This is a genomic window from Geodermatophilus sp. DSM 44513, assembly GCF_032460525.1.
GTDB lineage: Bacteria > Actinomycetota > Actinomycetes > Mycobacteriales > Geodermatophilaceae > Geodermatophilus.
Genome location: NZ_CP135963.1, coordinates 2,860,778 through 2,973,422, shown reverse-complemented (window position 1 = coordinate 2,973,422; position 112,645 = coordinate 2,860,778). Strand labels below are relative to the sequence as shown.

Below are 112,645 nucleotides of genomic sequence, written 5' to 3'. Positions count from 1 at the left end.
CGCGGAGCTCGGCCCGGTGCACGTCCTGGTCAACAACGCCGCGGTGCGCCCGCACCAGCCGTTCCTGGAGATCACGCCGGAGGACTGGAACTGGGTCCTGGGCATCGGGCTGACCGGGGCGTTCCACTGCGCCCAGGCGGCCATCCCCGGCATGGTGGAGGCCGGCTGGGGGCGGATCATCAACATCTCCGGCCGGGACGGGTTCTCCGGGATCCTCAACCGGGCGCACGGCGTCACGGTCAAGGCCGGCATCCACGGGTTCACCAAGGCCCTGGCGCTGGAGTTCGGCCCGGCCGGCATCACGGTCAACACCGTCGTCCCGGGGCTGATCCACACCACCCGGCCCGCGGAGTGGTACCCGACGCTGTCCTACGAGGAGCGGGCCAAGGGCATCCCGGTGCGCCACGCGGGCTCGGTGGAGGACGTCGCCTCCACCGTCCGCTTCCTGGTGGCCGAGGGGGAGTACATCAGCGGCCAGGCGGTGCACGTCAACGGCGGCGAGTTCCTCGTCACCTGACCGGCGCGGGGGCGGGGCCGGAGGCGGTCGGGAGCGGGCGGAGGAGGTGCGGTGGGCAGCCGGGGTCGGCAGGTGCGCGAGGGCCGGTCCCCGCGCTGGCTGCTGCCCCTGCTCGCGGTCGGCGTGCTGGCCCAGACCGCGCTGCACCTGAGCCGGCCGCTGGTCACCTACCGGGTCATCGGCCTGGGCGGCGACGCCTTCGCCGTCGGCCTGGTGACGGCGGCCTTCGCGGTGCTGCCGCTGGTCGTGGCCCTCCCGCTGGGCCGGCTCACCGACCGGCTCCGCGGCCTGGGCCTGCTGCTCGCCGGCGGGTTGCTGTTCTCCGCCGGCGGGACCCTGCTCATGTCCACCACCGGGAGCCTGGCGGCCCTGGCGGCCAGCAGCGCGGTGCTCGGGCTCGGTCAGCTGGTCGTCATGTTCGCCGGCCAGGGGGTCATCGCCCGGTGGTCCGACGACGACCAGCTGGACCGCTTCTTCGGCTTCTTCACCGCCGCCGTGGCGGTCGGCCAGCTGTTCGGCCCCCTGCTGGTCGGCGCGCTGCTCGGCGACGCCGCGGGTGCCGATCTGGTCGCGGCCAGCCGCACCGCCTTCTGGGTGGCCGCCGGCATCGCGCTGCTGCCGCTGCCCCTCGTCGTGCTGATCGCGCTGCGCACCCCCCGGGCGCCGCGACGGCCGGCGGGGGCGGCACCGCCGCCGGTCGAGTCGACCGCGCAGCTGCTGCGCCACCGCGGCGTGGGCGCGGGCATGTTCGCCAGCCTGGCGCTGCTGTCCACCGTCGACATCCTGACCGCCTACCTGCCCCTGATCGGGGAGCGGCGGGGGATCTCACCGGCCGTCGTCGGCGTGCTGCTGGGGCTGCGCGCCGCGGCGACCATCTCCTCCCGGCTGCTGCTGGGCGTGATGCTCCGCTGGCGCTCGCGCGAGCAGCTCATCGTGCTCAGCGCGGCCGGTTCCGCGGTGGTGCTGGCCGTGGTGCCCGTCGCCGGCATCGGCGTGGGCGGCATGGCCGCGGCCCTCGTCGTCGGCGGTTTCCTGCTGGGCGTCGGCCAGCCGCTGACCATGAGCTCGCTGGCGCTGGCCGTCCCGGACAACGCGCGCAGCAGCGTGCTGGGCCTGCGCATGGTGGCCAACCGGGTCGGCCAGGTCGCGGTGCCCGGTCTGGCCGGGGTGGTCGCGGCGTCCGCGGGTGCGGCCGGGGCCTGGTGGCTGTCCTGCGCGGTGCTCGGGGTGGCCGCGCTGGTCTCCCGCCGGGCCGCGCCGTCGTCGCCGGGCTGAGGCGGCGCTCAGGCGTGCGCGGCCGGCCGCAGCACCGACATCGCGGCGACCGGCACCCCCCGGCGGGCCAGCGCGTCGGTGGCGATGGCGACCAGGGTCGGGTCGGGCACCAGGCAGTCGGCGCAGACGGCCTCGTCCACGGCCAGGTGCAGCTGGTAGACGCCGTCCCCGGTGTCCACCAGTCGCACGGTCACCCCCTCGTCGAGCATCGTGCTGAGCTCCTGCTCGGCCTCGGTCGCTGCTGACACGGGTCCTCCTCGGGACGTCGACGTGGTGGTGCGGGTCGGGTGCCGGCTAGAGGTGCTCGCGCAGCGCGGCGGCGTGCAGCACGTGGTCGCGGGCGCGCTGCTGGGCGAGCACCGGCTCCCGCGCGCGCAGCGCCGCGATGATCCCGTCGTGGTCGGCGGCCAGCGCCTCCGCGGCCTCCGGGTCGGCCCAGATGGTGACCCGGGGCGGGAACAGCGACCACAGGCTGGAGGCGTGCGAGGCGATCAGCTCGGACCCGGCGTGGTAGATCGTGAAGTGCAGCCGCCGGTTGAGCACGGCGAGCTCCTCGCCGTCCCCGCCGCGGTAGCCCCGGATCTCCTCGTGCACGGCCTCGATGCGGGCGAACTGCTCGTCGGTCATGCGCTCGCAGGCGACCGCGGTGGCCAGCGCCTCGATCTCGGCGCGCAGCAGGTAGACGTCGCGGACCCGCTCGGGGGACAGCTCGCGGACCGTCGCGCCGCGGTGCGGCGCGTAGCTGATGCTCCCGCCGGCCTCGAGCAGCCGCAGCGCCTCCCGCACCGGGGTCGCGCTGACCCCGTAGCGGGTGGCGATCTCGCTCTGGCGCAGCGACGTCCCGGGCACGACGACGCCGCTGGCGATGTCCTCGCGCAGCCGCTGCAGCACGTACTCGGTCTTGCTCAGGGGTGGGCCGGTGAGCCCCTGCGCCGCCCCGCCGTGAGCCCGCTGCGTCTCGGTCATGCCGGCACCGTCCTCGTCGTCGTGCGCGTCCGCTCCGCGGTCGTCCCCGGGTGCGTGCCGATCCGGCGACCCGCCACGCGCCCGGTCGACGCGCCGTCCGGCCACCGGCCCTATACACGATACGGCCAGGCCGGGGTCCGGCGGCCACACCCGCGAGGAGGAGGCGCCAGCCGTCCGCGGCGCCCGCCCGGCACGATCACGACTTGGTGAACGTTGTTGTCCACATCACATACATCCTATAGCGTCCATCGCGCGCTGGCACAGACCGGCGGGGGCCCCAGGGGTCACCGCCTCCCCGTCGAGCGGAGGTCGCCCAGGATGGACGTGCGGATCGTCGACCCGTCGGGCAGCGCGCCGCCGACGCCACGGGCGGCCACGTCGCCGCGGGCGGCCTCGCTGGCCGGGGCGCGGATCGCGGTCCTGGACAACGGCAAGCCCAACGCCGCGCACGTGGTCGGGCAGCTCGGCCGCCACCTCGCCGTCCGCTTCGGCACCCAGGAGCCGGTGCGAGCGGACAAGCCCAACTCCTCGCACCCCTTCGCCGCGGAGGTCCTCGACCGGTTCCGCAACTTCGACGCAGCGATCGTGGGCGTCGGTGACTAGGGCTCCTGCACGTCGTGGAGTGTCCACGACTCCGCCGAGCTCGAGCGCCGAGGGATCCCGACGGTGATGGTCGCCACGGAGCCGTTCCTCCCGCTGGCCCGCGCCGTGGCCCGCCAGCAGGGGCTGGAGTCCCTCGCCGTGGTCACCGTGGCGCACCCCATCGGCGGCGTGCGGCCCGAGCAGCTCGACGACCGCCTCGCGGCCGCGGTCGACGCCGTGGCCGCGGCGCTGCTCACCCCGCCCGACGAGGTCGCCACCGGGCCCACCACCACCGTGCCCACCACCACCGTGCCCACCACCGGGCCGACCGCCACCGTGCACGAGGCCCCCGGTGACGTGCTCGCGTTCCTCTCCTTCGCCGAGCAGCGGCGCTGGGCCGACGGGCTGCCGATGGTGCCCCCGACCGAGGAGCTGGTGGCCCGCGCCGTCGCGGCCACCGGCCGGGACGCCGGCGAGGTCCTGGGGCTGGTCCCGCCGTCGAACCGGGGCGCCACCGTGGCCGCGGTCGCGGCCAACGCGGTCATGGCCGGGTGCCCGCCCGAGCTGACCCCGGTGGTCGTCGCGGCCGTGCAGGCGGTGCTCGAGCCGCGGTTCAACCTGCAGGCGCTGACCACCACCACGCACCCGGTGACCCCGCTGGTCGTCGTGCACGGCCCGGTCGTGGCCGAGCTTGGCTTCAACGCCGGGGCCAACGTGTTCGGGCAGGGCAACCGGGCCAACGCCGGTGTCGGCCGGGCGCTGCGGCTGGTGCTGCAGAACATCGGAGAGGCGCGGCCCGGCGAGACCGACCGTGCCACCCACGGCACGCCGGGCAAGTACGCCTACTGCATCGCCGAGAACGCCGCGGCCTCCCCCTTCGCCACCTTCCACGAGGCCCGTGGCGGCGGGCCGGCCGGCGCCGTGACGGTCCACGGCGGGGAGGGCCCGCACAACGTCAACGACCACGGCAGCACCGACGCCGCCGGCATCCTGACCGCGATCGCCGGCACGCTGGCCAACCTGGGGCACAACAACCTCTACCTGCGGGGGCAGGTGCTGCTGGTGCTCGGGCCGGAGCACGCCGAGGTGCTGGCCCGCGACGGGTACGACCGGCGCCGCATCCAGGAGGCGGTGCACGCCCACCCGCGGGCGCGGGTGAGCCTGGCCGGCGTCTCCGCGGGCAACCTCGACCGCTACCGGCGCACCGCGCCGCACGTCTTCGCGGGCGTGCCGGGCGACGGCGTCGTCCCGGTGCTGGACGGTCCGGACAGCCTGCTGGTCATGGTGGCCGGCGGTCCCGGCAAGCACTCGGTGCTGGTGCCCACCTTCGGCACCACCGAGGCGGTCACGGTCGACGTGACCGCGCCACGACCCGGCGGGGCCCCCGATGGGTGAGCCCACGCCGTCCCGGTGCGCCGCCCCCGGGCGGCCGTCCCCCCGGTCTGCACGGCCCTTCCACTCGACGACGAGGAGATCGAAGATGTCCGAGCGCGGTCTGCGCGGTGCGCTGGCGATCACCAGCGCCTTGGCCCTGGTCGCCTGCGGGAGCGACAGCGGAGGCGGTGGTGAGGCCGCCGCGGGGGGGAACGGGGAGGCCTGGCAGCCCAACCGGCCGATCACCTACATCATCCCCTACGGCACGGGCGGCTCGACCGACCCGATCGGCCGGCAGTTCGCCAGCCAGCTGAGCGAGGAGCTCGGCGTCGAGGTCATCGTGGAGAACCGCGAGGGCGCCGCGGCGACGATCGGCACGACGGGGATCGTCACGGCACAGCCGGACTGCTACACCCTCGGCCTGTCCAACCACCAGGCGCTGGCCAACCAGGCCGCGCTCAACCCCGACCTGCCGTTCCAGACGACGGAGGACTACACGCCCCTGGTCAAGCTCGGCGACATCCCCGTCGTGCTCGCGGTCAACGCGGACACGCCGTGGCAGACCCTCGACGAGTTCATCGCCGCGGCGGAGGCGGACCCGAACGGCATCGGCTACGCGACCTCGGGCGCCGGCGGCACCCCGGACACCAACGCCAAGCTGCTCGAGATCCGCACCGGCGTGGAACTGAACCGCGTGCCCTTCAGCGGGGGCGGCGGTGAGGCGCTCACCGCGGCGGTCTCCGGGGAGATCGAGTCGATCGGGACCTTCTACCCCTCGATGCAGGGCTTCGTGGAGTCCGGGGACCTCCGGCCGCTGGGCGTGTTCTACGACGAGGAGTACCCGCTGCTGCCCGACCTCCCCCTGATCGGCGAGGAGTACGAGGGCGTCTCGATGCCCGCTGCCTACTACACCATCGCGCCCACGGACCTCGACGAGGAGTGCCGCGACACGTTGGTGGAGGTCTCCGAGCGCATCGTCACCTCCGAGGAGTTCCGGCAGTTCGCCGAGGAGAACGGCTACGTGGTCGACCCGATCCAGCTCGACGACCTGGCGCAGGAGATCGACGACTACCGCCCGGTCTTCGCGGAGATCGAGGAGTCCGACGCCTGACCCGACGACAGGCCCGGCCGCGGTCCCTCCCGGGACCGCGGCCGGGCCCGCGACCGACCACGGGAAGTGAACGCATGAGCCGGCAGGACGTGACCGAGGCCGACCGAGGCCGGCGGCCGGCCCTGGACAGCAAGCGCAGGGGCCGGGTGATCGCCGGGGTGCTCGGCCTGCTGCTGGGTGCCGGGTTCAGCTGGTACACCTGGTCCACCCTGTCCTTCGGCACCCAGGACCGGCCCGGCGCCGGGGTGTTCCCGCTCGTCGTCGGCATCGGCATGGTCGTGGTGTCCGTGCTGACCATCGCCGAGGCCCTGCTGACCGACCAGGTCAGCGGCGACGTCCGGTTCCCGGCGGGTCGGCAGCGGCGCTCCGTGGTGCTCGTGTCGGCGGCCCTGGTCGCGTTCGTCGCGCTGTACCAGTTCCTCGGCCAGTACATCGCCTCCTCGCTGTTCGTCATCGCCGCGCTCGCCGTGCTGGGCACCCGGTCGTGGCCGCGCAACGTCCTCTACGGGACGGCGATCGGCGTGGCCATCTCGGCGTTCTTCGTGGAGCTGCTCGGGGTGCGGCTGCCCGAGGGCCTGCTCGGCCCGACCGGTGCGATCGGGGCGCTGTTCCTGTGAACCCGGTCGAGGGGCTGCTGTACGGGCTCGAGCTCGTCTTCACCGCGGAGCTGCTGGTCGCCGCGTTCGTCGGCGCGGCGGCCGGGACGGCGATCGGGGTGCTCCCGGGTCTGGGCCCGGTGGCCGGTGCCGCGCTGATCCTGCCGCTGACGTTCACGCTGCCGCCGGCGGCCGGGCTGATCATGATCGCCGGGGTCTACGCCGGGTCCATGTACGGCGGGTCCACGACGTCGGTGCTGATGAACATGCCCGGGGAGTCGGCGTCGGTGGTGACCGCCATCGACGGCTACGAGATGACCCGGCAGGGCAGGGCCGGGCCGGCGCTGTCGATCATGGCCGTGGGCTCGTTCATCGCCGGCACCATCGCGATCGTCCTGGTCACCCTCGTGTCGCCACTGGTGGCCCGGTTCGCCCTGCTCTTCGGCCCCGCGGAGTACCTCGCCCTGACCGGCGGCGGGCTGCTGGTCCTGGCCCGGGTGGCCGGGGGCAGCCCGGCCAGCGGCTACTTCCCGATGGTGCTCGGCATCATGATCGGCACGGTCGGCGTGGAGCAGATCACCGGCGTCTTCCGCTTCACCTTCGGCTTCCAGGAGCTGGCGCTCGGCTTCTCGCTGGTCCCGGTGGCCGTCGGGCTCTACGGCCTCGCCGAGATCCTGATGATCGTCGAGGACCCCGACCGCGCGGCCAAGGTGCGCAGCGTGCGGCTGCGCGAGCTGATGCCCAGCCGGGAGGACTGGCGGCGGGCCTGGGCGCCGTGGGCGCGCGGCTCGGCGCTCGGGTTCTTCTTCGGCCTGCTCCCCGGGCCGTCGGCCACCCTGTCCAGCTTCAGCTCCTACCGGCTGGAGAAGGCCGTCTCCAAGCACCGCGACGAGCTCGGCACCGGGGCGGTGGAGGGGGTCGCCGGCCCCGAGGCGGCCAACAACGGGGCGGCGGTGGGCAGCCTCGTGCCGCTGCTGTCCCTCGGGCTGCCGTTCTCGGCCACCTTCGCCCTGATGCTGGCCGCCATGGTCGTGCAGGGCATCCAGCCCGGCCCGCTGCTCATCGAGCAGCGGCCGGACATCTTCTGGAGCCTCATCGCGTCGATGTACGTCGCGAACGTCATGCTGCTGGTCCTGAACCTGCCCCTCGTCGGGGTCTGGGTCAGCCTGCTGCGCATCCCCAAGAGCATGCTCATGCCCGGGATCCTGGTCATCGCCGTGCTGGGCGCCTTCAGCACCCGCAGCAGCATGCTCGACGTCTGGGTGCTGGTGGTCATGGGCGCGGTGGGCTACCTGCTGCGCAAGCTGGACTTCGCGATGGCCTCGCTCATCGTGGGCCTGGTGCTCGGGCCGTTCATCGAGAAGCACTTCCGCGAGGGCATGTTCCTCAGCCGCGGGGACCTCGGCTACTTCCTCGACAGCCCCATCGCCATCGCCATCTGGGCCCTCGCGCTGGTGGTGATGTTCGGCGGCGGCCTCTGGCGGCTGGTCCGCCGGCGGCTCATCGGCGCCGAGGCGGAGAAGGTCAAGCTCGAGGTCGAGGACTGACCCCGCCGGAACCTGGCACACCGCACGACCCACCCGACACCGCACGACAGAGAGGACGGGCATGGACTTCCGGCTCGACGAGGACCAGCGGGCGTTCGCCGCCGCGGTGCGTGACTTCGCCCGCTCGGAGCTGCGGGACTCCGCGGTGGAGCTGGCCCACCAGCGCGGCTACCCCTGGGACGTCGCCCGGCAGCTGGCCAAGAACGGCCTGCTGGGCCTCACGCTCCGGGAGGAGGACGGCGGGCAGGGCGCCTCGCTCATGGACGCCGTCATCGCCATCCAGGAGGTCGCCGCCGCCTCACCCAAGGCAGCCGACATCGTGCAGGCCGGCAGCTTCGGTGCGATCCGCACGCTGGCCGAGTACGCCACCCCGGAGCAGAAGCAGCGGTTCCTGCCCGGGCTGCTGTCCGGGGAGAAGCTGATCTCGCTGGGCATGTCGGAGTCCGAGGCCGGCTCCGCCGCCACCGAGCTGCGCACCACCGCCGTCCGGGACGGCGACGAGTACGTCGTCAACGGCAGCAAGATCTACGGGACGCACAGCCCCGACGCCACCCTCTACCTGGTCTACGTCCGGTTCGGCCCGGGCACGGCCAACATCGGCTCGGTGCTCGTCGAGCGGGGCACGCCGGGCCTCACCGTCGGCGCCAAGCACGAGTACATGAGCGGCGAGGAGTGGTCCGAGCTGGTCTTCGAGGACTGCCGGATCCCCGCCGAGAACCTGCTGCTGGGCCCCGGCGGCTTCAAGAAGCAGATCTCCGGGTTCAACGTGGAGCGGATCGGCAACTCCGCCCGGGCACTGGCCCTGGGCCGCTACGCCTACGACGAGGCCCGCGAGCACGCCCTCGTGCGGGAGCAGTTCGGCAAGGCGCTGTGCGAGTTCCAGGGCCTGCAGTGGAAGTTCGCGGACATGGCCGTGAAGCTCGAGGCCGCCCAGCTGCTGCTGTACAAGGCGGCCAGCAGCGCCGACGACGGGCTGCCCTCGGCCTACGACACCTCGGTGGCCAAGCTGGCCTGCAACACCGCCGGCTTCGAGTGCGCCAACGAGGCGCTGCAGGTCATGGGCGGGCTTGGCTACAGCACCGACTCGCTGGTCGAGTACTGCCTGCGCCGCACCCGCGGCTGGATGATCGCTGGTGGCTCGCTGGAGATGCTGCGCAACCGGATCGCCGAGTCGGTGTTCGAGCGGCGGTTCGACCAGCGCAGGTAGCTCCCCCGAACGAGGAGAGGACCATGCCCGGGCACGTCATCGACTCCGAGCTGTTCGCCGACAGCTGGTCCACGCCCCGCGTGCGGGAGGTCTTCTCCGCGCGCAGCGTGGTGCAGTCCTGGATCGACACCGAGAGCGCGCTGGCCCGCGCCCAGGCCGAGGTCGGGTTGGTGCCACGCGCGGCCGCCGAGGAGATCTCCCGGCGCGGTGTCGTCGACGACTTCGACCTGGCGGCACTCGGGGCGGGGGTCAGGGCGACGTCCCACACGCTGATGCCGTTCCTGCGCCGCTACCAGGAGCTCTGCGCCGAGGAGCACCGCGGCTGGCTGCACTGGGGGGCGACCACCCAGGACATCGTGGACACCGGCACGGCCCTGCGGGCCAAGCGCGCGCTCGACGTCATCGCCGAGGACCTCGCCGCCGTCCGGGAGCGGATGCGGCAGCTCGCCGCGGAGCACGCCGAGACCGTCATGCCCGGGCGCACGCACGGCCAGCAGGCGCTCCCGATCACCTTCGGCTACAAGGTCGCCACCTGGCTGGCCGAGGTCGACCGCCACCTGGAGCGGCTGGCCCAGCTGCGTCCCCGGGTCCTCGTGGGCAGCCTCGCCGGCGCCGTCGGGACGATGGCGTTCGTGGGCGAGGTGGGCCCGGAGGTGCAGGCGCGGGCGCTGGCGGACCTCGGGCTCGGCGTGCCCGAGATCTGCTGGCACTCCTCCCGTGACCGGGTGGCCGAGGTGGCCGGCTGGCTGGCGATGGCCGGCACCACGCTGGGCCGCGTCGGCCGGGAGGTGTACCAGCTGCAGAAGACGGAGTTCGGCGAGCTGGAGGAGGCCTTCCCCGAGGGCAGGGTCGGCTCCAGCACCATGCCCCAGAAGCGCAACCCCGCGCTCAGCGAGTCGATCGTCGCCAAGGCGGTGGTCCTCAAGGCGCAGGCGCAGCTCGGCTACGACGTGATGATGCAGGAGCACGAGCGCGACAAGGCCCTGTGGCAGGCCGAGTGGGAGTTCCTGCCGGAGATGTTCCTGCTCATGGGTGGCATCGCCGCCGACTCCCGCCGGGTCCTGGACCAGCTCGTCGTCGACGCCGACCGCATGCGCCGCAACACCGGGCTGACCGGAGGGCTGATCATGGCCGAGTCGGTGATGCTCGGCCTGGCCGAGGTCATCGGCCGCCACCGGGCCCACGACCTCGTCTACGAGATCACGATGCGCTGCGCGGAGACCGGCGCCCCGTTCGCCGAGGCGCTCAAGGCCGACGCCACCGTCCGCTCCGTGCTCGGCGAGGACGCCGTCGACCGGCACCTGGACCCGCTGCGCTACACCGGGCTGGCCGCGCAGATGGCGCGCGCCGCCGCCACCCCACCCGGCTGAGGGGCGCCCCGGTCAGTCCTCCCCGGCGCCGACCTCCAGGGCGACGAGGAAGCGGGACACCATGTTGTAGGCGGCCACCGTGGCGGTCAGCTCCACCGTCCCGCGGTCACCGAGCAGCGCGTGCACCGCGGCGAAGACGTCGGCCGGTACGCGGACGTCGCGGGTCACGGCGTCGGTGAAGGCGAGGACGGTGCGCTGCCCGGGGGAGAGGGAGGACGGGTCGCCGTCCGCCCGGAGGGCGGCCAGCTGCTCCTCGGGGAACCCGGCGCGCACCAGCAGGGGGGCGTGGGCCCGCCACTCGTAGTCGGCGTCGTTGAGGACGGCGATCCGGCAGATCGCCAGTTCCCGCAGGTCGTCGGCGAGGGCGAAGTGCGACCGCACCGCGCCGAGCAGGGTGTTCCAGCCGTCGGCCAGCGGTTCGCTGTGCAGCAGCACCCGGTCCAGGGGGGTCAGCGTGCCCCCGCGGCGGGCGCGGACGCGGTCGGCGACCTCGCCGGAGGGGTCGACGTCGGGCAGACGTGCCATGGGACGACTCCTCGGACGATGTCATTTCCTACAGGATGTCGACTATGGTACGGCGCACAGCCGGGACGACGGGAGGTGAGCGGTGTCCGCGCCCGACCGCCTGCCCCACGGCCCGCTCACCGGCGTCCGCGTGCTCGACCTGACCCAGGTCCTGGCCGGCCCGTACTGCACGATGACCCTCGCCGACCTGGGCGCCGACGTCATCAAGGTCGAGGGGCCCGACCGCACCGCCCGCGCGATGGGCCCGGCCGTGTCGGGCGAGGACGGCGCGGTCTTCCTCGCCCTGCACCGCAACAAGCGCAGCTTCACCGTCGACCTCAAGGACGACGACGGCCGGCAGGCGCTGCTGGACCTGGTGGCCACCGCGGACGTCCTCGTGGAGAACTACCGGCCCGGCGTCATGGCCCGCCTGGGCACCGACTTCCCGACCCTGCACGCGCTGCACCCGCGGCTGGTCTACGCCAGCATCTCCGGCTTCGGGCAGACCGGCCCCTACGCGCAGCGCCCGGGCTACGACATCGTCGCCCAGGGGATGTCCGGGATCATGAGCGTCACCGGTGCCCCCGGCGGCCCGCCGATGAAGGCCGGGCTCCCGGTCACCGACCTCGCCGCCGGCCTCGTCGCCGCCAACGCCGTCCTCGCCGCGCTGCTCGCCCGGGTCGTCACCGGGGAGGGGCAGCACGTCGACACGTCGCTGTTCGACGCCGCGCTGTCGATGTCGGTCTGGGAGGCCACCCAGCTCTGGACGACCGCGGAGGTACCCGGGCCGCTGGGGTCCGCCCACCGGGGCTCCGCGCCCTACCAGGCCCTGCGGGCCGCCGACGGGTACCTGGTGGTGGCGGCCAACAAGCCGCACTTCTGGCGCAACCTGTGCGCGGCCGTCGACCGCCCGCACCTGGCCGACGACCCGCGGTTCGCCACGAACGCCGACCGGCTCGCCCACCTCGACGAGCTGGTCCCCGAGCTGGAGGCCGCGCTGGCCGGGCGCACCGTCGAGGAGTGGGTCGACATGCTGCTGGCCGCCGACGTGCCCGCCGGGCCGGTCCTCGACTACGCGCAGTCCCTGGCCGACCCGCACACCCGCGCCCGCGGGATGGTGCAGGTGCTCGACCACCCGGTCGAGGGTCCGCTGCCCTCGCTGGGCATCCCGGCGAAGCTCAGCGGGACACCCGGCACCCTGCGCCGGGCCGCCCCGCTGCAGGGCGAGCACACCGTCGAGCTGCTGGACGAGCTCGGCTACGACCGCGCCCGCATCGACCGGTTGCTCGCGCAGGGCAGCGTGTTCGCCCCCCGTGCCCCCACCCCCCGTGACACCCGAGCCCCGGAGCTGCCGTGACCGCCCGCCCGCTGGTGCAGGTGACCCGCCCGTCGGCCGGTGTCGCCGTGCTCACCCTGGACAGCCCCCCGCGCAACGCCTTCGGCCCGCCGGAAGGGGAGGCCTTCCTCGCCGCCTTCGCGGAGCTGGAGGCCGACCCCGCCGTGCGCTGCGTGGTGGTCACCGGCACCGGCACCGCCTTCCTCGCCGGCGGCGACCTGCGCCTGCAGCAGACGCTGACCACCCCGGAGCAGCAGCGGGCCCACGCCGACCACCCGCACGGCCTCAGCGCGGCGATGCGGCGGGTGGAGGAGGCGCGCGTGCCCGTGGTCGCCGCGGTCAACGGCGACGTCGCCGGCGGGGGCCTGGAGTTCGCGCTGTGCTGCGACGTCCGGCTCGCGGCGAGCACGGCCCGCTTCGTGGCCGCCGGCGTCAACGTCGGGCTGATCCTCAGCTGGTACCGGCTGCCGCGGACCATCGGCCTGGGCCGGGCCAAGGAGATGCTGCTCACCGGGGCCGCCTACGACGCGGCCACCGCCGAGCGCTGGGGCCTGGTCACCGGCGTCCACGAGCCCGCGGCCCTGCTGCCCGCCGCCGTGGCCCTGGCCGAGCGGATCGCCTCCCGCGCGCCGTTGAGCGTCGAGGCCACCAAGGCCTGCGCCAACCGGGCGTTCGACCTGACCACCGAGGAGGCCGGCCGGCTGCAGCGCCAGACGTTCCTGGAGGTGTTCGCCACCCGAGACCACGAGGAGGCGCTGGCCGCCTTCTTCGAGCGCCGTCCGCCCGTGTTCGAGCGGCGGTAGGGGTGGACCTCGGACTCGGCGGCCGGCGGGTGCTGGTCACCGGCGCCAGCGGTGGGCTGGGCGCGGCCATCGCCGCCGGGTTCGTCGCCGAGGGTGCGCGGGTCCTCGCCGCCGGCCGCGACCCGGGCCACCCGCTGCCCGGCGGGGTGGCCGCCGGTGTCCGGCTCGACCTGACCGCCCCGGACGCCCCGCGGCGGCTGGTGGACCTCGCCGCCGGGGAGCTCGGCGGGCTGGACACCGTGGTGGCCGCCGCCGGCGGCGCGGTCCGCGGCCGGTTCGACGACCTCGACGAGGACGCCTGGGACGCCGGGCTGGAGCTGAACCTGCGCAGCACCGTCCGGCTGCTGCGCGCCGCGCTGCCGCTGCTGCGGGCCGGCGACGCCGCCCGCGTCGTGCTGCTCAGCGCGCTGTCGGCCGCCGAGCCGCGGGCGGGGCACGTGGTGTCCAACGTCGGCAAGGCCGGGGTGGCCGCGCTGGCCAAGACCCTCAGCCGGGAGCTGGCCGCCGACGGCGTCCTGGTCAACTGCGTGGCCCCCGGCCGGGTCCGCAGCCGCCAGCTGGACCGCGCCTTCCCCGACGACGACGCCCGCGGCGCCTTCGCCGGCCAGCACATCCCGCTCGGCCGCTTCGGCTCCCCCGAGGAGGTGGTGCCGGTCGCCCTGCTGCTCGGCTCGCCGCGCAACACCTACGTCACCGGCCAGACCGTCGGCGTCGACGGCGGGATGGCGGCCCACCTGTGAGCCCGCACCCGTGACCCCGCACCCGTGACCCCCCAGCCGTGACCCCGTCCCGAGGAGGAACGCCCGTGCAGTTCGGTGTCAACCTGCTGGGCCTGGCCCAGCAGCCCTGCGACCAGGACATGCAGCAGCGCTTCGCCGAGCTGCTGGAGTGGGTGCACGCGGTGCGCGACGCGGGCTACGACCACCTCACCATGGGCCAGCACTACCTCACCGCGCCGTTCCAGCAGTTCCAGCCGGTGCCGCTGCTGGCCCGGTTGATCCCGGAGACCGGCAGCATGCGGATGTACAGCACGCTGGTCGCCCCGCTGCAGAACCCCGTCGAGCTGGCCGAGACGTGGGCCGGGCTCGACGTGCTCTCCGGTGGCCGGGTCGGGGTGTGCCTGGCGCTGGGCTACCGCGACGAGGAGTACGCCGCCTTCGGCGTCGACCCCGGGACGCGGCTGCGCCGGCAGCGCGAGCTGGTCGAGACGCTGCGCCGGCTGTGGACCGAGGAGGAGGTCACCGCCGAGGGGCTCGGCTTCCGGCTCGAGCGGCAGACGGTCACGCTGCGGCCGGTGCAGCGGCCCCACCCGCCGATCTGGATCGCGGCCAACGCCGACGCCGCGGTCGTGCGGGCCGCCCGGTGGGGGCTGCCGTGGAACATCAACCCGCACGCCACCCACGAGACCGTCGCCCGCCAGGTGGGGCTCTACCGGGACGCCTGGCGCGAGGCCGGCCACGAGGGGGAACCGACCTTCCCGATCAGCCGGGAGGTGTTCTGCGCCGAGACCCGGGAGGAGGCGGTCCGGCTGGCCTTCCCGTACCTGGGGGAGAAGTACGCCGCCTACGGCAGCTGGGGCCAGGACCGGCAGCTCCCGGGGGAGGAGAGCTTCGCCGTCCCGCTGGCGGAGCTGGCCGGCGACCGCTTCCTCATCGGCGACCCCGACGACTGCGCCCGCGAGGTCGCCCGGTACGCCGAGCTCGGCGTCGACCGCATCCACCTGCGCACCAACTGGCCGGGCATGCCGCTGGACACCGCGCTGACCGGCATGCGGCTGTTCGCCCGCGAGGTGGCGCCCCGATTCCGGCCGGCCCGGTGAGCGCGCCCGCCGACGCCGTCCGGCGGCGGGCGCTGGAGGCCGTCGCCCGCACCCGGGCGGTCGGTCCGCACTTCTTCGGCAACGCCGTCGGCATCGACGGCCGCGGCGCCGTGGACGGCGTGGCCCGGTTGCACCTGGACGTCGAGCCGGGCGCCGCCCCGGGCAGCCGGGTCTCCCCGACCGCGCTGGCCACCCTCGCCGACCTGACGATGAGCGCCGCCATCCGCGCCCGCCTCGGCCCGCAGAACCGGCTGGGCACCGTCACCCTCGCCGTCCAGCACCTGGAGCCGGAGCCCACCGGCCCGGTGCACAGCGAGGCGGTGGCCGCGCGGGTGGAGCTCGACGAGGAGCGCGGCTTCGCCCGCTGCGAGCTGCGCGACCCGGCCGGCACGCTGGTCGCCGCCGTCGAGGGCTGGTTCACCGCCATGCCGATGCCCCCCGGGCGGCGCCTGGGCCCCGTCCCGTGGGAGCTGCCGGAGGGCACCCCGGTGCCGCCGGTCGCCGAGGCCGACCTCGAGCCGGCCGAGCGGGCCGCCGTGGACGCCTGCACGGCCGCGGGGGAGCGGGCCGCCGCCGCCGGCACGTCGGTCGTCGACGAGCTGCTGGCGATGACCTGGACCGAGCCGCCCGACGGCGGCGTCCGCGGCGAGCTGGCCGTGGGCCCCGAGCACGCCAACCGCGGCGGGCACGTGCAGGGCGGGGTGCTCTACGGGGTCGCCGTCCTGGCCGCCCGCCGCGCGGTGGGCGACGGGCTGCACCTGGCCGACGGGCACCTGCAGTTCCTCCGGCCGGCGCACGCCGACACCCTCGCGGTGCAGGCGCGGCCGCTGCGCGAGGGCCGGCGCACCGCCTTCGCCGAGGTGCGGCTCACCGCGGCGGGGGAGCTGGTCGCCGCCGGCTCGCTCACCTTCCAGCGCGTGCCCGGGCGCGGGTGAGCGCGGTGCCCCTGCTCGACGGCGTGCGCGTCCTGGACCTCACCAACGTGCTGGCCGGCCCGTTCGCCGGCTACCAGCTGGCCCTCATGGGCGCCGACGTGGTCAAGGTGGAGGTCCCCGGCACCGGCGACCTGGCCCGCGCCCTCGGCGCGGACCCGGACCTGTCCGCCCGCGGTCTCGGGGTGTCCTTCCTCGCGCAGAACGCCGCCAAGCGCTCGGTGACCGTGGACCTCAAGCACGAGCGCGGCCGCGAGGTCTTCGCCCGGCTGGTGGCCTCCGCCGACGTGCTGCTGGAGAACTTCCGCCCCGGGGTGCTGGCGCGGCTGGGGTTCGGCTGGGAGCGGCTGCGCGCGCTGCGGCCGGAGCTGGTGTACTGCGCGGTCTCCGGCTTCGGGCAGACCGGGCCGATGCGCGACCTGCCCGCCTACGACCAGATCGTGCAGGGCCTGTCCGGCGTGATGAGCACGACCGGGACGCCGGACACCGCCCCGTTGCGCACCGGCTTCCCGGTCTGCGACACCCTCGGCGGCTTCGCGGCCGCCTTCGCCGTGGCCGCCGCCCTGGTCCGGCGGGAGCGCACCGGGGAGGGCGCGCACCTGGACGTGTCGATGCTGGAGTCGGCGCTGGTGGCGATGGGTTGGGTGGTCTCGGACTACACCGTCGCCGGGCAGGTCCCGGTGCCGATGGGCAACGAGAACCGGACCGCCGCACCGTCGGGCACCTTCCGCACCGGGGACGGGCTGCTCAACATCGCGGCCAACAAGCAGGAGCAGTTCGCCGCGCTGGTGCGGGTGCTGGCCCGCGAGGACCTGCTGGCCGACCCGCGCTTCGCCACCCGGGAGGAGCGGAAACGGCACCGCGACGAGCTGCGTGCCGAGCTCGAGCGGGAGCTGGCCGGGCGCAGCGCCGACGCGTGGGTGGCGGCGCTGGCCGGCACCGGCGTGCCGGTCGCCCGCGTGCTCACCGTGCCCGAGGCGCTGGACCTGGACCAGGTGCGCCACCGCGGCCTGCTGCACGAGGTCGCCCTGCCGGCAGGCGAGGGCGGCCCGGTGCGGGTGCTGGGCAGCGCCGTGCACGTCGACGGCGCCGCGGTCGGGCCGGCCGCTCCGCCGCCGGCGCTGGGCGAGCACACCCGCACCGAGCTGCGCGGGCTGGGCTACACCGACACCGAGATCGACGAGCTGTACGAGGAGGGGGTCCTGTGAGCGGAACCGCGGAGGAGGCCGCCGGCTGGTGGCGGACGGCGGTCAGCGAGACCGGGCCGGACGTGATCCGCTTCCGCGGGTACCCGGTCGAGCAGCTGATCGGCCGGGTCACCCTGGCGCAGACCGTGTGGCTGCTGCTGCGCGGCGAGCTGCCCGCCGGTCCGCAGGCCCGGCTGCTCGAGGCGGCGCTGGTGGCCGCCGTCGACCACGGCCCGCAGGCGCCGTCGATCGCCGCGGCGCGGATGGCGGCCACCTGTGGGGTGGGGCTGAACTCCGCCGTCGCCACCGGGGTCGGCCTGCTCGGGGACGTGCACGGCGGCGCGGGGCAGCAGTGCATGCAGCTGCTGGAGCGGGTGCGCGGGCGGCAGGACGGGGGCGCCGCGCTGCCCGACGCGGTGGCCGCGGAGCTGGCGGCGTACCGCGAGCGGCGGGCGTACGTGCCCGGCTTCGGGCACCGGTTCCACTCCCGCGACCCGCGCCGTGACCCGCTGGTGGCCATGCTGGCGGCCGCGGCCGCCGACGGCGTGGTGCCCGGCGCGCACCTCGCCGTCCTCGTGGAGGTGGAGCGGCAGCTCGGCGAGCGGCGGGGGTCGCCGGTGCCGGTGAACGTCGACGGCGTCACCGCCGCGCTGTACTGCGAGCTCGGCTTCGCCCCGGAGCTGGCCCGCGGGCTGTTCGTGCTGGCCCGGTCGGTGGGTGTGCTGGCCCACGCGTGGGAGGAGACCCAGGCCGGTACCCGCATCAAGGGGCCCCTGCCGCCGTCGTTCAGCGCGCCCTACGACGGCCCGCCGCTGCGCGACCTGCCCGGCACCGCCGGGGAGCCGGGGTGACGGGGGGTCGCCGGCTGGGCTGCCTGCTCGGCGACGGCATCGGCCCGGAGGTGGTCCCGGCGGCCCGGCGGGTGGTGGACGCGGCGCTGTCCGCCGCCGGCGCACCGGCGGTGGAGTGGGTGGACCTGCCGATGGGGGCGGCCGCGCTGGCCGAGCACGGCGCCCCGCTGCCGGCTCCCACACTGGAGGCGTTGGCCGGCTGCGACGGCTGGCTGGCCGGGCCGCACGACAGCGAGTCCTACCCGCCGCAGTGGCGGGCCTCGGGTCAGCGGGTGCCGGGCGGGGAGCTGCGGCACGTCTTCGGCCTGCACACCAACCTGCGGCCCAGCCGCACCCGGCCGGGGGTGCCCGCCCGCGTGCCGGCCATGGACCTGGTCGTCGTGCGGGAGAACAGCGAGGGCTTCTACGCCGACCGCAACATGGCCGTGGGCAGCGGGGAGTTCATGCCGACGCCGGACCTCGCCCTGGTGGTGGGCGTCTTCAGCCGCCCCGCCGTCCGCCGCGCCGTCCGGCAGGCGTTCGCGCTGGCGGCGCGGCGGCGCGGGCAGGTCACCCTGGTGCACAAGGCCAACGTCCTGCACCTGGCCTTCGGGCTGTGGCTGGAGGAGTGCCGGGCCGCGGCGCGCGAGCACCCCGGCGTGCGGCTGGAGACGGTGCTGTTCGACGCGATGGCCGCCCGCCTGGTCCGCCACCCCGAGCGGTTCGACGTCGTGGTGACCGAGAACCTGTTCGGCGACACGCTCTCCGACCTCGCCGGTGAGCTGGCGGGGGCGCTGGGCATGTCGGGCAGCGTCAACGCCGGCGACCGGCACGCGATGGCCCAGGCGGCGCACGGCTCGGCGCCCGACATCGCCGGGCAGGACGTCGCCAACCCGGTCGGGATGGTCGTCTCCGCGGCGATGCTGCTGGCCTGGCTGGGGGAGCGGCACGCCGACCCGGTGCTGGCGGCGGCGTCCTCGGCGGTCGAGCAGGCGGTGGACGCCGTCCTCGCCTCGGGCGTGGCCACCCGCGACGTCGGTGGCACGGCGGGCACCGCGGAGTTCACCGACGCCGTGGTGGACCGGCTCAGCGCTCCCGGAGCAGCCGCGCCAGCGGTGGGCCGGCCAGGAGCATGACCAGCATGCGCAGCACCTGCACGGCCAGGACGACCGTGCTGTCCGCGCCGGACCCGGCGGCGACGGCGAGGACGACGAAGATCCCGCCGGGGGTGGTGGCCAGGTAGCCGTCCAGCGGGGACAGGCCGGTCAGCGCGCTGAGCAGCACCCCCAGCCCGCCGCTGGCCACGACGAGCGCGACGATCAGCGCCAGGCCGGCCGGGAGGACCCGCCGCAGGGTGCGCACGGTCGCGGGCGTGAACCGCAGCCCCACCTGTGCCCCCACGACGGCGAAGGCGGCGGCGGTGAGCACCCCGGGCACCGCGTCGGTCAGCGGGACGTCGACGGCGGCCAGGCCGGCCGCCAGCACCAGCGGCCCGAGCAGGCTCGGCGCGGGCAGGTGCGCCAGCCGGGCCGCCCAGGCCCCGGCGACGGCGATCCCGAGGACGGCGAGCGTCGCCAGCGGCCACGGCACCGGCTCGCCGCCGTCCGCGAGGGCGCCCTGCTCGCCGCTGCCCCCGAAGACGACCACCACCGCCAGCGGCATGAGCACCACGATCAGCAGCACCCGCAGGTACTGCAGGGTGGCGACCAGCCGACCGTCGGCGCCCAGCTCGTCGCTGACCGCCACGATGCCCGAGGCGCCGCCGGCGATCATCCCGAAGGTCGCCGTGGTGCGGTCGACCTCGGTGAACCGGGCCAGCAGCAGGCCGGCCAGCAGGGTGAGCAGCAGCGTGGCCACCGTGATGAGCGTGACCGGCAGCCAGTAGCCGGCCAGCGTGGTTAGCGTGTCGGGCTGCACCAGCACGCCCATGACCACGCCGATCACGCCCTGGGCGGCGGTGGCCGTCCAGGCGGGTGTCGTCAGCTCGCCCCGCACCAGCAGCGCGCGGGCCAGGCCCACCAGCAGGCCCGCGAAGAGGGCGGGTGCGGGCAGGGCGAGCCGGTCGAGGCCGACCGCGGCGGCCGCGACGAGGGCGGCCAGGGCCAGCAGCTCGAGGAGCCGCCTCACGCGTCCACCCGGCACCCTCTCCTCGGCCGTTCTCCTACAGGATGTCGAGTATGGTCCGCCGCATGCGCAGCTCAGCGTCCGGGCGTGCCCCGCGGCCGGCCCTCTGGGGGTCCCGGTGACCGGGCGGCTGGCCGGTCGGGTGGCCGTCGTCACCGGCGCGGGCAGCGTGGGCCCCGGCTGGGGCAACGGGCGGGCCGCGGCGGTCCGGTTCGCCGAGGAGGGTGCCCGCGTGCTGGCCGTCGACCTCCGGGAGGAGGCGCTGGCGGAGACCCTCGCCGCGGTGGCCGAGCGGGGCGGGACGGCCCGGCCGCACGTCTGCGACGTGACCGACGCCGACGCGGTCGCCGCCATGGTGCGCGCCTGCGTCGAGGAGCTCGGCACCCCGGACGTGCTGCTGAACAACGTCGGCGGCTCGCGGCACGGCGGCGCGGCGGAGATGACCGAGCAGCTCTGGCACGAGCAGCTCGACGCCAACCTGACCAGCACCTTCCTCACCTGCCGGGCCGTGCTGCCGCTGATGGTGCAGGCCGGGCGCGGGGCGGTCGTGAACACCTCGTCGACGTCGGGGATCCGCTGGACCGGTGCCGCGCAGGTGGCCTACTCCGCGGCCAAGGCCGGCGTCATCGCCTTCACCCGCGCCGTGGCGGTGCAGCACGCACCCGACGGCATCCGGGCCAACACCGTCGTCCCCGGGCAGCTGCACACGCCCATGGTCGAGGCCCGGCTGGCCGGTCAGCGCGCCGGCGGCGACGTCGAGGCGCTGCTGGCCCAGCGGCAGGCCCGCATCCCGCTCCGCGTCTCCGGCGACGGCCGGGACACCGCCGCTGCCGCACTGTTCCTCGCCTCCGACGAGGCCCGCTTCATCACCGGCACCGAGCTGGTGGTGGACGGCGGGATGTCCGCCCGCTGCGACTGACCCCCGCGCACTCAGCCGTCGGCGTCCAGCAGGAACGGCACGCCGGCCCGGCCGCACAGCTCCCGCAGCTGCCCGAGCAGCGCGGGCGGCAGCGCGACGCCGTTGCGCTCGCGCTGCTCCCGCGCGACCGCCTCGGGGTCCCCGGGCACCAGCACCGGGAGGTCGGGGTCGGCCGGCGGGGTGGCCCGCAGCAGGTCCAGGAGCTCGTCGAGGTCGTCGGGGAAGCCGCCGTCCCCGCGGAACGCGGCCGGGTCCAGCGCCAGGAAAAAGTGGCCGACGTCCACCCGGTCGCCGGCGGCGCGGGTCGCGGCGAGGGCGGCCCCGCACAGGGTGGCCGACAGGACCTGCACCACCACGCCCAGGCCGTAGCCCTTGTGGCTGGACATCTCCGGGGTGCCGCCCAGCGGGGTCAGCCCCCCGGGCCCCGGACCGGCCAGGACGGCCGCCGCGTCGTGCGGGTCGCGCACCGCCGTCCCGTCGCCGTCCAGCACCCACCCCGGCGGCAGCGGCCGGTCGGCGTAGCCGTGCACCCGCACCTTGTTGACCGCAACCGTGCTGGTGGACATGTCCAGCAGGAACGGGCGGTTGCGCCGCGCCGGGGCGGCGAAGGCCAGCGGGTTGGTCGACAGCCGGGGCACCGCCGCCCGGGTCGGCACGACGGACACCGTGCGGGCCGACGTGGTCACCAGGCCGATCAGCCCGCGGTCGGCGGCCAGGGTGGCGTAGTGGCCGGCCGCGCCGAAGTGGGAGGAGTTGCGGACGGACACCACGCCCACGCCCTCCGCGGCGGCCTTGTCACCGGCCAGCCGCACCGCCGCGACCGCGGCCGGGTGGCCGAGGCCGCCACCGGCGTCGAGCAGTGCGGTCACCGCCGTCTCCCGGACGGTCGTCGTCCGCGCCCCGGGGACCAGGTGACCCCGGTGGAGCAGCCGCTCGTAGGTCGGCAGCATCGAGATGCCGTGGGAGTCGATGCCGGCCCGGTCGGCGTAGCCGACGGCCACGGCCGCGGTCCGCGCCGGCTCCTCGGCCAGCCCCCAGGCGCGCAGCACGGTGCGCGTCTGCTCCTCCAGCGTCGTCACCGGGACGCGCATCGGCCTGCCTCTCGTCCGGCCCCGCGCCGCGCGGCGCCGGGCAACTCCAGTTTCCCGACCCAGTCCGGCCTTCCGCGCGCGGAAGGCCACACCCTGGCGTGCGAGCGCGGCCTTCCGCGCGCGGAAGGCCACCCGCGGCCGGCCTTCATCGCGCTGAAGGCCGCCCGAGTGGCCTTTATCGCGATATAGGCCACTTCCCGGGTCAGCCGCGGGCGGGCAGGCCCAGTGCCTGGGCCCACAGCCGGGTGAGCGTGCCGACCAGCCGCTCCTGCTCGAACCCGCCGTCGAGCACCAGCCAGTAGTGCACCACCCCGTTGACCATCGCGACGAGGGCGTGCGCGGCGTACTCGGCGTCCAGGTCGGCGGGGACCAGGCCGTCGCGCTGCAGCTGCTCGATGCTGTGCCGCACCCGGCCGGCGTTGCGCTCGCGGGCGGCCCGGCGCAGCGCCCGCACCTCCGGGTCGAAGGTGGTCACCTGCTCGAACAGCGCCATGAGCGCGGTGTTCTCCCGGTACACGGCCACGAACCGGCGGTTGGCCGCGTCGATGCGGTGCAGCGCGACGGCGGCGGGGTGGCCGTCCGGTGGGCCGGGCTCGCCCCCGGTGCCCAGGGAGGCATAGAGGTCGTCCATCGTCTCGGCGACCAGCGCCCGGAACACGGCGGTCTTGGACCCGAAGTAGGTGTAGAAGCTGCCGTGCGCGGCGCCGGCCGCCGCGGAGATGTCGGTGACCCGGGCGTCGAGGAAGCCGTCGCGCTCGAAGACCTCGCGGGCCGCGGCCAGCAGCCGGGCCCGCATCCGGCGGCCGCGCTCGGTCGTGGGCAGCGCGACCGCGTCAGCCCCCGCGGACGGACCGGGTCGAGGCACGCGGCACCTCCAGCGCCTGGGCAGTCGACACGGGACGTTGACATCGACGTCGGTGTCAACTTAGCTGCGTCGGAGCCCACCGTCGTCCCCCGAGGAGGCGTGCGATGACCGCGCCCACCCCGGCCCCGCAGGACGACGGGCTGGCAGCACTGCTGCGGCCGCGGGGGATCGCGCTGCTCGGCATCTCCGGCCGGCCGGAGAACCTGATGTCCCGGCCGCTGCGCTACCTGGTCGAACACGGATTTTCGGGCGGCGTGTACCCGGTCAACCCCAACTACGCCGAGCTGGTCGGGCAGCCGTGCCACCCGACGCTGGCCGACGTCCCGGGCCCGGTCGACCTGGTGCTCGTGCTGGTCGCCGCCGAGCGGGTGGAGGACGCCATCCGGCAGGCCGCCGCGGTCGGCGCTCGGGCGGCGGTCGTCTACGCCTCCGGGTTCGCCGAGGTGGGCCCGGCGGGCGTGGCGCTGCAGCAGCGGCTGGCCGCGGTGGCGCGGGAGACCGGCGTCCGGGTGGTCGGGCCGAACTGCCAGGGCTTCCTCTACGCGCCCACCGGGGTGGTGGCCACCTTCACCGCGGCCGCCGACCGGCCGCTGGCCGCCGGCAGCGGGGTGGCCTACGTCGGGCAGAGCGGCGCCGTCGGCGGCTCGGTGCTCGACCTCGCCACCGACATGGGCCTGGGCCTGGAGGCGTGGTTCAGCACCGGCAACCAGGCCGACCTCGACCTCACCGAGGTGTCCCTGCACCTGCTGGCCGACCCGGCGGTGCGGGTGCTGATGCTCTACGTGGAGGCCACCGGCGACGGCGCCGCCTACGCCGAGCTCGCCCACCGCGCCCAGCAGGCCGGCAAGCAGCTGGTGGTGCTGCGCTCGGGCCGGTCGTCGGCCGGGCGCCGCGCGGTGGCCAGCCACACCGGCTCGATGCTCGGCGACGACGTCGCCTTCGTGCTCACCTCGCAGCGGCACGGCGTCATCCTGGTCGACGACGTCGACGAGCTGCTCGCCGTCGCCGCGGTGCTGGCCGCCGGGAAGCCGGCCGAGGGTCCGCGGGTCGCCGTCGTCACCACCTCCGGCGGGGCCGGCAGCCTGGCGGCCGACCTGTGCGCGGACGTCGGCCTGCAGCTGCCCGAGCTGTCGGCCGCCACCCAGGACCGGCTGCGTCCGCTGATCCCGCCCTTCGGCGCGCTGGCCAACCCCGTCGACGTCACCGCCCAGCTGTTCAACCGCGGCGCGCAGGCCTTCGGCGACGTGTGCCGGATCATCGCCGAGGACGACGCGGTCGACGTCGTCGCCGTCCTGGTGACCATGGTCGTCGGCGAGGCCGGCGCCCGGCTGGCCGAGGACCTCGTGGCCACCGCCGCCGCGCTGCCCTGCCCGCTGCTGGTCGGCTGGATCGCCGGCCAGGAGCTCACCGTCGAGGGACGGCGGGTGTTCCGCGCGGCCGGCGTCCCGGTGTTCGGCTCGGTCGGCGACCTGGCCCGCGTCGCCGCCCGGCTGGCCCCGCCCCGGCCGCCGGGCACCCCGCCGCCGCTGCCTGCCGCTCCCCAGCTGCCGGCCGGCGAGGTGCGCGCGCTGCTCGACGCCCCGGTGGTGGACGGCGCGGCGCTGCTGCGGGCGGTCGGCATCGCCCAGCCGTCCTCGGTGCTGGTCACCACCCCGGAGGCGGCGGCCGCCGCCGTCGCCGCGCTGCCCGGCCCGGGCGTGCTCAAGCTGGCCGCCGCCGACCTGGCGCACAAGAGCGAGGTCGGCGGCGTGCGGGTCGGCGTCGGCCCCGAGGACGCGGCCGCCGTGTTCACCGGGCTGCTCGACGCCGCGCACCGCCACCGCGTGCCCGGCGTCGAGGGCGTGCACGTGCAGGAGCTCGTCCCGCCCGGCACCGAGCTGGTCCTGGCCGTCACCGCCGGGCGCGACGGGTTCCCGCCGGTGGTCACCGTCGGCCTCGGCGGGGTCACCACCGAGCTCTACCGCGACCTCGCCTCCGCCCTGGCGCCGGTCACACCCGAGGAGGCGTGGGCGATGCTGCGCCGGCTGCGCGCCTGGCCGCTGCTGGCCGGCTTCCGCGGCGCCGAGCCCGCCGACGTGCCGGCCGCCGTCGACGCCGTCGTCCGGCTGTCGCAGGCCGCTGTGGCCGCCGGAGACCGGCTGGCCGAGTTCGAGGTCAACCCGCTGATCGTCGGCCCGCGCGGGCGCGGTGCCACCGCCGTCGACGTCCTGGTCCGCACCACCGGCTCCCGTGAACCGGTGGGCGAGTAGCCCCCTCATCACCCGACAGGAAGGCAGGACACCCCGCGTGGGACAGATCCAGGTGGAGCGGCACGGCGGTGTCGCCGTGCTCACCGTCGACAACCCCGACGTCAAGAACGGGCTGACCCCGGAGATGGGGCTGCAGCTGTCCGAGCTGTGCGACGAGCTGGACGCCGACCCCGCGATCGGCGCTGCCGTCGTCCGCGGCGCCGGCGGCACGTTCTGTTCCGGTGCCGACCGCCGGCGCTGGACCGCGGGCGCGGACCAGGCCGAGGACAAGACGTACAAGGAGCTCGGCGCCGTCTACACCGCCTTCCGCCGGGTGGGCACCCTGCAGGTGCCCACCATCGCCGCGGTGCGCGGCGCCGCGGTCGGCGCGGGCATCAACCTCGCACTGTCCACCGACCTGCGCATTGTCGGCGAGAACGCGCGGCTGCTCGCCGGCTTCCTGCGCATCGGCCTGCACCCCGGCGGCGGCTACTTCACCATCAGCAGCCGGACGGCGGGCCGCGAGGCCACCGCCGCGATGGGCCTGTTCAGCGAGGAGGTCGACGGGGTGCGCGCCGCCGAGATCGGCCTGGCCTGGAAGGCGGTCCCCGACGAGCAGGTCGAGGACCTCGCGATGGAGCTGGCCGGCCGCGCGGCCAAGGACCCGGAGCTGGCCCGCGAGGCGGCCCGCTCGTTCCGCACCGAGGCCGGCCCGCCCGGGATCGGCTGGGAGGCCGCGCTGCACTTCGAGCGGGCCACGCAGATGTGGTCCCAGCGGCGGCGCGAGACCGCCTGACCCGCCGGACCCCGGACCCCCGCCGGGCCGGCGACGTGACCCGGCCCGGCGGGGCCCACCCCAGGAGGGACGCCGTGCAGTTCGCCCCCACCGCGCTCAGCCCGGACGAGGAGGCGCTGCGCGCCGAGGTGCGCGAGTTCCTCGCCGCCGAGCTGCCTGCCGACCACCGGCCGGCGCTGGGCTCCGCCGGCCGGTACGACCCGGAGTTCTCCCGCACGCTGGCCGAGCGGGGCTGGGTCGGCATGGCGATCCCGCCGCGCTACGGCGGGCACGGGCGCAGCGCCGTCGACCGCTTCCTCGTCGCCGAGGAGCTGCTGGCCGCCGGTGCCATCGCGCGGGGGCTGGTGTGAGCGCCGACTGGGACGTCGCCGTGGTCGGCGCCGGTGCCGCGGGGCTGACCGCGGCGCGGGTCGCCGCGCAGCGGGGGCTGCGGGTGGTGGCCTACGAGCGACTGGCCGCGGGCGGGCAGCTGGTCAACCTGAGCACGCTGCACGACCACTCCGGCGGCACCGGCCCGGCGCTGACGGCGTCGCTCACCGCAGACGCCGAGGCGGCCGGGGTGCGTCTCGAGTACGCCGAGGTGACCCGCGTGCAGCTCGGCCCGCCGGCGCGGCTGACGACGTCCGCGGGCGAGGTGACCGCCCGGGTCGTCGTGGTCGCGGCCGGCCTGTCACCCGGGCGGCTCGGGCTGCCGGGGGAGGCGGAGCTGACCGGCCGCGGGCTCTCCACCTGCGCGGCGTGCGACGGGCCGCTGTTCCGCGGCCGCCCGGTGGCCGTCGTCGGCGACGACGAGTGGACGGCGACCGAGGCCCTCGAGCTCGCCGGGCACGCCTCGGCGGTGACCGTGCTGGCCCCCGGCGAGCCGCGCTGGTCGGCGGCCCGGGACCGGGCGCTGGCGGCGGCGGAGCGGGTCGAGGTGCTCACCGGCGCGGCGGTGACCGCGCTGCGCGGCGAGGGCGTGCTGTCCGGCGTCGCCGTCCGCACCGCCGACGGGGAGCGGGAGATGGCGGTCGCGGGCGTGTTCCCGTTCGTCGGCCGCCGCGGACCCGAGGCGCTGGTCGACGGGCTGGCCGCCGACGCCGACGGGCGGCTGGTGCCGTCGGCCGGCGTGCTGGTCGCCGGCGACGCGCGGTCCGGGGCGGAGCGGACGCTGGCCGCCGCGGAGGCGGACGGGCGTGCGGCGGGGGAGGCCGCGGTGGCGGTGCTGGCCGCCGGTGCCGGGTCGCTGCAGGTCGTCGACCCCACGCACGGCGTGCTGCCCGAGCCGGCCGGCGCGGACGCCGTGGCCGCGAGCACCGCGGCGTGGACCGACGTGGCGCTGTTCACCAACTCCAAGCCGAACGCCACCGAGCTGCTGCGCGGGCTCGGGGAGCGGCTGCAGGCGCACTGGGCGCTGCCGGAGCTGGGCCTCGCGGCCAAGGAGAGCGCCTCCGTGGCGGCCGACCCCGACCAGATCGACTGGCTCGCCCAGCGCTTCAAGGTGGTGCTGGTGGCGGTCGGTGACTAGGGCTCGTGCTCGTCGTGGAGTCTCCACGACTCGGTGGAACTGGAACGGCGCGGCGTCGTGGCACCGCTGGTGGTGACCGAGACGTTCCTGCCGCTGGTGCAGGCGCAGGCCCGCGCGCGGCGGGTGAGCCCGCGGCTGCTCGTCGTCCCGCACCCGGTGGGCGGGCTGACCGCCGACGAGCTGGCCGGCCGGGTCGAGGGCGCGGCCGGCGACCTGCTGCGGCTGGCCGACGAGGCGCGGGGGCGGGCGTGACCGCGCTGCTGGACCTGCCCGGGGTGACCGAGGAGACCTGGCAGGAGGAGGCGCACCGCCGCGGCTGGGGCGACGGGCTGCCGCTGGTCGCCCCCACGCCGGCGCGGGTCGAGGCGGCGCTGGCCGCGCTGGAGGGCGTCGACCTGGAGCTGGGGCCGCTGCCGCCGTCCGGGCTGGTGCCGACCCGGGAGAGCCTGGCGGCCAACGCGGTGATGGCCGGCTGCCGCCCGGGCGACCTGCCGGTGGTGCTCGCCGCCGTCCGGGCGCTGCAGGCGCCGGAGTACAACCTGCACGGCGTGCTGGCCACGACCCATCCGTGCGCGCCGATGGTGGTGGTCAACGGCCCGGTGCGCACCGCACTCGGCATCAACTCCGGCGCCAACTGCCTGGGCCAGGGCACTCGGGCCAACGCCGTCATCGGCCGGGCGGTGCAGCTGGTGACCACGCACGTCGGCGGCGCGCGGCCCGGCGTCATGGACCGGGCAACCCACGGCGGGCCGGCCAAGTACTCCTTCTGCTTCGGGGAGAACGAGGAGGACAGCCCGTTCCCGCCGTTCTCGGTGCGCCGCGGCTTCGCGCCGGGGGAGTCGGTGGTGACGGTGGCGGCCTGCGAGGGGCCGCACAACGTCAACGACCACGGCGGGACGACGGCCCGGGACCTGCTGCTCACCATCGCCGGGGTGATGGCCCAGCCCGGGTCGAACAACGTCTACGTCAAGGGCCCGCACTTCCTGGTGCTCGGCCCGGAGCACGCCGCGACGTTCGCCCGCGACGGGTGGAGCGCCGAGGCGGTGCGCGACGCGCTGTGGGAGCGGGCGCGGATCCCGGTGTCGCACGTGTCGGAGGCCAACCAGCGGCAGTTCGAGGACTGGGGCGTGCGGCCCGACGGCGACGCCTACCCCGTGAGCACCGGCCCGGAGATGCTGCACGTGCTGGTCGCCGGGGGAGCGGGGAAGCACTCGGTGTGGATCCCGTCGTTCGGGGCGACGGCGGCGGTGTCACGGGCCGTCCCCGTCCGCCGGTGACCGTGGCCGACCTGCCGCTGGTCGGCGAGGACGCCGACCCCGCCGCGGTGCTCCTCGACCTGCTCGCCGCGGGGTACGGCGACGGGCTGCCCGTGGTGCCGCCGACGGCGGCCCGGCTCGCGGCGGTGCTGGCCGGCGTCGCCGACCCGGACGCCTTCCTGGGGCCGGTGCCGCCGCTGTCCGGTGAGCTCACGGTGCGCGGCGTGGCCTGGTACGCGGTGCTCGCCGGGTGCCCGGCGGCCGCGCTGCCGGTGGTGGTCGCGGCGTGCCGGACGGCGCTGCGGCCGGAGGTGAACCTGCTCGGCGTCACGACGACGACCGGCGGGCCGGCGGTGGCCGTGCTGGTGCACGGGCCGGTGGGCCGCCGGATCGGCATGACGTCGGGCGCGGGCGGGCTGGGCACCGGCAACCCGGTGAACGCCGCGGTCGGCCGGGCGGTGTCGCTGGCGCTGGCCGGGGCGGGCGGCGCGCGGGCCGGGCTGACCGACATGGCGACCATCGGCTCGCCGGCGAAGTACGGCTGCTGCACGGCGGAGGCGGCCCGCCCGCTGCCGTCGCTGGCCCAGCGCCGCGGGCTCGGGGTGGACGTCGACGCGGTGACCGTGCTCGCCGCCGGCGGGCTGGTCGAGGTGTTGCCGGGGGAGGGCTACCGCGAGCCGCCGTCCGTGCTGGGCCCCGCCGCGGCGGCGATGGCCGGGCTGGCGCTGGCGGCCGGGGACCCGTCCCGGGCGGGGCGCGGCGAGCAGTTCCTGCTGCTGCCGCCGGAGCCGGCCACGCTGCTGGGCGAGCAGGGCTGGGGCGCCGACCGGATCGCCGGACACCTGTTCGCCGAGGGCAGCGCGCTGCTGCAGGCGTGGGCGCCGTCCGTGGCCTTCCGCGCGGGCGTGCCGGCCTACGCCGCCGACGAGCTGCGGGTGGCCGCGTCCGCCGACGACGTCCGCGTCGTGGTCACCGGCGGCGTGGGCGTGAAGATGGTCCTGCTGCCCACCTGGAGCGGCGGTTCCCGCTCGGTCACCGCCGCCGTCCGCCCGCTGTGAGCGTCATGGCCCGAGCCGCCGGGCGACCCTCGCCCGTCCGGGGCCGGTGAGCTCGGCGGCGACCGCCCGCCGCCCGGCTGCCGTGGCCCGGGCTCCCCACGCGCACCCCTCCGCCGTCCCGCGACACCGCCGGCGACCGTAGATGACGAACCCGTGTCATCGGCCGCCGTCCGGCGTGCGCACCGGCCATGCGGGCACCGGTGGGGAGGCTGATCGAGCACAGGAGGACGTGGGATGCGCAGGACGCGACAGTGGCTGACCGGGACGGTGCTGGCGGTGGGCCTGGGGCTGACCGGCTGCAGCGGCAGCTCGGCGGGGGACCCCGCGGGGGACGCAGTGCCGAGCGAGGAGGCCGACAGCGCCGAGGACGCGGACCGCGTCGACGGCGGTGAGGAGGACGCGGACGGCATCGACCCCGGGACCGGCGGCCTCGATGACGACGACGACACCGACCCCCAGCAGACCGAGGACGACGTCACGCCGGACGTCCCCGCCGAGGAGGACGACTCCGGCGACCTCGACGACAACGGCTGAGCCGGCGTCTCTCCACCTGCCCTCGTCGACAGCGAGGGCGCTGGGCGACGGGTGTGGGTTGTGGAAGCTCGTGCTCTGCCCATCGTGGTGGGCAGAGCACGAGCTCCCCCGGGTGGTCGGCCTACCCGGTGCCCTCGGCGGCGATGAGCTCGGCGACGGCGTCCGGTCGCGTCGAGCAGTCGTCGGCCGAGGCCGGCTGCTCCGAGGCCAGGCCGGTGATGCCGGCGTCCTCGACCGGCTGGAAGCCGAGCCGCTCGATGTGCCGTGGCACCCGGTTCTGCGCGTTGACCACGTGCGACCGGGACAGCCAGCCCTTGCCGTCGGCGACGTCGAAGTCCAGCCCCCCGCCGGGTGCCCGCTGCACGTGACCGGGGGAGGGCAGCAGCCCGACCAGCTGCACGGCCTGCTCGACCGGCAGCTCCTGCGGCGGGGTGTCGAAGTAGTACCAGCTGGCCGTGCAGACGCCGTAGAGCGTCGGCCCGAACTGGGCGTGGTTGACGTAGAGCTCGAGCATCCGCCGGTCGTCGACCACGAACGCCAGCTCGGCGGCGAGCCCGGCCTCCAGCGCCTTGCGCCAGGCGCTCATCTCCTGGTTGAGGAACAGGTTCTTGGCCACCTGCTGCGGGATGGTCGAGCCCGACGGGTCCTCCTCGCCGGCGAGGTGCGCCTGGCCGCGGTCCCACAGCGCCTCCCAGGTGACGGCGCCGGAGCGGTGGGGGAGCTCGGCGTCCTCGTGGGCGATGACGGCGGCGAGGAAGTTGCGCGACACGTGCTCGACGGGCACCGACTGCTGGATCGCGCCTGCCGGGTTGGCCGCCATGAAGGCGGTGGTCGGCGGGTCCACCCAGCGCAGGGACACCATCACCAGCGCCTGGACGACGAAGCCGACCGCCAGGACCTTGGCCATCCGCCGGGTCAGCGTCCGGCGACCACGGGACGGGCGGTCGACGCGGGGGCGCCGCTCGTCCCGGTCGGGTCGTACGGGATCGGGACGGCGGCGGTCGCGGCCGCGGAACCGGCTCCACCGTCGCTCCTCGCGCGGGGCACCGTAGCCAGCGGGGCCGTCGGGACCGTCGTGCCAGGGCTCGTGGACGGGGCGGGAGAGGACCGGGCCGTCGTCCGAGAGAGGCCGGTCGTCGTCGTAGCGGCCGTCGTCGTACCGGCCGTCGTCGTACCGGCCGTCGTCGTACCGGCCGTCGTCGTACCGGCCGTCGTCGTACCGGTCGGAGGACGTGGTGCCGCGGCGCCTGCGGGAACGAGGCGTGGGCCAGCGGTCGGGCGGCACGTTCGGCATGGGGCGGTGGTCTCCCGGGTCGACGCGAACCGTCATGGTACGGCCGCGCACCGTGAGATCCGGGGTGCAGCGGCGACCGCGGGTCCCGTACGCACCGGTGACTTCGGAACCGTGTGCCGGTCTGTGCTGCATGGAGACGGTGCAGTTCGACCTCGGTCCGCAGGCAGTGGAGGTGGCCCGCGTGGTGGCCGGCATCCGGGACGACCAGCTCGGCGACCCGACGCCGTGCACGAGCACCCCGGTGGCCGGGCTGCTGGCGCACCTGGCCGGGCTCGCCGCGGCCTTCCGGGCGGCCGCGGAGAAGACACCCCTGGCGGGCCAGGCCTCGACGTCCCCTGACGACCTGCCGCCCGACTGGCGCACCCGCATCCCCGCCGAGCTCGACGGACTGGTCATGGCGTGGCGGCGGCCCTCGGCGTGGGAGGGCACGGCCGAGGCGGGTGGCGTCACCATGCCGGCGCCGGTCGCGGCTGCCGTGGCGCTGGACGAGGTGCTGGTGCACGGCTGGGACCTCGCCGTCGCCACCGGTCAGCCGTACGCGGCGGACCCGGCGTCGGTCGGGGCGTGCACGGGGTTCGCCGCCCAGGCCGCCGCGGAGGGCCCCGTGCCCGGGTTGTTCGGCCCGCCGGTGCCCGTGCCGGACGGCGCCCCGCCGTTGCACCGGCTGCTCGGCCTCACCGGCCGCGACCCGGGATGGCGCCCGTCGTCCTGACCGTCCTCAGAAGCCCATCCCGGAGATCGTGCAGACGCGCAGGCGGCCCGCCTCGCGGACGACGTGGACTTCGTCCGTGTACTGGAGCTCGGTGTCCGCCCAGACCAGCAACTGAACACGGGTTGCGCCGGCTCGCTCGTCGAAGCGGGTCCCGCCGACGGTGATGTGCCAGAGGTCGTCTTCGGCGCTCACCGCCTCCTGGTCGGCCGCCGTTTCCTGCAGGAAGCGCTCGCGCGGACCTTCCGCCTCCTGGTCCTTCTGGCACATCAGGTCCCAGGTTCGGGCTGCATCACCGTCGATCATCTCGTCGATGTAGGCCTCGACCGCCTCCCGTGGCGTCTCCGGGTCGGTGTCGACGACCGCCAGCACGGCTCCGGCGAGAGTCGTGCAAGCGCCGATGCCGAGGGCTCCCAGCAGCCACGGTCGTCCCCGTGTGTGCCGGCCGCTCGGGATGAGCGGCGACTCCGGGTCGATCGAGCGTCCCTCGGTCTCATGGCGGCGGCTCTCCGGCGCCACGAGCCTCGCGGGCTCGTCCACCTGTCGAGGAGTCGACGAGGAGACGTCGTGCGGGGTCACTGGTGAGCGGTCCGGCCCCTCGGCCGACGGTGTCGTCATGCGGATCACGCTGACAGACGCCCGAGCCGGACTCAGGGGTTTTCCACAGGCTGGCGATCGTGGACGACGACTGCGTCCGTCAGCCGTCCTGGGTCACGTGATTGTCCGCCTGCTCGATGTTGCTGGGGTGGTCAGTCGTAGGGGTTGACGAGGACTGGTCTGGCTTGCAGGACGTCGAAGGTGACCGGTGGGCCGTCGGTCGTGGTGGTGCCGGGGACGTCGGCCGGTGCGCCGCCGTCGACGGTGAAGGTGCCAGTCCAGGTGGTGGTGAGAAATGAGGTGTAGGTGCCGCTGCGGTAGTCGTGTTCGACGCTGTGGTCGGGCCAGGGCGCGCCCGGGTCGGTACTGACCAGGTCGGTGCCGTCGCCGGTGTGCCAGGTGAAGCTGCTGGCGGTGGCCACGATGTCAACGTCGAAGCCCCGGATGTCGAGCTCGAAGGTCTGCATGGTCGGGCCGTCGGTGTGGAACACGACCGGCAGCCCGGACAGACCGTCGCCGGGCGGCTGCTGACGGGTGGGCAGCTGGGGCAGCGGAAGAGTCCGGAAGTACCGGTACACCTCGTCCGGGCTCGGCGGCGGGTTGAGCGCGGTGATGTCGACGCAGGCCCGGGTCAGCGGCTCCCACAAGCCGACCGGGGTGCCGGGAGCCGCATCTCCCGGGTCTGAGCCGTCGACGGTCGTGAGCTCACCGGTGTCTGTGGCAATGGCGAGCCGTTGTCGTTCGATCGCCAGGTACTCGACGACCTGGTCCGGCGGGGCAGGGCAAACGGCATCGTCGTCGGGACGGCAGACACCACCGGCTGCAGTGTCCACCTCGCACGGTGTCCGAAGGCGGTACCGATAGGGCTGGGGCTCTGGTGGGGCGTTGCTCGCTGCGTATCCGCCACCCGGCGTCGAGCTGAGGAAACTCACATCCAGTGCCCCCTTTGCACCTTCTACATTCATTTCTGTGCACGCACTCCGGCGACACTCATCATCAGCCCGAGCCGGCGAAGACGACAGGTTGCCGAGGACGATGCTTACTGTCACGAGATACAGCGTGAACGAGCGACTCTTCCTCATCCGAATGTCAACTGCGTCATGACCCATGTCTGACGTGGCGCGTCCCAGCTAAGCCCCGCCCCGCCGTACACTTCGGTTAGAGGGTCGATCCCGCCCTCGGTCGGCTTCCCCGTGTCGTCAAGGACGATAAAGCGCGCTTGGTCGATGGCTACCGTCATTTCGGCGGTTCCGCCTTTTAGTCGAGGTTCACCCATGTCGGCGATGGTCATTTCACCGCCCTCGTAGTCGCGACCGGCCGCCGCATCCTCCTCTGTGTACTTCGCGATGCGGTTGCAGTCCTCGCAGCGGACACTGAGGTCACGCAGAGGCGCGGCGTCCATGACGGTCGACGTGCGGTTGATCAGTTCGATGTAGTAACGCACGAATGCTTGGGCGCCCTCGGGAGTCTGCGCCCGCGCCTCGTCGGGCATGGGGAGGTCTGGCGGGCCGAGCGGCGGTAGAGCAGCCTCGCTCGTCGAGGGCGCTTCGCTCGCTGAGGGAAGGGTGGCGCTGGCCTCCTGGCGCTCCGAGCACCCGGACAGCAGCGCCGTCCCCACCAGGGCCGCAGCCATCGTCGTCCGCAGTCGATCACGCACGGCGAGGACCATAGCCAGCTCAGCGCTCGCCCGAGGGCAGCCTGGGGACAGCGGCCCCGATCAGGCGACCGGCGTCAGCCGATCAGGAAGGCGGTGGCCTGCGGGCCGTCGCCGTCGATGCACGACCCCGTCACCACCAGGCCGCCGTCCCGACCGACTGGCGCGACGTCACCCAGCACGCCGGCCCCGCCGCACAGGGACACCGCGGCGGCCCGCTCGCCGCTGACCAGGTCGATGACGACCAGCTCAGCGGGAAACAGCAGGTCGGCCTGCGGCACGAGCGCTGAGCCACCGTCGGGGGACACGAGGACGTCGAGCGCGGAGTCACCGACCCCCTCCAGCTCCACCGAGCCGGTGACCTCGCCGTCCACCACGGTGACCAGCCGCCCGGTCTCCCGGCCTGCGCTCACGTACAGGGAGGCCACGACGGTGCCGTCGGTGGTCACGTCCAGGTCGGCCGGCACACCGACCGGCGCGTCGGGGGCGAGGTCCAGCGGCTCGCCCACCGGCCGCAGCTTCTCGTCGTACCCGGCGAGCAGGGCACGGCCGTCGCCGGTCTCGACGAGCGCGGCGAGGGTGCCGTCCGGCCGGGGGGTGAGGGCGGTGACGGTGCCGGCGGGGACGACGGGCGCGGTGGTCCGGACGACACCGGCCGCGAGGTCGACGGCGAGCAGTTGGGCGGGGCCGGGCGCGAGCAGCGTCAGCGCGGCGTAGAGCGTGCGCCCGTCCGGGGACAGCGCGGTGGTCGCCCGGTCGGGGCGCTGACCGAGGGCGGTCACGGTGGGCGGCCCGTCGGGCGGGACGGTGAGCAGTTGGTAACCCGTGGTCGGGTCGGTGCCCGCGATGAGGAACGAACCGTCGGGCAGGACGGTCAGCTCGGCGTCGTCCCCGACCGCGGGCACCTCCAGCAACGCGGTCGCCGCCGGACCGTCGTCCCCCGGCCCGACGCCGACCAGCCAGCCGCGCGTGCCGTCCCCCAGCAGGGCGACCGGGTCGCCGCCGGGGTCGGCGGCCAGGTCGAACAGCCGCACGTCACCCTCCACGGCGGCGTCGAGGTCGACGACGCCCTGCAGCGCCGGACCGCCGTCCGGGCCGCTGCGCGGCAGCGGCCCGTCCTCGTCCCCGCCGCCGGTGCACGCCGCGGCAGCGAGGACGACGGCGAGGACTGCGGCGGTGCGACGGGCGCGGGGCATCACGGCTCCGGGGTGGGCAGACGCCGAGCGTCCGCTGTGGCGGGTGGTGCGGCAAGTCGGTGGTGACCGGCAGCACCGTCCCCCCGCGCGGGTGGCCTGCCGATGACGCAGGGGAGACGACGGACTGATCTCTACCCCCGTCGTCCAGGAGTGTGCTCGATGGCGGCGGTGCAGCGACGGATCGGTGACGGGTTGGCGGTGCTCGGGGGTGCCCGCCCCGACGTGTTGGAGGCCGCACCCGGTGCGCGGCCGCGGTTCGTGGCGCTGGGCGGTGTCCTGCTGAGCACCGGCGGGCTGGCCGTGGTGTCCATGGCGTTCGCGGTGGCGATGGCTCTGGGCGTGTGGTGGCCGCTGGCCCTGCTGGTCGGTCTGGGCTGGGGCGCCGTGGTGGTCAACCTCGACCGGATGCTGCTGGTCGGCATGGCGCACGACGCCTCGCTCCGGCGCAACCTCGTGCTGGCCGTCCCGCGGATCGGGCTGGCGCTGATCCTGGGCGCGGTCATCGCCACGCCGCTGACGCTGCAGGTGTTCTCCGCCGAGATCGACACCGAGGTCAAGGCCATGCAGGCCGAGGACGCCGACGCCTTCCGCGAGACGCTGGAGACCGACGCGCGGTTCACCGGGCTGCCGCAGCTGCGCGAGGACGTCGCCCTCGGTGAGTCGATCGTGGCCAGCGGGGGTGCCGCGGACCCGCAGCTGGCGTCCGTCCAGGGCGACGCGACCGCGGCGCAGCAGGCCTACGACGCCGCGCTGGAGACGCAGCGGGGGCTCGAGGCCCGGGCGCAGTGCGAGCTGGACGGCACCTGCGGCACCGGCGACGCCGGCACCGGGCAGGCCTACGTCGAGGCGCGGGCGGCCGCGGACGCGCAGGAGGGCGTGGTGGCCGCAGCCCGGTCCGCGCTGGACGCCTCGACGGCGGCCGCGTCGGCCGCCGAGGGGCGCGCGGCCGGGCTGGCCGCCGCGTCCCTGGAGACCGACCGGGCGGAGCTGGCCCGGTTGACCGCCGAGCAGATCCGGCTGCAGACGGCGTTCGACGCCACCAACGAGGACGCCGACGGGATCCTGGCCCGGCTGGAGGCCCTCGACCGGCTCGGCGACCGCAACCTCACCCTCGCCGCGGCGCAGGTGATGCTCTCGCTGCTGTTCATGAGCATCGAGATCCTGCCGGTGCTGATGAAGCTGCTGCTGAACTTCGGCCCGCGGTCGGCCTACGACGAGCTGGCGGCCCTGCGTGACTCCGGCGACGTGGAGATCGAGGCGATGCAGCGCGATTCGCGGCTGGCCGTCGCCGCCGCGCGCGAGGAGTTGCTCGTCATGGCCGAGCGGGAGCGGATCGACCGGCAGAAGTCGGCCATCCTCGCCCGCCGCGAGGCCGCCGAGGCGGCGGCGCGGATCGAGCGGGCGGCGGCCGTCCGCGCGGCCGAGCGGGCCGCGGCGATGGCGCAGGCGCCGGCGGAGGTGGCCCCGGAGGGGCTGCGGCCGTGGGACACCGGGCCGATGCGCCTGGCCCGCATGCTCGGCTCCGGCCGCCGCCGCCCGGCCGACCGCGTCCCGACGGGGGTCTGAGACACCTCCGACGAGGGGGCCGGCTCACAGCTGGCCGCAGGCGCGCCAGTCGCCGTCCTCCTCCACGACGACCAGCTGCAGGTCGTGCGTCTCACCGGCTCGGGCGAGCCGTACCTCCACGAGGTGCGCCTCGGGCCCGGCGTCGGGATGAGGGCGTGCATCCCCGGCACTGACGGTCACGCGCTCGTCCGACATCCCGACCATCGCGGCGGTCGCCCCCTTGACGAGGAGGTAGCGGTCGACCGAGCCGTGGTCGAGTCGTTCGGGTCCGCAGAGCAGCTCCCAGCTCGCGCGCCAGTCCTGCCGTAGGCCCGCGGACATGAAGGCCTCGGCCGTCTCCTGCGGTGTGCCGGGGTTCGCGGTGACGGTCTGGTGGACGACGACACCGGCGACCGCCGCGGCGACGAGCAGGACCGCGGCGCAGAGCGCCAGGACGTGGGAGTACCGAGGCCCGGCGGTCGGGCCCACTGGAGCCGGCGGACGGGTGGACGGCTCGGAACCGTCGGGGACCCAGCCCTGCGGCGCGGTCACTCGGCGCCGTCCCGGCGGGCCGGGAAGCCCTCGACCAGCGGCTCGACGCGGCCGCCGGCGGCGAGGTGCAGGCTCCAGCTGCCGTCCAGCCCGTCGTCGAGCACCGCGTGCGCAGCGAGCGCCCACGCCTCGTCGTCGCGGGTGACGGCCGGTTCGCCGGGCCGGCACAGCGCCATGGCCAGGTGGACGACGTCCCCCGGGACGTGCGCCGCCACCCCGGCGGAGATCTCCCGCAGGCCGGGGAGCAGGTGCCCGTCGGGCCGGGCCGGCATCTCGTCGCCGGGCATGACCAGCGGGAGCTGACGGCCGTCCGCGCGGAACCAGGTGAGCCACAGGCTGCGGCGGTCGAACACCGACGGCGCCAGCAGGGTGGCCCACCGGTGGGTGAGCGCGAGCGGTGAGTGGACGGGGGCCTGGGTGAGGGCGGGAGCGGACACGCGGGCCACCGTGGCAGCGCCGGAGGCCCGGACGGGCGCCGTCCACAGGCCCGGAGTCCGTCCACAGGGCGACGACGCCGGGGCAGCGGACGGCGCGGTGATCGGTGTATCGGCGCCCGGCCGGTCTGCTCAGCGCACCTCGTACCACTCGTAGTCGATGGACAGGTCCTGGTGGACGACGCCCTTGCCGACGGCCTGCACCCGGTTGAGCCAGGCGTAGCGCTCGTCGCCGGTCTCGAAGCGCGGGCTGACGTAGATGGTCTTCGGCAGGTCCATGCCGTCGGACACGTCCATCCGCCCGTGGTACTGGGCGAGCACGAAGGCCCCGTCGTGGGTGCGGAACGTCGCCCGGACGTCGAGGCCGGCCGTCCCCTCGGGTCCGATGAGCAACCAGTCGCCGGAGGCGGCACCCGCCATCTCCCCGCTGAAGCGGTCCCCGTCCAGCTTGAAGCTCTCCGCCTCGAAGACCATCCGCGTGCCGGCCGGACCCGCACCGACCTCGATCGGTGGCTTCAGCTGGACGTGCATCGTGCACAGCGGCACCAGTTCGACCGTCATCGCCCCTCCTCGGACGCCTCGCCGGAGCCAGGGACGCTAGCCAGGCCTACGGCCGGTCACCCGGGTCCGTGGACCCTGGTCCGGGCACGAGGAGTCGAGGTGCCGGGTTGCGGCACGCTGGGTGGTCGGGTGCTCACCCGACGGCGGAGGAACGCCGTGGCCGGGCCGTGGTGGCCCGGCCACCGGCGCTCAGACGGAGGCCGCCGCCGGCGCGACGGCGCGCACGGAGTCGATGAACGAGCGGACGACCGGGTAGATCTCGGTGTCCCAGCGGGAGCCGCTGAACACGCCGTAGTGGCCGACGCCGTGCTGCAGGTGCTGGTGCTTGCGCGCGGCCGGGATGCCGGTGCACAGCCGGTGGGCGGCCTCGGTCTGGCCGGGGGAGCAGATGTCGTCGTTGGCGCCCTCGACGGTGAGCAGCGCGGTGTCGCGGATGGCGCCGGGGTCGACCCGCCGTCCCCGCCAGGTGAGGCGCCCGGTGGCCAGCTCGTGCTGCTGGAAGATGCGCCCGACGGTCTCCAGGTAGAACTCCGCGGGGACGTCCATCACCGCGCCGTACTCGTCGTAGAAGGCGCGGGTGGTCGCGGCCGCGGCGGTGTTGCCGGCGGCGAGGTCGCGGTACATCCGCAGGTGGGCGTCGACGTGCCGCTTGGGGTTCATCGACATGAACGCGGTCAGCTGTACGACGCCGGGGTAGACCCGCCGGCCGGCGCCGGCGTAGCGGCGCGGGACGACGTCGATGAGCCGCCGCTCGAACCAGGTCAGCGGCTTGCCGCAGGCGGACAGGTTCACCCGGTTGGGGTTGATCCGCGTGTCGATCGGGCCGGCCATGAGGGTGAGGCTGGCCGGCGCGGCGGGGTCGCCGTTCTCGGCCATGAGCGCGACGGCGGCCAGCACGGGGACGGCGGGCTGGCAGACGGCCAGGACGTGGGTGTCCGGGCCGAGGTGGCGCAGCGCGGTCATGACGTGCTCGATGTACTCGTCGAGCCCGAACGGCCCCTCGGACGCCGGGATGTTGCGGGCGTTGTGCCAGTCGATGACGTACACGTCGTGGTCGGCCAGCAGCGTGCGGATGGTCGGGCGGACCAGCGTGGTGAAGTGGCCGGACATCGGGCCGACGACGAGCACGCGCGGCTGGCCGGTCACCGACGGCCGGTCGAAGTGCAGCAGGGTGCCGAACGGCGTGGTCAGCGCGGCGCGCTCGACGACCGGGACCTCGCGGTCCCCGACGGTCACCGAGTCGATGCCGAACGCCGGGCGGTCGTGCGTGGGCCGGGCCTTGGCGAGGATGTCGCAGGCCGCCCGTACGTGCCGGACGGCCGGGTTCTTGCCCAGCGGGCCGGGCAGGGCGTGCAGGGCACGGGCGGTCAGCTCGGACGCCGCGACGAACGGGACCCCCGCTCGCCGGTTCATCTCGTAGGCGGTGTAGAGCATCGGCCTGCCTCGTCCCTCGATCGGAAACACTGCGGTGACCTGTGTCACTTGGCGGAAACGTTAACCGTAGTGAACGGTCCCGGCGCGGGCGGCCCGCGCGGGAGGGTGATCGGACGGCACTGGTGTCCGGCGCGCACCAGGGGCCACACGCTGCTGTCTCCTGGCGCGCGGCCGGTCAGTCGGGGGCCACTCGCTCGCCCAGCAGGGCCGAGGTCACCAGCGCGTCGTACTCGTCGAGTGGCAGGCCGAGCGCGTCCCGCACCCGGAGTCGCGCCATGAGCAGGCCGGTGGCGTCGTCCGCGGCGGAGAACTCGCCGTCCTGGACGTCGGAGAGCGCGCGTTGTGCGCCGAGGGTCAGCCAGCGGTGCGCCTGGCGCAGGTCGCCGGCGGACTCGTAGCTCTCACCGAGGAACAGGTAGACGTCGCCGTCGGCGGGCCGCTCGCGGCGCAGCTCGTCAGCCAGTTGGCGGGCGGCCTCGGCGTCGCCGGTCTGCAGCAGCGCGCCGTGCAGGTAGCAGCGCGCGTCCGGCGGCACGGGTTGCCCGGCGGCCACGGCGCGGTGGAACAGGACGACGGCGCCGTCGTGATCCCCGGCGGCGCTCAGGTGCTCACCGGCGCGGACGAGCAGCGCAGCGGGATGGACGGCGTCCTGGGGGTGTGGCTCGGCCGCCCACGCCTCGAGCTCCTCGGCCGCCGCGCGGTGCTTTGCAGGGGACGTCGCGCGCGCGTAGAGATCCTCGACCTCGTCGTCCGTCAGCGGCCCGCGCACCAGGCCACGGTAGGCCGTTCGATCCGAGCCGGGCCGTCGACCGCGGCCCGGATGGCATGGGGACGCCGGTCAGGTCAGGTGCCGGCGGAACCAGTCGAGCTGGGCCGGCGCCGAGCGCGCGAACGCCTCGCCCACGTAGGCGTCGAAGTGGCCGACCGGCAGGACCAGCAGTTCCTTGGGCTCCCGGGCCCGCTCGTAGTACTCCAGCGTCAGGTCGGCGACGGTGAGGTGGTCTCGGGCGGCGACGACGACCATCAGCGGGGTCGGGGCGAGGTCGGCGATGTAGGCGCCCGGCTCGTACTCCACGAACATCTCCACCGAGCGCAGCGTGACCTCGTTGCGCCAGGTGGGCGCCCGCTCCAGCATCGGGCCGAGGAAGAAGTCGTGGGTGTCCTGGGTGGGCAGCGCGCAGTCCTCGGTCGGCTCGTCCTCCCAGGCGACCTGGATCGTCGCCGGGTCACCGCCGGCGTAACGGGCCGCGCGGTCCGCGTCGAAGGCCTGCCGCAGCCCGGCGAACACGTCCGAGCGGATCAGCCGGCGGGCGTTGGCCAGGCCGCTGACCAGCGGGACCTGGGCGACGACACACCTGACCCGCCGGTCGAGAGCGCCCACGACGAGCACGTGGCCCCCGCTGTAGCTGGAGCCCCAGATGCCGATGCGGTCGGGGTCGCACCATGGCTGGCCCTGCGCCCAGGTGATCGCCGTCCGGTAGTCACGGACCTGCTGCCAGGGGTCTATCTCCCCGCGCGGCTCCCCGTCGGAGGCACCCAGGTTGCGGTGGTCGTACACCAGCACGCCGAGCCCGCCGGCGGCGAAGTGCTCGGCGAAGTCGTCCAGGTGCATCTCCTTGACGGCGGAGAAGCCGTGCGCCATGACCACCAGTGGCCGACGCGTGTCGGGAGCGCCGTCGTCGGGCGCGTAGTGCCAGCCGCGCAGGGTGACGCCGTCCTCGGTGGTGAACTCGATGTCCTCTCGCATGCCGCCGACCCTGGCGGCCCCCGCCCGTGACGTCGCGACGTTCCCCGCACGCCCCGCTGCGATGCGTGCAGGCCTTGCCGCCGAGGCCGGCCGCGGGGTTGGCTGCGCCCAGGAGGTGCCCATGACGCTGGTCGCCGAGCGCTGGACACCCGCCGACCTGCCGCGCGGCGAGCGCGACGACGCCTTCGCCGACGCGGTCGGCGCCACCCACCTGCCGTGGTCGTTGCGGCCCGGACCGGCCGTCCCCGGGCCGGTCGAGCTCACCCGGTACCGCGTCGGCGACCTGACGTTGGTCGACTGCCGGTGCGGCCCGTGCTCGGGGTCGCGGGGCCGGGCGCAGCTCGCGGCCACCGATGCCGACCTGGTGGGTGTGCTGTTCGTCCGCGAGGGGACGGAGCACATCGAGGTGGGTGACGCGCGGGTCGTCGTCGGCCCAGGGGCGGCGCTGCTGTGGCGGGCCGACCAGCCGGTGCGCTTCCGGGTACCCGGCCGGCTGCACAAGTGGACGCTGCTGGTCCCGTCGTCCCGGCTGCCCGCCACGCCCACCGGCTTGCTCGACGGGCCGGCTGCCGGGCTCCTCGCCGCTCTGGTCGGGACGACGATCGCCGGGGCGGGGGCGCTCGACGGGCGGCTGGGGCCGCCGGTGGCCGACGCGCTGGTCGACCTGCTCGCCGGGGTGCTATCCCCGGTCGACGACGACCCGGCGTGGGCGCGGGTGACCGCCTACGTCGCCGGGCACCTGCGCGAGCCGTCGCTGTCCCCGCCGTCGATCGCGGCCGGCGCGTACCTGTCGGTCCGCGCGCTCTACGCGCTGTGCGCCGCGCGCGGCACGACGCCGGCCGGCTACGTGCGCCGGCTGCGACTCGAGGGCGCGCGGCGGGAGCTCGCCCGGCGCGGGACGGCGGTCACCGTGGCCTCGGTCGCGCACGGGTGGGGCTTCGGCGACCCGGCGACGTTCGGCCGCGGCTTCCGGGCGGCGTTCGGCTGCGCGCCGGACGACGTCCGCCGCGGCACCGGCTGACCGGATCGTGCCGTCCCGGGGAGCGGCGACCGGGCGCGGGGCGAGGCGGTGTGGCCGGCGCCTGACCGTCTCGACCTCGCTGGAGCTGGTGGGTCCCCGGGTCGGTGGGTGTAGACGGACGCCGCGCAGGCCGCGGGTGAGCAGCACCTCGTGATCGTCTGCAGGTCGGTGGCCCGGGTCGCTGCACCAGCCGGAGCCGGCGGCCGGCTCCGCGCTACCGCCAGCGGTCGATGAACTCGACCGCCGCGGCGTTGACCTCGTCGGGGTCCGTGGCGCTCAGGAAGTGCTGGCCGCCCTCGACGACGCGGAGCTCGGCGGCGGCGCTGTTGACGAACAGCTCGATCTCCGCCTCGGCGTTCGGCACCGAGTAGACGCGGTCGGCGGTGCCGTGCAGCCACAGGACCGGACAGCGCACGCTGTCCAGCCGGCCGTGCAGGCCGTCCCGGTCACGCAGGTTGATGCTGGCGAGCCGGAGCCGCGCCCGTCCGTCGTCGCCGGTGTAGTTCGCCTGGTGCGTCTCGCGCCAGAACGCGCGGTCCTCGGCGGGTACGTCCTCGCCGAAGCCCTCGGTGAGGACGGCGTCGACGAGCTCGACCGGGATGACCCAGTCGTCGCCGACACCCGCGGCGAGTGCGTCGATGGCGGGCGTGCAGAACTCGACGCCGTCCCAGCACCCCAGCTCGCGACTGCGCTGGCTCTCGAAGTCCATCGAGGTGCCGAGCGGGATGATGCCCGTGACGGTGTCGGGGGCGAGCACGGCCATGCGGGCCGCGATCCACCCGCCCTGCGACGTCCCCAGGACGAACGCCTTCGGGATGCCGAGCGCGTCGAGCACCTGCAGCCCCGCGATGGCGGAGTCCCAGTAGGTGAACTGCCCGTGCGACGCGCGGGTCCGGCCGTGCCCGTAGGGCTCGAGGGCGAGCAGGTTGGCGGTGGCGGAGAGCTTCTCGTCGGCGAACTGCGGCCGGTACAGCTCGACGGAGGTGCTGAACGAGTTGACCATCACCAGCGTCGGGAGTGACGCGTCGTAGGCCCTGCCGAACCGGTAGCCGATGGTCGAGCCACCGAGGTGGGGGATCTGGACCGTGTCCGTGGTGCTCATGGGTTCCCTCGTCGTCATCGACTGAGTGGGCGGCAAGCCGGACGGCGGCCTGCTCGATCCGGCCATCGTGGTGGCCGCTCACGCCCGGGTCAATCTGCGGCCGGAGGCCGGCGGGCATCCCGATGCGGAGCAGCCGGTGCCCCAGTGGCGGTCAGCCCGGCGACTACGTCCGGGCTCCGGGCAGTCGATGTCGCCGGCCGGCCCGTTCGGGGCCGTGCCGAGCCGTCACCCGCCGACACGCTCACCGTCGGACGTCCCCCGTTGGTCGAGGGCACCTGCGCACCCTGCGCCAGTGAGGATCGGGACCTGGAACCTGGAGGGGCGTTTCAGCCGGGCGCACCGCGACTTCGTCGAGCGCATGGATGCCGACGTGTGGCTGCTGACTGAGGTCCATCCCTCCGTCGAGCTGTCGGGCTTCTGGCCTCACCGCACGACGGGCGTGATGGGACGGGGTCAGCACTGGGCCGGCGTGTACAGCCGGCGGCCACTCACGGGCCTCCCCGACGTGCACGTCGCCACTGCAGCCGCAATCGTCGACGGGACGACGTTCTGTTCCACGATCCTCCCGTGGCATGGGCTCGGTTCGGATGCCGCCTGGCCGGGTGACTCGCACGCGGACCGGACCGGACGAGCCATCGACCGACTCCTCGAGCGAGTGCTCACCCGGCGGGTCGTGTGGGGTGGTGACTGGAACCACGCGCTGTTCGGCCCGGAGCAGGCCGGCGGGAAGAAGGGGCGCGCTCACGTGTTCCGCGCACTGAGCAGGCTCGAGCTGAACGTGCCGACCGCTCACCTGCCCCACAGGATTCCGGGTCTGCTCAGCATCGATCACGTCGCCGTGCCGGCCGACCGAGCGGTCCTCCACGTCGAGAGGGTCTCGGCGGAAGGACTCAGCGACCATGACTGCTACGTGGTGGAGTTGGCGAACGACTGAGGAGCGGAGCCCCCGCGGGCAGCCTCACGACCGCAACGGCCGACGGGTGCCGAGCCGGTCGTCGTGACGAGACGACGGCCCGCGGCAGGGCTGTGCGGACCGTGTGCGCGAGGCGGAGGAGCCGGCCGAGTCAGCCGACCAGCCGCTCGAGGAACCGCTGGGTCTCGGGGTCGGTGGAGTGCAGGTAGACGCCGCGCAGGCCACGGGTGAGCAGCACCTTGTAGACGTTGCGGACCAGCAGGTCGAACTCGGCGTCGCTGACCTTCCTCGTGTTGCGGAAGTCGGGATCGCGGTTGGCGCTGCGGACGGCGACCCAGCGGTCGGTCCGCCACACCAGGTCGGGGCCGAGCAGGACGCCGTTCCACTCGTACTCGAAGCCCTGGGCGGTGTAGACGCAGCCGACCTGCCCGAAGCCGCGCTCGTCGCTGGCCCACAGCGCGGCCGGGGGTGCGCCGCCGACGGACCGGTCGCCCTTGAGGTTCCACGGCCGCGCCCAGTCGCCGATCTGCACATCGGGGACGAGCGAGCCGTCGGGGCGGGGGTCGCTCCAGGTCCAGCAGTAGCCGGCGGCCATGCGGGCGTTCTGGTGGTCTGCCAGCCTCTCGGCCAGCGCCTGCTCGACCGCCGAGGGGGAAGGCGCCGTCCGGACCTCGAAGCGCTCGTTCGCCTTCCACGGCTCCGGGCCGCCGGAGGCCAGCCCGAGGAGCCGTTCCACCCACGCCACGTACTCGGCGCTGCCGCCGCTGCGGTACTGGGTGCCGAGGTCGACCTGGTGGACGTCGAGGCCGCGCTCGCGGGCGTGCTTCTCGATGTCCTCGATCGTGCCCATCTCGCCGGGGCGGACGACCTGGTTCTGGTCGAGCAGGAAGACCGGCACGCGGGCGGCGTCGATGAGCTCGTCGACCTGCCGCCGGCCGGTGCGCAGCTCGGCGCGGGTCCAGCGGCTGGCCGACGTCTCGCGGATGCGGTGCGCCTCGTCGGCGATCAGGACGTCGAGGCCGTTGGGGTCGGCGTCCATGAACTGGTTGAAGTAGCGGAAGAGCGCCGCGGTGCGCGGGGCGCGATGGCCGGCCACCTTGCGCAGCGTCTGGGTGAAGGAGCGTGACCCGGTCGCATGTGCCACGCGGATGCCTCGCCGGCCGAGCTCGCCGAGCAGGGACAGGGCGATGACGCTCTTCCCGGTTCCCGGACCGCCGGAGACGATGACGACGCTCTTGAAGTCGCCGCGCCGGGCCTTCTCGACCTCGTGCAGGACGAGGTCGAACGCGACCCGCTGCTCGTCGAGGAGGACGAACTGCTCGCGGGTGCGCAGCTCCTCGGCGGCGACGGCGAGCAGCTGCTTGCTGGGCGCGACGGAGGAGCGGAGCAGCCGGTCGGCGTGGATGGAGGCGTTGGCGGGAGAGAGGCGGCTGCGCAGGTAGTGCAGGAAGTCGCCGCGGTCCTGGGCGGTGAAGAAGCGGCCGAGCTCGTCCTGCGGGTAGTTGCGCAGCTCGGCAACGCGGTCGTCGGTGGCGTTGTGCAGGTAGGCGGCACCGGTGAGGACGTCGGTGCTGCCGTGCAGGGCGCCGAGGAAGTCGAGCATGTACTCGACGTAGCCGCGGACCTGGGCGACGGGGTGCAGCACCGGCCGTGGCCCGTAGGTCGGCTGGACCACGAGCTCGGGCTCGTCCTCGAACAGGGTGGCGGTGGTCCACTGCTTGAGCTCGACGACGACGTAGGATGGACCGCCCGTGCTCGGGCGCTGCCCGGCGAGGACGACGTCGACCCGCTTGCTGGACAGCGGGAGCTGGTACTCGACCAGAACCTCGACGCCGTGTAGTCCGGCTTGCTCGAGGCCGGCGGCGAGCGCGGCGAGGCTGGCGTCCCAGGAGCGCCGCTCGGACTCGGACGCGGTGCGGCGGTACCGGTGGGCCATCTGGGTGGCGAGTGTCGTCCCCAGCCGGCCGGCGCGGGCGAGGTCGGCGAGTCCGGCGGCGGACGTGCGAAGCCATGGCAAGGACCTGTCCCCGGGCAGCACGAGTCAACGTGCGGGTGGGGGCATGTCCGGGGACCGGAAGCCAGTCGGGCCGCGAGCAGCACCCTAGGTGGCCTCCCGGTCGGTGACGGTGAAGCGGGTGGGCGCGCCGGTCACGACTCTTCCGGCGTCCCGGCCAAGAGGACTGGCGCTACGCCACCTTGGCGGCGTGGAAGACGTCGGCCGGCAGAGCGTGGTCGAGCTGCCAGAGGATGCGCATCGGGCGCTCGCCGGTGTGAGAGACGTAGGACATCGGCCCGGCGTAGAGGTAGGACGGCGTGCCGAGCGTGCCGTCCGCGGTCTTGGACTCTCTGACGAACAGGTGCACGGACGTCCCCACCTCCCGGTGCTTGACGTACCGCTGACCCACTGCTGAGCGCTCCGCCGTCGCGTTCTGCGACTCCCACTGGAACAGCGTCGGCGAGATGGCGTGGTCGGCGTACATCGTGGTGGGAGAGAAGTGAGCTTCGGTCTTCACCAGCGTCACGAAGAAGACGTCCGCCTGGTCGCCGGGCACCCAGCGCACGCCCGAGCCCCACGTGCCGTTGAGGTCCGTCATGCCGAACGCGGCCAGCGCCTCGTCCCGGCTGTAGCGGGCGTGCACGTGCAGCGGACGGTCCCCGGCCACCTCCAGCGCCGGCGTCACCCGGTGGATGCGGTCGTGCAGCACCCCGGTCAGCTCGAGCAGCTCGTTGGATCGCCCCGGGCTTGCCAGCAGCCGCTGCAGGCTGGCCTCCACGCTGCTGAACGGCGTCCGTGCGCCCCACAGGGAGAAGTGCAGCATCGCCGCGAGCCGGCGCACACGCTCGGAGTCGCCGGCGGCCCCACCCAGCAGCTCGCGGATGCCCCGCAGCCGCTCGTCGTCGTCCAGGTGCAGCATGCGGCCGAAGGCGCCGCGCAGCGTGGCGTCGTCCGGCCCGGGACTCGAGTCGTCCCAGCCGGCGGCTCGCTTGAGGTCCAGCCAGCTGCGGCCGGTGCCGCGGTACAGGTCCTCGAGTTCGACCCCGGTCTCCTCGAGGAAGCCAGCCAATGACGGCTCTGAGGCCCGTGACGCCTCGACGACCAGCCCCTTCCACGAGACGGTGAGCGACTGCTTGATGTTGTCCAGCACGACCTGCTGCGCCACCCGGTCCAGCTCGATGTGGCAGCCGGCCGGCAGCGTGGAAAAGCCCTGCTCCACGTCCCGCTGCAGGCCGCGGCGTGAGCTGCCGGTGAGCGCCCGGAAGCGCAGGTCGAAGCGGAACTCCTGGTGCTGCGCGCCGATGAAGTCCAGGACGGTCAGGCAGGCCTTGTCCTCAGACAGCCGCAGGCCGCGCCCCAGCTGCTGGAGGAACACCGTCGCGCTCTCTGTCGGCCGCAGGAACAGCACGGTGTCGACCGACGGGACGTCGAGCCCCTCGTTGAAGAGGTCGACGGTGAAGAGCACGTTGACGGTGCGGTCGCGCAGTGCGGCCAGCGCGGTCGCCCGCTCCTCGCGGGACGTCGTCGACGTGACTGCCCGGCTGGGGATGCCGGCCGCGGTGAAGCGCTCGGCCATGTACTGCGCGTGCTGGATGCTCACGCAGAAGCCCAGCGCCCGCATCCGTCCCGGGTCGGCGACCTTCTCTCCAACCGCCTGCAGGACGAGCCGGACCCGCTTGTCGTCGCCGGTGTAGACGTTGGTCAGCTCGCTGACGTCGTACCCGCGGCCGCGCCGCCACCGCAGCTGGTCCAGCGCCACGTCGTCGTGGATGCCGAAGTACTGGAACGGCGCGAGCAGCCCCTGCTCCAGTGCCTCCCACAGCCGCAGCTCGACCGCCGTCCGTCCGTCGAACCAGTGCCGGACGTCGCCGCCGTCCGTCCGTTCCGGTGTCGCCGTGAGCCCGAGCAGGACCTTGGGCTGGAGGTGTTCGAGCAGCCGGCGGTAGGTGGCCGCTTCTGCGTGGTGGAACTCGTCGACGATCACCATGTCGAAGTGCGCCGGGTCGAGCTCGGCCAGGTCCAGTTGGGTCAGCGACTGAACCGACCCGAAGACGTGCCGCCACTGCCGTGGCCGTTGCCCGCCGACGAACAGTTCACCGAAGTCGCCCTGCCGGAGGACGTGCCGGAACGTCGACAGGCTCTGGGTCAGCAGCTCCTCGCGGTGGGCGATGAACAGCAGCCGCTCCACGGTGCCGGCCGAGCGCAGCCGCCGGTAGTCGAGCGCGGAGACCACCGTCTTGCCGGTGCCGGTCGCCATCACGACGAGGTTGCGCCAGCGGTCGTGGACCTCGCGCTCGGCCTGCAGCTCGTCGAGGATCTCCCGCTGGTAGCCGAAGGGTCGGACGTCGAGCGTCGCGATCTCGATGGGCAGGTCGGTCGGGCCGCCGCACTCCGCGCTGAGCGCCTCGCGCAGCCGGTCGCCGTCCCGGCGGGGCTGGTAGTCCTCGAACGACGGGTCGGCCCAATAGCTGTCGAAGGTCTCGGCGAACGTCGTCAGCAGGTGCGACTGCTCGACGGTGGACAGCCGCACGTTCCACTCCAGGCCGTCGAGCAAGGCCGCGCGGGAGAGGTTCGAGCTGCCGACGTACGCCGTCGACATGCCGGTGCGCCGGTGGAACAGCCAGGCCTTGGCGTGCAGCCGCGTCGTCCGGGTCTCGTAGGAGACCTTGACCTCGGCGCCGAGCTCGACGAGGCGGTCGAGGGCGCGCTGGTCGGTCGCGCCCATGTAGGTGGTCGTGATGACCCGCAGCCGGGCACCGCGCTCACGGAGGCCGGCGAGGGCGTCCTCGAGGACCCGCAGGCCGTGCCACTTGATGAAGGCGCACAGCAGGTCGACCCGGTCTGCCGACGCCATCTCGCGGGTGACCTCGTAGCCGATCCTCGGCTGGCCGCGACCGTTGACCAGCAGGGCGCTCGTGGACAGCGGGACGGCCGGCCGCTCGGGGAACGTCACGGGCCCGGGGACGCCGGTCGGCTGAGCGACTGCCAGGAGGGTGCGGGCCGGATCGGGGACGGCGGCGTCCGGCTCGGTGCTGTCGGGTGCCATGGCGCTGATGGCAGCGACGATCCGGTTGGCCAGCTCGACCTGCTTGCTGACCGCCGAGGCGTCGCTCCCGCCAGCGGCCCGCAGCGCCCGACCGGCCAGGTGGGCGATGTGGCGGGTCAGCGCCTCGTGGGCGTCGGCCGGGTCGAGGGTGCCGAGCTGGACGAGGTCGATCGGCGTAGTTGCCAGGTCCTTGCTGAGCCGATCGGTAACGAGGTGCTCGTACAGCCCGGTGGGCACATCCCCCATGAGCTGAACGTAACCGTGCGGTCTCACTCAGCGGCTTATCACGCACGGATGGAAGACCTTGACGGGCGTCGAGGGGACGGACGCTCGAGCGCGTGACTCGGTACTCCGACGGCACGTCCGTGGCCACCTCGTTCAACGCTGCACCGATACCCTCCCGTTCGAGGACCGATCGGGGATCCAGATTGCCGGGGCGACCCGGGCGGCGGGACCGACACTGGCGGCAGCGCGCTCGTCGACGAGCACGTCAGGCGTCCTCGTCGGGGACCAAGCTCCAGATGCGGCGGAGCGGGAGCTCGGCCTGGATGTCCTGCGGCAGACGCTCGTAGACGGCCTCGACCCGGACGATGACCTCGTCGGCGTCCCACAGCCGCAACTGGAAGAACAACCGTCGAGCCTCGGCGCGGGCGTTCTTCGTGTATCCGCCCCAGCTGACCATCAAGCCGCGGGTGGCTCCGAAGTTGGTCATCACGCCCTGCAGCTCACGCAGCGTCGACGTATCGACCACGATCCCGCCGGACTTGACCTGCACGGCCAGCCCGACGCCGTCGAAGCCCATGTCCCCCTCGCCGGCGAGGATGTCGACGCCGCCGTCGGGACCGGCGGGTGAGACGTGCACGTACATGCCTTCCGCCTCCAGGACCGCGCCGATGAGCCGCGAGAGGTCGTGGCCGTGAAAGCGCGCGCCGATGCGGCGCCGGATCTGGTCGCGGCTCAACTCGAGCAGGTCGACGTCGGGCTGCCGGATGACATCGCTGGCCGGCTGGTGGGTGTCTGGATCGGGATCCGCAGGTCGCGGTGGCGCCGCACCGTCGAGCAATGCCTTGATGCGAGCCTCGGCATCGTTGCGCTGGATCCGACAGACGGTGAGGAAGGCACCCAGGGAGTAGAGGATGTCCTGCGCGATGGACTCGCGCGGAACGTCCTCGCGGATCCAAGCGACCGATCTCTGGTGCCGCATCGACTCGGGCGCCTCCGGCGAGTACCGATAAGGGCCAGTGACGCGGCCGAAGGCGATGGCGGGTGTGTGCTTCAGTGGGAGGGCCACGAGGTCACCGATGGCGATGCGCCGCTGGAAGGCGTCGACCTGGGCCAACCAGTTGGTGATCGTGCTTGCCTTGGCATCCGGGTAGCTGGCGGTGAGGCGCTCCCGCAATGCCCCGATCGTCGCCACCTCGGCGAGGTCACCCACCGGCGCCCAGCCGATCCCGACGACTCCGCTGGCCAGTGCCAGCTCGTCCCCTTCGCCACGCCGGCCGCTGCGCACCAACCAAAGCGCCACGCTTGTCCCCCGTCCTCGCGTGGCCTCATCCTGGCAGTGCGTCTGCGGTGACGCTGTGTCCATCGTCCGTCATCCACGGGTCACCCAAGGTGTCAATGGTTCACGGGTCAACCGGCCAGGGCGGCGTCCTGGAAGACCTGCTGGCGGTGCCAGGCCACGTGCCGCTCGGCGGGCGGGGGAGTGCCCGGTCGCGGCCGCAGCCGCCGGCCGTGCATGTCGTACACCGCCTGGCCCTGCGGCGTCCGGGCGGAGAATCGCCGGGAGACGACGACGCCGAGGTCGTCGTCCAGACCGAGCATGCCGCGGTCGAACAGCTTGTGGTGCAGCGAGCACAGGGCCAGGCCGTTGTCGAGGTCGTCCGGGCCGCCGAGGGTGAACCAACGGACGTGCGCCGCCTCGATGCCGACCACGGCCCCGCCGGCGGCGCCGTCGAAGCCGCAGAAGGCGCACTGCCGGTCCCACGCCTCGATGACCCGCGCGGGCCAGGCGCCGCTGCGCCGCCGCGCACCCGGAGCTGCACCGGTGAGGCGGCCCTGCAGCAGGTCCGGGTCCAGCCCGACGGCGACCAGCACGTCCGGCGCCACCGTCCCCGGGAAGTGGCTCTCGGCCAGCCCGCGGGCGACCGTGCCGAGCAGCTCCGGCCGATCCCGCAGTGCTGCCTCGAGGGACGCCTCGAGCCGTCCGGTCACGCCCTCCCGGAGCGGGCCGACAGTGTCCATCGGGACGTTCTGGTCGAGGGTCCAGACGCCGTCTGCGCGCAGCCGGGTGAACGGGTAGGCAGCGCTCTGCGCGCGTGAGGTCTTCGAGGTTGGCCCGAAGTCCTGCAGCAGGTCGGCCAGCCGCTCCTCGGCCTCCGACCACGGCAGCGCGCTCGACCCGGTCACGGCCAGCCGGCCCAGCGCCAGCAGGACCAGCAGCGGCTTGTGCGGAGAGCGCCGTCCTTCTTGTTGGTGCTGGCGCAGCGTCGACAGCCGGTCGAGCACCTGCTGGTCGTCGGTCACCGTCACGTCCGAGCAGCCTCGACGACCTCGCGGATCCGTTCTGCCAGGCCGGCGTAGGCGATGGCCGGCCCGCCGAGCGCCTCGACCCGGGACAGCCGCATCGACCGCTGCTGCGTCGCGGCGACGGTGTGCTGGGGGAGCACCCAGAAGGACCACTGCCCGACGTCCAGCGCGTCGTACCGGTCGTGCTCGGTGGTGGTGAGGACGGCGGAGACGTAGACGTCCGCGTTGTACGAGCCGGCCGCGCTGTGGCCGTCGGACTCCGACCAGGTGCGGGCCGTGAGCCCGCCGAACTGGATGGTCGACAGCCGTGACTGCTCCCAGGCCTGCAGGTAGGCGCCCGACTTGACCTCCAGCCGCGTGCCCTCAGGAGTCAGGACGTCGTACTCGTCCCACTCGATCCGAGGCGTGGTCGCGGCACCGACCGCCCGGGCGACCAGGAACTCGGCCAGGAGTGACCGCACGGTGTTGGTGCGCAGGTCCGACATGCTCCAGGCCCAGACGTCCTGCAGCGATGCGCCCGCTCTGTTCGATCTGCTGGCCCGTCCGGTCGACGCCACCGGCGACGACCGCGAGTTCCTGGAGTGGCTGGGCGAGGGCTACGGCCCCGACTCCTTCGACGCGGCCACCACGGACGAGATGCTCGCCCCGTACGACCGGCACACCCGCGGACGCCGTCGTCCCTGACGTCGTAGCCGAGCGGTGGCTCTCGAGGTCCGGCCGGACGCGCTCGCCGAGCGCGCAACCGTCAGGTGTGTGAGCCGGGCCGGTGCCGAGCGGTCCCTGTCCGACTGTGGGCGTCAGGTATCGCGGTTCACCGAGGTGTGGGCGCTGAGGCGCACGTGGTCCGAGCGGGTGCGTGGGACGGGTGAGGTGTGAGCTGTTCACGAGCGCTTGATGTGGAACGGACTGGTACCGATGGAGCACGTCGATGCCTGCTCCCGACCGGAGGAGCCGGCGCGATCGATCGGGGGTCCCCGTGTCCACAGTCGACGAGCCCACTGGCCGCCTGCATTCACCCGTGCGAGCGGCCGAGGTCCACCCGCAGTCCGCGCCGCAGCCGACCCCGTACGGGCAGCTGCCGTACGGCCAGGTGCAGCCGTACGGCCTGCAGGCGCCGTCCGGCTACGCGCAGCCCATGGCGCCCGGCGTGCAGGGGCGTCCGCTGGGCCCGGTGGGCAAGGTCCGCAGCACCTGGGCGGTGCTGGGCCTGACCATCGTTACCTTCGGCCTCTACTCGCTCTACTACCACTTCGCCACGCACGAAGAGATGAAGCAGCACTCCGGCGAGGGGGTCGGCGGCGCACTCGTCCTGATCATCTCGATCTTCACCTTCGGTCTGGTCACGCCGTTCCTGCTGCCCAACGAGGTCGGCAACCTGTACGCGCGCCAGCAGCGTCCGCGTCCGGTCACCGCCACCACCGGTCTGTGGGCGCTGCTCGGCGCCTTCATCCTGATCGGCCCGCTCGTGTGGCTGATCAAGACCAACGGTGCCCTCAACGCCTACTGGCGCAGCATGGGCGCCTCCTGATCGAGGCCCCGCGGAGCCCGCTCCTGCCGTCACCTGGCGGGAGCGGGCTCCGTCCGGCTCAGGAGCAGAGCAGGTCCAGCGCTGCCTGACCGTTGCGACGGGCCTCCGCCGGGAGCAGCAGCCAGGCCGGCGCCGCCGGTTCGCCCAGGTGCCGCTGGAGGTGGAGCAGGCGGGACCGGTCGCTGCCAGAGCGGGTGCGTTCGGCGAACGGGTCGACGCAGGCGAGCAGGACGACCGCGTCGGCCAGGTGGCGGTCGCGGTCGCGGGTGTCCGCCCGGTGCGCCGCCGCCTTGAGGACCAGCGCGCCGAACGCGTCGGGGACGCTGACCGTCGTCCGGTCCGGTGCGGAGATCGCCAGCTCGGCGTGCACCGTCCGCCGCAGCGCCTGGGTCCCGCCCGCGACCTGGACCAGGTCGTAGCCGCGGAACCGTTCCAGCGCGCGGGGTGGGGCGTGGTCGGCGGCGACCACGTCGACGACGGAGGCCCGGGCGCCCGACGTCACCAGGTCGACGACCGCGCCGTCGCGCACGAAGCGGTGCGCGGTGCCCGTGCGAGGGTCGAGGCCGGGCGCCAGCCGGTAGCCCAGCTCCTCCAGGGCGTGCGCCACCTGTGCCGCCCGTCCCCGTCCGGTCTCGACGTGCAGCAGGACGTCGACGTCGTCCGTGGGGCGCACCACCGGCAGGCCGGCGGCGACGGCGTGCAGCTGCACCATCAGCCCGCCGATCAGCGTCCAGGCGGTGGACGGCACCGCTGCGGCCAGCTCGGCCACGTCCGGCCACGGCCGCCCCCAGCCCCCCGCCGGAGTCGGGGGCCGCAGCACCTCGATCACGCGGCACCCCGAGCACACAGCACCTCAGCCACGCAGTACCCCCAGCGCCCGGTCGAGGAGGCGGCGGCCGGCCGAGCGCTCCCGCGGATCGGTCGACCCGGCGAGGTCCAGCCCGGCCAACACGTGCCGCGCACCGGCCGCGAGGTCCGCGACGACGGCGATCGACATGCCGGTGGCCCGGAGGGTGACGGTGCCCGCGGGGTCGACGTCCAGCCGGTACCGCCGCACGAGGCGGTCGACCGCGGCGTGGTCCACGTACCCGTCGCACCGGTCCGGGGCCGGGGTCAGCCCGCCGACGCCCTGCGTCGCGCCAGAGGCGACCACCTCGCGGGCCAGATGAGCCATCGCACGCGGGTGGGCGTGGTACCGGCGTACCTCGGCCCGGTTGCGGGCGCGCACGGCCAGGTCGCCACCCGTCGTCCCGGCGAGCGCTGCGCGGAGGCGGGACCGCTGCGCCTGCCCGAGCCACGGTGCAGACCCGCCCTCCAGCAGGGCGACGGCGGCCCAGGCGGTCGGCTCCTCCCAGGCGCGCAGCCGGCTGCCCTGCCGCTGCGCCACCCACTGCGCGACGGACTCGGCGTCGATCCGGTCGGTCCCGACGGCCACGAGGTCGCCGCCGGAGATCAGCCGCTGCACGTGCCGGACGGACACGCCGATCCGGTCGGCGGCCTGCCGGGTCGTCAGGAGGACCATACCGACAATGTCGTCTCAGCGACCCTGTCGGTCAAGTTGCCGCGCTCGGTCGCCTCCGCAGCGCCCGCAGGAGCTCCGCTCGGGATGGGGCGCGTCCCAGGTCCCGCGCAGCCGCACCCCACGCCTGTGCTGCCGGGTCCCACGGCAGCTCGCCAGCGTCCACCCCGGCCACCCGCTCCCAGCCGGGGCCGACGCCACAGCGGAGGACGTCGTCGAGGTAGCCGGCGGGCACGACGGTCCGCGTGGCGGTGAGCTCGTGCCCGGCGCCGCCGTCGTGGCGGGCCGTCACGGTGATCCCGACGCGGCGGCAGCCTCTCCTCGCCCCGGTTTGAGTGCCGCGGCGTTGGGCAGGTCGCGGGGATGGGGCGGATCCTCGGTGGACCGGTGAGCGTGCGGAGCCTGCTCGAGCGGGCGAGCGGGGCCCTCGGCCGGTGGCAGTTCCTCGACGCGCCCAGCTACCAGGTCGAGCACGCGATCTCGCTGACCTACCTGCTCACCGGCCGCCACGCCCGCCGGCTGCAGGACCTGCTGCACGGCGTGTGGTTGGGCCACCCGCTGCACCCGGTTCTCGCCACCGTGCCGATCGGCTCGTGGACGGCCGCAGCCCTGCTCGACGGGCTCGACGCCACCGGCCGCGGCGGTCCCGGCGCCGGGCAGGCGGCACGCCACGTCGTCCGGCTCGGCGTGGTCGGCGCGGTGGCCTCGGCGGCGGCCGGCGCCACCGACTGGCAGCACGCCCACGACGAGGCCCGTCGCGTCGGTCTCGTGCACGCCGCGCTGAACAGCACCGCGCTCGCCCTCTACACCTGGTCGCTCGCCGACCGCCGACGCGGCCGGGCCACCCGCGCCCGTGCCACCGCGGCCGCCGGCTACGCCGTCGTCCTCGCCGGCGGCTATCTCGGCGGAGTCCTCTCCTACCGCCACCGGCTCGGCAGCGACCACGCCGTCCGCGCCAACGAGCCGCGCCGCTTCGTCCCGGTGGCCGAGGCGGCCGACCTCGTCGACGGTGAGCCGCTCGCCGTGGACGCCGACGGCGTGCCGGTCGTGCTGGTCGCCAGCGACGGCCGGATCCACGCCGTCGGGGGCCGCTGCCCGCACCAGGGTGCCCCGCTGGGGGAGGGGTGGCTGCACCGGGGGGAGATCGTGTGCCCCTGGCACGGCTCCCGCTTCCACCTCGACAGCGGGGAGCCCGCCCAGGGCCCGGCGACCGCGCCGCTGCCCTGCTACGAGACCCGCATCGACGACGGCCGGGTGGAGGTGCGCCGGAAGGCCCACTGGCGCACGCCGATGGCCGTCACGACCGTCGAGGAGGCGTCGCGGTGAAGGCCGACGAGGTGCTCACCGCCCACCACGACATCCTGCGTGGGCTGCTGCGCGACCTCGCTCAGACCGCCGACGACCAGACCGAGCTGCGCAGCCGGCTGCGCGACGACCTGCTGCGCGAGCTCGAGATCCACACCCAGATGGAGGACGAGCTGTTCTACCCCGCCGTCCGCGACGTCTCACCGCGGCTGTCGGTGGCGCACGCCGAGCACCGGCAGATCGACGACCAGCTCGCCACCGTCATGCGCATGTCCGTCGACGACCCCGAGTTCCGGACCGAGGTCCGCATGCTGGAGAAGACGCTCCGCCACCACACGATGGAGGAGGAGGAGCGGATGTTCCCCCAGGCGCAGGCCCTCGGCGAGGAGCGCCTCCGCCGGCTGGGGGCGCAGTTGGAGCAGCGCCAGCGCGAGCTGGCCGCGTCCGGCGGCATGCGGTTGATCATCCGGCTCAAGCGGGCGACGCTGCGCCTCACCGGAGGGCACCGGGTACGACCGTGACGGCGGCACCCGCCGGTCACCGCGGCGGGCAGCGGCCGAGCCGGTCGCTCCCGGGCGGCGGGGTCAACCCTCACGCCGGCCGTTCGCCTCGCGGCGTGAGGACGCCCCGTGGCTAGCGTGGCCGGGATGACGACGCGCGAGGAGCAGTGGCAGGAACGCCTCGCCGTCCCCGTCCTGGTCGCCGCACTGGCGTCCGTACCGGCGATGTTCCTGACCATCAGCGAGGGCCCGCTCCGCGCGACCGGCTTCGTCGTCGACCTCCTCAGCGGTGCGGTCCTGCTCGCCGAGACGGTCATCCTCCTCGTCGTCGCTGAGAACAAGCGGGAGTGGATCCGCGGGCACCTCGGCCTGGTCCTGCTGACCGTCGTCGTGGTGGTGGGGGTCGTCCTCGCCGTCGGCCCGGTGCAGCTGCTCCGTCTCGTCCGCACCGTCGGCGCGCTGCGCATCCTCCGGGCCGGGCGCATCGTCAAGGCCGCCCGCAGCCTGCGCGAACGCCTCGGCTTCACTGGCCGGCTCTCCTCGGCCCTCTCCCTCGGCGCCGGCGTGCTCGCCGCCGTCTTCGTCGGCGTCGTCCTCGCCGACCCGACGTCGGTGTCGCACGGCCTGCTCTCCGGGCTCGTCGGCGAGGTGGACACGACCGTCGTCGTCCTCACCTCGGTGGCCGCCGGGCTGCTCCTCGGCCTGGCCACGTTCCTGCTCGCCCGCGACCGGGGCAGCGGCGCGGACGCCGAGGACGACGCGGGGTAGGCGCCGAGCAGGGCGGGGAGCGAGGCCCCGACCCGGCCCAGGCGCTGGGCAGTCCGGCGGGGTGGGGTCGGCACCTCCCCGGCCGGCCGGCGGTGCGGGACTCAGGCGCTGATCACGGCCTCGACCCCGCCGAGTCCCTCCGCGGTGACCTCGACGTGGGCTCCCGGGCGCACCCGGAGCAGCCTCAGCGGGGTGCCAGTGAGGACCAGCTGACCGGGGTGCAGGGACAGGTCGTGCTCGGCCAGGTGCGCCGACAGCCACCGCAGCGATCCCGCCGGCCCGCCCGGGACGCCGTCCATCGGGCCTTCCTCGACACAGGCGCCGTCGATCCGGACCGTCAGCCGGCCGGACAGCGGCTCGTCCCCTGGCCACGGCGCCTCCGCCGTCGGCGGCGGGAGCACCACCCCGGCGTGGATGCCGTTGTTGGCGACCAGTTCGGCCAGCGTGGGCGGCTGCCCGCGGAAGACGTAGTTGTGCAGTTCGATGACCGGGAAGACCGTCGCGATCCGGCCGTCCTCCCCCAGGCGCACGGCCAGCTCCCCCTCGATCGCCAGCTCGGCGTAGGCCGCGGCGGAGAGCTCACTGCCCGAGCGGTGCAGCTCGGTGTCGAACAGGAGGCCGCGGATCGGTCCGTCCAGCCCGAACTGCGCGCGGGTCCCGGGCCCGGTGCACCCGACCTTGTAACCGACCACCCGCTCGGCCGGAGCGCGCAGCGCCGCCACCTCGCCCTGCACCCGGTACGCGTCGTCGAGGCCCAGGCGGGGTCGCCCGGGATCGGCGAAGGACGTGCCTGGTGTCCCGGCCCGGTAGTCGGCGAGCTGCCGGGCGGCCAGTGCGCGGATGGACTCGGCCATGCCGGCATCCTCCCCTCGGGGCGCGCGCCGTACCGCGGGCGGTGGACGCGCGGGCGAGGTTTGACCCCCCGTCGATGTGAGCACTGTCATGTGTCTGTCGGCAGAGCTGGAGGAACGGTGACCCGTCCGCGATCAGGCCTGCGGCGGCGCGTCGCCGTCCTGGCGACCGCCCTCGTCCTCGCCGTCACCGGCCTCACCGTCGGGCAGGCCGCGCAGGGTGCCCCGGCTCCGCAGCTTCCCCAGCTCGCTGTCGACGGCATCTACGTCACCGGCATCTCCTCCGGCGGCTACATGGCCAACCAGCTCCAGGTCGCCTACTCCAGCCGGATCGACGGCGCGGCCGTCTACGCCGCCGGCCCCTACTGGTGTGCCATGGGCAACGTCGCCGTCGCCCTCTACGCCTGCGCGGACTCCACGCTGCCGCGCGACCTGTCCCTGCAGTACGCCAAGACCGCCGAGTACGAGCGCCAGGGCAAGATCGACCCCACGGCCAACCTGGCGAGCATGCCGACCTGGCTGTTCCACGGCAGCCAGGACCCGACGGTCGAGCGCCCGGTCGCCGACGACCTGGCCGCCTACTACCGCCACTACGGCACGCCGCTGACCTACCAGGACGGCGTCGACGCCGGGCACGGCTGGATCAGCCCGCTCGGGCCGGTCGACTGCGCAGCCACCGCGGCGCCCTACGTCAACGACTGCTCGCCCTATGACGCCCAGGCCGAGTCGCTCGAGGTCATGTTCGGCTCGGTCAAGGCGCCCAACACCGGCAACCCCCGCGGCACGGTCACCGAGTTCTCCCAGGACCCGTACGCGGTCCCGCCGTCCCTCGGCGTCGGGGACGTCACCCGCACCGGCGCGGCCGCCATCGGCATGGGCGCCACCGGTTACCTGTACACGCCGACGAACTGCACCGGCGGCGCCTCGTGCGAGGTCGTCGTCGCGCTGCACGGCTGCCAGCAGACCGCCGAGCAGATCGGCCGGACGTTCGTCGAGCAGTCCAACCTCAACGCCTGGGCCGACACCAACCGCTTCGTCGTCCTCTACCCGCAGGCCCGGCCCGACCCGCTGCTCGGCAACCCCAAGGGCTGCTGGGACTGGTGGGGCTACCTCGGCCCCGCGGACGTCGACTACGCGACCAAGCGCGGCCCGCAGATGGCCACCGTCATGAACATGGTCACCGCGCTCGGCGGCTGAGGGACGGCGGTCAGGTCAGCCCGGGCAGGTTGACCACGATCGCCTCCTGGCTGCTGCGGGCGATGATGACGACGGCCTCCTCGTCGGTCGGGTTCTCCTCGCGGTGCGGCGTGTGCGGCGGCACGAAGACGTAGTCACCGGGGGAGGTGGCCAGCCGCACCTCCGCGCCGTCCTCCGCGAAGACGAACACCGGGTGGCCGCGCAGCACGTGGATGGCGGTCTCGGAATCGCCGTGGTGGTGGTCGCCGGACGACGTCCGTGGGGCGACGTGCGTCTGGCCCATCCACACCCGCTGGGAGCCGACCGTCTTCGCCGACACCGCCTCCCGCCGGTCCATGCCGCTGGTCTGCCCGGTGTCGCCGGTGAGGTCGCCGGCCCGGATGTGCCGCAGCGGCTGGTGCCAGTCGTCGGCGTGCTGCTCGCTCATGGCCGTCAGCCGACCCTGCCGCCGGGCCCGCGTCAAGCGGCCGGGGGGATCGATCCGGCGCGGGAGGTCCCAGGACGGCACCGTCCGTGACAGCCTCTGCGGAGCTCCGCACGCCGCACTCCGGGGGAACGTTGCCGCACCGCTCCACACCGACCAGCCGGGCCTGACGCCGTGTACCGCCTCGACGGCCGGCTGGTGCTCAGCCCCAGCGACCTGACCCGCCACCAGGAGTGCACCCACCTCACCGCGCTCAACCTCGCCGTCGCCGACGGCCTCCTCGCGCCCCCGGCCGAGGGGGTGAGCGACCAGACGGTGCTCGTCGCCGACCTCGGCATCGCCCACGAGCTGTCCTACCTGGAGTACCTGGAGCAGCAGGGGCTCAGCGTGGCCCGACTGCAGGGCAGCCGGGACGAGGCGGCGACGGTCGAGGCCATGCGCGCCGGCGTCGACGTCGTCCACCAGGCGACGCTGTTCGACGGCCGGTGGGGCGGGCAGGCCGACTTCCTGCTGAAGACCCCGACACCGTCGGCGCTGGGCGGGTGGTCCTACGAGGTCGCCGACGCCAAGCTCGCCCGACGGGTCAAGGTGCCCGCGCTGCTGCAGATGGCCACCTACGCCGACCGGCTCGCCACGCTGCAACGCCTCCAGCCACGGCGCATCCACGTCGTCACCGGGGACGGCGCGCAGCGGCCGTGGCGGCTGGTCGACGTCGCCGCCTACGCCCGCCGCGCCCGCGGCCGCCTCGAGGTCTTCGTCGGCGACGTCCCGCCGACCGCGCCGGTCCCGGTCAGCCACTGCGACCAGTGCACCTGGGCGCCGCGGTGCTCCGCCGAGCTCCGGGCCGACGACGACCTGAGCCTGGTCGCCGGCATGCGCCGCGACCAGCGCGCCGCCCTCCGCGGCGCCGGCATCGCCACCCTCATCGCGCTCGCCGAGGCCTCCGACACCGCCCTCAAGGAGGCGGGTCTCGGCCGGGCCGCCCGCACCCGGCTGCGCGACCAGGCCCGCGAGCAGCTGCGCGGCCGGCAGGCCGAGCGGCCCACCCGCACGCTGCTGCCGCCGCTGCTCGCCCAGGGCCTGCTGCGACTGCCCGAGCCGAGCCCCGGCGACCGCTACCTGGACTTCGAGGGCGACCCGCTGGCCGGCGACGGCCAGGGGCTGGAGTACCTCGCCGGCCTCGGCGACCGCGCCGGGCGGTTCACCGCGCTGTGGGCGCACGACGCCGCCGAGGAGCAGCGCATGGTCACCCAGCTCGTCGACCTGCTCGTCGCCGCCTGGCGGGCCGACCCGCGCATGCACGTCTACCACTACGCCGCCTACGAGGTCTCCGCCCTCAAGCGGCTCACCGGGCGGTACGGCGTCCGCGAGGCCGAGCTGGACCAGCTGCTGCGCGCCGGGCGGTTCGTCGACCTGCTGCCCGTCGTCCGCCAGGGGATGCGGATCAGCGGGGAGTCGTACTCGATCAAGAAGGTCGAGGCGTTCTACGGCCGCGAGCACACCGGCGACGTCGCCGACGCGATGGGCAGCGTCGTCGAGTACGAGAAGTGGCTCGCCGACCGCGACCCCGCCCGGCTGCACGCCATCGAGCGCTACAACCAGGACGACGTCGACTCCACCCGCGAGCTGCACGACTGGCTGGAGACCCAGCGCACCGAGCTGGCCGCCCAGTACGGCGCGCTGCCCCGCCCGGCGGCCGCCGAGGTCGCCGCCCCGGCGCCGGGGTCGGACGCCGAGGCCGCCGAGTCCGCCCTCGTGGAGCGGCTGCGCGACGCCGGGCACCCGCTGCTCGGCGACCTGGTGCAGTGGCACCGCCGCGAGGCCCGCCCCGGCTGGTGGGAGTTCTTCGCCCGGGCCGACCTGGAGGACGAGCAGCTCGTGGAAGACCGCACCGCCCTCGGCGGCGTTTCCGGCGGCTTCGAGGTCGGCGCCGACAAGCGCAGCAAGCTGTACGAGTTCTACTTCCCGCCGCAGGACACCAAGCTCTCCGTCGGCTCCCGCGCCGTCGACGTCGACACCCGCGTGCGCATCGGCGAGGTGCGCGAGCTCGACGCCGCCGGCGGGCGGATGGTGGTCAAGGCGGCCAAGCCGCCGGCGGCTGCCCGCGGGCTGGGCCCCGAGGGACCGATCGACGACCGGCCGTTGCGCGAGGCCATCGCCGCCACCGCGGACGACGTCCTCGCCGGCCGGCCCTGCCTCGGGCAGGCGCTGCTCGATCGCGTCGTCCCACCGGACACCCGGCGGCTGCCGGGGGAGGAGGCCGGGGACGCCGTCGTCCGGCTCGGCCGGGCGCTGGACGGCCAGGTGCTCGCCGTGCAGGGGCCGCCGGGCAGCGGCAAGACGCGGGCCGCGGCGCGGCTGATCCGCGCGCTGCTGGACGCCGGCAAGAAGGTCGGCGTCACCGCGACCTCGCACGCCGTCATCGGCAACGTGCTGCGCGCCGTGGAGCGCCCCGCGCTGCAGAAGTGCGACGAGCACCAGGCCTGCGGCGCGCCCGGGGTGGCCTGGTCCCGGGACTCCGCCGACGTGGCCGCCCAGCTGCTCGACGGGACGGCGACCCTCGTCGGCGGCACCTCGTGGTTCTGGGCCCGCCCAGACCTGGCGCAGGCCGTCGACGTGCTCGTCGTCGACGAGGCCGGGCAGTTCTCGCTGGCCAACGCGGTCGCCGTCGCCCGGTCGGCCCGCTCGCTGGTGCTGCTCGGCGACCCCCAGCAGCTGGCCCAGCCGACCCAGGCGGTGCACCCGGGGGAGTCGGGGCTGTCCGCGCTGGAGCACCTGCTCGAGGGGCACGCCACCGTGCCGGAGGACCGCGGCGTCTTCCTCGACCGCACCTACCGGATGCACCCGGCGCTGACCGCGTTCGTGTCCGACCTGGCCTACGAGGGGCGGCTGGAGTCCGCGGCCGGCCGCGAGCGGATCGCCGTCGACGGCTGGGCCAGTGGGCTCGCCGTCCGCTTCGTCGCGCACACCCGGCCCGCGGCGGCCGTCTCCGACGACGAGGCCGCGGCCGTGGCCGGGGTGTGGCAGTCGCTGCAGGGGGTGGGGTGGACCGACGCGGACGGGGAGCGGGCGCGCATCGGCCCGGACGACGTGCTGGTGGTCGCGCCGTACAACAACCAGGTCGGCGCCGTCCGCCGGCTGCTGCCCGGCGCGCGGGTCGGCACCGTGGACCGCTTCCAGGGCCAGGAGGCGCCGGTCGTCGTCTACTCGATGACGTCCACGTCGGCCGAGGACGCGCCCCGCGGCGTCTCCTTCCTGTACGACCTGCACCGGCTCAACGTGGCGGTGTCCCGGGCCAAGGCGCTGGCCGTCGTGGTCATGAGCGAGGAGCTGCTGGACGCCGCCGTCCGGACGCCGGAGCAGCTGCGCCAGGTGAACGCGCTGTGCCGGCTGGTGGAGATGGCCACCGTCGTCCGCTGAGCGCGGCTCAGGTCGGCAGCGGGAAGACCAGCAGCGAGCCCGACGCCGTCGCGACCACCCGGCCGGCGGCGTCGGTGACCTCGCCCTCGGCGAAGGCGACCCGGCTGCCGGGCTTGACCACCCGGCCGACCGCGCGCAGCGGCCCGCTGGTCGCCCGGACCGCGCGCAGGTAGTTCACCTTCAGCTCGATGGAGGTGTACCCGACGCCCTGCGGCAGCGTCGTGTGCACGGCGCACCCGACGACGGTGTCCAGCAGCGTGCACACCAGGCCGCCGTGCACCACGCCGATCGGGTTGTAGACCGACTCGTCGACCGCGCAGCCGAACTCGACCATGCCTTCCTCGATCGCGTGCACCGACATCCGCAGCAGCGTCGCGATGGGGGGCGGGGGCAGCCGGCCGTCGCGGATGGCGCGCATCGCGTCCAGCCCGCTCAGCCCGGCCGCGCCGGCCGCGGTGACCATCGGGTCGTACCACTCGACGCTGCGCGACCGGCTGGCTCCCCAGCTCTCCTGCGGGGTTCCCAGGTCGGTGGTCGGGGTGTCGGGTGTCGTCACGGGTCCTCCTTCGGTAGCAGCCCGAGCAGCGTCCGGCCGGCCGGGGTCAGGGTGGGGCGGGCGCCGGCCAGCGGTTCGCCGCAGGTCCGGCAGGTCCAGGTGCCGTCGACCGGGTGGTCGCCGTGGCCGGCCGTGTCGTGGTGCAGCCGCACCGCCGGCCGGTCGGCCGCCCAGCGCTCGCCCCAGAGCAGCAGCGCCTGCAGCACCGGCACGAGGTCGCGGCCTGCGGGGGTGAGGCGGTAGCCCGAGCGCGGGGGAGCGGTGCTGTACGGACGCCGCTCCAGGACCCCGGCCGCCACGAGGGCGGTGAGCCGGGCGGAGAGCCGGTCGCGCGGGGCGCCGGTGCCGCGGGCGATGTCGCTGAAGCGGTGGTTGCCCAGTGCCACCTCGCGGACGGCCAGCAGCGCCCACCGCTCGCCGACCAGCTCGAGCGCGGCGGCCAGCGAGCAGGGGCGCCCGGGCAGGTCCGCCACCCGCACGGGCCCGCCGGCGGTCTCCACGGCGGTCAGTTTGGATGTCCAACCGACTCGAGGTCAAGGAGTGTCAGAGCCAGGCCTCGACCTCGTCCAGCTGCTCGTGGGTCAGGCCCAGGCGCAGGTCCGGGGCGATGACCAGCACGTGCCGGTTCGCCGCCAGCCACTCCCCGGTGTCGGCTGCCTGCTCGGCCAGGTCGTCGTCGACCCACACGACCCGCCGGTCCGGCTCCGCCTCCACCACCGCGCGGGCGGCGGTGAGCTTCCACCAGCCGGCCCGCCCGCCGAGCGACCCGGCGAACCCGGTGGGGGCCGCATCGTCGCGGGCGTGCGTCACCAGCCCGCGGGGCAGGCCCATCGGCTCGGCCAGCAGCCGGTCGGCGTCCGTCGTCCAGGTGGTCAGCCACTGCAGCTCCACCCGGCCGGACTCGTGCAGTTCGCGCAGCCGGGCGGTCACGGTCGGGTCCCAGGTCAGCACGTAGCCGTTGAACCGGCCCCGCTCCCAGCCCTCGGGCAGGTCCGCGCGGGCGGCGTTGAGCACGCCGTCGACGTCCAGCAGCAGGATCGGACGATCGGTCGTGGCCATGCCGGTCCTCCGGGTACTGGCGGGGTGCTGTGCTACCCGATCACACCCGACTCCGAGGTGCTGTGCGCCGGCGGCCGGTGCCGGCGCTGAGGGGCGCCGTCCCGGGCAGAGGACGGATGCGCGGTACCGCTTTGGTATCATCGGTTCCATGGCGATGACCCTGCGGACCGACGACGAGCTCGAGCGTGCGCTGACCGTCCTCGCGGCCGCCGAGGGGACGTCACGCCAAGAGGTCATCCGGCGAGCCGTCCTCGAGCGGTACGAACGGAGCGGGCACGCTGCACGCGTCGAGGAGAGCTCGGCCCGACAGATCGACCGGTGGGGGGACGTGCTGCACCGGCTCGGCACGGTGTGAGCGAGGTCGAGTACCTCGATCTCGACGACCTCCTCGGCCTCGTCCGTGCCCTGCAGGCCGGTCCGGTCCGGGACGTGGGTCTGCTGGACTCCGCAGCTGGTCGACCCCGGTCCACGGCGTTCGGGGAGGACGCCTACCCGACGCTGCCCCTCAAGGCCGCGGCCCTGCTCCACTCACTCGCTCGGAACCACACGCTCGTCGACGGCAACAAGCGGCTGGGCTGGCTGGCCACGGTCGTCTTCCTGGACGTCAACGGGCACCAGCCGGACGTGACCGACGACGAGGCGTTCCAGCTCGTCATGGACGTGGCCGCCGGTGCGGCCGACGTCGAGGAGATCGCCAGCCGGCTCTGCGTCGTCCGGAGCTGACCTGCACGGTCAGGGCGGCGGCTGGCCACCGCGTCCCCGAACCGCGACGTGATCTCAGCCAGCACCGCACCGCCGGTGCCCTCCGGCGCGTGCTCGACCGCGTCGTGCAGCAGCCCGGCGATCGCCTGGTCCTCGTCGCCGCTGTGCTCCAGCACCAGGGCGCTGATGCTCACGAGGTGGCTCAGGTACGGCACCTGCGATCCCGTGCCCAGCTGCCCGCGGTGGTGCCCGGCGGCGTACCGCAGCGCGGCGTCGTAGCACTCGGACAGCGGTCCCGAGCCCATCGCGTCCCGGGCCGCCAGGGACGTGCCCGTGGTGGTCATCGGTCCTCCCGCGTGGCGCCGTCGAGCCGCTGCAGTGCGGCGGTGAAGCTGTCGTTCCACAGGCCCAGGTGCTCCCACCGCTGCGCGACGTGGGCCGTGGCCTCCTGCACCGACATCCCCTCCTGGCGGACCAGCCAGCCGCGCAGCACCAGCCCGGTGCGCGACGCCCCGCCGTGGCAGTGCACGAGCAGCCGGTGGCCCTCGGCCCGCAGTGCGGCCATGTCGTCGAGGACGTCGGCCAGCACCGCCTCGACGTCGGCGTTGGCCTCGCTGTCGGCGAGGTAGGCCATCCGGTGCACCGGGTGCGGGAACGGCTCGCCCAACCGGCACAGCGAGATGACGGCGAAGTCCTCGTCGCTGTGCCGGGCGCCGTCGAGGTTGCCGGCCCAGATGCCCGGCAGCACCTCCCGCGGGCCGATCCGCGGGATCACGCCGGGGTCGTAGCTCTGCTGGGCGCCGCCGTCGAGCGCGGCGGCCAGCTGCTGCAGGTCGGCCAGCCGCCACACGCGGTCGCCGTGGCCGGGCACCCGGCCGTGCACGGCCGACGCCCAGCGGACCGGGATGCCGCCCATCCCGTACACCGCCCCGGCCAGCCCGCCGGTGACCGCGGCGACGGTGTCGGTGTCCCCGCCCAGGTCGACCACCCGGCGCAGCACGGCCTCGACGCCGCCGCCCTGCCGCAGCGCCCACACCGCCTGGCCCAGCGTCGGCCACACGGCGCCGTTGGGCTCCGTGGCCATCGACGGCGCCCAGTCCGGGGCCAGCACGGCCGCCCACCGGTCCCGGTGCTCCGGGGCGACGGCGTCCAGCGCCGCGGGGACCGCCGCGAGCGGGTCACCACCGTCCAGCGCCACCCGCACCAGCTCGTGGAACACCGCGCAGCCCTCGCCGGCCGACGGCTCGCCGTGGGTGAGCGCGGAGATCCGGCGGGCGGCGTCCATCGTGGCGTCGCGGCCCTCGCGGGCGAAGCGGATGGCCGCCGGCGTGGTCCGCATCAGCGAGCCGTTGCCGGCCGCGTGCCCCGAGCGGGCGACGTGCTCGGCAGCCGCGACGTCCCAGGACCGGCCCGAGCCGAGGACGGCGCTGGTCTGGTTCCCGATGTCCGGCGGGCCGGCGGCCGCCCAGGTGCGGAACCGGTCGAACAGGTCGGCCTCGTCCAGGCCGCCGCGCTCCAGGAGGGAGGTCGCGACGAGCAGCGCCATCTGGGTGTCGTCGGTGAACTCGCCGGGTGCCCGGCCCGACGACCCGCCGCCGCACATCTCGGTGCGCGACCCGCGGGCCGGTCGTGGGAAGCGGGCGGAGAAGGCGCCGGGCGGGCCGAACTCGAACGGCGCGCCGAGGGCGTCGCCGACGGCCGAGCCGACCAGCGCGCCGGCGGCGCGGGAGGAGCGGTGGATGCGCGGTGCCACGGCCGCCTCCGGTGTTCTCGACGTCGGCTTGAGAATACCACCGGTTACCGAGGTGTCCTCGGTTCTGAGCGCTAGCCTGGCGGCATGGCCAAGAAGCGGAAGCGGACGCTGCTGGACCACCCCCAGCCCTCGGTGGCGGTCGACACCGCCGTCCTCACCGTGCTGCCCCCGGAGCGCACCGGGCGGGGTGACGACCGCGGGGAGCTCGCCGTCCTGCAGGTCCGGCGCGCGGGCGGGCACAAGCGGGGCCAGTGGTCACTGCCCGGCACCTTCCTGCACGGGGGCGAGCTGCTCGCCGAGTCGGTGGCGCGGTCGCTGCGGGAGGAGGCCGGTCTCGGGGACGACGTGGTGCCGCGGCAGCTACGGGTCTTCGACGCGGTCGACCGCGACACCCGCGGCCGGGTGCTGTCGGTCGCGCACGCGGTGTGGCTGCCGCACGCCCGGCTCGCACCGGTGGTGGCGGCCGCCGGCGGGGGGCTGCGGCTGGTGCCGGTCGGCGAGGTCGGGCCGATGCCCTTCGACCACCCGGAGGTCGTCGCGGCGGCCGTCGCCCAGGGGCGCGCGGAGTACGCCGAGCGCGCCGACCCTGGCCGGCTGCTGCCCGACTCCTTCACCCTGCACGAGCTGTGGGTGGTCCACGACGCGGTGGCCGGCCACTTCGCCTCGACCGAGGACGCCTTCCGGCTGCGCGCCGTCCGGCTGCTCGAACCCTCCTCGGAGCTGCCGCGGAAGCCCGCCGTCGGCCGCCCGGCGCGGCTCTACCGCCGCCGCTGACCGCCGCGGGGACCTCACGCGACGGGGGGAGGACCGCAGCCCACGCCCTCCCCGCCGGCCCGTCCCGGTGCTCTGCTGGGCCCGACCGAGGGACACCACCGCATGGAGGGCGCCGTGACCGACCGCCCGGCCGGGCCGCAGCGGTGCACCGTCCGCGTCGCCGGTCACGCCGTGCACCCCACCCGGCTGCGGCGGCACCTGGACCAGGGCGGCGGTGCCGGTGAGCCGGTGGTCGTGCTGGGTGCCGTGGGCGACGTCGTCGTGCTCGGCCGGGGAGCGGAGCTGTGGCGCTACCGCAACCACGACCCCGGCCGGCTGGTGGCCCTGGCCGCCGTCCCGGGCTGTCGCGCCCTGCTCGACGTGCGGCACGGCCTGCTCGTGGTGCGCCGGGGGCCGCAGGACGCCGGGTCGGTCTTCTCGCTGCAACCGGCCGACCACCTGCCGCACCCCTGCGCCGCGGGCTGACCCGCCGGCCCGCCCGGCCACGACGTCGTGGCCGGGCGGGACCGGTCCGGGCGTCGGGTCAGGCGACCCGGCGGGCGCCGGAGTAGCTCGGCATCGAGTCCAGCGACACCACCTTGACGGTGGAGCCCCAGCTCGGCGCGTGCACGATCTGGCCGTTGCCGATGTACATGCCCACGTGCGAGACCGGGCTGTAGAAGAACACCAGGTCACCGGGCTGCAGGTCGGACTTCGCCACCGCGGTGCCGAACACCGCCTGGTCCCGCGACACCCGCGGGATGGAGACGCCGGCCGCCTTGTACGCGAAGCTGGTCAGCCCCGAGCAGTCGAAGGCGTTGGGGCCGGTGGCACCCCACGTGTACGGGTCCCCCACCTGGGCGAGGGCGGTGTCGACGGCGGTCTGCGCGGCGCCGTTGGGAGCCGCGACGGGGGCCGCCGTGACGACCGCTGCGGCGGGGGCGGTGCTGTTCGCCGACGCCGGCAGGGGGGCGAGGACGAGACCGGCACCAGCGACGGCGGTGACGGCGAGGGTGCGGACGGAGCCGCGGAACGAACGGCGCGAGAGGGTGGTGCGGGCAGTCGTCATCGACGACGGGTCTCCTGTTCTCCACGACCGCCTACCGGGTTAGCTGACGGGTTCGGACGGGGGAGTCGCCCGGCGCGACGGATCGCGCTTCACCCCAGTGCTGCGGTGGGTCCCCGGTCCGCGCGCCGGTCATCGACCGGCCCACGGTTCGGCGGCGTCCGGCGGGTGTCACCAGGGAGGCGACGAACGGCCCGACGGACGGCGCGAACGGTAGGTGGGGGGTTCCCGCTCCGACAAAGCGGACGGGGCCCTCGGGGGGCACTCCCGGTGTCGACCGCGACACGCCGTGCGGACCTGCGAGGACGCGGTGGATGACCATGGGGGCTCGTGGTGAAGCCCCAGGTCAGCGGCGTGTCGGGAAACTGGGTCGGGGGCGGAGCGTCCGAACGCGAGGTGACCACGGACTGACGGTGTGCTGCTGTCCGGAGTCGTGGTTGGGCCCTCCCGACACGGGGCAGAGGTGTCGCGAGGGTGTCCGCAGGTGGACGGCGAGAGGACGAGGACATGGCCGGGATGGTGCGCAGACTGCTGGTGTCGGGGATCGCGGCGAAGGTCGTCCAGGAGGCGAGCAAGCCGCACAACCAGGCCAAGATCAAGGCGTTCGTGACCCGCCTGGTCGAGCAGAACAGGAAGCCGGGAGGCGGCCGCGGCCCGGTGCGCTGAGCGCCCGGCGCAGGCCCTGACGGACACCCCCGCCCGCACCGCGGACGGGGGTGCTCGGCATGCTCGGGCACCGTGCTGCGCATCGCCGTGCTCGACGACTTCCAGTCCGCCGCCGCCGAGTTCGCCGACTGGTCACGGCTGCCGGAGGCCGCCGACGTCGTCAGCTTCCCCGACCACCTCGACGACGAGGACGCCGTCGCCGAGCGGCTGGCCGGCTTCGACGTCGTCATCGCCATGCGCGAGCGCACCCCCTTCCCGCGCGGCCTGCTGCAGCGGCTGCCGCGACTGCGGCTGCTGGTCACCACCGGCCCGCGCAACAGCGCCATCGACCTGGCCGCGGCGGCCGACTGCGGGGTCACCGTCTGCGGCACCGGGGCACACCCCACCGGCACCGTCGAGCTGACCTGGGCGCTCATCCTGGCCGTCGCCCGGCACGTCGCCGCGGAGGACGCCGGGGTGCGGGCCGGCGGCTGGCAGCACACCGTCGGCACCGACCTGGCCGGTGCCACCCTCGGTGTGGTCGGCCTCGGCCGCCTGGGCACCCGGGTGGCGCGGATCGGCGCCGCCTTCGGGATGGACGTGGTCGCCTGGAGCGCCAACCTCACCGCCGAGCGCGCCGCGGAGGCCGGGGTCCGCCGCGTGGCCAAGGACGAGCTGTTCGCCACCGCCGACGTCGTCACCGTGCACCTGGTGCTCTCCGCGCGCACCCGCGGGCTGGTCGGCGCCGAGGAGCTGGCCCGGATGAAGCCCACCGCGTTCCTGGTCAACACCTCGCGCGGGCCGATCGTCGACGAGGCCGCCCTGCTCGCCGCCCTGCACGAGGGCCGCATCGGCGGCGCCGGGCTCGACGTCTACGACCGCGAGCCCCTGCCGGCGGACTCCCCGGTGCGCACCGCGCCGCGCACCGTGCTCACCCCGCACCTGGGCTACGTCACCCGCGACACCTACGCGGTGTTCTACGGCGAGGCCGTCGAGGACGTGGCCGCCTTCCTCCGCGGCGCCCCGGTGCGGGTGCTGCACCCCGGGTGAGGCGGCGGGCGGTGGCCGACACCGGATCGCAACGGTCGGTCCCGGTTGGGCCGTCGCCGCCCGGGCACTCCTCAGGGGAAGCCGACACCACGAGCACAGGAGGCACCCCATGGGACTGTTCAGCGGAGCGATCAAGGCGGGTCTGGCCAAGAAGGTGGTCGAGCAGGCCCGCAAGCCGCAGAACCAGCGCAAGATCAAGGACCTCGTCGCCAACCTGACGAACAAGAAGGGCGGCGGCGCCCCCGGCGGCCGCGGCACCGGGCGGGTCTGACACCGGGGCCCGCGCCGGTCCGGCGCGGGCCCCCCGGTGCTACGGGCGGCCGGCGTGCGGGACGTCGACCCCGGTCGCCACCAGGACGGCCTCGCGCACCGGCGCCCGGCGGTGCTCCAGGAAGTCCGGCGCACAGCACATCAGCAGCGTGCGCCCGTCCTCCCCGCCGAGCACACAGGCGAAGACACCCATGCCCTCGGGCGCAGCGACCTCGTCGACGACCGCTCCGCCCGGGGCGATCCGCACCACCCGGCCACCGACCGCGTCGGCCGCCCACACGTGGCCCTCGGCGTCCAGGGTGCACCCGTCGGGTGCCACGACCAGCTGGCCGAGCACCTCCTCGGTCGTCCGGCCGGTGACCTCCGGCCCCAGGGACGCCCACACCCGCCGGCCGGACAGCGACCCGTCGCCGCCGAGGTCGAAGGCGGTGTACCGGTTGCCCAGCGTCTCGCCCACCAGCAGCGTGCCGCCGTCCGGCGTGATGACCATGCCGTTGGGGAACTGCAGCCCCCCGGCGGCGACGGACACGGTGCCGTCGGGGTCGACGCGCTTCAGCGACGCCGTCGCCGCGTCCCCGCCGCCCATCAGGTCGAACCCGAAGTCCCCGGCGAACACGTGCCCGCCCTCGGTGACCACCAGGTCGTTGAGGTGCCCGTCGCAGTGCTCGGTGAGGTCGGCGTGCGTGGACAGGACCCCGTCGGCGTGGCGCAGCACGCGGTGGTCCTTCATCGACACCACCACCAGCGAGCCGTCGGGCAGCCAGCCCAGCCCCGAGGGCTGCTGCTCCACCTCGACCACGACGGTCTCCGCGCCGTCGGGGGTGACCCGGCTGACGGTGTGCCGGTAGAAGTCCGACACCCACCAGCTGCCCTCGTGCCAGCGCGGCCCCTCGAAGAAGCCGCCACCCTCCAGGACCGTCCTGAGCTGCCGTTCCGCCATGCCCCGGACCCTAGACGTGACCGGCGCCACCCTCCGCGCGGCCGGTCCGGCGCGGGCCGGTGCCGTTTCCCCGGGTGATCACCCGGGCAGCCCCCCGCCGACCGGACCGACCCCCACAGTGAGGACGTGACCATGCAGGTCGGCTACAAGCTCGCCACCGAGGCCTTCCCCCCGGACGAGGTCGTCCGCCAGACCGTGCGCGCCGAGGCGGCCGGCTTCGACTTCGTCGAGCTCAGCGACCACTTCCACCCGTGGTTGGACAACCAGGGCCACAGCGCCTTCACCTGGTCCCTGCTCGGCGCCATGGCCGCGCGGACCGAGCGGATCGGGCTGGCCACCGGCGTCACCTGCCCGATGATCCGGTACCACCCGGCGATCATCGCCCAGGCCGCGGCCACGGTGCAGATCCTCTCCGGCAACCGGTTCACCCTCGGCATCGGCGCCGGGGAGCGGCTCAACGAGCACGTCGTCGGGGCCGGCTGGCCGGCGGTGCGCACCCGGCACAAGATGCTCCGCGAGGCGCTGGAGATCATCAAGCTGCTCTGGCAGGGCGGCTACCGGTCCTACGACGGTCAGTACCTGCAGCTGGAGGACGCCCGGGTCTTCGACCTGCCCGACCAGCTGCCGGTCATCGCCGTGGCCAGCGGCGGGCGCAACGCCTCCGCGCTGGCCGCCGAGTACGGCGACGGGCTGTTCGCCACCGAACCGCGGGTGGACCTGGTCGAGGCCTACACCCAGGCCGGCGGCACCGGCCCCCGCTACGCCGAGGTGCCGATGGCCTGGGCCCCGGACGAGGAGTCCGCCGTCCAGGCGGCGCTGGAGACCAGCCGGTGGGCACTCACCGGCTGGAAGGTGATGAGCGAGCTGCCCAACCCGGTCAACTTCGCCGCGGCCAGCGCGACGGTCTCCCCGGACGACATCCGCGGCCAGTTCTCCTGCGGCCCGGACCTCGACGCCCACGTGCAGCAGGCCCAGCCCTACGTCGACGCCGGGTTCGACCACATCGTGCTGCAGAACGCCGGACCGGACCCCGACGGCTTCCTCGACGCCTGCGAGCGCGAGCTGATCGGCCGGGTGCGGGACCTGACGCCGTCGTCCTGACGCCCGGCCGCCCGGCGTCCCGGGGCGGGGGGACGCCGGGCGGCCGCGCCGGTGCTCAGGCCACGCCGAGCGGCACCCGCGGGGCCGGGGTGTCCAGCAGCGCGCCCATGCCGACCAGCCGGAGCAGCCGGGCGGTGAACGGGGAGGCGCCGACCACCTGCAGCGTGCAGCCCCGCTCCTCGGCCAGCGCCGACCCCGCGGCCAGCACCCGCAGGCCCGCGGCGTCGCAGAAGGTGACTGCGGTGGCCTCGACGGTCCAGGCGCGGTGGCTGGTCAGCGTCAGGGCGTCCAGGGCGTCGGCGAGGCGGTGGGCGACCGCGCGGTCCAGCTCGCCGGCCGCGGTGATCCGGCCGGTCTGCAGGTCGATCGACAGGAGCAGCGGGCGGGGCCTGCCCGCAGTGGGCTCCTGGTACACCGGTCGTGGGTGCACGACCCCTCCTCACGGGGGAGCCGGGTCGACGGTCCCCCGCCGGACGGCGTCCCGCCTCCGTGTGTCCGGGCCGTTGGTTCGACCGACTACAACGCTAGCCACTGTCCATCCGACCGGCCAGCGTCCTCCGGAGTCGCGCGGCAGCGGACCGTCGTGACACGCGTGCAGGGCCGGCGGGCCGGACGCTTGCCGGGCAGCGGTCCGGGTAGGCGTCGTGCATGAGCGAGACGGACGGACAGGTCGGCAAGGTCGAGGTGGTCAGCGCCAGCACCGGGCAGATGGGGCAGCGCTACCTCGCCGCGGGGTCCCGGGTGGCCATGCGGCTGTGGGACGAGCAGCCGGAGAGCGAGGGCAAGCCCGAGGCCGCGCGGGAGTACGAGACGGTCGGCTACGTCGTCTCCGGGCGGGCCCGGTTGCGCGCGGAGGACCAGGCCCTGGACCTGGGTCCGGGTGACTCCTGGCTGGTCCCGGCCGGCGTGCGGCACACCTACGAGATCCTCGAGGCGTTCACCGCCGTGGAGGCCACCTCACCGCCGGCCGGCGAGGCCGGCCGGGACGCCCCGCCGGCCTGAGCGCGGGTCAGTCGTCCTCGTCGTCGTCCCGGCCGCGACCGCGGCCCCGCCCGTCGTCGTCCCCGTTCCCGTTGCCGTTCCCGCCGGCCGCCTCGGTCGGCGCCACGGGTGGCGGGGGCGGCGCGGGTGCCACCGGCGGAGGGGGCGGCGGGGGCGGGGCGACGGCGTGGGTGACCGTCACCGGCGTCCCGACCGCCAGGTCCCCGGCCGGCGCGACCGCGAGGACCTGACCGGCGGGGACGTCGGTGGTCTGCACCGGGCTGAGCACGACCGGCAGGTCCAGCCCGGCGAGCCAGGCCTGCGCCTGGGCCACCGGCCGGCCGACGTGGTCGGCGGGGTCGACCCGCACCAGGGGGGCCGTCGCGCGCGGCGCGGTCGGTGACGGCGGCGCGCTGCTCGTCGCGACGGCCGCCGACGGCGCGGGGGGCGGCGGGACGTCGCGGGACCCGAGCACCAACCCGGTGACGACCAGCGCCGAGGCCACCAGTCCGACCAGCACGGGCACCGCCAGCCGGCGCACCCGCCCGCGGTCGTCGTCCTCGCCGTCGGTCCCGTCCGTGGCGTCGGCGTCGTGGTCCGAGTCGTCCGTGTCGTCGGGCACGTCACCGCCGGGCAGGCCGGGGACGACCGGGTCGGCGGGCGCGGCGACCGGCAGCGTGCGGGTGACCGGTTGCTGCGTGGGGACGGGGGGCAGCACGCGGGTCGCCGTGCGCCCGTCCTCCGGCTCCGGTGACCCCGGCAGGGAACCCGCGGCGGCGCCGGCGACCGCGGCGGCCAGCGCGGCGCCGTCCGCGATGCGCGCGGCCGGGTCGGTGGTCAGCATCCGCTCCACCAGGCCGCGCACCGGCGCGGGGACGTCGGCGGGCAGCGGCGCGGGCTGCTCGGACAGCCGCTGCAGCGCCACCTCGACCGCGACCGGGCCGTCGAAGGGACGGCGCCCGGCCAGGCACTCGTAGGCGACCGTGCCGCAGGCGTACACGTCGGCGGCGGGGGTGGCCTTCTGCCCCTGCACCTGCTCGGGCGCGAGGTACTGCGCGGTGCCGACGACGTGGCCGGTGCGGGTGACGGTGGCGTTGGCCGCCGACCAGGCGATCCCGAAGTCGGTGATCTTGACGACGCCGTCCGTGCGGACGAGCAGGTTGGCCGGCTTCACGTCGCGGTGCACGATCCCGCCGGCGTGCGCGGCGGCCAGCCCGGCGGCGACCTGGCCGAGCAGCTGCAGCGTGCGCTCGGGGGTCAGCCGTCCCTCGCGGGCCAGGACGGCCGACAGCGGCTCACCGTCGACCAGCTCCATCACCAGGTACACCAGCCGGTCGCCGCCGGGCGCGGCCGGCTCCACCTCGCCGTAGTCGTGCAGGACGGCGACGTTCGGGTGGGTGAGGCCGGCCGACAGGCGGGCCTCGGTGCGGAAGCGGGTGAGGAAGACCGGGTCGCCGGTGTACTGGCTCTTGAGCACCTTGACGGCGACCGTGCGACCGAGCACCCGGTCCTGGGCGCGCCACACCTCACCCATGCCCCCGGTCGCGATCGACGAGGTGAGCTCGTAGCGGTCCTGCAGGACGTCCCCGGCCGACGGCATGCTCAGGTGGGGCCGACCGGGAGGACCCCGGTGGTGTCCGTCGTGAGGTGGGCGACGGTGTGCACGCCGGGTCCCCTTCCGCCTGCGGGCTGCCTCGCCACCCGGGTCGCACCTGCGTCGACGACCCGACCCGTCCGGATGGTCCGGACCGGGCCGGACCGGGCCCTCGGGCGGCCGGCGCCGAGCGTACGCGGCGGACCTGGTGCCGCGGCCGTCCCGCGCCGCCGCGCCACCGCGGTCCCAGCGGGCGCGGGGGAGGTCGCGGCCGGGGAGGGCGGGCCTCAGCCGTCGCGGCGGAAGCGGCGGCGCAGGGCGTCCCCACCGCGGCTCCGGGCCAGGGACGCGGCCACGTCCGCGGGCCAGCCGTCGTCGACCAGCAGCAGCTCCAGGCGCCGGCCGAGCACCCGCTCCACCTCCGCGGCGGGCAGCTCGGAGCCGAACACCACCTCGCGCAGCGCCCAGCCCTGCCCGGCGCGCGGCCCGCCGGCCACCGCGGCGGCCAGCGCCTCCACCCCGGCCGCGTCCAGCCGCAGCGCCGCCCACCGCAGCGCCGCCGGCAGAGCGGACGCCGGCACGACGCCGTCCAGCCGGGCCAGCCAGCCGGGGTCGGCGACCAGCAGGTCCCCCAGCAGCGCGCCGTGCCCCGCCGTCCAGCCCGCGGCGGTGCGCCACTGGGTGACCAGCGCCTCGCCCACCACCGGCGAGCGGGTGGCCAGCACCGCCAGCTCCCAGGTCCGGTCGGTCAGGGCCAGCAGCGGCAGGTCGACGCCGAGGTCGAGGGCCTGCTCGACGAGCTGGCCGCTCGCGCGGTCCAGGCGGGCGATGCGGCGGCCGCGGCGCACCTCGGCGGCCAGTGCCCGGCACAGGTCCCGTGGGCCGACCGCGGCCACCTCGACGGCGACCTCGGCCGGGCCCGCCGCCTGGTCGAACACCTCGTCCAGCAGCGCGCCCAGCACCCGGTCGCGGACCAGCCCGGCGACCGCCGGCCACCGGTCCACCGCCGCCCCCAGCGCCGCCTCGGCCGGGGCGCTGTCCGCCGCGGCGGCCAGGGCCGCGGCCGCGTTGTCCCCGCGGGCCAGCCAGCCCGGCGCGGCCGAGGACTCCAGCACGCTCGCCACCTGGTCCGGGGACAGCCGGCCCGCGTCCAGACCGGCCCAGGTGCCGGCGAACAGCCAGGTGTCCAGCCGGCGCAGGTCGGGCAGGTCGTCGGGGGCCAGCTCGGCCCGGCCGGCCGCCTCCAGCAGCGCGGCGGCCCGCTCGGTGTCCTGCCGCCCGGCCGGGACGGCTGCCGGTACCTCGGCGAGCCGGACGACGACCGGGGCGGTGTCGCCGTCGTCCCCGCGGGTGCCCGCGTGCAGCGACACCCCGGCCACCAGCGCCCGCGGCAGGACGGCGAACAGCACCTCGGCCACCTCCCGCCCCGCGGCCGTCCGCGCGGGGAGCAGGCACTCACCCCTCCCGGCGGCGAGGGTGGCCAGCAGGCCGGCCAGCGCCGGGGTGAGGGCGTCGACCTCGTCGGGGTCCAGCGCCGGCACCCGGCGGCCGGCCGGCGCCACCCGCAGCGGCGGCAGGTCGGCCCGGGGGGAGGAACCCTCGGGCAGGGCGTCGAGGAACCGGCCGGCCCGGCGCAGCGCCAGCAGGTCGCGCGGGCCCAGCCGGCCGCTGCCGTCCCACAGCAGGTGCACCAGGTAGTTGCCGGGGCGGCCGAAGCCGTCGGCGGCGGCCGCCACCGAGCGGTGCAGCACCCGCCCGCCGGCGCGGGAGTGCACCCCGTAGGCCTCGCCGTCCACCGGCGCGGAGCCGACCAGCGCGCCGAGCGCGGTGCGGGTGCGGCCCACCTCGGCCGGCCAGTCGGCCGAGTGCGCGTACACGCCGAACCCCGGCCCCTCCAGCGTGCGGCTGGCCGAGGTGTACAGCGCCTGCGGGCAGGCCCGCCCGCTCACCGGGCCCACCCGCTCACCAGGACCACCCGCTCACCAGGACCACCCGGCGCGTGGGCCGGTGTCCAGCTCCTCGGGGTCCAGCCCGTCGGCGGGCAGCAGCCCTGCGCGGGCCAGCAGCACCAGCAGCGGGTCCAGCACCCCGACCGGGGCGATCCGCGGGTACCCGCCGTCCCGCGCGTCGGCGCCGGTGGCCGACACGGCGTGCACGGTGGGCTGCGGCAGCCGGTGCAGCAGCGCCGTCAGCAGGTTGGACCCGCCGCTGACCTCCAGGAAGTCGACCAGCCGCGAGCTGGACGAGCGGACCTCGGCGAACCACTGCGCCAGCGGCACCGCCCGCAGGTCGGGGTCGCGCAGGGTGGCGGCCGGGAAGTCGGGCACCGCGCGCAGCTTGTCGGCCTTGCTCAGGACGACGGCGGTCGCGACGTCGTCCAGGTGCGCGTCCGGCGGCAGGTTGCGGGCCGCGCGCAGCACGGTGGCCAGGTTGACCACCATCTGGGTGTGCCGGGCCAGGCCGATGGCGTCCTCGCCGGGGTCGGCCACCGAGCGCAGCCGCGGGAAGACGCCGGGGGAGAGCACGACCAGCAGGGAGGACGCGGCGTAGAGGAAGCGGCCGTACTGGCCCATGTCCTCGCTGCGGTACAGCTGCTCGCCCGAGGCGTCGAAGAAGACCAGGTTCACCGCGCCTCCCGCGCCGGTGCCGCGCAGCACCAGCACGAACGGGTCCGGCGAGCTGCCACCGCCGAGCAGCGGCAGGGTCAGCGGCAGCTGCTGGCGCTGCACCAGCAGCCGGTAGCGGGAGTCGTCGAAGCGGGCCGCGCTCTCCTCGTCCATCTCCACCGAGATGCCGAGCGGGGCCAGCGCCCCCTCGTGCAGCAGGTCGATGAGCACGGTCAGGTAGGTGCTCTTCGACGCGCCGGTCAGCCCGACCAGGCCGACGACGAGGGTGGGCCGGTCCAGGTACTCCGGCGGCAGCCGGTGCCCGCGCGGGCAGGTCGGCACCACGCTGGCCGCGGCCGCACCGGCGGCGTCCCGGGCGGTGGGCGCCGGCAGCGGGTCGGCGCGCAGCGGGTCGACGAGCCGCTGCCAGCGGCTGCGCCGCTCGACCGGGGGGCGTGCGGGCGCGCCCGTGACGTCGCGCCACACCGGCGCGGTGAGCGGCTCCAGGCAGCGGGGGCAGACGCGGCGGCGCGTCGTCAGCGGCATCGTCAGCGCACGAACAGGACGAAGAAGACGACGGTGCTCAGCGCCAGCAGCGCCAGCAGCACCGCGCGGCGCTCCCGGAACCGCTGGCGGCGGGCGTCCCGCTGCTGCTGGGCCAGCGCGCGCTCGTACAGGCCGGACACGGGGATCCTCCTCGGGGGCGTCAGAAGGCGGCGGGTCAGGAGACGGCGGGTCAGAAGACGGCGTGGAAGGCGACGGCGAGCACCAGCCCGATGACCAGGCCGAGCAGCACCACGACAGCGGCCGCGGCGGCGAAGCCGGACCAGGTGTCGGCGACCGCGCGCTCCACCCGCGCCAGCCCCTGCCGGGCGGTGTCGGTCACCGTCCCGAGGGAGGGCAGGTCACGGGTCGGCCTGCGCGGGTCGCCGTCGGCCGGGTCGGTGACCAGCCGGCGGGTGCGCTGCTCGACCTGGCGGGCCAGCCGGTCCACCGTCGGGCGGCGCTCGGGCAGGAAGCGCAGCGCCTGCTGCACGCTGTCGAGCAGGTCGCCCGGCACCCGGCTCAGGTCCAGCCGACCGGCGCGCAGCGCCAGGTAGTAGTCGGAGTCGGGCAGGGAGTCGTCGGGGTCCACCGGGTGCACCCCGCCGGCGGCGAAGGCGACCACCAGGCCCCAGCTGTAGACGTCGCTGGCCTCGCTGAGCACCGCCCCGGCCAGCTGCTCGGGGCTGGCGAACAGCTTGGTGCCCAGCGCCGCCATGCCGGAGGTGACCGTCCCCGACGGCGGCTCGGGGCCGACGTAGCGGCTGATGCCGAAGTCGACCAGCCACACCTGGTCGCCGCAGATGATGATGTTGCCCGGCTTGACGTCGCGGTGGACGACGCCCGCGGCGTGCACGTCCCGCAGCGCCGCCAGCAGGCCGAGGGCGATCCGGCGCAGCTCCCCGCCGGTGAGCCCACCGGCGCGGGCGGCCATGAACTCGTCCAGCGGCGTCCCGGGCACGTACTGCTGCACGTAGTAGGGCGCGTCGGCGGTGAGGTCCCGGTCGACGATGCTGGCCACCCGCGGGCTGGTCACCCGGGCGGCGTTCTCCACCTCGCGCGCCAGCCGCCGGCGGGCCAGGTCCGGGGCGGCCTCGGGCAGCCGCTTGATGACCACCAGCGCGCCGTCCTCGCCGGCCGAGCCGACGAACACGTCGGCGCCCTGACCGCCGCGCGGCAGCCGGCAGATCAGGTGGTAGGGGCCGATGCGGTCGGGGTCGCCGGGTTCCAGCAGCCGGATCTCGCGGGTCCCGGCCAGGTCGGCGACCGCCCCGGCAGGGTCCAGCGCCTCGTCCACGCGGTCGCACCTCCCCTCGTCGTCGGCGGCACCCCGATGCTGGGCCCCGTTCCTGGGGGCCAGGTGGGAGCCGGCCGTCGTCCGCCTGCCAGGGTGCCCGCCCGCCGGCACCGCCGGCATCGGGGAGGTCCCCCATCCGCCCCTGAGCCCGACCGGCCGGACGCCCCGCCGCCCCGCCGCCCCGCCGCCCCGCCCCGACCTCGTGCCACGGTGCCCGACCTCGCGCTGCAGCACGGGGTCGGGCACCGGGGGGCGAGGTCCGTGGCCCCGGAACCGGGTCACCCCGCGACGAGCGCGCCCGACTCCTGGCGGACCAGCCGGCCGGTGTCCAGCGCCCGGGTCAGGGCGGCCTGCAGCAGCGGGGTGAGCGACGGCGTGCGGCGGCGGTAGCCGAAGACCTCCGCGGTGCGCGGGAACAGCTCGTCCTCGGTCAGCCCGGCGGCGTCCCGGCACAGCGCCACCATGGCGTTGCCGACCTCCTCCGGGGCGACCTGGTCCAGCGGCCGGTCGGCGCTGGCCGCCTGGCGGCGGTAGCCGGTCCAGGTGCTGCGGTCGAGTGCCTCGGGCCAGAGGAACTCGCCGTGGGCGACGCCGTCGGGCAGCAGCTGGAGCAGCGCGTCGCGGCGTGCCTCGCTGACCCGGGTGAGGCCGAAGGCGGCGGCGGTCAGCCGGACCAGACGGGCGCGGTGCACCGGCCCCTCCGCGTGCAGCCCCGCGGTCAGCACCCGCCGCACGGTGCGGGCGGCCCGCGGGTCGTCGAGGGAGTCCAGCGCCTTGCGCTCCAGCCCGCCGCGGGGGGCCCACGGGACGAACGGCGTCTCGCCGTCGGCCGGCGGGTCACCGTCCGCGGGGTCGGCGTCCACCGGGGTGGCCGTGTCGCTGGGCACGGCGGCCGCGACCGCCGGCGGTGCGGCCCGCAGCGGCACTGCGGTCAGCACCTCGACCGCTGGGGGATCGGCCGGCGCGGGGACCACCGGTGCGGGGCGCACCGGCGCGCGCGCCGCGGTCACCGGTGCGGCCGCGACCGCGTCGGCCAGCCGGTCCAGCACCGCCTCCCGGTCGCGCAGCCAGGTCGGCAGCCAGACCCGCTCGACGACCGGCCAGCCGAGCATCCCGGAGAGCACCTCCACCGGCAGGCCGTCGCGGTCGCCGACCGTGCGCCGCCGCGCCCACGACGGCCCGTCGAGCAGCACGGCCACGACCGGCTCGTCGGGGGTGCCGGCGGCGGCCACGGACAGGTCGACGCGGAAGTCCGACAGGCCGACGTCGGTGCGCACGGCCAGGCCCCGGTCGCGCAGCGCGGCCGCGATCTCCTCGCGGTGCCGGTCGGGGACGGCGACCGGGCGGGCGTCCCGCGGCAGCGCGTCGGTGCCCAGCGCGGCCAGGTCGAGGTAGGCGCGCAGGTGCTTCACGCCGACCGAGGAGGTCTGCTCGGCGCGCAGCTGGGCGGGGTCGAAGGAGGAGAACACGATGACCTGCCGGCGGGCGCGGGTGACCGCCACGTTGAGCCGCCGCTCCCCGCCGACCCGGTTGAGCGGTCCGAAGGCCAGCGGCAGGACCCCGCGGTCGTCGACGCTGAACCCGGTGGAGAACAGCACCACGTCGCGCTCGTCGCCCTGCACGTTGTCCAGGTTCTTGACCAGCAGGCCCTCGCCGTCGGTGCGGTCCAGCGCCGCGACCAGCCGGTCGTCGCCGGCGTCGCGCAGCAGGCCCTCGATGTAGGCCCGCTGCGGCGCGTTGAAGGTCACCACGCCGATCGACGGGGGCTCCGCATCCGGTGGCACCGCGTCGAAGCGGCGGCGCACCTCGGCCACCACCGCCTTGGCCTCCATCGGGTTGGTGCGCAGCAGCCGGCCGGCGCCGGTGCGGTGGAAGGTGCCGTTGACCCGGACCAGGGAGATGCCGCGGCCGTCGACGTCGGCCGAGGGCCGGCCGTGGGTGGGTGCCGGGAAGGAGGACAGCCGGTTGCCGTAGTAGGTGGCGTTGCTGAACGCGATCAGCGACTCGTCGCGGCTGCGGTAGTGCCAGGACAGCCACTGCCGGGGCACCCCGGCGGCCACGCACTCCGACAGGATCGACTCCTCGTCCTCGGTGGCGGTGCCCGGCAGCTCGGCCGCGTCGTCCTCCGCGGTGCCGTGCGCCGGTTCGGCGAACGACGTCGGCGGCATCTGCCGGCTGTCCCCGACGACGACGGCCGCCCGCGCCCGGCCCAGCGCGCCGATCGCGTCGGCCACCCGGATCTGGGAGGCCTCGTCGAACACGACCAGGTCGAACAGGCCGGCCTCGGCGGGGAAGAACCGGGCCACCGAGTCCGGGCTGACCAGCACGCAGGGCATCAGCGCGGTGACCAGCCGGCCGTGCCGGGCCAGCAGCGTGCGCACGCCCATCCCGCGGCGGGCGCCGGTCAGCTCCTGCAGCAGCGCCGCGGCCTCGTCGGCCGCGCCGTCCGCGCCGGCCGGCCCGGCGGCCCGCACGCCGGCCGGCAGCGTCTCGCGCAGCTGCTCGCGCACGACCCGTGCGGCGGCGGTGAACCGGCCGATGGCCCGCTCGTGCGCGTCGCTGTCGAAGTCGTCCAGACCCGAGGCGTCCCGCCGCTCGGCGACCGAGGCCCGCGCCAGGCCCCGGTCCAGGGCGCGGACGGCGTCCTCGGCGGGCAGCTCGCCGGTGACCAGCAGCGCCCGCGCCTCGTGCAGGCCGGCCGCGCGCAGCGGCTCGAGGGTGTCGACCAGGTCCGCCCAGCGGCGCAGCGACCGCAGCCCGGTGTGCTCGACGCCGCGCTCGGGCCGGGTCATCTGCCAGCGCAGCACCAGGCCGTCGTCCCCGGCCCACTCGGCCAGCCGCCGCGGGCTGCTGCGGCACACCCGCAGCAGCGCGGTGACGGTGTCCCGCAGCCGGGTGACGGCGGCACCGGCGTCGGCGTCGGGGCCCTCGCCCTGCACCACCCAGCGGCGCAGCGCGACGGCGAAGTCGCTGGCGCTGTCGGTGGCCGCCCCGGCCCGCTCCAGCCACTCGACCTGCCCGACCAGCAGCTCCGGCTCGGCCAGCGGGTTCCAGCCCGGCGGCACGGCCAGCCCGGGGACGACCGAGGCGCGGGCCGCGATGCCGTGGGCGACGGTCTGCAGCCGCCACAGCTGCGCGACCAGGTCGGGGACGTCGCCGAGCCGGACCTGCACGCCCGGGCGCAGCACCGGCGCCAGCCGGTCGCGGACGCCGGCCAGCCCCCGTCGGCGGGCCGTGAACCGGCCGGCCTGGGCGGTCTGCGCGGCGACATACAGCTCGGCCAGCGGCAGCTCCAGCGCGGCCGGGGTGGCCAGCTCCAGGCCGGGGTGCACGGTGCCGGAGAAGGCGGCCACCTCGCCGAGCACCGCCGTCGTCGCCGCGGCCCAGCGCGCGGTCGGCACCTCGTCGAGCACGTCCAGCGGGGTCGCCGGGCCGCACAGCAGGTGGGCCAGCGCGTCCAGGTCGGCCGGGGTGCGCACCTCGCGCAGCACCCGGGCCAGGTGCGGCTCGCTGGGCAGCTCGCGGACGGCGCGGTCGACGGCGGCCGCGGCGTGCTGGGCGGCGGGCAGGTCGACCTGGGCGGTGTCGACGAACGCCCACGCGTGCCGCGGCGAGGGGCGCACCAGGTCGGCGAGGTCGGGCAAGAGCGCCAGCGCGTGGCGCACCCCGGCGATGGTCTCCGGCGACGCGGCGGCCACGAAGGCGGGGGAGACCGGCAGGGTGGGGACGCCGTCCCGCCGGGCCAGGGTCGCCGTCCGCGCCGTGTAGTAGGACAGCCCCGCGGCGTTCTGCGCGTGCAGCCGCTGGGCGTAGCGGGCCAGCGTGCGGCGGGCCGCGCGCAGGTCGGCGCCGGCCGCGGCGGCGTGCTCGTCCACCGTGGCCCCGGCCGCGGCGGCGTGCTCCAGGGCCGCCCGCACCTGGGCGCGCACCGCCGAGGCCCGGGCGCCCTTGTCGTGCAGGTCGAGGGCGAACGGGCCCAGGCCGGCGGCCTCCAACCGGCGGGCCACGACGTCGAGCGCGGCCCGCTTCTCCGCGACGAACAGCACCCGCTTGCCGTCGGCGACCGCCCGGGCGAGGAGGTTGGTGATGGTCTGGGACTTGCCGGTGCCGGGCGGGCCCTCCAGCACGAAGGTGCGCCCGGCGGTGGCCTCGGCGACCGCGCGCAGCTGGGAGGCGTCGGCCGGGGCGGGGCAGGCCGCGGCCAGCTCGTCGAGGTCGGTGCCGCCGGCGGTGTCCGGGACCGGGTCGGGGAAGTGCTGGTCCCCGGCTGCCGTGGCCGGCCGGTGCACGAGGTGGTGCACCAGCGGGTTGGCCGACAGCTGGGCCCAGTGCTCGTCCAGGTCGCGCCACAGCCGGTACTTGGCGAACTGCAGGACGGCGAGGTCGGCGGTGGGCTCCACCCGGTACGGCAGGCCCGCGTCGGCGAGCGCGCGGCGGACCGCCTCCAGCGCGCGGTCGATCGGCACGGTGGGCCCGGCGCCCTCGTCGTCGGCCGGGTGCGGCTCGGTGAGCGCCGGGACGGTCAGGCCGTGCACCTGCCGCAGCTTCTCGAGCAGGCAGTGGTTGGGCGTGCTGGCCCCGGTGTCGTCCAGGGCCAGCCGGTAGACGCCGTTGCGGCTGGTCGGGCTGAGGGTGACCGGCACCAGCACCAGCGGGGAGCGCAGCGGCCGTCCGTCGAGCTCCCAGAGCAGGCTGCCCAGGGCCAGGTAGAGGTTGTTGGCACCGGTCTCCTCGTGCACCGTCCGGGCCTTGTGCGCGAGCTGGCGCAGCCGCGGCAGGTACCCGCCCTCGCTGACCTGGGCGTGCACGATCCGGCGCCCGAGGAGCACCCCGGCCAGCCGGTCGTCCGGCAGCGCCCGGGCCGAGGACAGCCCGGCGTCGGCGTCCGCGGTGGCGACCCGGTCGTCGGGCAGCAGCTGCACGGCGGCGCCGGAGTGCAGCAGCTCCTCCAGGGCGCCCAGGTGGGTCGCGGGGACGGTCAGCGGCAGCCCGGCCCGCTCGGTGTAGTTGACCAGCCGGTTGCGCAGCGAGAGGTCCAGCAGGCCGTTCTTCCACTGCTGCACCCGGGCGGGGACCTCCGGGCGGCCGGACGGGTCGGCCGACCCCCCGGGCGCGGCCGGCCGCTCGACCGGCCGGGCGGCCACGCTGTGCACCGCCGGGCGGTACTCGACCACCTGCACCGCGCCGTCCCGCCCGCGGGTTCGGGCCGGCAGCGGCACGATGCCGTCGCGGCGGGCCCGGTGCACGTCGGTGACGCCGAGCACCCGGTCAGGGTCGCCGGCCAGCCAGGCGGCGTGGGCGGCGCCGTGCAGGTCGGCGCCCTCGGTGCCGCGGCTGGTGAGCAGCGTGGTCTCCACCAGCCGGATCAGCCCGAGGTCGACCAGGTCCACCAGCATGGCGACGTCGGTGGTCGCCACGCTCTCCGCGCTGCGCTCCTCGCGCCAGTAGCCGAGGAAGGAGTGCCCCTCGGCCACCCACAGCAGCGGCCGGATGCCGGCCTGCTCGCACGCGGCGGCCATCGTCACCACGGTGTCCAGGCAGGTGCCCACCCGCCCGTCGAGGACGTCGCCGGGGGTGCGCACCTTCTGCCCGACGTCGGCCCAGCCGGCCGGCGGTTCGGTGTAGCGGACCCGCCGACGGCGCACCGCCTCGGCCAGCGCCGCGACGATCTCGTCGACCCGTTCGGGGCCGGACTGGTAGCCCTGCACCGACCCGCTGCCGGTGGCCTGCTCGAGCAGGTCGGCGGCCTCGCCGATGAGCGCGGTCACCGTCGGGTGGTTGGGCAGCACGTGCGCGGCGAGCATCTCCAGGGCCAGCGGCACGGGGGCGGCCAGCCACTGGGTGGCCGCCAGCACCTGCACCGGGACGGCGGTGCCCCCGACGTCCTCACCGTCGACCAGCAGGTCGATCTCGATCGAGCCGGGCCGCTGCTCCTCGATCTGCAGCATCGCCGCCGGGTCCATGACCAGGTCGACGTCGCTGAGCACCGTGGTCTGCCCGGCGTCGAGGTCCACGGGCAGCTCGACGGTCGTGCCGATCGGGCCCTCCGCGTCGCACACGCCGACCCGCACCACGGCGCCGCGCACCGGACCGCCGTGGTTGGTGAACGCCAGCCGGGAGACGACCGGGACGCGGTTGTGCGCCAGCGCGTAGCTGAGCACCGGCGTCGAGGTCGCCTGGATCGCCACGGCCGGCCGGGTGCTCGCGTCGCGGGCGGGGGCGGGCGCGGTGCTCATGGCCCCTGTCTACCGGCCCGGACGGAACGGTCCGCTGCGCCGCCGAGGCGTCTGCGGCGGCTGTGACCGGTGGGGTACAGGTGGCCACGCAGCAGCCCGGGAACCCCTGCGGACGGTCACGACGGCCCCCGCGCCCGCCGATGGGAGTCCTCCTTCAGCCGAGCTGGAAGGGGTCCCGGGTGCCGCCGGTGAGCTCCACGAACACCGACTTGGTCTCGGTGTACTCGTTGACCGCCTCCATGCCGTTCTCCCGGCCCAGGCCGCTGTGCCCGAACCCGCCGAAGGGCATGTTGGGCGCGACCACCCGGTAGGCGTTGACCCACACGGTGCCCGCGCGCAGCCGGGCGGCGACCCGGTGCGCGCGGTGCACGTCCTTGGTCCAGACCGCCCCGGCCAGCCCGTACGGGGTGTCGTTGGCCAGCTTCAGCGCCTCCTCCTCGGTGGTGAAGGGAACCGCGGCGAGCACCGGGCCGAACACCTCCTCGCGGACGACGGTGTGCTCCGGGGTGACGCCGGTGACCACGGTCGGCTCGACGAACAGCCCGCCGCGGTCGGCGGCCGCCCCGCCGCCGCAGGCGAAGGTGGCGCCCTCCTCGCGGGCACCCCGCAGGTGGCCGAGCACCTTCTCGTACTGCGGCCGGTTGGCCACCGGGCCCATCTCGGTCTCCGGGTCGGTGGGGTCGCCCAGCCGGATGGTCCGCGCGCGGGCGACCACCTTCTCCACCAGCGCGTCGTGCACGTCGGCGTGCACGACCAGCCGCGACCCGGCCATGCAGGTCTGGCCGGTGGCGGCGAACACGCCCGCGACCAGCCCGTTGGCCGCCGCGTCCAGGTCGGCGTCGGGGAAGACGATCTGCGGGCTCTTGCCGCCGAGCTCCAGCGTGACCCGGTTGACGTTGGCCGCCGCGGCCTGCGCCACCCTGATGCCGGTCGCCGTCGACCCGGTGAAGGCGACCTTGTCGACGCCGGGGTGGGCGGCCAGCCGCTCGCCGGTGGCGCGGTCCCAGCCGGTGACCACGTTGAGCACGCCGTCGGGCAGGCCCGCGGCGGAGAGCACCTCGGCGAAGGCCACCGTCGAGGCGGGGGAGTGCTCCGAGGGCTTCACCACGCAGGTGTTGCCGGCGGCCAGCAGCGGCGCGAGCTTGAAGGTGAGCAGCAGCAGCGGCGAGTTCCACGGGGTGATGGCGCCGACCACGCCGACCGGCTCGCGCCGGGTGTAGCCGAAGTAGTTGCCGTTCACCGGCGGGACGGTGCGGCCCTCGAGCTTGTCGGCCAGACCGGAGAAGTACCAGTACCACTGCGGCAGGGCCTGCAGCTGCCCACGCATCTCGCGCAGCAGCTTCCCGGAGTCGCGGACCTCCAGCAGCGCCAGCCGCTCGGCGTCCGCCGCGATCGCGTCGCCGCAGGCCCGCATGACCGCCGCCCGCTGGAAGCCGGTCGTCTGCCCCCACTCGCCGTCGAACGCGGCGCGCGCGGCCCCGACGGCGACGTCGACGTCCTCGGGGCCGCCGTCCGCGATCCGGGCCCAGGGCCGCTCGGCGTAGGGGTCCTGCGACTCGAAGGTCGCCCCGGACAGGGCGTCGACGGAGCGCCCGCCGATGAACAGCCGGAACTCCTGCAGCTCGGTCTCGGTCGTCGTCACGGGCCCCTCCTCGTCCCCCGCGGGGCCCTGCCCGGGCCGCCGCCCCGTGCCGCTCACCGGCCTGTGGTGTGCGCCACGATCGCGCACGATACGTCCGCCGCACCGGCCGGCGACACCCGCGCGGGCGACCCGTGGCACCGCCGGTGGCGCCGGTCGCGGAGGATGGGCCGGTGCAGAACCGAGTCGAGCTGGCCGACCCCGGGACGGCCGTGGCCTTCGCCGCCGAGGTGCGGGCGGCCGCGCGCCGGCTGGCCGGGGTGGCCGAGCGGACGCCGGTGCAGCGCAACGCGCGGCTGTCGGCGGCGACCGGCGCCGACGTGTGGGTCAAGCGGGAGGACCTGCAGGTCGGCCGCTCCTACAAGATCCGCGGGGCCTACAACACGATCGGCCAGCTGGACGCCGACCGGCAGGCCGCCGGGGTGGTGTGCGCCAGCGCCGGCAACCACGGGCAGGGCGTCGCGCACGCCTGCCGGGCGCTGGGCGTGCGCGGGTCGGTGTTCGTGCCGGGGACCACGCCGCGGCAGAAGCGCGACCGGATCGCCGCCCTGGGCGGGCCGATGGTCGACCTGGTGGTGACGGGGGACAGCTACGACGACGCCGCCGCGGCCGCGCTGGCCCACGCCGCCGGCACCGGGGCGACCCTGGTGCCGGCCTTCGACGCGCTGTCCACGGTGGTCGGGCAGGCGACCGTGGCCGCCGAGCTGCTCGAGCAGCTGCCCGCCGTCCCCGACGTCGTCGTGCTGCCGGTCGGCGGCGGGGGGCTGCTGGCCGGGTGCGCGACCTGGCTGCGCGCGCACAGCCCCGGCACCCGCGTGATGGGGGTGGAGCCGGCCGGGGCGGCGGGGATGGCCGCCGCGCTGGCCGCCGGCGGGCCGGTGGAGCTGGCGTCGATGGACACCTTCGTCGACGGCGCGGCGGTGCGCCGGGTGGGCGAGGTGACCTTCCCGCTGGTGCGCGACTCCGGCGCGGCGCTGGTCGCCGTGCCCGAGGGGCAGGTCTGCACCGAGATGCTGGACCTCTACCAGGTCGACGGCGTCATCGCCGAGCCGGCCGGGGCGCTGGCCACCGCCGCGCTGACCGGCGGGCTGGTGCCGGTGGCGCCGGGTGAGACGGTGGCCTGCCTGCTGTCCGGCGGCAACAACGACGTCAGCCGGTACGCCGAGGTGGTCGAGCGCTCGCTGGTGCACCGCGGGCTCAAGCACTACTTCCTCGTCGAGTTCCCGCAGGAGCCCGGTGCGCTGCGCCGCTTCCTCGACGAGGTGCTGGGCCCCGACGACGACATCGTGCTGTTCGAGTACGTCAAGCGGGACAACCGGGAGACCGGCGCCGCGCTGACCGGCATCGAGCTCGGCGACGCCGCCGCCTTCCCCGCGCTGCTGGCCCGCACCGAGGCCAGCCCGCTGCGCATCCAGCACCTCGCCCCCGGGACGACGGCCTACCGCTTCCTCGTGTAGCCGGGGGCCGTGCAGCCGGGGGCCGCCCCCCGCCCACGGTGGAGGGGACGCGGTCGTGCGGGGGCCTCGACCGGGCAGCCGCCGCGACCGTCCACCGTCCGCGCTGCCCGGATCCAGGTGTTGCGCTCGTCACACCCGGGTGGGTAGCGTCCTCACCACGACGTGGAGCCCACGTCCACGATGTGGACTTTCATGGACGTGGCCGTCGGAGGGACGGAGGCGGGTGCCGTGACCGGGTTGGTCGACAGCGGGGACGCCGGGACCGCCCGCGCGCACGCGGTCGGCGGGTCGATGTCCCGCAAGCCGGTGCTGGTGCTGGGCAAGGTCCGCCAGGTGCTGGACGCCTTCACCGCGCAGACGCCGGCCCTCACCGCCCGCGAGGTGCAGCAGTGCACCGGACTGCCCGCCACGACCTCCCTGCGCCTGCTGCAGGCGTTGGTCGAGGAGGGCTTCCTGGACCGGCGCGGGGACCGCTACAGCCCCGGCGTCGCGATGCTCCGCTGGGCGGCCGTCGCCGCGGAGGGCCTGGACCTGATCGGCACGGCGACCCCCGCACTGGAGGAGCTGCGCGACGCGACGGGGGAGAGCGCCTGCCTGTTCGTGCGGCAGGGCGACCACCACGTCTGCGTCGCGGTGGCCCGCACGCCGCACTCGGTCCGCCAGGTGCTCGAGGTGGGACAGGTGCTGCCGCTGCACGCGGGCTCCGCCGGCCGGGTCTTCCTCGCCTTCGACCGCGGCCTGCCGCCGCTGGAGGACCTGGCCCGCCCCGCCCTGACCGAGCACACGATCACCGCGGTCGACCGGCTCCGCGAGGCCGTGGAGCGCACCCGCCGCGAGGGCTCCGCGGTCACCGTCGAGGAGCGCACCACCGGAGCCGCGTCGGTGAGCGCCCCGGTGTTCGACGCCCGCGGGGAGCTGGCCGCGGTGGTCGGCATCGCCTGCCCGGTGCAGCGCTTCGAGCCGCCGGTCGTCCCGTCCCGCACCGCCGAGGTCACCCGGGCCGCCCGGCGGCTGTCCCGGCTGCTCGGTTCCGCCAGTGGAGGAGAGGTCCCCGCGTGAGCGACGCCCCGTACGCCATCGAGCTGACCGGCATGGTCAAGCGCTTCCCGACGTCCGACGGCGGCGTCTACACCGCCGTCAGCGGCATCGACCTCGCCGTCCCGGCCGGCCGCTTCGTCTCCGTGGTCGGCCCCACCGGGTGCGGCAAGTCGACCCTGCTCAACGCCGCCGCCGGGCTGGCGCCCCCCAGCGAGGGCACGGTCCGGATCTTCGGGGAACCGCTGCAGGGGCTGAACAGGCGCGCCTCCTACATGTTCCAGCAGGACGCGCTGCTGCCGTGGCGCACCGTGCTGGACAACGTCACCCTCGGGCCGCGCATGCGCGGCGTGGGCCGCGCCGAGCGGGAGGCCAAGGGCCGGGAGTGGCTGGAGCGGGTGGGCCTGGGCCCGTTCGCCGGCGCCTACCCCCACCAGCTGTCCGGCGGCATGCGCAAGCGGGTGGCGGTCGCGCAGAGCTGGATCGTCGACCCGGACTTCATCTTCATGGACGAGCCGTTCAGCGCCCTGGACGTGCAGACCCGCCAGCTGATGGAGGACCAGCTGCTGCAGCTGTGGACCGGCTCGGGCAAGACCGTGGTCTTCGTGACCCACGACCTCGACGAGGCGATCGGCCTGGCCGACGAGGTGGTCCTGCTCTCCGCCGGCCCGGCCAGCCGGATCGTCGGGCGGTACCCCATCGACCTGCCCCGGCCGCGAGAGCTCATGGACATCCGCACCACCAGGGAGTTCCAGGACGTCTACCGGGCCATCTGGTCCGACCTGCGCAGTGAGGTGATGAAGAGCTATGAGCGACGCGCTCTCACGCTCGCGAACGGCTGAGCCCGCGCTCGGCGACGTCGAGGCCCGCCCGGTCGACACCGCCCCCGACCCAGCCGCCGGCCCGGACGCCGCCGCCGGCCCGGACGCCGGCCCCCTGCGCCGCCGCCGGCGGCGGTTCTCCCCGCTGGTCCTGGCCCTGCAGGTCGCCGTGGCGGTGGCCTTCGTCGGCGGCTGGGAGGTGCTCTCCCGCGCCGGCGTGCTGGACCCGTTCTTCTTCAGCTCGCCGAGCGCGATCGGCGAGCGGGTGTGGACGTGGCTGACCACCGGCGAGATCTACGACGACCTGCTGATCACCCTGCAGGAGGCGTTCTACGGCCTGGTGATCGGCGCGGTCCTCGGCCTGGTCGTGGGCTTCACCCTGGCCCGCGTCCGGCTGCTGGCCGCGGTGCTGGACCCCTACGTCAAGGCGCTCAACGCCATCCCCCGCGTCGTCCTCGCGCCGATCTTCCTGCTCTGGTTCGGCCTGGGCATCTGGTCGAAGGTCGCCTTCGCCGTGACACTGGTGTTCTTCATCGTCTTCTTCAACACCTACCAGGGCGTCCGCGAGGTCGACCGCGTCCTGGTCGACAACAGCCGCATGCTCGGCGCCACGGAGTCCCAGCTGATCCGGCACGTGTTCCTGCCCAGCGCGCTGTCGTGGATCTTCTCCAGCCTGCACGTCAGCGTGGGTTTTGCCATCGTCGGCGCGGTCGTCGGCGAGTACCTGGGCTCGGCCAGCGGCATCGGCTACGTCATCGCCCAGGCCGAGGGCACCTTCGACACCACCGGCGTGTTCGCCGGCATCGCCGTCCTCTCCGTCTTCGTGATCCTGGTCGACCTGCTGGTCAACCGGGTCGAGCGGCACCTGCTGCGCTGGCGGCCCGAGCCGTCGCACGGCGACGCCGTCTGACCCTCCCTATCCCCGCACGCCCGTCCGAGAGGCCGTCCCCCATGCGTCCGACCCCCCGCCCCCGCACCCTCGGCACGGTCCTCGCGCTCACCGCCGCGGTGACCCTGACCGCCTGCAACTCCGCCGCGCCGTCCGCCTCGGGCTCCGGCGGCGGGGGCGGGGACGGCGGCCCGGTGACCATCGGCGTCGGCGGCCAGCCGCTGCTGGCCTACCTGCCCACGACGCTGGCCGACCAGGTCGGCTGCTACGCCGACGCCGGGGTCGACGTCGAGATCCAGGACCTCGGCAGCGGCTCCAAGGCGCTGCAGGCGATGATCGGCGGCAGCACCGACGTCACCTCGGGCTACTACGACCACACCGTGCAGATGGCGGCGAAGAACCAGCAGGTCACGGCGTTCGTGAACATGTTGCGCTACCCGGCACTGGTGGTCGCGGTCGCGCCGGACGCCGCCGGGGAGATCGACTCGATCGAGGACCTGGAGGGCAAGGCGGTCGGCGTGACGGCGCCGGGGTCCTCGACCGACTTCTTCCTCAAGCACCTGCTCACCCAGGCGGGGCTGCCGGCCGACGCGGCCTCGGTGCAGGCCATCGGCGCCGACGCGACCGCCGTGGCGGCGATGGAGCAGGGCCAGGTCGACGCCGCCGTGCTGCTGGACCCCTCGATCGCGGTGCTGGAGTCCCGGGTCGGGGAGCTGACCCTGCTGGCCGACACCCGCACGGTGGCCGGCGTCGAGGAGGCGTACGGCACCGACACCTACCCGGCGGCCGTCCTCTACGCGACCCAGGACTACATCGACGCCAACGCCGAGACCGTGGGGCAGCTGGCCGACGGCATCACCTGCGCGCTGGAGTACATCCAGAGCCACTCCGGGGCGGAGATCGCCGCCGAGATGCCGCCGCAGCTGGTCGGTGAGGACCCCGCCCTGTACGCCGACGCGGTCGAGGCCCTCAAGGAGGCCTACAACCCGACCGGTGAGATCGACCAGGCCGGCGCCGAGGCGGTGCGTGACGTGCTGGCCGGCAGCCAGCCCGAGATCGCCGACGCCGACGTCGACGTGTCCACCACCTACACCAACGAGTTCGTCCAGCCGTGACCCCGGCGACCGACGGCCCGGCGGCCCCCGGCGACCGGGGGCCGCTGGCCGGCATCCGCGTGCTGGAGCTGGGCGGTTTCATCGCCGCGCCGATGACCGGCCGGCTGTTCGCCGAGTTCGGCGCCGAGGTGGTCAAGGTCGAGCGGCCGCGGACCGGCGACGAGCTGCGCAGCTGGCGCCGGGCGGCGGGGGACACCTCGCTGCTGTTCCGCACCATGGGCCGCGGCAAGCGTTCGGTCACCCTGGACCTGCACACCCCGGAGGGGCGGGAGATCGCGCTGCGGCTGGTCGCGGCCAGCGACGTGGTGCTGGAGAACTTCCGGCCCGGCACGCTGGAGCGCCTGGGGCTGGGCCCGGACGTGCTGCGCGGGGTGCGCCCCGACGTCGTCCTCGTCCGCGTCAGCGGGTACGGGCAGACCGGCCCGTACCGCGGCCGCCCCGGGTTCGCCAGCGTCGCGGAGTCCATCGGCGGCCTGCGGCACCTCACCGGCGACGCCGACCGGCCGCCGGTGCGCGTCGGGGTGAGCCTCGGTGACACGCTGGCCGGCCTGTACGGCGCGATCGGCGCGCTGGTGGCCCTGCTGCGGCGGGAACGGTCCGCCGGGGACGCCGGCCCGGAGACGGTGGACGTCGCCCTCTACGAGGCGGTGTTCGGCGTGCTGGAGGACCTGGTGCCCGAGCACGACGGCTACGGCGTCTCCCGCGAGCGCACCGGCGCGGCCCTGCCGGGCATCGTGCCGTCCAACACCTACCCCACCGGCGACGGCTCCTGGGTGGTGATCGGCGGGAACGGGGACGCGATCTACCGCCGGCTGATGACCGCGGTCGGCCGGCCCGACCTCGCCGGGGACCCGCGGCTGGCCGACAACACCGGCCGGGTCGCCCACCGCGGGCTCATCGACGCGGCGATCACCGCGTGGACCGCCGGCCAGGACCTCGGCACCGCCGTCGCCGTCCTGGAGGACGCCGGCGTGCCGGTGGGCCCGGTCTACGACGCCGCCGACATCCTGGCCGACCCGCACTTCGCCGAGCGCGGCATGCTGGTGCGCCACGACGTGGAGGTGGCGCCGGGCGACGTCCGCCCGGTGGCCTTCCCCGGCGTGGTGCCCCGGCTCGAGCACTGCCCCGGCAGCACCCGCGGGGTCGGCCCGGACCTCGGCGCGCACACCGCCGAGGTGCTCGCCGAGGTCGCCGGGGTCGGCCCCGCGGACCTGGCGCGGCTGCGCGAGCTCGGCGTCGTCTGATGAAGGACCCCCTCGCCCCCCGACCCTCGCTCCGCTCGGGCCGGGTCCCTGCGAGGGGGCCGCACGGGACGGGGCCACCCCGACCCGACACCCTGGAGGGCAGCGCCCGATGAGCCTCACGGCCACCCCGGCGGACACCGGCACCGACCCGGTGCTGCGCGAGATCGAGCAGCGGGTGCTGTGGCTGGCGACCGCGGTCGTCGACCACGCCAACCGGGTCCGCCCGAACCCCGGCGGGCTCAAGGTCGGCGGCCACCAGGCGTCCAGCGCCTCGATGGTGACGATCATGACCGCGCTGTGGCTGGAGCACCTGCAGGCCGAGGACCGGGTGTCGGTCAAGCCGCACGCCTCCCCGGTGCTGCACGCCCTCGAGTACCTGCTCGGCAGCCTGGACGGCTCCTACCTGACCACGCTGCGGGAGTTCGGCGGGCTGCAGAGCTACCCCAGCCGGCTCAAGGACCCGGTGCCCGCGGACTACTCCACCGGCAGCGTCGGCATCGGGGCGACCGCGCCGATCTGGGGGGCCATCGCCCGCCGCTACGTCAACACCCAGCTGGGCGCCGGCGGGACGGGACGGCAGTGGTCCCTGGTCGGGGACGCCGAGCTGGACGAGGGCGCGGTGTGGGAGGCCGTGCTCGACCCGATGGTCGCCGACCTGGGCGAGGTCGTGTGGGTGGTCGACCTCAACCGCCAGTCGCTGGACCGCGTCGTCCCGATGATGGGCGCCACCCGGCTGCAGGGCATGTTCGCCGCGGCCGGCTGGCAGGTGCTCACCGTCAAGTACGGGCGGCTGCTGGAGGAGCTGTTCACCCGGCCCGGGGGCGGCGCCCTGCGCGACCGCATCGACGAGATGAGCAACCCCGAGTACCAGCGGCTGCTGCGCCGCGACCCGGCCGACCTGCGCCGGCTGCTGCCCGGCGAGGGGCCGGGCGCCGGAGACGTCCGCGCGCTGATCGCCGACGTCGGTGACGCCGAGCTGGTCGCCGCGGTGCGCAACCTCGGCGGCCACGACCTGGTCGCGCTGCGCGACGCCTTCACCGCCATCGACGACACCCGGCCCACGGTGGTGCTCGCCTACACGCTCAAGGGCTACGGGCTGGCCACCGAGGGCCACCCGCAGAACCACTCCGCGCTGCTCAACGAGGCGCAACTGCACGAGCTGGCCGCGCGGCTGGGCACCGACCCGACCGACCCGTGGGCCGGCTTCCCGGCCGGCAGCCCCGCGGCCGGGCTGCTCGCCGACGCCGCCCGGCGGCTGCAGCGCCGGGCGTACGAGCCGGTGACCGCCCCGCCCGTGCCCACCGACCTGGGCCGCACGCCGTCGGGGACGGCGACCACCCAGGCGGCGCTCGGGCGCACCCTGCTCGACCTCAACCGGGCCGCGCCCGAGGCCGGCCGCCGCGTGGTCACCGTCAGCCCCGACGTCAGCTCCTCGACCAACCTCGGCGGCTGGGTCAACAAGGTGGGCGTGTGGTCCCACGAGGACCGGCGCAACTGGTTCGCCGACGACGCCGAGACGATCCTGCACTGGCGGGAGCGGCCCACCGGCCAGCACGTCGAGCTGGGCATCGCCGAGACCAACCTGGTCGGCGCCCTCGGCGAGCTGGGCGCCACCTGGAGCCGCTGGGGCCAGCCGCTGCTGCCGATCGGCGTCCTCTACGACCCGTTCGTCGAGCGCGCCCTGGAGCCGTGGAGCTTCGGCATCTACGCCGGCGGGCAGTCGGTCCTGGTCGGGACGCCGTCCGGGGTGACGCTGGCCCCCGAGGGCGGCGCGCACCAGTCGATCACCACGCCGTCCGTGGGGCTGGAGCAGCCCGGCTGCACCAGCTACGAGCCGGCGTTCGCGCTGGACACCGAGTGGTGCCTGCTGGCCGCGCTGTCCCGGCTGGGCCGCCCGGACGGGTCCGCGGCGTACCTGCGGCTGTCCACCCGCCCGGTGGACCAGACGCTGGCCGCCGTCCCGGCCGACCCGGCCGCCCGCGAGCGCCGGCGCCGCCAGGTGGTCGCCGGTGCCTACCCGCTGCGCCGCGCCGCCCGGCCGGTGCTCACCGTGGCCGCCATGGGCGCGCTGGTGCCCGAGGCGCTGGCCGCTGCCGAGCGGCTGGAGTCCCTCGGCTTCGGCACCGACGTGGTGTGCGTGACCAGCCCCGGCCTGCTGTTCCGGGCGGTGCAGGGCCGCCGCGGCCTGGACGAGACCCCCGCCTGGGTGCTCGACAGCGTGTTCCCCGCCGACCGCGCGGCGCCGATGGTCACCCTGCTCGACGGCCACCCGCACACGCTGGCGTTCCTGGCCGGCGTCCGCGGCGTGCCGGCCACCCACCTGGGCGTCACCGCCTTCGGGCAGAGCGGCGACCTGGACAGCGTGTACCGCCACCACGGCCTCGACGTCGACTCCGTCGTCGGCGCCGCCTTGGACCTCGTCGATTGAGGGAGGACCCGCCGTGACCGGCACCGCCACCGACGTCGTCGCCGAGCAGACGCGCACCGCCGACGAGACGCTGCGGGAGGTCGAGGACCTGCTCCGCACCGTCGCTGGGTGGCTGCCGGTCGTCGTCGGGCACCTGGTCCACCACCGCGACCAGCTCCACGACGTGCTGCGCTCCCGCGGGCGGCTGCCCGGGCGCTTCGACCGCGCCGCCGGTCAGGAGGGCTGAGGTGCGCGCCGCCGTCCTCACCGGGGTCGGGCACGTCGAGCTGCAGGAGCGGCCCGACCCCGAGGCCCGGCCCGGCTGGGTCGTCGTCCGGGTCGACGTCGCCTCGCTGTGCGGCACCGACGCCCACCAGTACGAGGGGCGCATCGACTCGCCGTTCCCGCGGGTGCCCGGGCACGACTTCGCCGGCACCGTCGACTCCGTCGGCGACGGCGTGGACCCGAGGCTGGCCGGCCGGCAGTTCGCCGTCAAGCCGTCCCTGCCCTGCGGGGAGTGCGCGGCCTGCGCGGCGGGCGCGCCGCTGGACTGCCCGCGGAAGAAGCTGATCGGGCTGTGGTCCGACGGCTGCCTGGCCGAGCGGATCGCCGTCCCCGCGGTGAACCTGGTGCCCGTCCCCGAGGGCGTGCCGCTGTACGGCGCAGCGCTGCTGGAGCCCTTCGCCGTCGGGCTCAACTGCGTCGACCGGCTGGACCTGCGCCTCGGCGACACCGTGCTGGTGCTCGGGCAGGGCCCGATCGGGCTGGCGGTCACCCGGCTGGCGGCCGCGTCAGGAGCCGGACAGCTGCTGGTCACCGACGTCCGCGAGGAGGTCTTCCCGGTCTCCCGGGCCTACGGCGCCACCGAGTGCCTGGACAGCCGGTCCGGCGACCTGGTGCAGCAGGTGCTGGACCGCACCGGCGGGCGCGGGGCGGACGTCGTCATCGAGACCTCCGGCGCGCCGGCGGCGACCGCGTCGGTCATCGACCTGGTCCGCAAGGAGGGCAAGGCGAACTTCATCGGCTTCGCCAACGACCTGCCCGGCATCCCGGTGGTGCCGATGATGCTCAAGACGCTCACCGTCTACGGCATCGGCGGCAACGGCGGGCGCGGGCAGTACGAGCGGTCCCTGGAGCTGATCCGCACCGGCCGGGTCGACCTCGCCCCGCTGGTCACCCACCGGTTCGGCCTGGACGACGTCGCCGAGGCCTTCGAGGTCGCCTCGACCAAGCGGGACGGCGCCATCAAGGTCCTCATCGACGTGTGAACCGACGGCCCCCTCGCAGGGCCCCGCCCCGAGCGTGCGAGGGGTGGGGGGCGAGGGGGCGGCCTCACTGCAGGGGCCCGCCGCGAGCGTGCGAGCGGTGGGGGGCAGTGAGGTCCTTCACCCACTGATCCGCTTGTAGGGGTCCGGCGGGGCCTCGCCGCCGGCGGTGACCAGCGTCGACCACTCGTCCAGCCGGGCGGTCAGCTCCGGTAGGTCCGGCCCGATCGCGGCCAGCACGGGGGCCATCGCGGCCTCGGTCCGTTCCTCGATGCCGGCGCGCAGCCGGCGGCCCTCCTCGGTCAGCCCGCCGTCGGCGACCAGGCCGCGCGCGGCCAGGTCCGCGGCCGCCGCGGCCATCGCGTCCGGCGACCAGCCGCGGGTGCCGGCGTACTCGGTCGGCGCCCAGCCCACCCAGTGCTCGGTCACCAGGTTCATCTGCAGCCCGGACAGCCCGGCGGCGACGTTGGCCGCCTGGTGCACGTCGCCCCGGTACTCGCGCAGCAGCGCGGTGGCGTGCCACAGCTGGCCGAGCGGGTCGGCCGGCCACGGCAGCGAGACCAGCCCGGCGTACAGCGGCCGGCCGGCGAGGTCGCCGGCGACGGCGTCGGTGCCGCGGCGCAGCAGCGCGACCGCCTCGGCGACGTCGGCGCCGCTCAGCAGCGCGCGCAGCGAGTCGACCGAGCCCTCCGCCCGCGCGCTGAGCACCTGCTCGCGCGAGGCCAGGCCGCGGGCCTGGTCGTACAGCGAGCCGATGAGGCCCGGCTCGAAGACCCCGAACGCGGCGACCACGACCGGGGCGCTGGGCTCGCCCATCGGCGCCGCCCGCCCCCACACGTAGCCGGTCAGGAAGTCCAGCCCCAGCGCGGCGAACCGCTCGTTGACCGACCGGGACCAGAAGCTGATCGTGGCCAGCGGCTCGGCGGCGTCCCGCAGCCGGCGCGCCGGGGTGTCCGGCAGCCGGGACGGCGGGCGCGGGTCGGCCGGTGGGGACAGGAAGACCGTGCGGGCGGTGGCGTAGTCCACGCCGCGCATCCTGGCCCGCCGGCCGGCGCGGCCACCAGCCGCAGCCCGGGGTTCCCGGCCGGTTTGCGTCCCCGGCTCCCCGTGTCGCAGGTTGACCGCCGTGGGGACGGCGCAGCGACGGGATGTGCGGGGCGTGCGCAACCGGCCGGCCTTCGCGGAGGGGATGCTGCTGGACGAGCGGGTCGTCCCCGGCTCGGTCGCCGCCCGGCACGCCCGCCTCGGCGAGCCGCACGTCGCCGCGCTGCACCGCTGGACGCGGGACGTCGCCCGGGCCGAGCGCCGCCGGGTGCCCTCGTTCGACCCGGCGTCCGGCGGGGTGCACGCGCCGGTGCTCCTGCTGCTGCAGGACCCCTCCGCGGTCGCCGCGCACGGCTCCGGGCTGGTCAGCCGGCACACCAACGACATGACCGCGGGGCTGCTGCACCGGCTGTGCACCGAGGTCGGCCTGCCGTCCGCGGCGACGGTGCTGTGGAACGTCGTCCCCTGGTGGGTCGCGGACCCGGCGATCCCGGCGGGGGAGCGGCTGGGCCTGACCGCGGCGGCCCGCCGGGCGCGGCCGCACCTGCACACCCTGCTCGGTCTGCTGCCGGACGCCCGGGTCGTCGTCCTGCTCGGCCGGCTCGCCCAGCGGGCCTGGGACGCGGGCGGCCCGCCGCCCGGCAGCCGGGAGGTGCTGCGCGCCCCGCACCCCTCGCCGCAGGCGGCCCACCTCACCGACCGGGCGACCGGGCGGCGCAACGCGGACCTGCTGCGCGACGTCCTCGCCGAGGCGGCCGCGCGGGTGGGCTGACCGGACGCACCGCACACGAGGCGTGACTCCCCGACTACGGCCGATCGTGTTCCGCGAGCTCGCAGCCGGTGACGACACGCTCGACCGGCCCGGAAGCGTCCCGGGCCACCCGAGCAGGCCGGCTCCGGCGGGGGAGCGGCGTCCCGCACCGGGGCCCGCGGGGCCGTGGTCGCTGGTCAGCGGGGTGACCGGGTGCGGCACGGACGGGCGACCGCGCCCCGGCGCGCGGTCGCCCGCGACCCCGTGGCCGGTCTGCGCACCCCTCGCTGTGGTCGGGCTCACGGCCGCCGGACGCCGGCTGTTCACCGGGACTGGGCACGGTGACACCTGCCGGGCCCGTGGGTCCGGCAGGTCCGTCGCCGGCTCCGACCGGCCCACCCGGTCACCAGCGACCAGGACGGACCCCACAGCGGGCGGGGCACCCGGAGACCGTCCGGGGACACCGCCCGCCACGACGAGAGGCCACACCCATGAGCGAGTCCAGCAGCACGACCACCACCGACACCCCGCCGACCGCCGACACCGTCGAGCAGGGCGACCCCGGCCGCAAGGGCCCGACCGGCCGGCCCGGCCCGGCCGGCGAGCGTGGTGACAAGGGCCCCCAGGGTCCGGCCGGCCCCGCCGGTCCGGTGGGTGACAAGGGCCCCCAGGGCCCGGCCGGCCCCGCCGGCCCGGTCGGTGAGCAGGGTCCGGCAGGCCCGGTCGGTGAGGCCGGTCCGCAGGGGCCCGTCGGCGCGCGCGGCGAGGCCGGCGCGGCCGGCGAGCGCGGCGCCCAGGGGCCCGTGGGCGCCGTCGGTGCGGTCGGCGAGCGTGGCCTCCAGGGGCCGACCGGTGCCCGGGGTGAGGCGGGTCCGCAGGGCCAGTCCGGCCCGCAGGGCGTGCGGGGTGCCGAGGGGGAGACCGGCCCGCGGGGTGAGCAGGGCGTGCCCGGCTCCACCGGGCTGCCCGGCGAGCAGGGCGAGCAGGGTCCGCGTGGCCTGCCCGGCGAGCGCGGTCTGCAGGGCCTGCCCGGCGAGCGCGGCGCGGTCGGCGAGCAGGGGCCGCAGGGCGAGCAGGGCCTGCGCGGGGCCCAGGGCCAGCGCGGCGTGATCGGGCAGACCGGCGCGGCCGGCGAGAAGGGCCTCCGCGGTCTGCAGGGCGAGCAGGGTGAGCTCGGCGAGCGGGGCGAGTCCGGCGTCCGCGGCCTGCAGGGTCCGCAGGGCGTGCAGGGCCCCAGCGGCCCGGCCGGCCCGGTCGGCCTGCCCGGCGTCCAGGGTCCGCAGGGCCCGTCCGGCCCGGCCTGGCTGTACCAGCCCAGCCCCGCGGAGCTGGTCGCCAAGGTCAAGCAGGCCGCGCTGGACGTCTCGCCGCGGACGGTGCTCGACCCGCGCGTGGGTGTCCGCTACGTCGCCACGCTGACGTCCCGGCTGGTCAAGCTGCAGGGCGGGCTGTTCCTGCGCGCGATCGTGGACACCGACGCCGCGGCCGGCACCAGCTCCGCCGCCGACCGCTCGAACGTGCGCTCCATCGCCTGACCGCACGGGCAGCACCGGGGCGCCCCGCACCGCCGCGGCGGTGCGGGGCGCCCCGTCCCGGTCCCTCCTCAGCCGCCGAAGCGCTGCTCCAGCCGTCGCACCTCCGGCAGCCCGACGAGGTCGGTGAACTCCTCGAAGGACGGCAGCCCCTCCAGCGGGGGGACGCCGTCGCGGTGCAGCGCGGCCAGCAGCGCGCGGATGCCCGCCGTGGCGGCCAGCAGCGTGCCGATCGGGTAGATGACCAGCGCGAAGCCGAGCTCGGCCATCCGCTGCAGGGACAGCGGCGGGGTGCGGCCGCCCTCGGCCCAGTTGAACACCAGCGGCGCGACGCCGTCGAGCGCCGTCGCCACCTTCTCCACGTCGGCCTCCGTGGTGGGGGCCTCCACGAACAGCAGGTCGGCGCCCGCGTCGGCGTAGGCCCGGGCCCGCTCCAGGGCGTCGTCCACCCCGCCGACCGCGACCGCGTCGGTGCGGGCGATGACGACCAGGTCGGGGTCGCGCCGCGCGGCCACCGCGGCGCGCACCTTGCCGGCCATCTCGCCGGCCTCGACCAGCGCCTTGCCGCTCATGTGCCCGCACCGCTTGGGCGTCACCTGGTCTTCGAGCTGGATGCCGGCGACCCCGGCCTGCTCGTACAGCTGCACCGTGCGGACGACGTTGAGCGCGTTGCCGTACCCGGTGTCGGCGTCGGCGATCACCGGGACGTCCACGGCGGCGGCGACCCGGCGGGCGTTGTCGACCATCTCCGCGCCGGTGAGCAGGCCCACGTCGGGGCGGCCGATCAGCGAGGCCGTCGTCCCGAAGCCGGTCATGTAGACCGCACCGAAGCCGGCCTGCTCCACCAGCCGGGCGGACAGGGCGTCGTAGGCGCCGGGTACCAGCAGCGGCTCCGGGGCGGCGAGCAGCTCCCGCAGCCGGGCCCGCGGCGCCGGTACCCCGCCCAGTAGATCCCCCACGTCGGCCCTCCTTGTATGCAGGTGTCCGATACGTCGCGGACAGGCATTGCCGACGACCCCGGAGCGCCCCTAGGTTTGCACACAATCTGCGAGGGGGTGTGACCGCTGACACGTTCGCTGACGTCCGCCGAGCGGGCCCTCGGCACGCTGCGCGCCATGATCATGGGCGGTGACCTGGCCCCCGGCGCGCGGCTGGGCGAGGTCGAGCTCGCCGACCGCCTCGGGGTGAGCCGGACCCCGGTGCGCGAGGCGCTGTCTCGGCTGGCCGCCGAGGGCCTGGTGGAGATCACGCCCAACCGCGGCGCCCGGGTGGCCACCTGGACCCTCGCCGAGCTCGAGGGCGTGTTCGAGCTGCGGTCGGTGCTGGAGCCGCAGCTCACCGCGTACGCCGTCCCGAACGCCACGCCCGCCGACGTCGAGGAGCTCGACGACCTCGCCCGGCGGATGGTCGACACCGGCTGCCCCGGCCCGCGGCAGGACCTCGACGCCCTGGTGCCGCTCAACCGCGCCTTCCACGACCGGCTGGTCGCGCTGGCCGCGCACCCTCCGCTGGCCGCCGCGCTGGCCGCGGCCATCCACCCGCCGATCGTGCGCCGCAACTTCCTCACCTACGACGAGGCCTCGCTGCGCCGCAGCCTGGGCCACCACGGCGAGATCGTCGCCGCCGTCCGCGCGGGGGACCCGGGGTGGGCCCGCGCCGTCATGACCTCGCACATCGCCAACGCCCGCGCCGTGATGGTCCGGGCCGCCCGGCTGCAGACGGCCCGAGGAGAGGACACCGCATGAGCTACCGGCTCGGAGTCGACGTCGGCGGCACCTTCACCGACGTGCTGCTGGTCGACGAGGACAGCGGCGCCACCTGGCGGGCGAAGACCGCCTCGACGCCGGTCGACCAGGCGGTCGGGGTGCTCACCGGCATCGGGAAGGTGTGCGCCGACGCCGGCATCGCGATGGGCGAGGTGGCGCAGGTGCTGCACGGCACCACGGTCGCCACCAACGCGATCCTCGAGGGCAAGGGCGCCCGGGTCGGCCTGGTCACCACCCGCGGGTTCCGCCAGGTGCTGCAGATCGCCCGCTCCTTCGTCCCCGGCGGGCTGGCCGGCTGGATCATCTGGCCCAAGCCCGAGCCGCTGGCGGACCTCGAGGACACCGTCGAGGTCGACGAGCGGATCGCCAGCGACGGCTCGGTGGTCCGGCCGCTGGACGACGACGACGTCCGCCGGCAGCTGGCGCGGCTGGCCGGCCGGGGCGTGCAGGCCATCGCGGTCTCGCTCATCAACTCCTTCGCCGACCCCGCCCACGAGCGGCGGGTCGCCGAGCTGGCCGCCGAGCTGCTGCCCGGTGTCCCGGTGTCGCTGTCCTCGGACGTGCTGCCCGAGCTGCGCGAGTACGAGCGGACGCTGACCACGGTGGCCAACGGCTACGTGCAACCGCAGGTGGCCCGCTACGTGCAGCACCTCTCCGCCGGGCTGCGCGAGGGCGGCGTCACCGCGGAGCTGGCCGTCCTGCGCAGCGACGGCGGGCTGCAGTCCGCCGACGCCGCGGTCGCCGCGCCGGTCACGATGCTGCTGTCCGGCCCGGCCGGCGGGGTCACCGGCGCGGTGTGGGTGGCCGAGCAGTGCGGCCACCGCGACCTCATCACCTTCGACATGGGCGGCACGTCGACCGACGTGGCGCTCGTCCGCGACCTCCGCCCGCGGATCGGCCGGGAGACCAAGGTCGGCGACCTGGCGGTGCGCGCCTCCAGCGTCGACGTCCGGACCGTGGGCGCCGGCGGCGGCTCGATCGCGCACGTGCCGCAGCTGACCCGCGCGCTGCGGGTCGGCCCCCAGTCCGCCGGCGCCGACCCCGGGCCGGCCGCCTACGGGCGGGGTGGCACCGACCCGACGGTCACCGACGCCGACGTGGTCCTCGGCTACCTGCCCTCGTCGCTGGCCGGCGGGGAGATCACCCTGGACGCCGAGGCGTCGCGGGCCGCCGTCGGCAAGGTGGCCGAGGCGATGGGGCTGGAGTCCCCCGAGGCCGCCGCCGCGGGCATCGTCGACATCGTCAACGAGAACATGCTCGGCGGGCTGCGGCTGGTCTCGGTGCAGCAGGGCTTCGACCCGCGCGACTTCGCCCTGGTCGCCTTCGGCGGCGCCGGCCCGCTGCACGCCAACGCCCTGGGCCGGCTGACCGGCGCCTGGCCGGTGATCGTCCCGCCTGGGCCCGGGCTGCTCTGCGCGCTCGGCGACGCGACCACCAGCCGGCGCGACGAGTCCGCCCGCACCGTGCTGCGCCGCCTGGGTCAGCTCACCGACGCCGAGCTGGTGGCGATCCTGCGCGAGCTGGCCGACGAGGCCGGGCAGCGGCTGGCCGGCCAGGGGCTGGCGCGGGCCGACCAGACGGTCGGCTACCAGGTCGACGTGCGCTACTCCGGCCAGGGCTTCGAGATCCCGGTGTCGGTGGACCCGTCCTGGCTGGAGGGAGGGGACGCGCTCGCGCGGCTGGGGGCGGCGTTCGACGCCGAGCACGACCGGCTGTTCTCCTTCCTGCTCGACGTCGACCACGAGCTGGTCAACGCCCGCGCCACGGTCACCGGCCCGCGCCCCGACGTCGCCCCGGTGCACCTCGACCCCGGGGACGGCGACCCGGCGGCGGCGCTGGTCACCGAGACCCGGGTGTACGTCGACGGCGGGCACACCACCGCCGGCGTCTACGACCGGGAACGGCTGCGGGCCGGCGACGTCGTCCGCGGCCCGGCCATCGTCACCGAGATGGACTCCACGACCCTCGTGCTGCCCGGGCACGCGGCCACCGTGCACCCCTCGGGCTCCCTGCTCATCGAGCCGCTCACCGACGACGCGGAGGGCTGACCCATGGCACGGATCATCGAGACCGCCACCGGCGGGGTCGGGCGGGTCGACGTCGACCCGGTGACCCTCGACCTGATCGAGAACGGGCTGCGCAACGCCCGCTACGAGATGGACGAGGTGCTCTTCCGCACCGCCCTGTCCCCGGGCATCCGCGAGCAGCACGACGAGTTCCCGCTGATCGGCGACCCCGACGGGAAGATGGTCGTCGGCCAGTTCGGCCTGTCCATCCCCGACTTCCTCGACGGCTTCGACGACACCGTCGAGGAGGGCGACGTCCTGCTCACCAGCGACCCGTACGCCTGCGGCGCGGCGATCAGCCACGCCAACGACTGGCTGCTGGTCCTGCCCGTCTTCCACGAGGGCCGGGTCGTGGGCTGGGCGTCGATGTTCGGGCACATGTCCGACGTGGGCGGCAAGACCCCGTCGTCCATGCCCACCGACGCGCGCACCATCTACGAGGAGGGCGTGGTCATCCCGCCCTTCAAGCTCTACCGGAAGGGCGTGCTCAACGACGACGCGCTGCGGATCATCCTCAACCAGGTCCGCATGCCGGACTGGAACCGCGCCGACCTCAACGGCCTGGTCGCCGCCTGCCGCACCGCCGCGCGCCGGGTGCAGGAGATGTGCACCCGCTTCGGCACCGCCACCTACCTGTCCGCGCTGGACGCGCTGCTGCAGCGCAACCACGACGCGATGAAGGTGCTGCTGCAGATGGTGTTCGAGGAGGGCCGCACCCTCTCCTTCACCGACCACATCTGCGACGACGGCGTCGGCAACGGCCCCTACGAGCTGACGCTGTCGCTGACCCGCACCGGCGAGAAGGTGCACCTGGACTTCACCGGCTCCTCGCCGCAGGCCGCCGGGCCGATCAACTACTACATCAACGAGAACCTGACCCGGATGTTCTTCGGGATCTACATGATCACCGTGGCCGACCCGCAGATCCTGTGGAACGACGGGTTCTACCCGCTGGTCGACGTCACCATCCCGGAGGGCTCCTACTGGAAGCCGCGGCACCCGGCGGCGCTCAACGGCCGCAACCACGGCATCGGGCGGGTGTTCGACCTGTTCGGCGGGCTGCTCGGGCAGACCAACCCGGCGCTGCTCAACGCGGCCGGCTTCTCCTCCTCGCCGCACTTCATGTACTCCGGGCACCACTCGTCCGGGGAGCGGGAGGGCGAGTGGTTCCAGCTCTACTCGATCGGCTTCGGCGGCATCCCCGGCCGGCCGCTGGGCGACGGGCCGGACGGGCACTCGCTGTGGCCGAGCTTCGTCAACATCCCCTGCGAGTACCTGGAGTCCTACTACCCGCTGCGCATCGAGAAGTGGGAGACCGTCGCCGACACCGGCGGCGCGGGGCTGCACCGCGGCGGCAACGGCGTGGACGTCGCCTACGTCTTCGCCGAACCCGGCGAGATCGCCATCCACGACGACCGCTGGCTGACCTACCCGTGGGGCGTCAACGGCGGGCAGCCCGGCGCCCGCGGCCGCAAGTGGGTGGAGCGCGCCGACGGCACCCGCGAGGTGCTGCCGAGCAAGTGCCACGGCGTGCCGGTGCACCCCGGCGACGTCCTGCACTTCGTCACCTGGGGCGGCGGCGGGTGGGGCGACCCGCTGGAGCGGGACCCGGAGCTGGTGGCCCGGGAGGTGCGGCGCGGCCTGGTCACGCCCCGCGGCGCCGAGCGGTACGGGGTGGTCGTCACCGAGGACGGCGAGGTCGATGCCGGGGCGACCGAGACCCTGCGCGACCAGCTGCGTGCCGACCGCCCGGCCGAGCTGCCGGTCTTCGACATGGGGCCGCCGATCGAGGAGCTGCTGGCCCGCTGCGAGGAGGAGACCGGGCTGCCCGCGCCGCGCCGTCCGGTGTGGGCGGCGGGATGAGCGCCCCGGGGCCGCACGGCCCGGCGTTCTCCGGCCGGGTGGGCTGGGGGAGCCGGCCGGCCGTGCTCGTCGTCGACCTGTGCCGGGCCTACACCGAGCCGGACGGGCCGTTCGCCCTGCCCGACCCGGGTCCGGCGGTCGAGGCGGCGTCCGCGCTGGTCGAGGCGGCGCGCGGGTCCGGGCGGCCGGTCGTCTGGACCGCCGTCCGGTACGCCGCGGGGCTGGCGGACGGCGGGTGGTTCGTGCGCAAGGTGCCGGCGCTGGCCGCCTTCGCCGAGGACGCCCCCGGCGACTGGGGGGCGCTGACCCTGGAGCCCGGGCCGGGAGAGCCGGTCGTGGTGAAGCAGTACGCGTCGGCGTTCTCCGGCACGTCGCTGGCGTCGACCCTGCACGCGGCCGGGGTCGACACGGTGGTCGTCGCCGGGGTCTCGACGTCGGGCTGCGTGCGGGCCACGGCCATGGACGCGCTCAGCTCCGGCTTCCGGCCGCAGGTGGTGCGCCAGGCGTGTGCCGACCGGAGCCCGGCGCTGCAGGACGCCAACCTGGCCGACCTGGACGCCAAGTACGCCGACGTCGTCGACCTGCCCGAGGCGCTGGCCCACCTCTAGACCGCGGCGCCGCCCGGCTGCTCCCCCTGGCGCCGGGCGGCGCCGCTCCACCTGACGGACGTCAGCGCCGCGCCGCGCCAGGCCGGGACCGCCGATGGCGGACGAGGATGGCGGTCGTGCCGAGGACGAGTGCGGGGCTGCTGCTCTACCGGTTCGGCGCGGACGGCGCGGTCGAGGTGCTGATCGGGCACATGGGCGGGCCGTTCTGGGTGCGCCGGGATGCCGGCGCGTGGTCCATCCCCAAGGGCGAGCACGGCCCCGACGAGGAGCCGCGGGAGGTCGCGCTACGGGAGTTCGCCGAGGAGATCGGCGTGCCGGCACCGGTCGGCGACCTGGTGCCGCTCGGGGAGGTCCGCCAGTCCGGCGGCAAGCGGCTGACCGCGTGGGCGGGCGAAGGGGACCTCGACGCGAGCGCCGCGGTGAGCAACACCTTCCCGATGGAGTGGCCGCCGCGCTCGGGCCGGGTGCAGGACTTCCCCGAGATCGACCGGGCCGCCTGGGTGGGGGTCGCCGTGGCGCGGGAGAAGCTGGTGCGCGGCCAGGTGCCGTTGCTGGACCGGCTGCTCGCGCTGCCGGTCGTGCAACGGTTCGGCGACGACTCGTCCCACTGACCACACCGGCCACGGTCCGGGTGCGCGGTGCTGGCACCTTCCCGGCAGGCGCGGTCACCGGACCCGCCGAGCTGCGAGGGAGGTCGCCATGTCGGCGTGTGCCACGTGCGGGGCGGTCCGCCAGCAGGGCCGGTTCTGCGTCGGCTGCGGCACGGCGCTGCGGCCGTCCGCGCCGGCGCGTCCCCGGTCGCCGCTGGCCGACGAGCCCACCCAGCCGGTGCTCCGCCTGGACCGCCCGTCGCGTCCGGCCGTGCCCAGCCGCTGAACGAGCCGGGGACTGCGTGACCCGGTTCACAGCAAGCAATACGCTTGCTGGAGTTAGCGGACGGCTCTGGCGGGGCACACAGGAGTCATGGCTGACAACACCAAGATCATCAACCAGCTGCGTGCGCTCGTCCTGCTGACCCAGACCGAGGAGCAGGTCGCCCGCACCCGCATCTCCCAGGCCCGCACCGAGGCCGTCCGCCGTGAGCTGACCCAGAACGCCGACCACGCCGCGGAGCGGGTCCGGGCCATCACCGACCAGCTGCGCGCCCTCGGTGGCGTGCCGGACGTGGTGACCCCCGCCCTGGGCCGGCTGTCCGCCGTCCTCAAGGCCGGTTTCGAGCAGGTCGAGCCGCTCGAGGAGGCCCTGCTGCAGGACCTGTCCCTGGAGCACCAGCTCAACGACCGCGCCACCTACCTCAAGGTGCTGGCCGAGCAGGCCGAGCTGCCCCGGGTCCGGGCGCTGGCCGAGCGCCTGCAGACCGCGCACAAGGCCACCATCGAGTGGCTGACCGTCGTCCTGGCCGAGGAGGCCATGGGCGGGCCCGCCGCGCTGCAGGCCACCGCGTTCCAGCGGGTCGCCGGCACCGCCGCCCGCGCGGCCAACGCCCCGGTGCGCTTCTGGGCCAACCGGGTCAACGAGGTCGTCGAGTCGGTGCAGCAGCGCCGCGAGGAGGCCGGCGAGCGGCTGAGCGAGGCCGGCGACAAGGCCTCGTCGTTCACCGACGCCGTCCGCGAGACCCTGACCGTCGGGCGCAGCGCCGCCCTGCGCCGGGCCGAGCGCATCGCCCGTCGCGAGGGCAACCGGGAGGCCGCCCAGGCCGCCCGCACCGCCCGCGAGGAGCTCGGTGACGTGAGCGCCGACGAGCTGCCCATCAAGGGCTACGACTCGCTGTCGACCCAGGACGCCGTCAAGGCCGTCAAGGAGCTCCGCACCGCGCACGACATCCGCGTGATCATCCGCTACGAGGAGACCCACAAGAAGCGGACGAGCATCGTCAACGCCGCTCAGGCCCAGGTGGCCGCGCTGGCCAAGGAGGCCGTGGGCGTCGACGCCTGAGTCACACCGCCTGCGCACGAGGGCCTGCTCCCGCACCGGGGGCGGGCCCTCACGCGCGTCCGGGAGCGGCACGTGCGCGCCCGGACGCGCTGGGTCCGGGCTCGCGGACGGCGGGAGATCTCGGTCGCACCGGGTTTGACCCGCCGACGCACGGGGGGATGGCAGGCCGCATGGACATCACACCGGAGGTCCTCGACCGGGAGTTCTCCCTGACGACGGCCGTCACGCGCCTGGACTTCCTGAGCCGGCGGGACTCCGGGGCCACCACCCTGAACACCGTCGTGGACGTCGACGCCGACGACTGGGCCTCGATCAAGGACACCACGACCTCCCTCGACGTCGCCGAGTCCCTCGAGCTGCTCGCCCTGGGCGAGGTCGTCGCCCGCCGTGCGCGCGACAGCGAGCTGACCGGCTTCCGGGCCGCCCTGCGCGGCGGGGCGTCGTGGGAGCAGGTCGCCGCGGCCCTGGGCGTCCGCCCGGAGGAGGCGTGGGCGCGCTACCACGAGCTCATCGAGCGCCAGGAGCGCTCGCAGACCCTCGACGCCGAGGCGGCCGAGGCCGCCCGCGAGCTCGCCGGCACGCGGCCGAGCTGAAGAAGGACCCCGCCCTCCCCACGCCTCGCGGGACCCGGGACGTGGCCGGGGTCAGTGGACCTCGACGCCGCGCCAGAAGGCCACCCGGCCGGTGATCTCCCGGGCGGCGTCCTTCGGCTCCGGGTAGACCCACGCCGCGTCGGGGTTGGTCTGCCCGTCGACCTCGAGGGTGAAGTAGGAGGCGGTGCCCTTCCACGGGCAGACCGTCGTGGTCGCCGAGGGGCGCAGCACGTCGTCGCGCACCGCCTCCCGCGGGAAGTAGGCGTTGCCCTCGACCGTGACGATGTCGTCGGACTCGGCGATGACGGTGCCGTTCCAGGTGGCTGTGGTCATGGCACGCCGAACGCGGCGGCCGGCCGGCGGCATTCCGCGGCCGGCCCCGGCGCCCGGGGGTGTCAGCGCCGCAGCAGGGCGAAGGTGGCGACGGCGTGCGCGAGCGCCTCGCCGTCCTGCTCGACGTCGGCCTCGCAGACGGTCAGGTGCGCCCCGCGGGTGCGCAGCCGGGCGGTGACCGCGAGCGGGCCGGGCTTGCCCGGGCGCAGGTAGGTGACGGTGAGCTGGCTGGTCGCGGGCACCTCGCCGTCCCCGGTCGTGGTCCGGATGGCCTGGCCCATCGCGGTGTCCACCAGGGTGGCGACCACCCCGCCGTGCAGCGTGCCGGCCGGGTTGAGGTGCTCCTCGCCCACCTCGAAGGCGATCCGCGCGCCGCCGTCGTCGGCGTCCTCGACCTGCGCGCCGATCCGCTGGGCGAAGCCGCCCGCCCCGCTGTGTCCGCTCATGCCCGGCGCGCTACCCGCTCCGCCGGGGTCCGACGCGCCGGTGTGCGGCTGCGGTGACCGGACCCCCCGGTCTCGTAGAGTCCGCCTGTCCCGGCGTCACGGGGGCGCCGGGGGGCGGGCGTCAGGCCGGGTCGCGGCGCATCGGGACGTGCGGGATGCCGTCCTCGACGTAGCCCGGGCCGCTGCGCCGGAAGCCGAACCGGGCGTACCAGCCCTCCAGGTGGGCCTGCGCGCCCAGCGTGACCGGGGCCTGCTCGCACAGCGTGATCCCGACCTCCACCAGCTGCGCCGCGAGGCCCCGGCCGCGGTGCGCGGGTGCGGTGACCACCCGCCCGATCGCCCGGGTGGCGCCGTCGTCGAGCACCCGGATGGCGGCGGCGACGCCCCCGGCGTCGTCCTCGAGCCAGACGTGCACGGTGCCGGGCTCCAGGTCCCGGCCGTCCAGCTCCGGGTAGGGGCACTGCTGCTCCACGACGAAGACGTCGACCCGCAGCCGGCACAGCGCGTA

Annotated in this window: 110 protein-coding genes, 1 pseudogene and 1 riboswitch (2 of these 112 cut by a window edge); of the genes and pseudogenes, 64 read left to right on the top strand and 47 right to left on the bottom strand. The window is 75.5% G+C overall.

The annotated features are described in order from the left end of the window. Together RTG05_RS14395 and RTG05_RS14390 are read left to right on the top strand one after the other, a co-directional pair. Nucleotides 1-517 carry the 3' portion of an SDR family NAD(P)-dependent oxidoreductase gene (locus RTG05_RS14395; protein WP_166525689.1) on the top strand. The gene continues 248 nt to the left of window position 1, outside the view, so 517 of the gene's 765 nt are visible here — the last part of the coding sequence; its start codon lies beyond the left edge, outside the window; the stop codon is at nt 515-517. A 51-nt stretch (nt 518-568) separates the two neighbouring features. Continuing rightward, on the top strand, nt 569-1,792 hold the full coding sequence (locus RTG05_RS14390) for an MFS transporter (RefSeq protein WP_208104575.1): 1,224 nt from the start codon (nt 569-571) through the stop codon (nt 1,790-1,792). Nucleotides 1,793-1,800: 8 nt separating this feature from the next. Here RTG05_RS14390 and RTG05_RS14385 read toward each other — a convergent pair whose 3' ends face one another. Together RTG05_RS14385 and RTG05_RS14380 are read right to left on the bottom strand one after the other, a co-directional pair. Then, a complete protein-coding gene (locus tag RTG05_RS14385) occupies nt 1,801-2,040 on the bottom strand; it encodes a hypothetical protein (protein WP_166525688.1) in 240 nt (79 codons plus the stop codon). Nucleotides 2,041-2,086: 46 nt separating this feature from the next. Then, nucleotides 2,087-2,758 (bottom strand): GntR family transcriptional regulator, encoded by a 672-nt coding sequence (locus tag RTG05_RS14380; protein ID WP_166525687.1) that lies wholly within the window; start codon nt 2,756-2,758, stop codon nt 2,087-2,089. Between the two features lie 318 nt (nt 2,759-3,076). Here RTG05_RS14380 and RTG05_RS14375 point away from each other — a divergent pair, with 318 nt between their 5' ends. The 7 genes from RTG05_RS14375 (at nt 3,077) to RTG05_RS14345 (ending at nt 10,545) form a co-directional block, all read left to right on the top strand. After that, nucleotides 3,077-3,361: a UGSC family (seleno)protein gene (locus RTG05_RS14375; protein ID WP_166525686.1), complete on the top strand. Its 285-nt coding sequence runs from the start codon at nt 3,077-3,079 to the stop codon at nt 3,359-3,361. A gap of 66 nt (nt 3,362-3,427) precedes the next feature. Continuing rightward, nucleotides 3,428-4,735: a UGSC family (seleno)protein gene (locus RTG05_RS14370; protein WP_315912579.1), complete on the top strand. Its 1,308-nt coding sequence runs from the start codon at nt 3,428-3,430 to the stop codon at nt 4,733-4,735. 85 nt (nt 4,736-4,820) lie between these two features. Next, entirely contained in the window at nt 4,821-5,825 is a 1,005-nt protein-coding gene (locus tag RTG05_RS14365) for a Bug family tripartite tricarboxylate transporter substrate binding protein (RefSeq protein WP_166525685.1), read from the top strand. 74 nt (nt 5,826-5,899) lie between these two features. Further along, nucleotides 5,900-6,442, top strand: coding sequence for a tripartite tricarboxylate transporter TctB family protein (locus RTG05_RS14360; RefSeq protein WP_166525684.1), 543 nt, complete (start codon nt 5,900-5,902; stop codon nt 6,440-6,442). Continuing rightward, nucleotides 6,439-7,968 (top strand): tripartite tricarboxylate transporter permease, encoded by a 1,530-nt coding sequence (locus RTG05_RS14355; protein ID WP_166525683.1) that lies wholly within the window; start codon nt 6,439-6,441, stop codon nt 7,966-7,968. Before RTG05_RS14360 ends, RTG05_RS14355 begins: the two co-directional genes overlap by 4 nt. A gap of 61 nt (nt 7,969-8,029) precedes the next feature. Next, nucleotides 8,030-9,175 carry an acyl-CoA dehydrogenase family protein gene (locus RTG05_RS14350; protein ID WP_166525682.1) on the top strand — a complete coding sequence of 382 codons (1,146 nt, stop codon included), beginning with the start codon at nt 8,030-8,032 and terminating at the stop codon, nt 9,173-9,175. A 23-nt stretch (nt 9,176-9,198) separates the two neighbouring features. After that, the gene (locus tag RTG05_RS14345; protein WP_166525681.1) at nt 9,199-10,545 is read left to right on the top strand and encodes a class-II fumarase/aspartase family protein; all 1,347 of its coding nucleotides are present in this window, start codon (nt 9,199-9,201) and stop codon (nt 10,543-10,545) included. A gap of 12 nt (nt 10,546-10,557) precedes the next feature. Here RTG05_RS14345 and RTG05_RS14340 read toward each other — a convergent pair whose 3' ends face one another. Beyond that, complete coding sequence (locus RTG05_RS14340) at nt 10,558-11,070, bottom strand: carboxymuconolactone decarboxylase family protein (RefSeq protein WP_166525680.1); 513 nt, start codon at nt 11,068-11,070, stop codon at nt 10,558-10,560. An 82-nt stretch (nt 11,071-11,152) separates the two neighbouring features. Here RTG05_RS14340 and RTG05_RS14335 point away from each other — a divergent pair, with 82 nt between their 5' ends. From RTG05_RS14335 to RTG05_RS14300, 8 genes are all read left to right on the top strand, one after another. Then, nucleotides 11,153-12,406, top strand: a complete 1,254-nt coding sequence (locus RTG05_RS14335; RefSeq protein WP_208104574.1) for a CaiB/BaiF CoA transferase family protein — start codon at nt 11,153-11,155, stop codon at nt 12,404-12,406. Further along, a complete protein-coding gene (locus RTG05_RS14330) occupies nt 12,403-13,188 on the top strand; it encodes an enoyl-CoA hydratase/isomerase family protein (RefSeq protein WP_166525679.1) in 786 nt (261 codons plus the stop codon). The genes RTG05_RS14335 and RTG05_RS14330 overlap by 4 nt, the downstream gene beginning before the upstream one ends. A 2-nt stretch (nt 13,189-13,190) precedes the next feature. Continuing rightward, on the top strand, nt 13,191-13,928 hold the full coding sequence (locus RTG05_RS14325; RefSeq protein WP_166525678.1) for an SDR family NAD(P)-dependent oxidoreductase: 738 nt from the start codon (nt 13,191-13,193) through the stop codon (nt 13,926-13,928). 65 nt (nt 13,929-13,993) lie between these two features. Continuing rightward, nucleotides 13,994-15,007 (top strand): LLM class flavin-dependent oxidoreductase, encoded by a 1,014-nt coding sequence (locus tag RTG05_RS14320; RefSeq protein WP_166525677.1) that lies wholly within the window; start codon nt 13,994-13,996, stop codon nt 15,005-15,007. Beyond that, the gene (locus RTG05_RS14315; RefSeq protein ID WP_166525676.1) at nt 15,004-15,942 is read left to right on the top strand and encodes an acyl-CoA thioesterase domain-containing protein; all 939 of its coding nucleotides are present in this window, start codon (nt 15,004-15,006) and stop codon (nt 15,940-15,942) included. Before RTG05_RS14320 ends, RTG05_RS14315 begins: the two co-directional genes overlap by 4 nt. Then, complete coding sequence (locus RTG05_RS14310) at nt 15,939-17,147, top strand: CaiB/BaiF CoA transferase family protein (RefSeq protein WP_166525675.1); 1,209 nt, start codon at nt 15,939-15,941, stop codon at nt 17,145-17,147. Before RTG05_RS14315 ends, RTG05_RS14310 begins: the two co-directional genes overlap by 4 nt. Continuing rightward, entirely contained in the window at nt 17,144-17,977 is an 834-nt protein-coding gene (locus RTG05_RS14305) for a citryl-CoA lyase (RefSeq protein ID WP_166525674.1), read from the top strand. Before RTG05_RS14310 ends, RTG05_RS14305 begins: the two co-directional genes overlap by 4 nt. Next, nucleotides 17,974-19,092 carry an isocitrate/isopropylmalate dehydrogenase family protein gene (locus RTG05_RS14300; RefSeq protein WP_315911900.1) on the top strand — a complete coding sequence of 373 codons (1,119 nt, stop codon included), beginning with the start codon at nt 17,974-17,976 and terminating at the stop codon, nt 19,090-19,092. Before RTG05_RS14305 ends, RTG05_RS14300 begins: the two co-directional genes overlap by 4 nt. Here RTG05_RS14300 and RTG05_RS14295 read toward each other — a convergent pair. Further along, on the bottom strand, nt 19,043-20,083 hold the full coding sequence (locus tag RTG05_RS14295) for an AbrB family transcriptional regulator (RefSeq protein ID WP_315911899.1): 1,041 nt from the start codon (nt 20,081-20,083) through the stop codon (nt 19,043-19,045). The genes RTG05_RS14300 and RTG05_RS14295 overlap by 50 nt on opposite strands. A gap of 115 nt (nt 20,084-20,198) precedes the next feature. On the opposite strand from RTG05_RS14295, the gene RTG05_RS14290 reads away from it, so the two are divergent. Continuing rightward, a complete protein-coding gene (locus RTG05_RS14290; RefSeq protein WP_166525672.1) occupies nt 20,199-20,999 on the top strand; it encodes an SDR family NAD(P)-dependent oxidoreductase in 801 nt (266 codons plus the stop codon). A gap of 11 nt (nt 21,000-21,010) precedes the next feature. On the opposite strand, the gene RTG05_RS14285 is transcribed toward RTG05_RS14290, so the two are convergent. Together RTG05_RS14285 and RTG05_RS14280 are read right to left on the bottom strand one after the other, a co-directional pair. Further along, nucleotides 21,011-22,090, bottom strand: coding sequence for an Ldh family oxidoreductase (locus tag RTG05_RS14285; RefSeq protein ID WP_166525671.1), 1,080 nt, complete (start codon nt 22,088-22,090; stop codon nt 21,011-21,013). Between the two features lie 202 nt (nt 22,091-22,292). Next, a complete protein-coding gene (locus RTG05_RS14280) occupies nt 22,293-22,955 on the bottom strand; it encodes a TetR/AcrR family transcriptional regulator (RefSeq protein WP_315911898.1) in 663 nt (220 codons plus the stop codon). 104 nt (nt 22,956-23,059) lie between these two features. Here RTG05_RS14280 and RTG05_RS14275 point away from each other — a divergent pair, with 104 nt between their 5' ends. The 8 genes from RTG05_RS14275 (at nt 23,060) to RTG05_RS14240 (ending at nt 30,334) form a co-directional block, all read left to right on the top strand. Continuing rightward, nucleotides 23,060-25,204: an acetate--CoA ligase family protein gene (locus RTG05_RS14275; RefSeq protein ID WP_166525670.1), complete on the top strand. Its 2,145-nt coding sequence runs from the start codon at nt 23,060-23,062 to the stop codon at nt 25,202-25,204. Between the two features lie 37 nt (nt 25,205-25,241). Then, nucleotides 25,242-25,979, top strand: coding sequence for an enoyl-CoA hydratase-related protein (locus RTG05_RS14270; RefSeq protein WP_166525669.1), 738 nt, complete (start codon nt 25,242-25,244; stop codon nt 25,977-25,979). A gap of 74 nt (nt 25,980-26,053) precedes the next feature. Then, nucleotides 26,054-26,329, top strand: coding sequence for an acyl-CoA dehydrogenase family protein (locus tag RTG05_RS14265; RefSeq protein ID WP_315911897.1), 276 nt, complete (start codon nt 26,054-26,056; stop codon nt 26,327-26,329). Further along, nucleotides 26,326-27,486, top strand: a complete 1,161-nt coding sequence (locus RTG05_RS14260; protein ID WP_166525668.1) for an NAD(P)/FAD-dependent oxidoreductase — start codon at nt 26,326-26,328, stop codon at nt 27,484-27,486. Before RTG05_RS14265 ends, RTG05_RS14260 begins: the two co-directional genes overlap by 4 nt. A 33-nt stretch (nt 27,487-27,519) precedes the next feature. Continuing rightward, the gene (locus RTG05_RS14255; RefSeq protein ID WP_166525667.1) at nt 27,520-27,738 is read left to right on the top strand and encodes a UGSC family (seleno)protein; all 219 of its coding nucleotides are present in this window, start codon (nt 27,520-27,522) and stop codon (nt 27,736-27,738) included. Beyond that, a complete protein-coding gene (locus tag RTG05_RS14250) occupies nt 27,735-28,763 on the top strand; it encodes a hypothetical protein (protein WP_166525666.1) in 1,029 nt (342 codons plus the stop codon). Before RTG05_RS14255 ends, RTG05_RS14250 begins: the two co-directional genes overlap by 4 nt. Next, complete coding sequence (locus RTG05_RS14245; RefSeq protein WP_315911896.1) at nt 28,760-29,800, top strand: hypothetical protein; 1,041 nt, start codon at nt 28,760-28,762, stop codon at nt 29,798-29,800. The genes RTG05_RS14250 and RTG05_RS14245 overlap by 4 nt, the downstream gene beginning before the upstream one ends. A gap of 234 nt (nt 29,801-30,034) precedes the next feature. Then, nucleotides 30,035-30,334: a hypothetical protein gene (locus RTG05_RS14240; RefSeq protein ID WP_166525665.1), complete on the top strand. Its 300-nt coding sequence runs from the start codon at nt 30,035-30,037 to the stop codon at nt 30,332-30,334. Nucleotides 30,335-30,455: 121 nt separating this feature from the next. On the opposite strand, the gene RTG05_RS14235 is transcribed toward RTG05_RS14240, so the two are convergent. Next, nucleotides 30,456-31,628, bottom strand: a complete 1,173-nt coding sequence (locus RTG05_RS14235) for a transglycosylase domain-containing protein (protein WP_166525664.1) — start codon at nt 31,626-31,628, stop codon at nt 30,456-30,458. Between the two features lie 130 nt (nt 31,629-31,758). Between RTG05_RS14235 and RTG05_RS14230 the strand changes: the two genes are divergently transcribed. Continuing rightward, nucleotides 31,759-32,340, top strand: a complete 582-nt coding sequence (locus RTG05_RS14230) for a TIGR03086 family metal-binding protein (RefSeq protein WP_166525663.1) — start codon at nt 31,759-31,761, stop codon at nt 32,338-32,340. A gap of 6 nt (nt 32,341-32,346) precedes the next feature. Here RTG05_RS14230 and RTG05_RS14225 read toward each other — a convergent pair whose 3' ends face one another. The 4 genes from RTG05_RS14225 to RTG05_RS14210 form a co-directional block, all read right to left on the bottom strand. Then, a complete protein-coding gene (locus RTG05_RS14225) occupies nt 32,347-32,955 on the bottom strand; it encodes a hypothetical protein (protein ID WP_166525662.1) in 609 nt (202 codons plus the stop codon). 131 nt (nt 32,956-33,086) lie between these two features. Beyond that, the gene (locus RTG05_RS14220) at nt 33,087-33,767 is read right to left on the bottom strand and encodes a hypothetical protein (protein ID WP_315911895.1); all 681 of its coding nucleotides are present in this window, start codon (nt 33,765-33,767) and stop codon (nt 33,087-33,089) included. A 245-nt stretch (nt 33,768-34,012) separates the two neighbouring features. Next, the gene (locus RTG05_RS14215; RefSeq protein WP_166525660.1) at nt 34,013-34,591 is read right to left on the bottom strand and encodes a DUF6318 family protein; all 579 of its coding nucleotides are present in this window, start codon (nt 34,589-34,591) and stop codon (nt 34,013-34,015) included. A 74-nt stretch (nt 34,592-34,665) separates the two neighbouring features. Further along, complete coding sequence (locus tag RTG05_RS14210; protein ID WP_166525659.1) at nt 34,666-35,784, bottom strand: TolB-like translocation protein; 1,119 nt, start codon at nt 35,782-35,784, stop codon at nt 34,666-34,668. Between the two features lie 159 nt (nt 35,785-35,943). On the opposite strand from RTG05_RS14210, the gene RTG05_RS14205 reads away from it, so the two are divergent. Continuing rightward, nucleotides 35,944-37,350, top strand: coding sequence for a DUF4407 domain-containing protein (locus RTG05_RS14205; protein WP_166525658.1), 1,407 nt, complete (start codon nt 35,944-35,946; stop codon nt 37,348-37,350). Between the two features lie 24 nt (nt 37,351-37,374). Here RTG05_RS14205 and RTG05_RS14200 read toward each other — a convergent pair whose 3' ends face one another. From RTG05_RS14200 to RTG05_RS14175, 6 genes are all read right to left on the bottom strand, one after another. Continuing rightward, nucleotides 37,375-37,818, bottom strand: coding sequence for a hypothetical protein (locus tag RTG05_RS14200; protein WP_166525657.1), 444 nt, complete (start codon nt 37,816-37,818; stop codon nt 37,375-37,377). Nucleotides 37,819-37,877: 59 nt separating this feature from the next. Then, nucleotides 37,878-38,318, bottom strand: coding sequence for a hypothetical protein (locus RTG05_RS14195; RefSeq protein ID WP_166525656.1), 441 nt, complete (start codon nt 38,316-38,318; stop codon nt 37,878-37,880). A gap of 129 nt (nt 38,319-38,447) precedes the next feature. Continuing rightward, nucleotides 38,448-38,876 carry a DUF3237 domain-containing protein gene (locus RTG05_RS14190; protein ID WP_166525655.1) on the bottom strand — a complete coding sequence of 143 codons (429 nt, stop codon included), beginning with the start codon at nt 38,874-38,876 and terminating at the stop codon, nt 38,448-38,450. A gap of 189 nt (nt 38,877-39,065) precedes the next feature. Further along, nucleotides 39,066-40,310, bottom strand: coding sequence for a polyhydroxyalkanoate depolymerase (locus tag RTG05_RS14185; RefSeq protein ID WP_166525654.1), 1,245 nt, complete (start codon nt 40,308-40,310; stop codon nt 39,066-39,068). A 175-nt stretch (nt 40,311-40,485) separates the two neighbouring features. Continuing rightward, nucleotides 40,486-41,079 carry a tetratricopeptide repeat protein gene (locus tag RTG05_RS14180; protein ID WP_166525653.1) on the bottom strand — a complete coding sequence of 198 codons (594 nt, stop codon included), beginning with the start codon at nt 41,077-41,079 and terminating at the stop codon, nt 40,486-40,488. A gap of 69 nt (nt 41,080-41,148) precedes the next feature. After that, nucleotides 41,149-42,057 (bottom strand): alpha/beta hydrolase, encoded by a 909-nt coding sequence (locus RTG05_RS14175; RefSeq protein WP_166525652.1) that lies wholly within the window; start codon nt 42,055-42,057, stop codon nt 41,149-41,151. 121 nt (nt 42,058-42,178) lie between these two features. On the opposite strand from RTG05_RS14175, the gene RTG05_RS14170 reads away from it, so the two are divergent. After that, nucleotides 42,179-43,078, top strand: coding sequence for a helix-turn-helix domain-containing protein (locus RTG05_RS14170; RefSeq protein ID WP_166525651.1), 900 nt, complete (start codon nt 42,179-42,181; stop codon nt 43,076-43,078). Nucleotides 43,079-43,292: 214 nt separating this feature from the next. Here RTG05_RS14170 and RTG05_RS14165 read toward each other — a convergent pair whose 3' ends face one another. Beyond that, the gene (locus RTG05_RS14165) at nt 43,293-44,180 is read right to left on the bottom strand and encodes an alpha/beta fold hydrolase (protein WP_166525650.1); all 888 of its coding nucleotides are present in this window, start codon (nt 44,178-44,180) and stop codon (nt 43,293-43,295) included. A gap of 292 nt (nt 44,181-44,472) precedes the next feature. Between RTG05_RS14165 and RTG05_RS14160 the strand changes: the two genes are divergently transcribed. Beyond that, a complete protein-coding gene (locus RTG05_RS14160) occupies nt 44,473-45,114 on the top strand; it encodes an endonuclease/exonuclease/phosphatase family protein (protein ID WP_166525649.1) in 642 nt (213 codons plus the stop codon). Nucleotides 45,115-45,244: 130 nt separating this feature from the next. Here RTG05_RS14160 and RTG05_RS14155 read toward each other — a convergent pair whose 3' ends face one another. The 5 genes from RTG05_RS14155 to RTG05_RS14135 all read right to left on the bottom strand — a co-directional run bounded on the left by RTG05_RS14155 (nt 45,245) and on the right by RTG05_RS14135 (nt 53,149). Then, complete coding sequence (locus RTG05_RS14155) at nt 45,245-47,110, bottom strand: DNA/RNA helicase domain-containing protein (protein ID WP_208104573.1); 1,866 nt, start codon at nt 47,108-47,110, stop codon at nt 45,245-45,247. Nucleotides 47,111-47,279: 169 nt separating this feature from the next. Beyond that, complete coding sequence (locus tag RTG05_RS14150) at nt 47,280-50,381, bottom strand: DEAD/DEAH box helicase (protein ID WP_166525648.1); 3,102 nt, start codon at nt 50,379-50,381, stop codon at nt 47,280-47,282. A gap of 244 nt (nt 50,382-50,625) precedes the next feature. Further along, nucleotides 50,626-51,660, bottom strand: a complete 1,035-nt coding sequence (locus RTG05_RS14145) for a restriction endonuclease (RefSeq protein ID WP_166525647.1) — start codon at nt 51,658-51,660, stop codon at nt 50,626-50,628. Between the two features lie 107 nt (nt 51,661-51,767). Next, entirely contained in the window at nt 51,768-52,667 is a 900-nt protein-coding gene (locus tag RTG05_RS14140) for a phosphorothioated DNA-binding restriction endonuclease (protein ID WP_166525646.1), read from the bottom strand. Further along, the gene (locus RTG05_RS14135) at nt 52,664-53,149 is read right to left on the bottom strand and encodes a hypothetical protein (RefSeq protein WP_166525645.1); all 486 of its coding nucleotides are present in this window, start codon (nt 53,147-53,149) and stop codon (nt 52,664-52,666) included. The genes RTG05_RS14140 and RTG05_RS14135 overlap by 4 nt, the downstream gene beginning before the upstream one ends. Here RTG05_RS14135 and RTG05_RS14130 point away from each other — a divergent pair. After that, the gene (locus RTG05_RS14130; protein ID WP_166525644.1) at nt 53,148-53,348 is read left to right on the top strand and encodes a hypothetical protein; all 201 of its coding nucleotides are present in this window, start codon (nt 53,148-53,150) and stop codon (nt 53,346-53,348) included. The genes RTG05_RS14135 and RTG05_RS14130 overlap by 2 nt on opposite strands. Nucleotides 53,349-53,682: 334 nt before the next feature. After that, nucleotides 53,683-54,192: a DUF4234 domain-containing protein gene (locus RTG05_RS14125; RefSeq protein WP_315911894.1), complete on the top strand. Its 510-nt coding sequence runs from the start codon at nt 53,683-53,685 to the stop codon at nt 54,190-54,192. 58 nt (nt 54,193-54,250) lie between these two features. On the opposite strand, the gene RTG05_RS14120 is transcribed toward RTG05_RS14125, so the two are convergent. Further along, the gene (locus RTG05_RS14120) at nt 54,251-55,021 is read right to left on the bottom strand and encodes a hypothetical protein (protein ID WP_166525643.1); all 771 of its coding nucleotides are present in this window, start codon (nt 55,019-55,021) and stop codon (nt 54,251-54,253) included. 24 nt (nt 55,022-55,045) lie between these two features. Then, complete coding sequence (locus tag RTG05_RS14115; RefSeq protein ID WP_166525642.1) at nt 55,046-55,714, bottom strand: helix-turn-helix domain-containing protein; 669 nt, start codon at nt 55,712-55,714, stop codon at nt 55,046-55,048. Nucleotides 55,715-56,098: 384 nt separating this feature from the next. Here RTG05_RS14115 and RTG05_RS14110 point away from each other — a divergent pair, with 384 nt between their 5' ends. The 3 genes from RTG05_RS14110 to RTG05_RS14100 all read left to right on the top strand — a co-directional run bounded on the left by RTG05_RS14110 (nt 56,099) and on the right by RTG05_RS14100 (nt 58,284). Next, a complete protein-coding gene (locus RTG05_RS14110; RefSeq protein WP_166525641.1) occupies nt 56,099-57,037 on the top strand; it encodes a Rieske (2Fe-2S) protein in 939 nt (312 codons plus the stop codon). Then, complete coding sequence (locus RTG05_RS14105; RefSeq protein ID WP_166525640.1) at nt 57,034-57,537, top strand: hemerythrin domain-containing protein; 504 nt, start codon at nt 57,034-57,036, stop codon at nt 57,535-57,537. Before RTG05_RS14110 ends, RTG05_RS14105 begins: the two co-directional genes overlap by 4 nt. A 126-nt stretch (nt 57,538-57,663) precedes the next feature. Beyond that, nucleotides 57,664-58,284, top strand: a complete 621-nt coding sequence (locus tag RTG05_RS14100) for a hypothetical protein (protein WP_166525639.1) — start codon at nt 57,664-57,666, stop codon at nt 58,282-58,284. Between the two features lie 101 nt (nt 58,285-58,385). On the opposite strand, the gene RTG05_RS14095 is transcribed toward RTG05_RS14100, so the two are convergent. Then, nucleotides 58,386-59,138 (bottom strand): 2-keto-4-pentenoate hydratase, encoded by a 753-nt coding sequence (locus RTG05_RS14095; RefSeq protein WP_166525638.1) that lies wholly within the window; start codon nt 59,136-59,138, stop codon nt 58,386-58,388. Nucleotides 59,139-59,255: 117 nt separating this feature from the next. Between RTG05_RS14095 and RTG05_RS14090 the strand changes: the two genes are divergently transcribed. Continuing rightward, complete coding sequence (locus tag RTG05_RS14090) at nt 59,256-60,332, top strand: extracellular catalytic domain type 2 short-chain-length polyhydroxyalkanoate depolymerase (RefSeq protein WP_166525637.1); 1,077 nt, start codon at nt 59,256-59,258, stop codon at nt 60,330-60,332. Between the two features lie 10 nt (nt 60,333-60,342). On the opposite strand, the gene RTG05_RS14085 is transcribed toward RTG05_RS14090, so the two are convergent. Then, nucleotides 60,343-60,759 carry a cupin domain-containing protein gene (locus RTG05_RS14085; protein ID WP_166525636.1) on the bottom strand — a complete coding sequence of 139 codons (417 nt, stop codon included), beginning with the start codon at nt 60,757-60,759 and terminating at the stop codon, nt 60,343-60,345. A 171-nt stretch (nt 60,760-60,930) separates the two neighbouring features. Between RTG05_RS14085 and RTG05_RS14080 the strand changes: the two genes are divergently transcribed. Further along, a complete protein-coding gene (locus RTG05_RS14080) occupies nt 60,931-64,176 on the top strand; it encodes a TM0106 family RecB-like putative nuclease (protein WP_166525635.1) in 3,246 nt (1,081 codons plus the stop codon). A 7-nt stretch (nt 64,177-64,183) separates the two neighbouring features. On the opposite strand, the gene RTG05_RS14075 is transcribed toward RTG05_RS14080, so the two are convergent. The 3 genes from RTG05_RS14075 to RTG05_RS14065 are packed head-to-tail and all read right to left on the bottom strand — an operon-like array spanning nt 64,184 to nt 65,791. After that, nucleotides 64,184-64,732, bottom strand: coding sequence for a PaaI family thioesterase (locus RTG05_RS14075; protein ID WP_315911893.1), 549 nt, complete (start codon nt 64,730-64,732; stop codon nt 64,184-64,186). After that, nucleotides 64,729-65,232 carry a winged helix-turn-helix transcriptional regulator gene (locus RTG05_RS14070; RefSeq protein ID WP_315911892.1) on the bottom strand — a complete coding sequence of 168 codons (504 nt, stop codon included), beginning with the start codon at nt 65,230-65,232 and terminating at the stop codon, nt 64,729-64,731. The genes RTG05_RS14075 and RTG05_RS14070 overlap by 4 nt, the downstream gene beginning before the upstream one ends. Nucleotides 65,233-65,275: 43 nt before the next feature. After that, nucleotides 65,276-65,791 (bottom strand): HAD domain-containing protein, encoded by a 516-nt coding sequence (locus RTG05_RS14065; RefSeq protein ID WP_166525634.1) that lies wholly within the window; start codon nt 65,789-65,791, stop codon nt 65,276-65,278. Between the two features lie 148 nt (nt 65,792-65,939). Between RTG05_RS14065 and RTG05_RS14060 the strand changes: the two genes are divergently transcribed. Together RTG05_RS14060 and RTG05_RS14055 are read left to right on the top strand one after the other, a co-directional pair. Further along, entirely contained in the window at nt 65,940-66,146 is a 207-nt protein-coding gene (locus RTG05_RS14060) for a ribbon-helix-helix domain-containing protein (RefSeq protein WP_166525633.1), read from the top strand. Further along, the gene (locus tag RTG05_RS14055) at nt 66,143-66,514 is read left to right on the top strand and encodes a type II toxin-antitoxin system death-on-curing family toxin (protein WP_166525632.1); all 372 of its coding nucleotides are present in this window, start codon (nt 66,143-66,145) and stop codon (nt 66,512-66,514) included. The genes RTG05_RS14060 and RTG05_RS14055 overlap by 4 nt, the downstream gene beginning before the upstream one ends. Nucleotides 66,515-66,546: 32 nt before the next feature. On the opposite strand, the pseudogene RTG05_RS22390 reads toward RTG05_RS14055, so the two are convergent. Then, a pseudogene (locus RTG05_RS22390) lies at nt 66,547-66,798 on the bottom strand (HD domain-containing protein); the annotation flags it as partial. A gap of 35 nt (nt 66,799-66,833) precedes the next feature. Next, nucleotides 66,834-68,246, bottom strand: a complete 1,413-nt coding sequence (locus RTG05_RS14050; protein WP_166525631.1) for an ADP-ribosylglycohydrolase family protein — start codon at nt 68,244-68,246, stop codon at nt 66,834-66,836. An 84-nt stretch (nt 68,247-68,330) separates the two neighbouring features. Between RTG05_RS14050 and RTG05_RS14045 the strand changes: the two genes are divergently transcribed. Then, nucleotides 68,331-69,020: an NUDIX domain-containing protein gene (locus RTG05_RS14045; protein ID WP_315911891.1), complete on the top strand. Its 690-nt coding sequence runs from the start codon at nt 68,331-68,333 to the stop codon at nt 69,018-69,020. A 114-nt stretch (nt 69,021-69,134) separates the two neighbouring features. Continuing rightward, the gene (locus tag RTG05_RS14040) at nt 69,135-69,485 is read left to right on the top strand and encodes a hypothetical protein (protein WP_166525630.1); all 351 of its coding nucleotides are present in this window, start codon (nt 69,135-69,137) and stop codon (nt 69,483-69,485) included. A 58-nt stretch (nt 69,486-69,543) separates the two neighbouring features. On the opposite strand, the gene RTG05_RS14035 is transcribed toward RTG05_RS14040, so the two are convergent. Further along, the gene (locus RTG05_RS14035) at nt 69,544-70,068 is read right to left on the bottom strand and encodes a C40 family peptidase (protein ID WP_166525629.1); all 525 of its coding nucleotides are present in this window, start codon (nt 70,066-70,068) and stop codon (nt 69,544-69,546) included. A 12-nt stretch (nt 70,069-70,080) separates the two neighbouring features. Further along, nucleotides 70,081-70,232: riboswitch (cyclic di-AMP (ydaO/yuaA leader) on the bottom strand. Nucleotides 70,233-70,539: 307 nt separating this feature from the next. Here RTG05_RS14035 and RTG05_RS14030 point away from each other — a divergent pair. The 3 genes from RTG05_RS14030 (at nt 70,540) to RTG05_RS14020 (ending at nt 72,031) form a co-directional block, all read left to right on the top strand. Beyond that, nucleotides 70,540-70,731: a hypothetical protein gene (locus RTG05_RS14030; RefSeq protein ID WP_166525596.1), complete on the top strand. Its 192-nt coding sequence runs from the start codon at nt 70,540-70,542 to the stop codon at nt 70,729-70,731. A gap of 72 nt (nt 70,732-70,803) precedes the next feature. Further along, nucleotides 70,804-71,760, top strand: coding sequence for a D-2-hydroxyacid dehydrogenase family protein (locus tag RTG05_RS14025; RefSeq protein ID WP_208104571.1), 957 nt, complete (start codon nt 70,804-70,806; stop codon nt 71,758-71,760). A gap of 109 nt (nt 71,761-71,869) precedes the next feature. Continuing rightward, nucleotides 71,870-72,031 (top strand): hypothetical protein, encoded by a 162-nt coding sequence (locus RTG05_RS14020; RefSeq protein ID WP_166525628.1) that lies wholly within the window; start codon nt 71,870-71,872, stop codon nt 72,029-72,031. 39 nt (nt 72,032-72,070) lie between these two features. Here RTG05_RS14020 and RTG05_RS14015 read toward each other — a convergent pair whose 3' ends face one another. Beyond that, nucleotides 72,071-72,970 (bottom strand): SMP-30/gluconolactonase/LRE family protein, encoded by a 900-nt coding sequence (locus RTG05_RS14015; protein ID WP_166525627.1) that lies wholly within the window; start codon nt 72,968-72,970, stop codon nt 72,071-72,073. 132 nt (nt 72,971-73,102) lie between these two features. Here RTG05_RS14015 and RTG05_RS14010 point away from each other — a divergent pair, with 132 nt between their 5' ends. Further along, a complete protein-coding gene (locus tag RTG05_RS14010) occupies nt 73,103-74,071 on the top strand; it encodes a TIGR03557 family F420-dependent LLM class oxidoreductase (RefSeq protein ID WP_166529149.1) in 969 nt (322 codons plus the stop codon). A 55-nt stretch (nt 74,072-74,126) separates the two neighbouring features. On the opposite strand, the gene RTG05_RS14005 is transcribed toward RTG05_RS14010, so the two are convergent. Beyond that, nucleotides 74,127-74,501, bottom strand: a complete 375-nt coding sequence (locus tag RTG05_RS14005) for an STAS domain-containing protein (protein ID WP_166525626.1) — start codon at nt 74,499-74,501, stop codon at nt 74,127-74,129. Nucleotides 74,502-74,719: 218 nt separating this feature from the next. Here RTG05_RS14005 and RTG05_RS14000 point away from each other — a divergent pair, with 218 nt between their 5' ends. Next, nucleotides 74,720-75,073, top strand: a complete 354-nt coding sequence (locus tag RTG05_RS14000) for a cupin domain-containing protein (RefSeq protein ID WP_166525625.1) — start codon at nt 74,720-74,722, stop codon at nt 75,071-75,073. Between the two features lie 7 nt (nt 75,074-75,080). On the opposite strand, the gene RTG05_RS13995 is transcribed toward RTG05_RS14000, so the two are convergent. The 7 genes from RTG05_RS13995 to RTG05_RS13965 form a co-directional block, all read right to left on the bottom strand. Further along, nucleotides 75,081-76,652 (bottom strand): serine/threonine-protein kinase, encoded by a 1,572-nt coding sequence (locus RTG05_RS13995; RefSeq protein WP_315911890.1) that lies wholly within the window; start codon nt 76,650-76,652, stop codon nt 75,081-75,083. A gap of 281 nt (nt 76,653-76,933) precedes the next feature. Further along, the gene (locus tag RTG05_RS13990) at nt 76,934-78,595 is read right to left on the bottom strand and encodes a GAP1-N2 domain-containing protein (RefSeq protein ID WP_315911889.1); all 1,662 of its coding nucleotides are present in this window, start codon (nt 78,593-78,595) and stop codon (nt 76,934-76,936) included. Between the two features lie 30 nt (nt 78,596-78,625). Beyond that, complete coding sequence (locus RTG05_RS13985; protein WP_315911888.1) at nt 78,626-79,798, bottom strand: TRAFAC clade GTPase domain-containing protein; 1,173 nt, start codon at nt 79,796-79,798, stop codon at nt 78,626-78,628. Between the two features lie 2 nt (nt 79,799-79,800). Next, nucleotides 79,801-79,938, bottom strand: coding sequence for a hypothetical protein (locus RTG05_RS13980; RefSeq protein WP_166525622.1), 138 nt, complete (start codon nt 79,936-79,938; stop codon nt 79,801-79,803). A gap of 50 nt (nt 79,939-79,988) precedes the next feature. Then, nucleotides 79,989-81,092: a serine/threonine-protein kinase gene (locus tag RTG05_RS13975; RefSeq protein ID WP_166525621.1), complete on the bottom strand. Its 1,104-nt coding sequence runs from the start codon at nt 81,090-81,092 to the stop codon at nt 79,989-79,991. Nucleotides 81,093-81,370: 278 nt separating this feature from the next. Then, the gene (locus tag RTG05_RS13970) at nt 81,371-87,328 is read right to left on the bottom strand and encodes an anti-phage protein ProA (RefSeq protein WP_315911887.1); all 5,958 of its coding nucleotides are present in this window, start codon (nt 87,326-87,328) and stop codon (nt 81,371-81,373) included. Nucleotides 87,329-87,482: 154 nt separating this feature from the next. Further along, nucleotides 87,483-88,970, bottom strand: a complete 1,488-nt coding sequence (locus RTG05_RS13965; protein WP_208104569.1) for an aldehyde dehydrogenase — start codon at nt 88,968-88,970, stop codon at nt 87,483-87,485. Nucleotides 88,971-89,140: 170 nt separating this feature from the next. Between RTG05_RS13965 and ilvA the strand changes: the two genes are divergently transcribed. The 9 genes from ilvA to RTG05_RS13920 all read left to right on the top strand — a co-directional run bounded on the left by ilvA (nt 89,141) and on the right by RTG05_RS13920 (nt 99,203). Beyond that, a complete protein-coding gene (gene ilvA, locus RTG05_RS13960; protein WP_315911886.1) occupies nt 89,141-90,424 on the top strand; it encodes a threonine ammonia-lyase IlvA in 1,284 nt (427 codons plus the stop codon). 228 nt (nt 90,425-90,652) lie between these two features. Further along, on the top strand, nt 90,653-91,483 hold the full coding sequence (locus RTG05_RS13955) for an IclR family transcriptional regulator (RefSeq protein ID WP_166525620.1): 831 nt from the start codon (nt 90,653-90,655) through the stop codon (nt 91,481-91,483). Then, complete coding sequence (locus tag RTG05_RS13950) at nt 91,480-92,301, top strand: ABC transporter ATP-binding protein (protein WP_208104568.1); 822 nt, start codon at nt 91,480-91,482, stop codon at nt 92,299-92,301. Before RTG05_RS13955 ends, RTG05_RS13950 begins: the two co-directional genes overlap by 4 nt. Beyond that, entirely contained in the window at nt 92,267-93,190 is a 924-nt protein-coding gene (locus RTG05_RS13945) for an ABC transporter permease (RefSeq protein ID WP_315911885.1), read from the top strand. The genes RTG05_RS13950 and RTG05_RS13945 overlap by 35 nt, the downstream gene beginning before the upstream one ends. A gap of 41 nt (nt 93,191-93,231) precedes the next feature. After that, nucleotides 93,232-94,284, top strand: a complete 1,053-nt coding sequence (locus tag RTG05_RS13940) for an ABC transporter substrate-binding protein (protein ID WP_166525619.1) — start codon at nt 93,232-93,234, stop codon at nt 94,282-94,284. Beyond that, nucleotides 94,281-95,528 carry a CaiB/BaiF CoA transferase family protein gene (locus tag RTG05_RS13935; RefSeq protein WP_166525618.1) on the top strand — a complete coding sequence of 416 codons (1,248 nt, stop codon included), beginning with the start codon at nt 94,281-94,283 and terminating at the stop codon, nt 95,526-95,528. Before RTG05_RS13940 ends, RTG05_RS13935 begins: the two co-directional genes overlap by 4 nt. A 109-nt stretch (nt 95,529-95,637) precedes the next feature. Then, nucleotides 95,638-97,956, top strand: coding sequence for a thiamine pyrophosphate-binding protein (locus RTG05_RS13930; RefSeq protein WP_166525617.1), 2,319 nt, complete (start codon nt 95,638-95,640; stop codon nt 97,954-97,956). A 13-nt stretch (nt 97,957-97,969) separates the two neighbouring features. Continuing rightward, nucleotides 97,970-98,182 carry a hypothetical protein gene (locus RTG05_RS13925; RefSeq protein WP_166525616.1) on the top strand — a complete coding sequence of 71 codons (213 nt, stop codon included), beginning with the start codon at nt 97,970-97,972 and terminating at the stop codon, nt 98,180-98,182. 1 nt (nt 98,183) lies between these two features. After that, nucleotides 98,184-99,203, top strand: coding sequence for a zinc-dependent alcohol dehydrogenase (locus RTG05_RS13920; protein WP_166525615.1), 1,020 nt, complete (start codon nt 98,184-98,186; stop codon nt 99,201-99,203). A gap of 117 nt (nt 99,204-99,320) precedes the next feature. Here the strand turns inward: RTG05_RS13920 and RTG05_RS13915 are convergent, their stop codons facing one another. Further along, entirely contained in the window at nt 99,321-100,226 is a 906-nt protein-coding gene (locus RTG05_RS13915; protein ID WP_166525614.1) for an SCO6745 family protein, read from the bottom strand. Nucleotides 100,227-100,359: 133 nt separating this feature from the next. On the opposite strand from RTG05_RS13915, the gene RTG05_RS13910 reads away from it, so the two are divergent. After that, nucleotides 100,360-101,016 carry a uracil-DNA glycosylase gene (locus RTG05_RS13910; RefSeq protein ID WP_166525613.1) on the top strand — a complete coding sequence of 219 codons (657 nt, stop codon included), beginning with the start codon at nt 100,360-100,362 and terminating at the stop codon, nt 101,014-101,016. A 470-nt stretch (nt 101,017-101,486) separates the two neighbouring features. Then, nucleotides 101,487-102,530 (top strand): collagen-like domain-containing protein, encoded by a 1,044-nt coding sequence (locus RTG05_RS13905; protein ID WP_166525612.1) that lies wholly within the window; start codon nt 101,487-101,489, stop codon nt 102,528-102,530. Between the two features lie 68 nt (nt 102,531-102,598). On the opposite strand, the gene RTG05_RS13900 is transcribed toward RTG05_RS13905, so the two are convergent. Next, nucleotides 102,599-103,486 (bottom strand): isocitrate lyase/PEP mutase family protein, encoded by an 888-nt coding sequence (locus RTG05_RS13900; protein WP_166525611.1) that lies wholly within the window; start codon nt 103,484-103,486, stop codon nt 102,599-102,601. 105 nt (nt 103,487-103,591) lie between these two features. On the opposite strand from RTG05_RS13900, the gene RTG05_RS13895 reads away from it, so the two are divergent. The 7 genes from RTG05_RS13895 (at nt 103,592) to RTG05_RS13865 (ending at nt 111,358) form a co-directional block, all read left to right on the top strand. Further along, nucleotides 103,592-104,272: a GntR family transcriptional regulator gene (locus RTG05_RS13895; protein WP_166529144.1), complete on the top strand. Its 681-nt coding sequence runs from the start codon at nt 103,592-103,594 to the stop codon at nt 104,270-104,272. Further along, entirely contained in the window at nt 104,269-106,341 is a 2,073-nt protein-coding gene (locus RTG05_RS13890; RefSeq protein ID WP_166525610.1) for a hydantoinase/oxoprolinase family protein, read from the top strand. Before RTG05_RS13895 ends, RTG05_RS13890 begins: the two co-directional genes overlap by 4 nt. 3 nt (nt 106,342-106,344) lie before the next feature. After that, nucleotides 106,345-108,222 carry a hydantoinase B/oxoprolinase family protein gene (locus RTG05_RS13885; RefSeq protein ID WP_166529143.1) on the top strand — a complete coding sequence of 626 codons (1,878 nt, stop codon included), beginning with the start codon at nt 106,345-106,347 and terminating at the stop codon, nt 108,220-108,222. Further along, nucleotides 108,219-108,830, top strand: coding sequence for an isochorismatase family protein (locus RTG05_RS13880; RefSeq protein ID WP_166529142.1), 612 nt, complete (start codon nt 108,219-108,221; stop codon nt 108,828-108,830). The genes RTG05_RS13885 and RTG05_RS13880 overlap by 4 nt, the downstream gene beginning before the upstream one ends. A 116-nt stretch (nt 108,831-108,946) precedes the next feature. Further along, a complete protein-coding gene (locus RTG05_RS13875) occupies nt 108,947-109,441 on the top strand; it encodes an NUDIX hydrolase (RefSeq protein WP_208104952.1) in 495 nt (164 codons plus the stop codon). A 352-nt stretch (nt 109,442-109,793) separates the two neighbouring features. Beyond that, nucleotides 109,794-110,765 carry a ferritin-like domain-containing protein gene (locus tag RTG05_RS13870; protein WP_166529140.1) on the top strand — a complete coding sequence of 324 codons (972 nt, stop codon included), beginning with the start codon at nt 109,794-109,796 and terminating at the stop codon, nt 110,763-110,765. 170 nt (nt 110,766-110,935) lie between these two features. Further along, nucleotides 110,936-111,358 (top strand): hypothetical protein, encoded by a 423-nt coding sequence (locus RTG05_RS13865; RefSeq protein WP_166529139.1) that lies wholly within the window; start codon nt 110,936-110,938, stop codon nt 111,356-111,358. Nucleotides 111,359-111,409: 51 nt separating this feature from the next. Here the strand turns inward: RTG05_RS13865 and RTG05_RS13860 are convergent, their stop codons facing one another. From RTG05_RS13860 to RTG05_RS13850, 3 genes are all read right to left on the bottom strand, one after another. Next, a complete protein-coding gene (locus RTG05_RS13860; protein ID WP_166529138.1) occupies nt 111,410-111,691 on the bottom strand; it encodes a DUF427 domain-containing protein in 282 nt (93 codons plus the stop codon). A gap of 62 nt (nt 111,692-111,753) precedes the next feature. Then, nucleotides 111,754-112,137, bottom strand: coding sequence for a PaaI family thioesterase (locus RTG05_RS13855; protein WP_166529137.1), 384 nt, complete (start codon nt 112,135-112,137; stop codon nt 111,754-111,756). Nucleotides 112,138-112,258: 121 nt separating this feature from the next. Continuing rightward, nucleotides 112,259-112,645 carry the 3' portion of a GNAT family N-acetyltransferase gene (locus tag RTG05_RS13850; protein ID WP_208104951.1) on the bottom strand. The gene runs 60 nt beyond the window's last position, so 387 of the gene's 447 nt are visible here — the last part of the coding sequence; its start codon lies beyond the right edge, outside the window; the stop codon is at nt 112,259-112,261.

Coding starts and splice junctions, on each gene's coding strand:
- RTG05_RS14380 (WP_166525687.1), bottom strand. CDS start 2,758: ATGACCGAGACGCAGCGGGCTCACGGCGGGGCGGCGCAGGGGCTCACC.
- RTG05_RS14375 (WP_166525686.1), top strand. CDS start 3,077: ATGGACGTGCGGATCGTCGACCCGTCGGGCAGCGCGCCGCCGACGCCA.
- RTG05_RS14370 (WP_315912579.1), top strand. CDS start 3,428: ATGGTCGCCACGGAGCCGTTCCTCCCGCTGGCCCGCGCCGTGGCCCGC.
- RTG05_RS14365 (WP_166525685.1), top strand. CDS start 4,821: ATGTCCGAGCGCGGTCTGCGCGGTGCGCTGGCGATCACCAGCGCCTTG.
- RTG05_RS14360 (WP_166525684.1), top strand. CDS start 5,900: ATGAGCCGGCAGGACGTGACCGAGGCCGACCGAGGCCGGCGGCCGGCC.
- RTG05_RS14350 (WP_166525682.1), top strand. CDS start 8,030: ATGGACTTCCGGCTCGACGAGGACCAGCGGGCGTTCGCCGCCGCGGTG.
- RTG05_RS14345 (WP_166525681.1), top strand. CDS start 9,199: ATGCCCGGGCACGTCATCGACTCCGAGCTGTTCGCCGACAGCTGGTCC.
- RTG05_RS14340 (WP_166525680.1), bottom strand. CDS start 11,070: ATGGCACGTCTGCCCGACGTCGACCCCTCCGGCGAGGTCGCCGACCGC.
- RTG05_RS14285 (WP_166525671.1), bottom strand. CDS start 22,090: ATGCGCGTCCCGGTGACGACGCTGGAGGAGCAGACGCGCACCGTGCTG.
- RTG05_RS14275 (WP_166525670.1), top strand. CDS start 23,060: ATGACCGCGCCCACCCCGGCCCCGCAGGACGACGGGCTGGCAGCACTG.
- RTG05_RS14240 (WP_166525665.1), top strand. CDS start 30,035: ATGCGCAGGACGCGACAGTGGCTGACCGGGACGGTGCTGGCGGTGGGC.
- RTG05_RS14235 (WP_166525664.1), bottom strand. CDS start 31,628: ATGCCGAACGTGCCGCCCGACCGCTGGCCCACGCCTCGTTCCCGCAGG.
- RTG05_RS14230 (WP_166525663.1), top strand. CDS start 31,759: ATGGAGACGGTGCAGTTCGACCTCGGTCCGCAGGCAGTGGAGGTGGCC.
- RTG05_RS14225 (WP_166525662.1), bottom strand. CDS start 32,955: ATGACGACACCGTCGGCCGAGGGGCCGGACCGCTCACCAGTGACCCCG.
- RTG05_RS14210 (WP_166525659.1), bottom strand. CDS start 35,784: ATGCCCCGCGCCCGTCGCACCGCCGCAGTCCTCGCCGTCGTCCTCGCT.
- RTG05_RS14205 (WP_166525658.1), top strand. CDS start 35,944: ATGGCGGCGGTGCAGCGACGGATCGGTGACGGGTTGGCGGTGCTCGGG.
- RTG05_RS14190 (WP_166525655.1), bottom strand. CDS start 38,876: ATGACGGTCGAACTGGTGCCGCTGTGCACGATGCACGTCCAGCTGAAG.
- RTG05_RS14185 (WP_166525654.1), bottom strand. CDS start 40,310: ATGCTCTACACCGCCTACGAGATGAACCGGCGAGCGGGGGTCCCGTTC.
- RTG05_RS14175 (WP_166525652.1), bottom strand. CDS start 42,057: ATGCGAGAGGACATCGAGTTCACCACCGAGGACGGCGTCACCCTGCGC.
- RTG05_RS14170 (WP_166525651.1), top strand. CDS start 42,179: ATGACGCTGGTCGCCGAGCGCTGGACACCCGCCGACCTGCCGCGCGGC.
- RTG05_RS14165 (WP_166525650.1), bottom strand. CDS start 44,180: ATGAGCACCACGGACACGGTCCAGATCCCCCACCTCGGTGGCTCGACC.
- RTG05_RS14150 (WP_166525648.1), bottom strand. CDS start 50,381: ATGGGGGATGTGCCCACCGGGCTGTACGAGCACCTCGTTACCGATCGG.
- RTG05_RS14130 (WP_166525644.1), top strand. CDS start 53,148: ATGCTCCAGGCCCAGACGTCCTGCAGCGATGCGCCCGCTCTGTTCGAT.
- RTG05_RS14135 (WP_166525645.1), bottom strand. CDS start 53,149: ATGTCGGACCTGCGCACCAACACCGTGCGGTCACTCCTGGCCGAGTTC.
- RTG05_RS14115 (WP_166525642.1), bottom strand. CDS start 55,714: ATGGTCCTCCTGACGACCCGGCAGGCCGCCGACCGGATCGGCGTGTCC.
- RTG05_RS14100 (WP_166525639.1), top strand. CDS start 57,664: ATGACGACGCGCGAGGAGCAGTGGCAGGAACGCCTCGCCGTCCCCGTC.
- RTG05_RS14095 (WP_166525638.1), bottom strand. CDS start 59,138: ATGGCCGAGTCCATCCGCGCACTGGCCGCCCGGCAGCTCGCCGACTAC.
- RTG05_RS14085 (WP_166525636.1), bottom strand. CDS start 60,759: ATGAGCGAGCAGCACGCCGACGACTGGCACCAGCCGCTGCGGCACATC.
- RTG05_RS14065 (WP_166525634.1), bottom strand. CDS start 65,791: ATGGCCACGACCGATCGTCCGATCCTGCTGCTGGACGTCGACGGCGTG.
- RTG05_RS14060 (WP_166525633.1), top strand. CDS start 65,940: ATGGCGATGACCCTGCGGACCGACGACGAGCTCGAGCGTGCGCTGACC.
- RTG05_RS14045 (WP_315911891.1), top strand. CDS start 68,331: ATGGCCAAGAAGCGGAAGCGGACGCTGCTGGACCACCCCCAGCCCTCG.
- RTG05_RS14035 (WP_166525629.1), bottom strand. CDS start 70,068: ATGACGACTGCCCGCACCACCCTCTCGCGCCGTTCGTTCCGCGGCTCC.
- RTG05_RS14020 (WP_166525628.1), top strand. CDS start 71,870: ATGGGACTGTTCAGCGGAGCGATCAAGGCGGGTCTGGCCAAGAAGGTG.
- RTG05_RS14015 (WP_166525627.1), bottom strand. CDS start 72,970: ATGGCGGAACGGCAGCTCAGGACGGTCCTGGAGGGTGGCGGCTTCTTC.
- RTG05_RS14010 (WP_166529149.1), top strand. CDS start 73,103: ATGCAGGTCGGCTACAAGCTCGCCACCGAGGCCTTCCCCCCGGACGAG.
- RTG05_RS14000 (WP_166525625.1), top strand. CDS start 74,720: ATGAGCGAGACGGACGGACAGGTCGGCAAGGTCGAGGTGGTCAGCGCC.
- RTG05_RS13995 (WP_315911890.1), bottom strand. CDS start 76,652: ATGCCGTCGGCCGGGGACGTCCTGCAGGACCGCTACGAGCTCACCTCG.
- RTG05_RS13985 (WP_315911888.1), bottom strand. CDS start 79,798: ATGCCGCTGACGACGCGCCGCCGCGTCTGCCCCCGCTGCCTGGAGCCG.
- RTG05_RS13970 (WP_315911887.1), bottom strand. CDS start 87,328: ATGAGCACCGCGCCCGCCCCCGCCCGCGACGCGAGCACCCGGCCGGCC.
- RTG05_RS13945 (WP_315911885.1), top strand. CDS start 92,267: ATGAGCGACGCGCTCTCACGCTCGCGAACGGCTGAGCCCGCGCTCGGC.
- RTG05_RS13940 (WP_166525619.1), top strand. CDS start 93,232: ATGCGTCCGACCCCCCGCCCCCGCACCCTCGGCACGGTCCTCGCGCTC.
- RTG05_RS13930 (WP_166525617.1), top strand. CDS start 95,638: ATGAGCCTCACGGCCACCCCGGCGGACACCGGCACCGACCCGGTGCTG.
- RTG05_RS13905 (WP_166525612.1), top strand. CDS start 101,487: ATGAGCGAGTCCAGCAGCACGACCACCACCGACACCCCGCCGACCGCC.
- RTG05_RS13890 (WP_166525610.1), top strand. CDS start 104,269: ATGAGCTACCGGCTCGGAGTCGACGTCGGCGGCACCTTCACCGACGTG.
- RTG05_RS13885 (WP_166529143.1), top strand. CDS start 106,345: ATGGCACGGATCATCGAGACCGCCACCGGCGGGGTCGGGCGGGTCGAC.
- RTG05_RS13880 (WP_166529142.1), top strand. CDS start 108,219: ATGAGCGCCCCGGGGCCGCACGGCCCGGCGTTCTCCGGCCGGGTGGGC.
- RTG05_RS13870 (WP_166529140.1), top strand. CDS start 109,794: ATGGCTGACAACACCAAGATCATCAACCAGCTGCGTGCGCTCGTCCTG.
- RTG05_RS13865 (WP_166529139.1), top strand. CDS start 110,936: ATGGACATCACACCGGAGGTCCTCGACCGGGAGTTCTCCCTGACGACG.
- RTG05_RS13860 (WP_166529138.1), bottom strand. CDS start 111,691: ATGACCACAGCCACCTGGAACGGCACCGTCATCGCCGAGTCCGACGAC.
- RTG05_RS13855 (WP_166529137.1), bottom strand. CDS start 112,137: ATGAGCGGACACAGCGGGGCGGGCGGCTTCGCCCAGCGGATCGGCGCG.